The organism is Mameliella sp. MMSF_3455 (assembly GCF_030733205.1).
In the GTDB taxonomy this organism is placed as follows: Bacteria; Pseudomonadota; Alphaproteobacteria; order Rhodobacterales; family Rhodobacteraceae; genus Antarctobacter.
In genome coordinates, this window is record NZ_JASHJL010000011.1 from 56139 (window position 1) to 143959 (window position 87821).

The following is an 87821-nucleotide window of genomic DNA, read 5'->3' on the forward strand; positions in this document are numbered from 1 at the left end:
GCAAACAGGAGACCGCCGATATGACAACCGTCGACCATCACATTCACCAGGCCGCCCCGCGGTCCGAGAGTGCCGAAACCCCGCGCCTGATCGCCATGATCGTCACCTTGGCGGCGCTGGCGTTCATAGGGCTGGCAGCGCTGAGTGCCCCTGCCTCTGCGCCTGACCCGGAGGGCTGGCACGGCAACTCCGCGTCGATGCAGCGGCTCGACGGCTAGGTGGGCTCAGGGCAAGTCCACGCGCGTCCGGTCCCCGGCGGCAAAGCGGCGCAGGACCGCCGGGTACAGCTGGTGCTCCATCCTGAGCACCCGCTCCGCCAGCGCCTCGGTCCTGTCCCCCGGCAGGATCGGCACCCTTGCCTGTCCAAGGATCGGGCCGTCGTCCAGTTCCGGCGTCACCTCGTGCACGGTACAGCCGGCCTCCGTGTCGCCCGCCTCGATCGCCCGGGCATGGGTGTTCAGCCCCCGGTACTTGGGCAAGAGCGAAGGGTGGATGTTGAGCATGCGCCCTTCCCAGGGCGTCACAAATCCCGCTGTCAGGACGCGCATGAACCCGGCAAGACACAGGATGTCCGGATCGTGCGGAGCCAGCGCCTGTTGCAACGCCTCTTCAAAGGCTGAGCGGTCGCCGCCAAAGGGGCGATGATCGACGACAGCGGTCGGCACGCCGCGCTCCGCCGCCTTCTGCAACCCGCCCGCGTCGGCATTGTTCGACAGGACAAGGACCGGCCGCGCCGGATGGTCTCCGGTCATGCTGTCGACCAGCGTGACCATGTTGGACCCTCCGCCGGAGATGAAGATGGCGACCCGTTTCACCCCAGCGACCCGCTGTAGGTGACGCCGTCACCGGAGGTGACGCGGCCCAGCCGGTACACTTTCTCGCCATGTTCGGCCAGCAGCGCGTCGATGGCATGTTCGCTTTCGGGGTCGACAACGAGGATCATGCCGATGCCGCAGTTGAAGGTCTTGAGCATTTCGCCCTCTGCGATACCGCCGATGCCGCGCATCCACTTGAAGAGATCCGGCAGGTCCCAGGCATTCAGGTCGATCTCGGCGCCAAGCCCCTTGGGCAGCACCCGCGGCAGGTTCTCGGTCAGGCCGCCGCCGGTGATATGGGCCAGCGCGTGCACGCCGCCCACGCCGATGGCCCCCAAGGCAGGCTTGACGTAGAGCCGGGTCGGGGCCAGCAGCGCCTCGCCCAACGTCGCGTCGCCCCAGGGGCAGGCCGCGTCCCAGCCCAGTCCCGACATTTCGACCAGCTTGCGCACGAGGCTGTAGCCATTGGAATGCACCCCGTCCGAAGCCAGGCCCAGCAGGACGTCGCCGTCCTTGACCCCATCGGGCAGCGCCGCGCCGCGCTCCATCGCTCCCACCGCAAAGCCAGCCAGATCGAAATCTCCCGCCGGGTACATGCCCGGCATCTCGGCTGTCTCGCCGCCGATCAGGGCACAGCCCGAGCGCACGCATCCCTCGGCGATGCCTTCGACCACCCGCGCGGCGGTCTCTGTCTCCAGCTTGCCGGTGGCAAAGTAGTCGAGGAAAAAGAGCGGCTCTGCCCCCTGGCAGACCAGATCGTTGACGCACATGGCGACGAGGTCGATGCCGACGCCGTCCACATGGCCGGTGTCGATCGCGATGCGCAGCTTGGTGCCTACGCCATCGGTGGCCGCCACCAGCACCGGATCGTCGTAGCCCGCCGCCTTGAGATCGAAGAGCGCGCCGAAGCCGCCCAGCCCGCTCATCACGCCCGGACGCGCGGTCCGTTTCGCGGCCGGCTTGATCCGTTCGACCAGCGCGTTGCCTGCGTCGATATCCACGCCCGCCTGGGCATAGGTCAGCCCGTTCTTGCCATCGCTCATAGGGATCTCCTTCAGGCCCGTGCCCGATTTTCGCTCGCGCTTAGCGCATCGTAGGGCGCCCTGCAACGTGGACGCTTGACGCGGCAGGGCGCCGTGGTAGTGAGAACGTCACGGTGGGCCTGTAGCTCAATTGGTTAGAGCAGGGCGCTCATAACGCCTTGGTTGGGGGTTCGAGTCCCTCCGGGCCTACCACTCCCGCCGCCTTTCGATTCGCGGACGCCTCCGTGGTCTGATCGTTGTGATCCGGCCGCTCCGCATCGGCTCTGGCCGCGGGGCCATGCGGGCTGGCTCATGCCTTGTTGATGACGGCCAGACATTGCTACGCTCCATCCGCCTTTCCTTTCCACAATTTCCAAGGATACCGATCCATGGCGATCACAACGCTTTCGACAATCGTTAACACCACGCAATCCATCGTGTCCGATGACGATCTGCTGATCCTGTCGACCGGCGGCATTGTCTTGTCGGCTGGAGCCGTTTCGGCCCCATCCGGGAACGCCAAGTTGACAAACTACGGACTCATATACACCGAGGGCAACGCGTTCTCGGACCCCGTCGGCTTCAGCACCATCACCAACTTCGGGACAATGGAAACCAGCAACTTCCCGGCCGTCATCGACGCTGGCTCAAATGTCGCGCTGACCGGCCTGAGGCTGTTGAACTACGGGGACATCATCGGAAGCGGCGCATTGTCCGATGGTCTTCTGCTGGCTTCCGGCGGGAACTTTCTCTACAATTACGGGACGATAACGTCCAACTCCGACAATGCGATACAGATCGATTCGACGTTCGAAGGCGGATCGCATGCAAACTACATTTTCAACGCCGGACTGCTTCAGTCGAATTCACTAGCAACAATCACCACGGGCGCTGACGTCGAGACGATCCGGAACGATGGCACCATCGATTCCGCCAATGCCGCTGCGATCGTTACCGCTGGCGGGGACGACAAAGTTTCCAACAGCGGCAAGATTTTCGGCGACGTCCTCCTTGGCGACGGAGCCGATCTTTACCGCGGTCTGATAAACGGGTTCGTCGATGGCGAGGTTTTTGGCTCAAACGGCAATGACACTCTGATCGGCAGCGCGGCAGACGATAACCTTTCCGGCAGCAATGACGATGACCTGCTCGTGGGCCACGACGGCGATGACACCTTGGATGGGGGCACTGGTTTTGACACGCTCTTGGGCGGGGATGGAAACGACTCGATGATCGGTGGAAGCTCCGACGACACGGTGAACGGTGGCGCCGGATCCGATACCGTCACCGGCGATGCGGGCAATGACTTGCTGATTGGCGGGGACGGCTCCGACCTTCTCGAAGGCGGTTCCGAAAACGACACGATGGAAGGCGGCAACGGGGACGACAGCCTGGAAGGCGACGACGGCAACGACATCCTGCGCGGCCGCGCGGGAGAAGACGAATTGGTGGGCGGTCTTGGCCGGGATTTCCTGACCGGCGGCCAGGATGCGGATATTTTCGTCTTCCGTTCGCTGGCGGAAACGGTCGTGGGCGCCAACCGGGACCAGATCCTGGACTTCGAACAGGGCGTCGACCTGATCGTGGTCGCCGGGCTTTCGCCGGGTGTCTTCGAGTTCCGCGGCACCGGTGGATTTGCCCCTTCGGGCAACCCCGAGCTGCGCTTGCTGGAAACCGCCACGGGCTCGACCCTTGTCCTTCTCGATGCCGATGGCGATGGCATACAGGATGCGGAAATCCGAGTCGCGGGCGTGACCGGCCTGACGGCGGATGACTTTACACTTTAACGAAAAGGGGCGCGCCCTGCCCGCCCGGGCGCGCCCGGATCACCGGCCCTTGAACAAGCTGCCTAGGACGCCGCGCACGATGCGGCGTCCGGTTGTGCCGGTCAGTTCCTTCATCACCATGTCGCCCATCGCCCGGCCAAAGCTCTTGCCGCGCCGTACCGGGCGAGAGGTCGACCGGCTGACGCGCGCGCCCGAATACCGCCGGGCTGCGCGGAATTCACGCGCCGCGGCTTCTTCCTCTTCGCGCTCTGCTGCCTCGGCGGCCTTTGCCGCGGCCTCGGCCCGGGCGCGCAGGATCTCGTGGGCGGAGTCCCGGTCGATGGCAGTGTCGTATTTCCCGGCCATCTCCGACCCGGCCATAACGGCGCGTCGCTCAGCCTCGGTGATTGGGCCCAGTTGCGAGGACGGCGGACGGATCAACGTGCGCTGCGCGATTCCGGGCGCGCCTTTCGCCTCGAGAAACGATGTCACGGCCTCGCCCACGCCGACCGTACGGATCGCCTCTTCGATGTCGAAGGCAGGGTTTTCGCGGTAGGTCTCGGCGGCCAGTCGCAGTGCCCGCTTGTCGCGTGCGGTGAAGGCCCGCAAGGCATGCTGGACCCGGTTGCCAAGCTGGCCCAGCACATCCTCTGGGATATCGTCCGGCGACTGGGTGACGAAATAGACGCCGACCCCCTTGGACCGGATCAGGCGCGCCACCTGTTCCACCTTGTCCACCAGTGCCTTGGGGGCGTCGTCGAACAGCAAGTGCGCCTCGTCGAAGAAAAAGACAAGCCGCGGCTTCTCGGGGTCGCCCACCTCTGGCAGTTCCTCGAAAAGTTCGGACAAGAGCCACAGCAGGAAGGTCGCGTAGAGGCGCGGTCGCGCCATCAGCTTGTCGGCGGCTAATACGTTGACCATGCCCCGTCCATCCGCCGCAACCTGCATCAGGTCCGCCAAGTCCAGCGCCGGTTCGCCAAAGAACGCTGCGCCACCTTCGTTTTCCAGCACCAGCAGACGCCGCTGGATCGCGCCAATGGAGACGACGGAGATATTGCCATAGCGTAGCGACAGGTCCTTGCGGTTCTCCCCCAGCCAGACCAGCATCGCCCGCAGGTCATCGAGGTCCAGCAGCGCCAACCCCTCCTCGTCACTGAGCCGGAAGGCGATGTTCAGGATGCCCTCCTGCGCCTCGCTGAGATCCAGCAGGCGCGACAGCATCAGCGGCCCCATCTCCGTCACCGTGGTGCGCACCGGGTGGCCCTGGGCACCGAAGAGGTCCCAGAACCTGACCGGAAAGGCATCATAGGCGAAATCGTCGAACCCCATCTTGGCGCAGCGATCCATGAAAGCGCCGTGCAGCTTGTGCGTCTCGTTGCCCGCAACCGCCAGACCCGACAGGTCGCCTTTCACGTCGGACAGAAACACCGGCACACCGGCGGCGGAAAACCCCTCGGCCAGGATCTGAAGCGTGACGGTCTTGCCGGTGCCCGTCGCCCCCGCCACCAGCCCGTGCCGGTTGGCATAGCCAAGGTCCAGAAACTGCCTGACGTCATGACTCTCGCCCGCGCCACCCACGAAAACCGCCTTGTTCATGATTGATCCCCCAGCTCGCACGGCATGAACATACAACGTTAACCATTTGATGCCAGTATGTTTCTGGTCCGGGACGACATGTCCTCTCCTGTCCCGGGCAGACTTCCTCCCTGTCAGACTGGCCGCGCCCTAGGGCGCGGCTTTTTTGTTCCGGCAGAATTGCACCTACTGACGTGAAAAGAAGGTGGAAATCCCTGTTGACCAAGCGCAAGTCTTCTCGTAGCGTCACGACCAATGACAAAGTCGGCCGGTCCGACAGGGAGTGAAATGGAAAGGGGCCCTCGGGCCCCTTTCCTTTTGATCGCAGACGCCCGTCCCCGGGGATACCGGCGCCGAGGCTCTGACAGATGTCCGCGGCATGTCGCGCATTGCCGCTGCGGCACGGCGGAATTCTTCCCTGACAGTCCGTCCGACGCGTGCTAATCGACAGGTCAGGCAAATGACCGGATTTTAGAGGACATCATGAAGAAACCGCTTATCCTACTGTCGTTGATCGCCTCGTTGGGCGCAGGCACGGGCTATGCCCAATCCGCCGACGGCGGCGATCCGGCGGCCCAACCGGCCGATCCGGGAATCGAACTCGGGCAGCCTGTTCGCAACGAACCCTATATCAAAGAGGTCTACGACGACTGGACGCTTGAATGCATCAAGGATCAAGCTGACAACGAAGCCTGCACGATGGTTCAGCTCCTGAAAGATCCCCAGAACAACCAGGACATCGCACAGGTCGAAGTCAAAAGGGTCGAGAACGCTGGTCAGATCGCGGCGCTTGTGACCGTCATCGTTCCCCTTGAAAGCTCACTGAAACATGGCCTCAAGGTGTCCATCGACGGGCGCGAAGGCAAGCAATACCCCTATGACGTCTGCTCGCGTATCGGCTGCATGTCGAGATATGGACTCGTCGCTGAGGACGTCGAGGCCTACAAGGCCGGGAATGTCGCGACGATCACCATTGTGCCGTTTCTTGCGATGAACCAGCCGATTCCTCTTTCCCTCTCGCTCAAGGGCTTTACCGCCGCCTTGGCGGAGGTCAGCGTCGTCAGGCCCTGAGGCTCTGACCGAATTTGGTCGGCGCTCCGGAAACCGGGGCGCCGTTTTCGTTTCCGGTCCACTGCCGGGCGCTCAATGCGCCTTGGCGTCACCCTCTCCGAAGAAACGCGCCCAGACCGGCGCGACCAGCTTGGTCCCGATGGGGATAAGGACCAGCCCGGCCAGGAACCCGATCACAAAGTCGATCCCCGCCGTCACGCCCCATTCCAGCAGCGCATCTCCATTGCCGATGGAATGCGCGATGTCATGCACCGCCTGGTACGGCACGCCCCATCCCATTTCCTTCAGCGAATTTGTGAGGATGTGCCCCCCGACCCAAAGCATTGCTGCCGTCCCGATGATCGCCAGCGCCTTCAGCAACCAGGGCATGAACTTGACGATGGCGCGACCAAAACCGCGTGTCGCGCCTAGGCGACCGCGTTGGCTCAACCACAGGCCCACGTCGTCCATTTTCACGATGATGGCCACGGCGCCGTAGACGGCAAAGGTGATCAGCACCGCAACTACGGCCAGCGTCGCGGCCTGCATGGCGAAATTCGGCGCCTCAATGGCCGAGAGCGAGATCACCATGATCTCTGCCGAAAGGATGAAATCCGTCTTGATCGCGCCCTTCACCTTGGCCTCTTCAAGGTGCGTGGGATCGCCGACGTCATGGCTGCCGTCCGGTCCGCCGGAATGATCGTCATGGGGCATCATCACATGGACGATCTTCTCTGCCCCCTCGAAACACAGGTAGCACCCGCCCAGGATCAGCAAGGGCCAGACCAGCCAGGGCGCAAAAGCCGCCATCAACAGGGCCGCCGGCATCAGGAAAACCAGCTTGTTGATCAGGGACCCCCGCGCGATCCGCCAGATGATCGGCAATTCGCGGGCCGGTTCAAAACCCTGCACGTATTTCGGTGTCACCGCTGCGTCGTCGATGATGACGCCCGCGGTCTTGGACCCGGCTTTCATTGCCGCCGCGCCAATATCGTCGACCGAGGCCGCCGCCACCTTGGCGATCGCAGAAACGTCATCGAGAAGTGCCAGAAGTCCGCTCATACCGCGCCCCCACTCAACCTGTTCAACGCGAACCTACCCCTTGGGACGCAAACCGCAAGCGCCACGCCCCGCCGCCCTGCCCGGCCAGCACCAGGCAGCCACCGGCGATGGCCCAGTTCTTGACGAAGATGCTCATTTGCCAGGGATCGTCCGGCACCAAGTGAAAGAAGGACGTCCCCATGCAATACAGCGCCAGCGACAGGGCCACCGGACGCAGCGCGATTCCCAGGATCAGCGCCACCGCCGCCCCGAGGTTGTAGGCCATCGCTAGCCAGACCAACCCGAATGGCAGCCCCCAACCTTCCAGCATCTCTCCGGCCGAGGTCGAATCGATGGCCTTCTGCACCGCCCCGGCAAGGAAAAGCGCCGCGATAAGGATGCGCCCGGCAAGGCTGACAAGGTTGTTCCATCTCTGCATGGCGAAGATCCCCTGTGGTTCCCACCACGTTACCGCAAACGCGATCGGAGGGTTAGCGCCACCACGCGAATCCTTGTCACGTTTACCGCTAACATATTGTTCCACAATGGTTATTGGACTTTGCAGAGGCAGAAGGCGTCCTTATACGGAAGCCGACAGAATTTTCAGGAGGCGAGCATGACCGTCACGATCGGGATCAACGGATTTGGCCGCATCGGCCGCTGCACTCTGGCGCATATCGCGGAATCCGCACGCAACGATGTCCAGGTCGTCAGGATCAACGCGCCCGGTCCGATCGAGACCCATGCTCACCTGTTGCGCTACGACAGCATCCACGGTCGCTTTCCCGGCGATGTCACGGTCAAGGACCAGGCGCTGGATCTGGGCCGTGGCCCCATCGACGTGATGTCCTCCTACGAGATGGGTGACCTCGACTGGAGCGGCTGCGACGTGGTCCTAGAATGCACCGGTAAGTTCAACGACGGCGAAAAGGCCAGCGCCCACATGAACCGGGGCGCAAAGTCGGTGCTGATCTCGGCGCCCGCCAAGAACGTGCAGCGCACCGTGGTCTACGGCGTGAATCACCGTGACCTGGTCAAGGGCGAGACCATGATCTCGAACGGGTCCTGCACGACCAACTGCCTCGCGCCGCTGGCCAAGGTGCTGGACGAGGGCATCGGCATCGAAAGCGGCATCATGACCACGATCCACAGCTACACCGGCGACCAGCCGACGCTGGATCGGCGCCATGCCGATCTCTACCGCGCGCGCGCCGCAGCGTTGGCGATGATCCCGACCTCGACCGGCGCCGCCAAGGCCCTGGGCGAGGTGCTGCCGAATCTCCAGGGCAAGCTCGACGGCTCTGCCGTCCGGGTGCCCACACCGAATGTCTCTGCCGTGGACCTGACCTTCTATGCCTCGCGCGACGTGACCGTCGACGACGTCAACGAAGTGGTGGCAGAGGCCGCGGCGGGCCGCATGGGCGCCGTGCTCTCCTACGATCCGGAACAGAAGGTCTCGATCGACTTCAACCACACCACGCATTCGTCGATCTTTGCCCCCGACCAGACCAAGGTCGTCGGCAAGCGCATGGTGCGCGTGCTGGCATGGTATGACAACGAATGGGGCTTTTCCGCCCGCATGGCCGATGTTGCCGCCGCGATGGGCCGCCTGCTGCACTGATCGGAACATCAGAACCCTGCTCTCGCCGCGTCCCTTTGTCAGGGTCGCGGTGATGTTGCTTCTCCAGGTAGACGATGGATTGGCTAAAGAAGCTCTTGGGGATCCGCAGTCACGATGACGGACCGCCCCCGCGAGACCTCGAGACCCTCCGACGGGAATTTGACAGTTTTCTGCGCGCCCGCCTGGACAGTTTGGTCCCAAAGCCGACCCCGATCTTTGATGGGTTCGAGCCGGCCACTCTGCCTGTCGAGATGACCCACCTGCATATAGAAATGTTCGACGATGTCGGCTATGAGTTGCGCCTGATCGGCTTTGGCGCCTACGGGACCGAGTTCTTCGAAACCGCCCCCAAAGACCGATCCCCACAGCCCGCTAGCGGTCATGCATTCCTTTGCCCGCCAGGATCCGCGGCGCATGCCTGTCGATGCGGGCGCTGCGCGTGGCCGATTGTTTTGCCTCCGAAAAATGCAGCAGGTAGCCGCGCCTGCGTCCTGGCGTCAGCGCCTCGAATGCCGCGCGCAGGGCCTCATCCTCTTCCAGCCGTGCCGTCAGTTCCTCTGGGTAGTCCAGATCGTCCTTGGCGAAATCGACCTTTGCGCCGCTCTTCTCAACCGCGATGGCCCGCGCGACATAGTCGCGGACCTGCCCCGCCCGGGCAGCGACCTCCTCTGATGTCTGGAACCGAAGATATTTCGACGCACGCGAGCGCGGACCGGTCAGGATCAAGGCGCCTTCCGGGTCGTCGATCAGGGCACCCTTGAAAAAGGCCAGCCGGCAGCCGTCAGAAAACCCACCCAAGATCGCCACGTTGGATCCCCCAAAGGTGTAGCAGGCAGCCCCCCATTTCAGCGTCTCGCCCAGCTCGGTCCCCGCGAGTACCGCGCGCAAAGCGGACAGAACCCCGCCCCAGGTCTCGTCGGCAAAAAAACTGTCGAGATCGGGGGCGCGGTCCATCACGGGCCTCAGAGATAGTCGGCGCGGGCCAGTCCGTACTTGGCCATCTTCTCGTTCAGCGTCCGGCGCGGCAGGCATAACTCGTCCATCACCGCCGAGATCGAGCCCTTGTGTCGCCGCATGGTGTTGTCGATCAGCATGCGTTCGAATGCCTCGACGTATTCCTTGAGCGGTTTGCCCTCCGTCGTCATGACCGGCTGCATGTCGTCATGGTCGCTCATCAGGAGAGAGGCGATGGTCCCCTGCCCGCGCCGCGATTGCAGCACCGCACGTTCGGCAAGGTTGATCAGCTGTCGCACGTTGCCCGGCCAGGGCGCCTGCAAGAGCTGCGCGGCCTCCTGTGCGCTGACCTTGGGGGCATCGCAGCCGTATTCCTCGGCAAAGCTTTCCGACAGCCGGGTAAAGAGCGTCAGGATATCCTCACCGCGCGACCGCAGCGGCGGAACGACGATCTTGAGAGCGGCCAGCCTGTAGTAGAGATCCGGACGCAGCGCCTGCTCGCAGGTGCGGCCCTCTTCCTGCAGGTTGGAAATGGCAACGATGCGTGTTTCGGGCGGCGTGCCCTCGTCGTTGATCGCGTTCAGCAGGCGAGCCTGCGCCGCATCCGATAGGACCTCGATATCTTCCAGAACCAGCGTGCCGCCGCGCGCCTCCTCCATGGCCGGCAGGCGCGTGTCCTCAGGCTGCATCGGGCCGAACAGGCGCCGGGTCAGCGCATCCTCGTCCATTGCCGCGCAGCGCACGAGGGTAAATTTCTTGCCCGCCCGCGCGCCGACCGCGTGCAGCGCATGGGCCACCAGTGTCTTGCCGGTGCCGGTCTCGCCCTCGATCAATACGTGCCCGTCCGCCTGGCCAAGGTCCAGAATGTCTTCGCGCAGGCGTTCCATCGCGGGGCTGGCGCCGATCAACTTGGACATGATCTGACTGCCATCCGCCAGTTCCCGGCGCAGCGCGCGCGTATCAAGCGTCAAGCGTCGCGCGTTGGTGGCCTTTTTTGCCAGTTCCGACATGCGATCCGGGTTGAACGGCTTTTCAAGGAAATCGAAGGCCCCGATGCGCATCGCCTCCACCGCCATCGGCACGTCGCCGTGCCCGGTGATCATGATGACCGGCAGCGCGCTGTCCGTGCCCATCAGCTTCTTGAGGAACTGGATCCCGTCCATGCCCGGCATCTTGATGTCCGAGATGACGATGCCCGGGAAATCCGCATTGAGCCGCCCCAGCGCTTCTTCGGCACTGGAAAAGGTTTCGGTGTCGTAACCGGACAAGGCCAGCCATTGGCTGATCGACTGGCGCATGTCCTGTTCGTCATCCACGATGGCGATTTTCATTGCGTTGGCCATTGGCAGTTTACTCCGCTGCTTCTGTGGATTCGTTCAAGACGGGCAGTTGCATCTCGAAGACGGCACCGCCGCCCTCTCCGTTGCGGGCGGTCAGGCGCCCCCCCAGTTCGGACACGATGCCCGAGGAGATCGCGAGGCCAAGACCCACGCCATCGCCCGGCTGCTTGGTTGTGTAAAAGGGCTCGAAGAGCGCATCGAGGTTTTCGATCCCGGTTCCGTTGTCGCGTACGGTCAGTGTCGCGGTTTCGCCCGCGGCCAGGATGATGTCCACCTGCGGGTCATCGACCGACTTGGTGGCGTCAAGCGCGTTCCGCAAGAGGTTGACCAGAACCTGCTCGATCCGCATCCGGTCCCCCATGACGCGCACGGGCGTCTCTGGCAGGATCTTGGTGATCTTCACGCGGCGCGATTTCAGTTGCGGTTCCATCATCGCCAGCGACGAGGCCAGCGCCTCTCCCATGTCCACCGGGCTGAGTTGTTCCTGGCCCTTGCGGGCAAAGCTCTTCAGCTGGCGGGTGATCGCGCCCATGCGTTCGATCAGGTCGTCGATGCGGTGAAAGGCGCTGAGCGCCTCGTCGGGGCGGTTGCGGCGCAGCAGAAGGCGCGCGCCGGCCAGATAGGTCTTCATCGCGGCCAGAGGCTGGTTCAACTCGTGGCTGACGGCGGCGGACATCTCCCCAAGGGCGGCCAGTTTCGACGACTGCGCCAGCGACTGTTCCGCAACGGCCAGGTTCTTCTGCACCCGCTCACGTTCCGCGATTTCGCGTTGCAGACGGGCATTCAGCGCGCGCAGTTCCGTGGCGTCCCGCTGGAACAGCGCCATCCGGATCGCCGTCTTGCGCGAGAGCGCGTAGAAGACCAGCGCCGCCAATAGCGCAAACCCCATGATCTCCAACGCCAGAACCGCGTTCACCCGCTCGCGCACGCTGGCATAGGTGGTGAAGGTGACCAGCGTCCAGCCGCGAAAGGGAATACGCCCGTCTATCCGCATGACGGCCTCGCCGCGCAGGTAAGCGTCGGCCTGTTGCGCGGTCCAATCGGCGGTGGCGCGGATGGCGCGTTCGATCGCACCTTCGGCGGGCTGGCGCTGCAAGGCGTCCGTGGGTGTCAGCCCGCGCCAGCGGGGTTCCGTCGCCAGGATGATCGTGCCCTCGGAATTCGTCACCATGACCGCATCGGTGATCCCCGCCCAGGCCCGTTCGAACTTGGCCAGGTCGACCTCGACCATGATGACGCCGACCGTATCGCCGCCACTTTCCATGCGCCGGGCATAGGTAAAGCTGAAGTTGCCCGTCTCTAGCGGGAGAGCGGTAAAGACGGTGGTGTTCGACCGCAGCGCGTCGACGAAATAGGCCGCTTCGCGGTGCGACTGACCCAGCCGGTTGCGGTCGGTTGCGGCCACGGTACGTCCGTCCCGGTCCAGCAGCATCAGCGAGGCGGCGCCGATCTCGTCCACGAAGGAAATCAGGCGCTGAGAGCTCTGGCTGTAGTCCTGCGCGTTCAGCGCGGCGATCAGGGCCGGGTCGCGGGCCAGCAGTTGCGGCACGATGGCATTGCGGCGCAACTCAGAGATCAGGTTGCCGGAATAAAGCGCCAGGCGCAGTTCGGCCCGGTTGCGCACGGTCTCGGTGAAACGGTCGGTCAGCAGCCAGTTGGTGACCCAGACGGTGCCGACGGCGGCCAGCAGCAGCAGGACAAGCGCGATGCGCGCACGGCCCGAGAACGGGCCGGCGCGACGCAGTCCAGTTCTGGTGCCATCCGATGCCATGGCGCCCAGAATAGGCTGCGCGGGCCGCACCCTCAAGTCAGGCGGCGGTCAGGGCCCCTGCCAGATGGGCGAAAAGGCGCGCACCATCCTCGTTGCCGTGCGCCGCTTCGCTTGCGCGTTCGGGGTGCGGCATCATGCCCAGCACGCGCCGGTTGGCCGACAGCACCCCCGCGATGTCGCGCGCCGATCCGTTCGGATTGTCCGTATAGCGGAAGGCCACCCTGTCGTCTGCTTCCAGCATGTCCAGCGTTGCCTCGTCGGCGAAATAGTTGCCGTCATGGTGCGCGATAGGCAGCGCGATCTCGGTATCGCGGCCATAGCCCTCGGTGAACACGCTGGCGCCCTCGGCGCGCAGACCCACGGTGCGGCAGATGTATTTCAATCCCGCGTTCCGCAGCAGCGCCCCGGGCAGCAGCCCGGTTTCGGTCAGCACCTGGAAGCCGTTGCAGATCCCCAGGGCATAGCCGCCGCGTTCGACATGCGCCTTGACCGCGTTCACGATGGGCGCGTTGGCCGCGATGGCGCCGCAGCGCAGGTAGTCGCCAAAGGAGAACCCGCCGGGAATACCGACCAGGTCGATACCTGTGGGCAGGTCCGTGTCCTTGTGCCAGACCATCTGCACCTGCAGGCCGGCCTGCTCGAAGGCAACGGCAAGATCACGGTCGCAGTTGGACCCGGGAAAGACGATGACGGCAGCTTTCATCAGCACGCTCCTTGTCAGGCGGTGAGTGTCAGGCGGTGAAATCGGTGACAACGGCCACGCCCGGCGGCGTCGGCCCGTTGAAGGCGGCAAGTTCGTCCGAGACCTGACCAAGGCCGATCTCGCGCCCGATCATCGGCGCCATGTCGACGGCTCCGGACTGGATCAGGCTGAACAGTTGTTCGTAACGCCAGGGCGGCATTCCACGCGACCCGTAGACGGCAAGGTTCTTCATGAAGATGCCGTTCATGTCGATCTCCATCCTGGCCGTATGGCCGATGGGCATCCCGACCTGGACGTGGCGCCCCAGCGGGCGCAGGCACTTGATCGAGGCATTGGCCGTGGCCGCGATGCCCACCGCCTCGATCGAGACATGGGCGCCGCCGCCGGTCAGGTCCTTGATGGCGCGGTGCGCCTTGCCGTCGGAGGCATCGACCACCGCGTCGGCGCCATGTGCCAGCGCGTGGTCCAGCTTTTCACGCACCACGTCCACGGCAATGACCCGCGCGCCCATCGCCTTGCCGATCAGAAGCGCCGCGAGACCGATCCCGCCGGTTCCATGCACAGCCAGCCATTCGCCCGGCTGCAGCGCCGCGCGGTCGGTCAGCGCGTGCCACGATGTCATCACCCGGCAACCCAGTCCGGCTGCGGTGGTCGGCGTCATGAACTCGGGCAGGCGCGACAGGTTGAAGTCGCGCGGCACGGCGACGTATTCGGCAAAGGCCCCGTCCGAGCCGATGCCCGGATAGACCATGTCGTTGCAGGTGTGCTGGGCCCCTGCCCGGCAGTCGTTGCAGGTGCCGCACCCCAGCAGGAAGGGCGCGACCAACACGTCGCCGACAGCGAATTGCGCGCGCGGGCCGGCCTCGACCACCTCGCCGCAGAATTCATGCCCGCCGATAGCGCCCGGTTTCACCCGGGGGTGTTCGCCCATCCAGCCATGCCAGTCCGAGCGGCACACACCGCAGGCCAGAACCTTGAGCACGACGCCGTCCTCGGGACAGGCCGGATCGGGACGGGTCTCGATGGTCAGCGGCGCCTGGTACTCGCTCAGGACGGCCGCGTGCATCACAGGACCTCGATGCGGTAGCTCTCGATTACCGTATTGGCGAGCAGCTTTTCACACATCTCGGCCACGGTCTCCTCGGAGGTGCCATCGGCGAGGTCCATCTCGATCACCTTGCCCTGGCGCACCGATCCGACCCCGTCAAAGCCCAGGGCGCCAAGCGCATGGCGCACCGCCTCGCCCTGCGGATCCAGAACCCCGTCCTTGAGCATCACATGCACGCGCACTTTCATGATCATCCCCTTGCTTGTCTTGTTGGGCAGGAACCGCATCACGCGCTGGAATGCAAGAGCAAAGAAAAACGCCGCCCCCGAAGGGGCGGCGCCGTGACAGTCCGTCAGGACCGCTTATTCCTTGTTGCCGCGGCGGATGACGTTGCCGGCGTCCGCCTCGATCCGGAAGGTGCCGGCGGTGTTGCCGGTCAGATCGTTGTTCTCGTAGGTGCCGCCACCGCCTTCGCGGACGCGGATCGCCTCGTAGACATTGCCAAAGATCTTGTTGCCACGCACCAGCGGGGTGGACTTGCCCTTGACGGACACGCCGTAGAAGCCGTTGCGGAAGATCTCGTTGTTCTCGATCACGCCGCGACCGCCGTCATGGACGTAGATCGCGGACTGCTGACCATCACGCAGGATGTTGTCAAAGATCGAGGGGTTGGCATTGGTCTTGATCTCGATCCCGGCATAGGCGTTGCCGTAGATCTCGTTCTTGGTGATCCGGGCGATGGTGCCTTCCGACGCCATGATGCCGCCCTGCTGACCGTCACGGATGGTGTTGCCCGTGATCAGCGGATCGTCCGCGGCCTTCACCTCGATGCCCGACAGCGAGTTGTTGAAGATCGTGTTGCCTTCGAACCGGCCCTTGCCACCTTCGTTGATGAAGATGCCCGAACCGCCGCCATCACGGAAGGTGTTGCCCTTGACGACCGGATCGGCGCCTTCCTTCAGCTCCAGGCCTGCCAGCGAGTTGCCGAAGATCGTGTTGCCTTCGATCGTCGCCTTGCCGGCCTCGAACATGAAGATACCGCCCTGTGCACCGTCGCGGATGGTGTTGCGACGCACGGTGGCATCCTTGTTGTCACGGATCGCCAGAACCGCCAGCCCCTTCGAGGTCATGTCGTTGTCCTCGATGATGACGGACCCCGCCGCAACGTGGAAGTTGAAGAACTTGCCGCCGTCCTGGTGGATCGAGAGGCGTGCCACGCGGCCCGACTCTGCGGTCCAGCGGATCGCGTTGTCATCGGCCACCCGCAGGACGATGTCCTTGACCGGGCCGACCCCGACGATTTCCAGCGGCTTCGACACGTCGATGCCCTGGGTGTAGACGCCGGGATAGACTTCGATGCGGGCGTTCGGCTCTGCCGCGCGGACAGCATCCGCCAGGCTGGAGTAGTCACCGCCCCCCGAGGCCTTGACCGTCACGACATTGGTGCTGACCGGGTCCGGGGTCCGGGTAACCTGGCCCGGGCCCTCGATGTTGCCGATCCGGATGACCTTGCCGGCATCGGGTTCGATACGGAAGGTCCCGGCGGTGTTGCCCGACAGGTCGTTGCGCTCGTAGGTGCCGCCGCCGCCTTCGCGGATGCGGATCGCTTCGTAGATGTTGCCGAAGATCTTGTTGTCACGGACCGTCGGGTTGGAGTCACCCTTGACCGAGACACCGTAGAAACCGTTGCGGAAGATCTCGTTGTTCTCGATCACTCCGCGGCCACCGTCGTGGATGTAGATCCCCGACTGCTGACCGTCACGCAACTTGTTGTTGTAGATCTGCGGGTTGGCATCGGTCTTGATCTCGATCCCGGCGTAGGCGTTGCCGTAGATCTCGTTGCCCGTGATCCGTGCCACGGCGCCTTCCGACGCCATGATGCCGCCCTGTTGACCGTCACGGATGGTGTTGCCCGAGATCATCGGATTGTCCGCGGCCTTCACCTCGATGCCCGACAGCGAGTTGTTGAAGATCGTGTTGCCTTCGAACCGGCCCTTGCCACCTTCGTTGATGAAGATGCCCGAGCCGCCACCGTCACGGAAGGTGTTGCCCTTGACGACCGGATCGGCGCCTTCCTTCAGTTCCAGGCCTGCCAGCGAGTTGCCGAAGATCGTGTTGCCTTCGATCGTCGCCCTGCCGGCCTCGAACATGAAGATACCGCCCTGAGCACCGTCGCGGATGGTGTTGTTCCGGACAGTCGCACCATCATTGGCACGGATCGCCAGAACCGCCAGGCCCTTCGAGGTCATGTCGTTGTTCTCGATGATGACGGAACCCGCCGCGACGTGGAAGTTGAAGAACTTGCCGCCGTCCTGGTGGATCGAGAGGTTCGAGACCAGACCGGATTCCGCGGTCCAGCGGATCGCATTGTCGTCGGCGACCTTCAGGACGATGTCTCGCTTGTTGCCGACACCGACGATTTCCAGCGGCTTCGAAACGTCGATGCCACGGGTGTAGGTGCCCGGGTAGACCTCGATGCGGGTGCCGGGCTCTGCCGCGGCCACGGCTGCGGACAGGTCGGAATAGTCACCACCCGAGGGACGGACCGTCAGAACCGGGCCACCGTGTTCGGTGGGTTTCTTGGTATTGTCGACCGTCCGATCGGGGATCGAACATTCACGTTCGATGATGCGCTGAGCCATCGGCGCAAAGGTGTGGTCGCCACATTGCGCGGCGTAGACTTCATAGCCGGCACAGCCCAGGATCTTGGCCTCGGCCCACATGGCCGAACATGCCTGCGCGCGACCCCGGTTCGGGTCGACGACGGGATCCGGATCAGGGCCGGGACCGGGATCGACGGCAATGCCCGCGGTCGCCTTGAGCACGCGGCTCTGCGGCAGGATGCGGGTCATCGGGATCGCCATGTTGAAGCCGGTGCGGCTGTCGCCCGCGTGGTGCAGGCCGATCACGGCATGGTCGCTCAGGCGGATCACCGGCGAGCCGGAGTTGCCGCCCAACGTGTCACAGCTGTGCATCAGCTTGCCCTCGGCCGAGATCGCCGGGATCGCGGCGGCACAGCCTTCGCGGCTGATGTGCTGGGCCTGACCCTGCGGGTGACCGATGATCCAGAGGAATTCGCTGTCCTGCGGGTCGGCCTCGGCCAGCTTCAGCTTGCCGTATTTGGTCGACGGGTTCCCGAAGACGCGCAGCACCGTGTAGTCCAACTCGCGGTTGGTCTCGATGATCTGCGGGCTGACGGTATAGCGATCCACCCCTTCCGAGCTGCCGGGCTTGATGAAACCGGCAACGAACTGTGCCGCCTGCACGCCGCTGTCACGGCCGGTGGGATCACCGTCCATGCCCGGAATGCAGTGGTGGTTGGTCAGGATGTGCTGATCATCGACGATGAAGGCGGTGCAAAAGCCCGTCTTGCCATTCTTGAACAGCATGTCCAGGCGGCCGATCGGCCGGCCCAGCTTGATGATTGGGCTGCTTTCACCGTACTTGATGATCGGTTCGTTCTGGTAATCGCCGAAGGCCTGCTCGAAGACAAGCCCGTCACCGCCCGCCGCCTGGCGCGGCTGGATGACGATCTTGCCAAAGTCTGCGGGATCGAATTCGGCGGGAGCCTGCTGCGCTACGGCTGGGCCGAATGCGGCCACCGCCCCGGCACAAAGTGCGAGTGCTGACATGAGTTGACGCATGATAATGTCCCCGTTGGAAAGAATACTCTTTGAAACTACTTTGAGCGCCGCCTTGCCGCCAAGTAAAGAATTCCTTGCCTGACGTCGCGCCAGCGCCCGTTGTGCGGTGGATTCGGGCAACGATCACTGTGTTTCAAAAGACGAAACAGCGACGCAACGCGCCGCTGTTGCCGCCCCGTTCACGCCTGCGTGATCACCCGCGCCCGGAAGCCTGCTGAAGCCGCTCCAGCGCGCCGCGCGTGGTCGGGCCAAAGGCACCGTCCACCTGCCCTGCCCCAAGGTAGCCGCGCCGCACAAGCTCTCTCTGGATCTCGCGCGTGGTGGCATTGGGCAGCTTGTGCAGTTGGGTGATCGGATGGGCATAGCCATCGGCGATGGACTCGACCAGGTAGCGCGCCGCCTGAACGTGATCGGCACGCACCGCACGGCCGAGGCTGTAGTAGACCCCGAGCGAGAACTTGCCCTGTGGCAGTCCGGCCGACGCGGTCTCGCGGTAGATGGCCAGCGCCCGGTCATAATCCTTCCGCACACCAAGACCGCTGTTATAGGCCACCCCCAGCGAATAGCGCGCGGGCATGAAACCGGACATGCGCGGGTTCCGCAGGATCGGCAGAGCCTCGTCATAGCGTTTCTTGGTGATCATGGCGCGGGCATAGCCATAATGTACCGCCGGGTCGTCGCTGACCTTGCGCGCCGCGCTGCAAGCCAGTTCCGCCGCATCGGCATCGAAATCCGCGCGCGACACGCCGGTAATCCCCTCGACCGCGAACACGGGCATCGAAACCTCGAGACAGCGGATGACGATGGGCGGGCGCGCGGCGGTCTCTTCGGCCTCCAGCCGCAGCGCGGCAACACGGACCTCGGTCTTGGCATATTGTTCGCGGGCGTCCGCGAGATGCGCCTCGACCACCGAAAGCCAGTCATCCGCAAGCGCAGCCGTGCTTTCGACACGCTCCAGCGCCTGGCGGACCTCTGTTTCGGTTCCGGCCTTTCGGATGGTCTTCAGCCCGCTTCCGATGGCACGGCCAAAACGCTCCATGCCTTCGACGCGGGATTTCACCCGCAGGGTTTCGCCAGCCAGCCCGCGCCCAAGGCTTTCCCAGACATCGGCCGCCTCGGCATCGCCGGGGCCACCGGACCGGCGGGCGGTGGCGGCCTGCGTCTTGGCACGGTCCACCAGGGCCTCGTAGACGGCCAGCAGTTCCTTGGCCTTTTCATGATCCACGCTCATCGCCAGACGGGCATCATTGGCCTTGATCAGCGCCCGGTCGATCGTGCGGCGCAACGCGGCGGAACGTTGATCCTGCACCGCGTCCTTCAGCATCGCCACGGCGCGCAGTTCTCCGTCCTTGAACAGGGTTTCGGCCTCGCTCTTGCGGGACGAGACAAAGGCAAGCCGCTCGCGGCTGGACTCTGCCAGCGTGGCGGTACGCTTCAGGGCCGACTCGATCTCCGCCTCGGTCGTGGCGCCGCGCAGCACCTCCACTTCCCGATCGAACGAGCTGAGCAGCGTCGGCATCGCCCGGGCGCGCTCCTGCGCCTCGGTGAGCGGGGTGCGCAAGCGCTGCGTGATCCGGTCCCAGAGCGCCGACACCTCGGCGCTGCCCGGGTTGACCGAGGTTTCGGCATCCCCGGCGCGGGCACGGGCGCGGTTGACCGTGCCTTCCAGGCTCAGCACCGCGCGTTGTGCGGCGCTGACCTCGCGCGAGATCTCGGCCCGCTGCACCTCGGCGCTGCGCAGGGCCTCGTCGATACGTGCTTTCAGGGCGTCGGCCTTGTCCGTGTCGACCGGGTCCGGATCGGTTTCCTCGGCCAGCTTGCAGGCCCGTTCCGCCAACCCCTGCGCCAACGGCGCAAGCGGGTGTTCCGCGCACTGGCCCAGGAAGGTCTGGTAGCCAAGGCACCCATGCTGTTCCGCCGCCGTCCAGAGAATCTCACAAGCGCCCTGCCCCTTGGGCGGCTCCGGCGGACGGACCGGGGCGGCGGCCTTGAGGATCGCGCTTTCCTTGAGGATGCGCGCCATCGGGATGGCAAAGTTGAACCCGGTGCGGTTGTCGCCGGCGTGGTGCAATGCCACCACCTGCCGGTCGGAAATCCGGAACACCGGAGAGCCCGAGTTGCCGCCCAGGGTGTCGCAGGTATGCACGACCTTGCCCTCGGTCGAGACGGGGGGATCACCGGCGGCACAGCCCTCGCGGCTGATATGCTGGGCCTGCCCCTGCGGGTGACCGATGATCCAGAGAAATTCCGACGGATCGGGATCCGCATCGGCCAGTTCGACCGTGCCGTAACGTGTCGAGGGGTCGCCGAAAACGCGCAGCACCGAGTAATCCAGCGCGGCGCTGGTCTCCAGCGGTTCCAGACCCACCTGGAACTTCTCGGCCTGGTCGGGCTTGGCGGCATCGACATAGCCCACGACGAACTGCGCCGCCTGCACACCCGTGCCGTCGATGCCGGGAATACAGTGATTGTTGGTCACCAGGTGCTGGCTGTCGACGATGAAGGCCGTGCAATAGCCGGTCTTGCCGTTCTTGTAGAGCACGTCCAGCCGCCCCACCGGGCGGCCCAGGCGGCGCGCGATGCTCTTTTCGCCATATGAGATGACCGGCTCGTTCTGATAGTCGCCAAAGGCCTGTTCCAGAACCAGCCCGGTGCCCGCGGACTGGCGCTTGGCCACGACGATCTTGCCAAAGTCGGAGGGGTCGAATTCCACCGGCTGCGCGGCCAGTGGCGCGGCGAGCATGGCGGTCAGAAAGACACTCAGGACGGAATGGCGCATTTGTGGCCTCGTCGGGAAATGGGTTGCGACAGGTTACGCCCCGTCGCCCCCTATCGCCAAGTCCGGAATCTCTGGCCCTAGTCCGGGCGGGAAATGACCTCCTTCAAGGTTCCATAACTGTTCACCCTGCGCTTACCCTTGCCCTCTCCCAATTGCCTGGTTTGGCTACTCTCACTGTTGAACCAGCCCAGACTGGGTTCAAAAAGCAAGTCATGGACCGCGACCTGCCCGTCGCTTTCGAACCTGTACTCGACTTCCCAGACCAAGCGACGGCCCGAGTTCGACTTGGGATAGACCTTGCAGCAGCGTTGCACGACGGACATGCGGTAGACCCGTTCCGGCACTGGATCCGCGTCCCAGTTCCAGGCTTCGGTCCAAGTCATGCGTTTGCCGTCGCGCATCGGGTAGAACGAACCTCTGGCCTCCTCAGTTATATCGACCTTCTGTGACCCTGACTGGTTCAAGATGTCCGCTGCCGTCAGCCCCATGCCCGGCGCGAGTTCTTCTAAAGCATAGACTGATGCGACAAACTTGAACCCGTCGCGCTGAACGTAAGCGTCACAAGTGTCGTTGTCCTCCTTGCAACGCAGGTAGGCCACATGCCCCTCTGGTGCAGGAAGAAAATGATAGGTCACATAGTAGCTTTCGGTGTCTTCCTGTTCGTCGTCGACGTAGGTTCTGCGATAGTCACGGAAACTGAACTGCAGCCCGGCCAGCGGGCCGGGATCGGGTTCGATCAGGGTGGCGGACAAGGCTTTCATCGCCGCTTCGCGTTGCTTTTTCACGTCGGTCGCCAGCGGCACCAGCCGGTCGTTCTCTGTCGTGTAGCGTTGGAGTCTCGCCAGCAAGTCCGCTGCGGACTCGCGCGCGGCAGTCTCTGTACCTTCGCGAATGATGGCAAGGTCACCGCGCACCTGCGCCAGGATCCGCTTGTCCTCCAGGTCACGCGCCCCATAAATGGCCTCGACCTCGGCATGGATATCCAGGATCCTCGCGACATGAGGCGCGACAGCCTCGCGCGCAGGCGCGGCCAGGGGATTTCCGTCCATCGCCTCGGCGAAGATTTCCGTCAGGATTTTTGCGTTGATTGCTTCGTCCCGGGCCCAACGCGTATCGTCAAGCACCTCCTCGATCTCGCGCTCCGTCTCCCGCGCCCAGTCCTCAAGAGCCTCGCGCGACAGCGCGTCCAGATCGACGACGTTCTCTGCCGGGACGACGGTTTCGGCCGACGGCAGAGAATCGGTCCGCGCGGTCTCCCCGGCGGGCAACTTCTCGGGTGCGTCGGGCGCCTTTTCCTCGGGCACGGCGGCAAGACGGCGCGCGTCCTCTGCCGCCTCCAGCTCGCAGACCCGTTCCGCGTGGCGCGACACCATCGCCGCCAGCGGATGTGCCTCGCAGGTCTCCAGGAAGGTCTCGTAGCCCGCGCAGCCATAATCCGGCGCGGCCTCCAGCATCGCCTCGCAGCGAGCATCCACCTGCGGCAGTTGCGGAACCGGCGCCGCCGCCTTGAGCACCGCGCTTTCGGCCAGGATGCGCGCCATCGGGATGGCGAAATTATAACCCGTCCGATTGTCGCCCGCGTGATGCAATGCCACGACCTTGCGATCGGTGATCCGAAAGACCGGCGAGCCTGAATTGCCGCCCAGCGTGTCACAGCTGTGCACCAGCTTGCCCTCGGGCGACACGGCGGGATCGTCGGCGGCACAGCCCTCGCGGCTGATATGCTGTGCCTGCCCCTGCGGGTGGCCAATGATCCAGAGCAGTTCCGCATCCTCGGGCGCCTCTGACGCCAGCTCTGCCCTGCCGAAGCGCGCCGAGGGATCGCCAAAGACCCGCAACACGGAATAGTCCAGCGGAACACTGGTTTCGACCGGCCTGGTCGAGACCTGGAACTTTTCCGCGCCACGCGCCTGGGCTCCGTCCACGAACCCGGCAACGAACTGCGCGGCTTCGACCCCTGCCCCTCCGGCTCCGGGAATGCAGTGGTTGTTGGTCAGGATATGTTGCGCATCGACGATAAAGGCGGTGCAGACCCCGGTCTTGCCGTTGTCATACAGCACATCCAACCGCCCCACGGGCCGGCCAAGACGTCGCGGCAGGCTGTTTTCGCCATAGGTCAGGATCGGCTCGTTCTGATAGTCGCCAAAGGCCTGTTCAAAGGCCAGCCCACCACCTCCGGCGGATTGTTTCGGTGCCAGGATGACCTTGCCGAAATCGGCCGGATCGAACTCGACCGGTTGGGCCACGACGGGCGCACCGCAGAACAGGGCAAAAACAAACGTGAAATATCGGATCATGGAGACCTGGCCTCGAATGAAGTTTCCCCCACGCTAGGACGTCACCGGACAAAGACCAAGGGCGGGTTTTGCCGACGCCGGGCCGCGGCGCTAAGGCAGGCAGTCGTCGTCCGGCCCCGGATGGCAGGTTTCGGCCTGTTTCCGCGCGATCCGCGCGATCCTCGGGCTGGCCGCGATGATCCGGTCGATGGGCACCGCGATTGCATTGCCTGCCAGCCCGTTACCCCACCGATGCAGCGCGGCCACCGCCAGTGGCCCCGAAACGTCGAACAGCGGCGCACCCGAAGCCCCCGGCAGGCTATCGCAGCCATGCCCCAGCCAGCCGTCTTCGGTCATGGCCGGGTCTGTCGCGGCACAGTCCCGGTGCGCGATCCGCATCTGGCCGGCCAATGGATGGCCGATCATCCATAACGGCTGCGCGTCCTGGACCCCGCGCGTTGCCAGCCGCGCGGTACCATAGCGCCGGGACGGGTCGCCAAGAACCTGCAAGAGCGCATAGCCCGCGTCATGGTCGATCTCGATCGGCAGGTGATGGACGGTAAAGGTCTGTGCCGCCGAAGGCTTGTCGCGATCGACAAATCCCATCACCAACGTCGCCATCACGATACCTCCCTCAGAGGGGAAGCAAAGGTCGGAGGTCAGGACAAGATCCTCATCCAGCACGACGGCGGTACAGTGGCGCACCTTGTTGCCTTGGCTGGAATAAAGCACGTCCAGCCGCCCGACGGACCGGGCGGCCATGCGCATCGGGGATGTCTCGGCAAAGATCGACAGCGGCGTATTGATGTTCCGCGTACCCGCGGCGCCAACCCGGACAGACCTTACCGGAACCGGCTGGAGAACCCGGCCAAACGCCAATGGGTCGCCATCGAACGGCTGCGCCTGCGATGCGGGCACCATCGGACCAAGGATCAAGATCGCTACGGCGAAGACACAAGCTACCGTTCTGAACATCATTGATCCGTAACACACTGACAAGAAAATGGTGTGACGTCACACCTCGGCCGTCAAGGCCCCGTTCACTCCTCCGGGCAGTTCCAGCCCTCGTACCGCCAGCGCCATTCAGCGAGAGCCTTTTCAAGCTCGGCTGTATGCGCGTCGAAATCTTCGCCCGCCACGGCGCATTCCTCGGCAAAGGCAAAGCCCCCGCCCTCTGTGCCGCAGAGCTTGAACCCCTTCATGGCCAGGAAATCCTGGACAACGGTGGCGTTGATATCCCCTGCCGGGCTGGGCGTCGTGCGATGCACCACACGCCGCGCCACGGTGCCATCGTCGCCTCGTTCCGCAAGCTCCGCCCTCAGCGCGTCGTTGCGCACCCGGTGAGGGGCCTTTCGCTTGCGGAACAGGCCGAACATCAATTGATGAGCTTGGGCTTCGCCATGTGGGTTGCGGATTTCGGCATGACCCCCAGGCGGCGGGCCACCTCAGTGTAGGCGTCCGCAAGGTTGCCCAGATCCTGCCGGAACACGTCCTTGTCCAGCTTCTGGCCGGTCTCGATGTCCCACAGACGGCAACTGTCGGGCGAGATCTCATCCGCCACGATCAGGCGCTGGTAATCGCCGTCGTAGACCCGGCCGACCTCGATCTTGAAGTCCACCAGCCGAATGCCGACGCCGTACATCAGGCCCGACAGATAGTCGTTCACCCGCAACGCCAGGGCCACGATATCGTCCATGTCCTGCTGGCTGGCCCAGCCGAACGCCGCGATATGCTCCTCTGTCACCAGCGGATCGCCCAGCTTGTCGTCCTTGTAGCAGTATTCGACGATCGGACGCGGCAGCGCCGTGCCCTCTTCGATGCCAAGACGCTTGGACATCGACCCGGCGGCAAAATTGCGCACGATGATTTCCAGCGGCACGATCTCGCAGGCACGGACAAGTTGTTCGCGCATGTTCAGCCGCTTTAGGAAATGGGTCGGGACGCCGATACCGTTCAGCCCGGTCATGAAGAACTCGGACAGCCGGTTGTTCAGCACCCCCTTGCCTTCGATCACGTCCTTCTTCTCGGCGTTGAAAGCAGTGGCGTCATCCTTGAAGTATTGCACGATGGTGCCCGGTTCGGGGCCTTCATACAGGATCTTCGCCTTGCCTTCGTAGATTTTCTTGCGCCGTGCCATCGGGGCCCTTTCCAAACGGATAGACCGCGCATGGAGAATCCGGGCGCGGTGGCGTTTTCCTTATATCAGGGGCCGGAATGCTGCAAGCCACGCGCGGCCTGCGGCGCTTCTACCTCTTGCACCGCGCGTCCCGGAGCGGCATATCCGAAGGGAAAGCCATGTTGCCGAGGGAGCCCTGCTCATGACCACCTTCGACGATCGCGAAAATGCGTTCGAGAACAAGTACGCCCACGACGAAGAGATGAAGTTCAAGGCCGAGGCGCGCGCCAACAAGCTTCTGGGCCTGTGGGCTGCCGAACTGCTGGGCAAGACCGGTCCCGACGCCGACGCCTATGCGGTCGAGGTCATCAAGGCTGACTTCGAAGAAGCCGGCCACGAGGACGTGGTGCGCAAGGTCGCGGCCGATCTGGGCGACAAGGCCACGGCAGACGAGATCCGCAACAAGCGCGCGGCCCTGCTGGTCATGGCCAAGGACCAGGTCATGAAAGAGGCCTGAAGGCGCCTCTCGTACGAGCGAAAAGCCGGCCGCCCTGGCCGGCTTTTTTTGTGCCGTTTCCCCGTCACCGGAGCCATACAGTGAAACGCCTGTTCAACCTGTTCCGCCCGCGTTTTGCCTCGCCTCATGTCATGGCCGAGGGCAACCACGAGGAAAACCTGGCCGCCCATCCGTATGTGCAGATCCGCCCGGTCGGAACCGTGGCAGAGCTTGACCTGCCGGTTTGGGTCGATATCGCCCCTGACCTGCCCAGCGAGACCACCTACGAACAGCTGCTATGGGAGGTCGAACCCTGCGGCGAATACCTCTACCATCTGTCCGGGGACTTTCCCCGCAATGAAAAGGGCCTCTTGCGACATGGATCCGCCTCGCTCAGTGCAGAGGTCCATGTCAGCTTTGAATCCGATGCCATTGATGTCGCCCGGCATGACCAAGCCCGCTATGCGGACCTGGCCCGCAGCGCGGCCTGCGACGAGTCTGACCTTTCTGCGCTGACCGTTCCCGAGGCGCAGGCCATTCTGGCGCAAGGCACCGGATTTGCCCTGCTGCGGCACGCCCCGGACTGGAGCCATGTGGAAGGGCGGGCATGGGTCGGACCGCTGGACAAGGTCCACCGTCGGGCGATTGTCCTAACGACCTGCCTGGTCTACAACGCCGCCCCACGTCCACGCATGACGATGATCCGAACGGCCTGCTCGCGCGAGGATCAGCAGGTGGGGGCCCTGACCCGCCACCACATGACCCTTGTCGATCGCTATCGCGCGATTGCCCCGCACCGGCTCAGCGGCGCGATCCGCATGTGACTTTCCGTTTCCGGCGCCGGGTCTCCGGATGCCTCGCCTGCTGTCGGCTGGACATTTCCGCGCCGCTCTGCACAGATGCGCGGCAGATACGGAACGGGACCTCCCACATGCACGACACGTTGCGCGGCTGCCTCTGGATGACAGGGGCCATCGCCTCTTTCACTGTCATGGCCATCGCAGGGCGCGCGGTCAGCCTCGATCTCGATACCTTCGAGATCATGCTCTACCGTTCGCTCATCGGCATCCTGATCGTGCTGGCCGTGGCCGGGATGGCGGGCACCCTGTCCCACATCACGACGCGGAACATGCGCACCCACCTGTTGCGCAACGTCTTTCACTTCTCCGGGCAGAACCTCTGGTTCTTCTCGATCACCGCGATCCCCCTGGCGCAGGTCTTCGCGATCGAGTTCACCTCGCCCTTCTGGGTCATGCTGCTGAGCGCGCTGATCTTGGGCGAGCGGCTGACCCCGAACCGTGTGGGTGCGGCGATCCTCGGCTTCATCGGCATTCTCATCGTCACCCGCCCCTCGCCCGAGACCGCCCATATCGGCCAGCTGACCGCCGCGCTGGCCGCCGTCGGATTTGCCGGATCGGCGGTCTTTACCCGCCTCCTGACCCGGACCGAGCGGATCACCTGCATCCTCTTCTGGTTGACCGTCATGCAGGCCGCCTTCGGCCTTGTCTGTGCAGGGATCGACGGCGACATCGCCGTGCCCGCCGCCAGCAGCCTGCCCTGGGTGGTGCTGATCGCCATTGCCGGACTGGTGGCCCACTTCTGCCTGACCACGGCGCTTTCGCTGGCGCCGGCAACGGTTGTCATGCCAATCGACTTTGCCCGGCTGCCGGTGATCGCGCTGGTCGGCATGCTGATCTACGCCGAGGCGCTGGACCCGCTGGTCCTGCTGGGCGCTCTGGTCATTTTTGGCGCCAACTACGGCAACATCTGGTTCGAAACGCGCAAGACACGCTAAACAGGACCGTTTCGCGGACAATGGCGCCCGGATCCGAGGTGTTACAATTTCGTGACGTTGCGTTGCGGACACGGGTGATGACGTATCGTCACAGATTGACCGTTTCCTTACCCCCTCAATAGCCTATCCACAGGAGACTTCCCACACTCGGGGATAGAGGGACAAAATGAAAAAACGACTTATAGGGGTGGGCGCGCTGGCGCTGGCACCGCTGGCGGCGCAGGCTGGTGGCATCGACCGTTCGGGCCAATCGATCGGCGTGATCTTCGAAGAAGGCACCTATGCCGAATTCAGCTTCGGCTCGGTTTCGCCGGACGTGTCCGGCACGCAGCTCGTCACCTTTCCCGCCTCACTGGGCGGCTCGACGGCGGGCAGCAAGTCCGGCGACATGACAAACAGCTACCTGCAATTCGGCGCCGCGCTGAAACACGACTACAACGACAAGTTGTCGGTCGCCCTGATCTTTGAACAACCCTTCGGCGCCGACGTGGAATACGACACCGGCACCGGCTACTTCGCTTCCAGCGCCAGCGCCAAGCTGCAATCCGAAGGGCTGACAGCCGTCGCGCGGTACAAGTTCAACGAGAACTTCAGCGTGCATGGCGGCGTCCGCTACCAGCGCCTCACCGCCGAAGCCTTCATTCCCTACATCACGCTGCCCGCCGGGCCGCTGGCCGGCACGCCCTATAGCGCGGATACCGACCGTGACGGCGGTTGGGGCTACCTGCTGGGGGCCGCCTACGAACGGCCCGACATCGCCCTGCGCGTCGCGCTGACCTACAACTCGGGAATCCAGCATGATCTGCCGACGGTCGAAAGCTCGGCCATCGGCCTCGCCAACAGTTCGACCACCGGGATCAAGACGCCGCAATCGGTGAACCTGGAATTCCAGACCGGCATCGCCCAGGACACGCTGCTTTTCGGTTCGGTCCGTTGGGTCGACTGGAGCGAATTCGAAATCCGTCCCACCGATTACGACGCCCTGACCGGCACGCTGGCCGGCGGCCCGGGCGTTGCGCTTGTCGCCTACGAGGATGACACGATCACCTACAACCTCGGCGTCGGTCGCCGCTTCAACGAGAACTGGACCGGCTCCGTCTCGGTCGGCTATGAGCCCGCGAACAGCAATTTCGCCTCCAACCTCGGACCCACCAACGGCAACTGGAGCATCGGACTCGGCGCTGCCTATACCCAGGGCAAATACGAGATTTCCGGCGGCGTGCGCTATGTCCGCATCGGCGACGCGGAAACCGAAGTCGGCCCCTTCTCGCCCGCGACCTCCTTTGACGACAACCATGCCATCGGCGTCGGCATGAAAATCGCGGTCAACTTCTGATCCTGCACCGCACCGAACGGTTTGACCCGGGGCTGCCAGCGGCCCCGGGTTTTTCATCTGGCGCTGTCCAATGCGCAGGTTTCGGATCGCGCGGCGGGCCGTTCGGGACTAATCCGGTGACATGACACAGACCTCGCTATCCCCCCGCGCCTGGGCCGAACTGATCCTGCTGGGCCTGATCTGGGGCGGCTCCTTTCTGGCCATCCGCACCGCGCTGGACGAGATCGGGCCGCTGACCTCCGTCCTCTTTCGCACCGGCATCGCGGCGCTCGTGCTCTGGCCGGTGATCCTCTGGCGCGGGATCGCCCTGCCGCGCGGCTGGCGGACATGGCGCGCTCTGCTGGTCATGGGCGTGCTCAACAACGTGATCCCCTTCACCCTCATGGCCTGGGGGCAGTTGCACATTCCTTCCGGCCTGACCTCGATCCTCAACGCGACGACGGCAATCTTCGGGGTGCTGGTCGCCGCGGCGGTCTTTGCAGACGAGCGGCTGACCCCGCGCAAGGCACTGGGTGTCACGCTGGGTTTTGCCGGGGTCGTGACCGCGATCGGTCCGGCGGCGCTGCTGAGCCTCGATTTGACCTCGACCGCGCAACTGGCCGTGATCGCCGGGACGTTCTCCTACGCCTGTGCGGGGGCCTGGGCGCGCATCCACCTGCGCGGGCTGGCACCGCTGGCCGCCGCCGCCGGAATGCTGACCTCCTCGACGCTGGTCATGGCACCGCTGACCCTGATGACCGAAGGGATGCCCAGCCTCGCGCTGTCCCCGGCCACCTGGATCGGCATCCTCTACTATGCGCTGATCGCCACCGCGCTGGCCTACCTGCTGTATTACCGCGTGCTGGCGATGGCGGGCGCGGGCAACCTGATGCTGGTCACGCTGCTGATCCCGCCCACGGCCATCGCGCTTGGCGCACTGGTGCGCGCCGAGGACCTGCACCCGGGCGCCTACGCGGGGCTGGCGCTGCTTGCCCTTGGCCTGTGCGTTCTGGACGGACGGCTGTTCCGGACGGCGGTCAGGGTTTGACGCGGGCGCATGGCCCGCGTAATCCATCCCAAACCGACGAAACGGGATGCGATCCACGATGCTCTACCCCACTGCCCAGGCCTGGCGCGATGCGCCCCGCAAACGCGTTGTGCTTTATGCCATGTCGGGCCTTGGCAAGACCCATGTGTCGAACCTGCTGCGCGAGGAAGGCGGCTGGTTCCACTATTCCATAGATTACCGCATCGGCACCCGCTACATGGGCGAATACATCGCCGACAATGCCAAGCGGCACGCCATGCAGGTGCCTTTCCTGCGCAAGCTGCTGCTGACGGATTCGATCTACATCGGCTCCAACATCTCCTTCGACAACCTCACGCCTGTCTCGACCTACCTCGGCAAGCCCGGCAGCCCCGAGCTTGGCGGCCTGACGATGGACACGTACCGCCTGCGCCAGTCGCAATTCGAACGCGCCGAACGCCAGGCCCTGCTGGACACCGAGTATTTCATCTGGCGGGCCGAGGATCTCTACGGCTACCCGCATTTCATCTGCGACACCGGCGGCAGCATCTGCGAATGGGTCGACCCCGCGGACCCCGAGGACGAGATCCTGACCGCGCTCAGCCAGCAGGCCCTGATGGTCTGGATCAAGGGCAGCGAGGCCCATACCGAGGAACTGATCCGCCGGTTCGACCGCGCGCCCAAGCCGATGGCCTACCAGCCAGCCTTTCTCGAGGACGCCTGGGCCCGCTACCTGGATGAATTCGACCTGACCGAACAGCAGGTCGACCCCGACACCTTCATCCGCTGGACCTATGCCCAGGCCCTGGCCCACCGCCAGCCTCTGTACGAGGCGATGGCCGAGAACTGGGGCGTGACGGTCGAGGCCACGGATATGGCGCAGGTGCGCGACCAGGCCGATTTCATCGAACTGATCGCCGCCGCCCTGCCACGGGGCTGATGCGCGGCACCTGAACCGGTCGCTGCACAAGAATTGGACGCCCCCGGCAATATCTCTGCCTGAAACGCCGGGGAATGTTGCTCGGCATGATCCCGACACATAGTGTCGGGCGCATATGCGAACATCCTGGTTCACATTCGGAAAGACCGGCGGACAAACCGGGGCCCGGCCCCATCGGCGCGCCGGTGCCCGCGGAGGCGGACCGGCAATCCGGGCAGGCACGCATGTCTCCGGCACAAGGCCGCCCTGACGGTTCCCGTACCCCCGCCTCATCCCCGGTTTTCACCGCTGCCCCGGCTCCGCCCCGGCCATTTGGCCCGGATCCGTGCGGGCGGCCCGTTTCTCCCGCTTGCCCCATGACAGCCGATCCCCTATCTAGGCCTCCGCGCCGTGAAAGGACCCGACCGATGCCCATCAAGCTGCCCTCCGACCTGCCCGCCTTCGACGTGCTCACGCGTGAAGGTGTCATGGTCATGACCGAGGAACAGGCAGCCCGGCAGGACATCCGCCCACTGCGCATCGGTCTGCTGAACCTGATGCCCAAGAAGATCCAGACGGAAAACCAGTTTGCCCGCCTGATCGGGGCCACGCCGCTGCAGATCGAATTCAGCCTGATCCGCATGTCGGAGCACCAGACCAAGAACACCGCCGCCGAGCACATGGAGACCTTCTATCGGCCCTTCGCCGAGGTCGCGGCCTCCGGTGAGAAGTTCGACGGGCTGATCATCACCGGCGCCCCGATCGAACATCTGCCCTTCGACGAGGTCACCTACTGGGACGAGTTGCGCCAGGTCTTCGACTGGACCCAGACCCATGTGCATTCCACCTTCGGCGTCTGCTGGGGCGGGATGGCGATGATCAACCATTTTCACGGCGTCAAGAAACACATGCTGGAGGCCAAGGCCTTTGGCGCCGTGCGGCACCGCAACCTGGAACCGGCCTCGCCTTACCTGCGCGGGTTCTCCGACGACATGGTGATCCCCGTGTCGCGCTGGACGGAAATCCACCGCGAAGAAGTGTCCGCCGCCGGCCTGCCTATCCTCATCGACTCCGAGGACACCGGCCCCTGCCTGGTCGAGGATTCCTGCCACCGGGCGCTCTATATCTTCAACCATCTGGAATACGACAGCGGCACGCTGAAGGAAGAATACGATCGCGATGTTGCGGCGGGAAACCCGATCAACGTGCCCGCCAACTATTATCCGGACGACGACCCGTCGAAACCGCCGCAGAACCGGTGGCGCAGCCATGCGCATCTTCTTTACGGAAACTGGATCAACCAGATCTACCAGTCGACGCCGTTCGAACTATCCTTGATCGGAAAGGCCCCCGTCGACGCCTGACAGGGGCCCGGTTCGACACGGAGTAAAAGGTGTTGCGTATTCTGGGTGCTGTTCTTCTTCTTTCGCTGCTGGGCGGTTGCGCCGTCACGCAGATCCGCGCCGACCGCATGGAACGCGAGGCAGAGACACGCTGGCCCCCCGTAGGCCAGTTCGTCGAGGTCGATGGCCTGCGCGTCCATTACGTCCAGAAAGGCCGCGGACCCGACGTTGTTCTGCTGCACGGGGCCAGCGGCAACCTGCGCGACTTCACCTTTCAACTGGTCGACCGGCTGGCGCGCGACTATCGCGTGACCGCCTTTGATCGTCCGGGACTGGGCTACACCACGCGCGAGGTGCGCTTTCAGGGCGCCTTCAACGCCCGCGCGGAAACCCCGCAGGACCAGGCTGCCGCGCTGGCGGCGGCGGCGGAAAAGCTGGGGATCAGGCGGCCCGTGGTGGTCGGCCATTCCTTTGGCGGCGCGGTCGCGATGGCCTGGGGGCTGGACCAGGACGCTGCCGCCGTTGTCAGCCTCGGCGGCGCGATCATGCCCTGGCCGGGGTCGCTCGACAGCCAGTACCAGGTGCTGGGCAATCCACTGGGCGGCGCGGTCGTGCCGCAATTCGTGACCGCCTACTACGGCAGCGACCGCGCCCGGCAGGCGGTGGCGGGCATCTTCGCGCCCCAGGACGTGCCCGAGGGTTACCTCGACCACATCGGCCCCGGCCTCAGCCTGCGGCGCGAGACGATCCGCGCCAACGGGCGGCAGGTCGCCGCCCTGCGCCCCGCGCTGGTCGAAATGTCGAAACGCTACCCGCAGATGACAATTCCCGTCGAACTGCTGCATGGCACCGCCGATACGACCGTGGGCTATGAAATCCACAGCGTTGCCGCCGACAAGCTCTTGCCCAACGCCCGAGTCACCCCGCTGGATGGCGTCGGCCACATGCCCCAGCACGCCCGCCCCGGCGCCGTGGTCGAGGCGATCCGACGGGCCGCAGAACGGGCGGGCCTGCGCTGATCCCCGCCCCCGTCCGGGCCGTCACGGGGGCGACAATGGTTTGCGTTAATCCTCTTAACATCCCATAGTGCCGGTCACTTAGACGCGCGAGGCCCTCCATGACGCTCCCCTTCGACGGCGCCATCTCCAGCTACTTCGAGCATGACGCCCCCAAGCCCGTGCGCGAGGCGATCAGCCGCGCCGACAAGGACGACATCCTCGACACCAGCTATCCCTATTCCGAGGAGATGAAGCGCAAGACCTACGACAAGGAGATGGAACGCCTGCAGATCGAGCTGGTCAAGATGCAGGCCTGGGCCAAGGAAAGCGGCGCCCGCCTTGCGCTGGTCTTCGAGGGACGCGACGCCGCCGGCAAGGGCGGCACGATCAAGCGTTTCCGGATGAACCTCAACCCGCGCGGCGCCCGTGTCGTGGCGCTTGGCAAACCCTCGGACACCGAGGCCACGCAATGGTATTTCCAGCGCTACATCGACCACCTGCCGGCAGCCGGGGAAATCGTCTTTTTCGACCGGTCCTGGTACAACCGGGGCGTGGTCGAGCATGTCTTCGGCTTTTGCGACAACGCACAGCGCGAGCATTTCTTCAGCCAGGTCCCCGCCTTCGAAAAGATGCTGGTGGACGAGGGCATCCATGTCTTCAAGTTCTGGCTGAACGTCGGCCGCGCCGAACAGTTGCGTCGCTTTCTGAAGCGCGAGAACGACCCGCTGAAACAGTGGAAGCTCAGCCGTATCGACGTCGAGGGGCTGGCCCGCTGGGATGCCTATTCCGCTGCCATCCAGGAAACCCTGACCCGCACACATACCTCCCCCGCGCCCTGGACGGTGGTCCGTTCGGACGACAAGAAACGCGCCCGGCTGGCCGCAATCCGCCATGTGCTGACCCATCTCGATTACGCGCGCAAGAACAGCAAGGCCCTGGGCGCGCCCGATTCCAAGGTCCTGGGCGGGCCGGAGATCTGGGAGGCCTGAGGGGCCGGACATGGTCAAGAAACGCGGATACCATCACGGCAACCTGCGCCAGGCCCTGGTCGAGGCCGCGCTGAAGCTGATCGAGCAGAAAGGCCCCTCGGGCTTTACCCTCTCGGAGGCGGCGAAACAGGCCGGCGTCACCCCGGCGGCGGTCTACCGGCATTTTTCCGGCCGCGAGGACCTGATCGCCGAAGCCGCGCGGCAGGGCTACGAGATATTCGCCGATGTCATGCAATACGCCTATGACAAGGGCCAACCCTCGGCGCTGGCCGCCTTCGAGGCGACGGGCCGGGCCTACCTGGCGTTTGCGCGCAAATATCCCGGCCACTACATCGCGATGTTCGAATCCGGCGTTTCGGTCAACCATTCTCCGGAACTGGCGATGGCCTCGTCCCGGGCGCGCGCGGTGCTGGAAACCGCGGCAGAGAAGCTCTCGCAGCATATTCCGCCCGAAAAACGTCCGCCCCCGGCGATGTTCTCGGCCCATGTCTGGGCTCTCAGTCACGGGGTTGTCGAGCTTTTCGCCCGCAACTCGCCCGGCACCCAGGCCCCCTTCCCGCCCGAGGACCTGCTGGAATCGGGCATCGGCGTCTACCTGCGCGGATTGGGCCTGATACCGCCGGATCAATAGAAGCGGCCGGGTGGCGGCTTGCCCCCGCTTGCCACAGGCAAGCCGCCCGAGGTATTTCCGGCCCAGCGAAACGACAGGCGCGCGCCATGACCGCCGCCAGGGAGCCAGGATGACCAAGACCTTCTTTCTCGGCCTCGGGGGCCAGAAATGCGGATCCTCCTGGATCCAGGCCTACCTGGCACGCCAGCCGGGATCGGATTTCGGCCGCTTGGGGGAATACCAGTCCTGGGAACATCACAGCGGCGGCGTCTTTGCCCGCTACCGCGCGCCCGAACCCTCCACTCTGGGCAAGCTGCGCGCCCGTGCCAAGATCGCGCTCGGCGCGCCGGAGCCGGCGGCGCATCTGCGCTGGCGCCTGCAACAGGACGAAAACGCCTATTTCGACTATTTCGCCGGGCTTCTCGCACAGGACGGGATCACGCGCACGGGTGACATCACCCCCTCCTACGCGGCGCTTCCCGCCGATACTCTGGCCCGCATTCGCGACGGGTTCGCCAGCCGGGGCATCGCCGTCAAGCTGCTGTTCTCCATGCGCGACCCGGTCGACCGCCTGCGCTCTCACATGCGGATGGAAATGGAAAAGGGCCGCCTGCCAGAGGCCGCCGAGAACGAGGCTCCCCTGCGCGCCTTCTACGCCACCCCGGAGGCCGAGGCGCGCAGCCGTTACGATCTGACCCTGTCGGCCATAGAGGCGGTCTTTGACCCCGGCGACGTCTTTCTGACCCCGTTCGAGACGCTGTTCACGGCCAATGGAATCGCCGACCTGTCGCGCTTTGCGGATGTGGCGGTGGATGCCCAGGCCGGGATGCGCGCGGTCAACAGCCGCGCCAAGGGATCGGGCCTTTCGGAAGACCTGGAAGGCGAAATCGCCTGCCACTATGCCCCCGTCTACGAGGCAGCGGCCCTCCGCCTGCCCCAGGTCGCCGAGGCCTGGCCCTCGGCCCGTTTCGTGCTGCCGCCTACCAGCGCATGAGCCCGCAGCGCAGCAGCTGCGCCGGTCCTTCGTAGGACACAGAGCTCTCATCGAGGAATCCATCCTCGACGTCCTGCATACGCTCCAGCAATTGGGCGTAATATCGATACTTGGCGGCAGCGTTGGCATGGGCGCCCCAGGCGGTCGCCCGGTCGATCTTGTCGGCAAACTGCGCCGTAAAGACGAAGTGCGCCACCGTCAGCAGCACCTCGGACGAGGGGGCCAAGTTGCCATAATGTGACCCGGTCAGGCGGCTTTGCGCATCGCGCAGCACCAGCGGCGTCTTGTGTCGGGGCGATTTCTGGAACTGCTGCGCCTTCTTGGCGCGCGACGACATCCAGACCCGCTGCCAGCCCCGGCGCACCACCTGCGGTTCGACCCCGTACCGTTTGAACAGCCGGGCCGTCTTGGACTTGCCCAGCAGCTCGGGCTGGGCGCCCGGCCGCAGGGCGACCAGCGGCTCGCACTGGAAATACGGATAGGCCTTGATCAGCGCGTCGAAATTCTGCGGCAGTTCCCCTTTCAATCCATCGGCCGAGGCCGGAAAGAACTCCACCACCGAGGCCACCGCCGAAGGCGCGCCTTCTGTCCGCAACCGGTCGACCACCTCACGGATCGAGGTGACACCCAATGGCAGGAACAGAAACTCATCCGCGTCGACATAACCGACAAAGGCACCATCGAAGAAAAGATGCGGCAGGGCGATCTTGAAATAGGTCCCCGCCCGCTCCTCTCGCACGGCCCCGTCCGGATCACGATAGCGCAGCAGATCCCCGAAAGAGAGGTCCGAGTGCATCACCACCACGTCCGGCTGCGCGCACAGATAATCGAACGATCCGTCGTCGCTGGCATCGTCCCAGATCAGGAATTGTTCGAACCCGATGGCGCGATGATGGTCCAGCCAGGCCGGCAGGAAACCCATCTCGTTCTTCATCGTGGAAAACAGCGTCAGCCGCTCGGCATCGACCGTCCCCGACACAACATGCGCCAGCCTGCCCGCATCCTCGATCCCGACCGTTTCCACCCGCGCTGCCCCCCTTCTTTCCTGCGTCCCCAATACCTCCGGGGGCTTGCCACAGGCAAGCATCGGGCCGGAACCCCCACACCCAAAAAAGAAGGGGCCCCGAAGGGCCCCTGCAATCGCGATGTCGAAACATTTAGCGCTTCGAGAACTGGAACGAACGACGCGCCTTGCGCTTACCGAACTTCTTACGCTCGACGACACGGCTGTCGCGGGTCAGGAAGCCGGCCGCCTTGAGCGGGCCGCGCAGCGAGGGATCGTACAGTTGCAGCGCCTTCGAGACACCGTGCTTGACCGCGCCGGCCTGACCGGTCAGACCGCCGCCCTTGACGGTGGCATAGACGTCGAATTCGCCTTCGACACCGGCCACCTGGAACGGCTGGCGCAGGATCAGCTGCAGAACCGGACGGGCAAAGTACTTGTCCATTTCCTTGCCGTTGACGGTGACCTTGCCGGAGCCCGGCTTGATCCAGACGCGGGCCACCGCGTCCTTCCGCTTGCCGGTGGCATAGGAGCGGCCCAGCTCGTCACGGACCGGCTCACGCGGGGTTTCCTCGGCGACGACGACGTCCTCGACGCCGGCTGCTGCGCCCAGCTCTTCCAGAGAGTTGATCTGATCAGCCATTATTTCGCCACCCGGGTGTTCTTGGAGTTCTTCGATTTCACGTCCAGAACCTCGGGGTTCTGGGCTTCGTGCGGATGCTCGGCGCCGGCGTAGATGCGCAGGTTGGTCAGCACCTTGCGCGACAGGCGGTTGCCCGGCAGCATGCGCTTGACGGCCTGGAAGACGACGCGCTCGGGGTGGGCGCCTTCAAGGATCTGCGCCTTGGTGCGCGACTTGATGCCGCCCGGGTGGCCGGTGTGCCAGTAGAAGTGCTCGTCGCGCTTCTTGCCGGTCAGCTGCACCTTGTCCGCGTTCACGATGATGACGTTGTCACCACAGTCCATGTGCGGGGTGAAGGAAGGCTTGTGCTTGCCGCGCAGCCGCGTGGCGACGATCGAGGCAAGACGACCCAGAACGAGGCCTTCGGCGTCGATCACGATCCATTTCTTGTCGATGTCTGCCGGAGTTGCAGAGTAGGTTTTCATATGTATCGGTCCGTTTCGAGTGAGAAAGCCGAGGCGAAGCCCCGGCCCTGAATTCGATTGCGCCGTTATACGCAGGCAATTTTCCCAGTCAAGCGCGCGGTCGCAGAATTAATTGTACAAAATCAATCGCTTGAGATTACGGTATCATATTACCCCAAATTTTCGCACCTCTCGACCACCGCACAAGGTCAGGGAATACTGCCTTGCGATAGGTCTGGCCGCCATGCAGTCTGCGCCCGAACAACGACAAGACCCCCGATGCAACCATTTTCTCTTCTCGGTCCGCTCCTGTCCGGCCTCGCCCTTTTGGCACTGTCGACCGCCATTGGCGCCGGGGCCATGCGCAAGCTGGTCCACGTCTACGAGGCCAAGCACGAGCTGAAACAGGGATCCGCCGGGTTTCTGCGAACCATCGCGGGATGGTCCTGGATCGCGATCTGGGCAATGGCCACCTGGTTCCTGGCCACGATCATCGGCGACTGGGGCGCTTCGGGCGATCTCGACGGTGCCATCGCGCGGTCCTGGCTGAGGCTTGAAGTCCTGCTGCACATCGCCAGCGCGCTTTCGGACGCGGATTCATGAACGTCATCGACACCGACCAGTCAGAGCTCCGCTGCCCGAACTGCGGCGGCCAGTGTCTCTACGATCCTGCCGTGCAGGCGCTGGCCTGCACCAGTTGCGGCGACACCCGGACGCTGGAAACGCCCTGGGACGGGGCCGCCAGCGCCGAAACGGACTATCACGCCGACACGCCCGAAACCCTGCCGCCCGACCTGCCCGACAGCCGCGCCCACCGTTGCGAAACCTGCGGCGGAGAAGTGGTCTTTACCGGTGCCGCCCTGTCGGACCGCTGCCCCTATTGCGATGGCGCCGTTGTGCTGTCCTCGGCGGACACGGGCTATCGCACCACTGCGCTGATTCCGTTTCGCGTCCCGGAAAAGGACGCGCAGAAACATGCGCTGGACTGGGTGCGCGGCCGGCTCGCGGCCCCCAAGGACCTGGCCGCGACCGTGGAAAAGGGCCGTGTCGCAGGGCTTTTTGCGCCTTTCTGGACCTTCGACAGCACCGAGGCCGTGGACTACTGGGCCAGCTACACCACCGGCAGCGGCAAGAACCGCCGTACCCGGCGCACCAGTGGCAGCATGACCGTGGATTTCGACGACCTTCTGATGCCCGCCAGCCCGCATGTCACGCCACTGATCCGCGACGGCATCCTGCATCATTTCGACCCCCGCCGCCTGCGCCCCTACCGCGCCGGATACCTCGCCGGTTTCGCCGCCGAACGCCATCACCAGAGCGTCGCCGAAGGCCTGGCCGCCAACGAGGCGGACAAGCGGCTGCTGATCCGCAACCGCATCAAGGGCCACATCAACAAGAGCCGCGTGTCCAACATCGGCTTCAACGCCGACACCTCGGGCATCCGCTATCGCCGCATCCTGCTGCCGGTCTGGATCCTGCACTATCGCTGGAACGACACGCCGATGAAGGTAGTCGTCTCCGGCCTCGACGGGCGCACCTTCGGCGAACGCCCCTTCTGCCGCTGGAAGCTGACGGGATACGCCGCCCTGGCCAGCCTGGCGGTGATCGGCTTCGGCCTGTTCTGGGGCATCGGCGCCGCGCCCTGACCGCCCTGTTCCGAACGCATGGCGGATTTTCTCGCGCTTGCAGAAATTTTCTCTTGAACGACTCAAGGCAGGCTCTTAGGTGGGCCTTACTTTCGGACCCGATCCCAACCCGGACGCCCAGCCATCGTGCTGGGCTCATGTGTCTTCGGGGGGCGCTAAGGGACCGACTGGAACGCACTGCTGGCTTGAAGGAGGCATGTCATGAAGGACATCAACCTCTTCCAACTGGGGTACGGTCTGGAGACAGGCGCCCAAGAGGAAGACACCACCCGGGGTCTGGCCCCCGCAAATGAATCCGTGATGCCGCGCGACGTCTTTGACGAAAACCGCGACGATCACTTCATCCGCCGCGACGGCAGCGTCTTTGCGGGCACCCACCTGATCATCGAAGTGGTCGACGGAGAGGGTCTCGACGACGAGGCGCGCATCCAGCAGGCCTTTCGCGACTGCGTGGACACCTGCGGCGCGACCCTGCTGCACATCCACACGCACAAGTTCAGCCCCCAGGGCGTGAGCGGCGTGGCCGTGCTGGCCGAAAGCCATATCTCGGTCCACACATGGCCGGAAATCGGCTACGGCGCCTTCGACGTCTTCATGTGCGGCGATGCCGAACCGTGGAAGGCCGTCGATGTTTTGGGCCGCGCCTTCTCGACTGCCGACGTCCGCGTCAAGGAACTCAAGCGCGGCGAAGGCGTGGTTGCCGAGGCCGGCGTCGCCGCCTGACCAATCCGCGCAGATCGCGTCAAAGGGCGGCCCCTGCCGCCCTTTTTTCATTGCCCCCGTCGAGGTGGCCGGACCGCCCGCTATCCTCGCGCCCGCATACCGCAAGGAGACCGACCCGATGACCGACAAGACCTGGATGCGCGAAGCCCTGCACGGCCATTACGCCCAGAGCTTTACCGTCGATGAACTGCTCTACGACAGCGAGACCGACCACCAGCGCCTGCGCGTCTTCCAGAACGGCACCTTTGGCCGGATGCTGACGCTGGACGACGTGGTGCAGACCACCGAGGGCGACAATTTCATCTACCACGAGATGCTGACCCATGTCCCGATGCTCGCTCACGGCGCGGCGAAACGGGTCTGCATCGTCGGCGGCGGCGATGGCGGTATGGCACGCGAGGTGCTGAAACATGCAGGTGTCGAACAGGTCACGATGGTCGAGATCGACGCCGGCGTGGTCGAGTTTTCCAAGCAGTACCTGCCGATGCTGTCCCAGGGCGCCTTCGACGACGACCGCCTTGACCTGGTGATCGCCGACGGGGCCGAGTTCATGAAGGTCACCCAGGGCGGCTACGACGTCATCATCGTCGACAGCACCGATCCCATCGGCCCCGGCGAGGTCCTGTTCACCGACACTTTCTACGGCCATGCCAAGCGCGCGCTGGCCCCTGGCGGCATCCTGGTAACCCAGAACGGCGTGCCCTTCCTGCAGGGCGAGGAACTGACCAACACCATGCGTGCCTTCCAGGCCCTTTTCACCGATGCCACCTGCTACATGGCCACCGTGCCGACCTACGCGGGCGGACCGATGGCCTTCGGCTGGGGCACCGATGGCCCGGCGCGCAGCGTGACGGTCAAGGACCTGACAGAGCGTTTCGCCACCGCCGGCATCGCCTGCGACTACTACACGCCAGAGGTGCACAAGGCCGCCTTTGCCCTGCCCGGCTACGTGTTGAAGCTTATGCCCTGACGGCGGAGCACGGGTGGAGGGCGGGGGTCACCCCGCCGCCCCCTCACCGCGCGGGCGGAATCGAATAGGTCAGCGAGGCATGGGCCAGCGGTTTGGCCTCGCCCTCGCTGAACAGAAGAACATCCGTCACCGACAGCGTACGTCCCAGTTTCAACACCCGCGCCTCGGCCAGCACATCGACCCCGGCGGCGGGTTTACGCATGAAGTCGATCGAACAATGCGTGGTGACGGTCAGCGCCTGCTTTCCGATTCGCGCCAGCGTCGCCACATAGGCCGCCACATCCGCCAGGCTGAACATCGCGGGACCGGACACCGTGCCCCCGGGCCGCAGGTGCCGCTCGTCGTTGAACAGGCGCATGACCAGCAGGTCCTCGTCCAGCCTGTCGATCCCGAACATGCCATCCACCTGCGGAAAGACCTCCTCCAGGTAGTCACTCACCTCTGCGGCATTCAGTTTCAGCGTCACCGTCTTTCCTCCCGATCTGGCGGCAGCTAATCTGCCCCAAACGAGGAGGACAAGATGCAAATCCTGGAACGTCACGACACGGACGGCATCGCGCATCTGCACATGAACGCCCCCGAACGGCTGAACGCCCTCTCGGACGAGATGCTGGCCGCGCTGCAATCCCAGATCGACGCGCTGGCCGAAGACCGCGAAACCCGCGTGGTCGTGATTTCGGGCGCGGGCAAGGCCTTTTGCGCCGGGCATGACCTGAAGCAGATGCAGGCCGGACGCCAGGCCGAGGATGGCGGCCGCGGCTACTTCGCCGATCTGTTTGCCCGCTGCACCAGCGTCATGACCGGGCTGACCCGCCTGCCCCAGCCGGTGATTGCCCAGGTGCATGGCATCGCCACCGCCGCCGGCTGCCAGTTGGTCGCCTCCTGCGACATGGCCGTGGCGGCCGAGGGCACGCGCTTTGGCGTCAACGGGGTGAACATCGGGTTGTTCTGCTCGACGCCAATGGTGGCGCTGACGCGCAATGTCCACCGCAAGAAGGCCTTCGAGATGCTGACTACGGGACGTTTCCTGTCAGCCGATGAGGCCGAGGCCGCGGGCCTCGTGAACAAGGTCGTGCCCCCTGACCAGCTGGACACCGCGACGCGCGACCTGGCCGAGACCGTGGCCGCCAAGCTGACGGCGGCGGTGAAAATCGGCAAGGGCACCTTCTACGAACAGATCACGATGGACCTCGACGCGGCCTATGCCCACGCCGGTCAGGTCATGGTCGAGAACATGCTGTGGCGCGACACCGACGAGGGGATCTCGGCCTTTCTGGAAAAACGTCCGCCCGACTGGCAGAAGGGTTAAGGCTTTCTGACTCGTTTGTACAAAACGTCGGAATCGGCGTACGTTTCGTACAAAACGTACAAAACGTACAAACTCCGAAGGGGTCTTGGCAGCGGCGCTGTCCTGGCCTAGATGCGCGCCATGACACAGGAATTGCATATCGTCGGCGGCGGAATGGCCGGATCCGAGGCGGCCTGGCAGGCCGCCAACATGGGCGTGAAAGTGGTGCTTCACGAGATGCGCCCGGAGGTGAAGACCTTCGCGCATCAGACTGGAAACCTTGGAGAAATGGTCTGCTCCAACTCCTTCCGGTCGGATGATCACGAACAGAATGCCGTGGGCCTTTTGCATTGGGAGATGCTGCAGGCCGGCGGATTGATCATGGCCACGGCCTATGACCGGCGCCTGCCCGCAGGTGGCGCCCTGGCCGTGGACCGCGAAGGTTTTGCCGAGAGCGTCACCGCCGCCTTGCAAGACCACACCAACATACTGATTTCATACGAAGAAATCGACACGCTTCCGGACGAGGGCCAGTGGATCTTTGCCACCGGGCCGTTGACTTCCCCCGCCTTGGGCGAAGCGATCCAGCGCGAGACCGGCTCTGACCGGCTGGCCTTCTTCGACGCGATCGCGCCGATTGTTTATGCAGAAAGCATAGATATGTCAGTGGCTTGGCGGCAATCCCGTTATGACAAGGGCGAGACGGAGGAAGAGCGCAAGGCCTACCTCAACTGCCCGATGACCAGGGATCAGTACGAAGCTTTCATCGACGCCCTTCTGGTGGCGGACAAGACCGAATTTCATGAAGGCGAAACAGCAGGTTACTTCGACGGCTGCCTGCCGATCGAGGTCATGGCCGAACGCGGACGAGAGACCCTGCGCCATGGGCCGATGAAACCCATCGGTCTGACCAATGCGCACAAGCCCGAGGAAAAACCCTATGCCGTCGTGCAGTTGCGCCGCGACAATGCCCTGGGCACGCTCTACAATATCGTCGGCTTTCAAACAAAGATGAAGTATGGCGCGCAAGCCTCTGTTTTCAAAATGATTCAAGGGCTGGAGAATGCCAGTTTCGCGCGTCTCGGCGGGATCCACCGGAACACCTTCCTGAACAGCCCGACCCTGCTGGACGAACAGATGCGGCTGCGGTCCAAGCCGAACATCCGCTTCGCCGGCCAGGTCACCGGCGTCGAGGGTTACGTGGAATCGGCGGCCATGGGGCTGATCGCCGGGCGCATGGCGGCCTCGGAAATCCTTGGAAAGACAATGCCTTCCGTGCCGCAGGACAGCGCTCATGGCGCGCTGATCCACCACATCACGGGCGGCGCCGAGGCCAAGACCTTTCAGCCGATGAACGTCAACTTCGGTCTGTTCCGCCCCCTCGAAGGTCTGCGCGGTGGCCGCAAGGGACGTCGGGAACGCTACAAGGGCTACACCGACCGTGCCAAGGAGGTCTGGAGCGCATGGCTCGCCGAACAGGGGGTTGACGACCAGGCCGCAGAGTAGAACCCTGTCTGCATGAGCGATCCCTATTTCGACAAGGTCTACAAGGCCCGCACAGACGAAGAGACCCGGGAACTTTATGACGCCTGGGCAAAGACTTACGACGCAGCGGTCGCGGGCGAAGGCTATGCCACCCCACGCCGCTGCGCCGAGGCTCTGCACACGTTCATGCCGGATCTGACCGCCCCGATCCTTGATTTCGGCTGTGGCACCGGCCTGTCGGGACTGGCATTGCGACTGGCCGGATTCACGACCATCGACGGGGTCGACCTGTCGCCCGGCATGTTGGAACTGGCACAAGAGCGCCAGACGTACCGCAACCTGACCCCGATCGGCACGGACGACCCTCTGCCCGGCGGCTATGCCGCAATCGCCGCCATCGGTGTCATCGGTGCAGGGGCCGCGCCCCTTGGCGCGCTTGAACGCATCTTTGACGCCTTGGAACCGGGTGCGAAATGCGTCTTTTCCTTCAACGATCATACGCTTGAGGATCCGGCTTTCGAAGCCCTGGTGGAACGCCGCGTGGCCGACGGGAGCCTGACGCAACTCTTCCGCGAGCACGGCCCGCACCTGCCCGGAAAAAACATTGAATCAACCGTATATGTTGTTGAAAAGAAGTGATATACACTACACGCTTTGCGCCGTCCCCGACCGGTCCGCTGCATCTGGGACATGCCTATTCGGCGCTGCTGGCGCATGATCTGGCGCGCGCAGCAGCCGGGCGATTCCTGTTGCGGATCGAGGACATTGACCACACTCGCTCTCGCCCGGAATGGGAACGTCAAATCCTGGACGACCTGACATGGCTCGGGGTCACCTGGGATGCCCCGCCGATGCGCCAATCCGACCGCACGCAGGCCTATGAAGTCGCGCTGCAAGACCTGTGGTCGCGCGGCCTGCTCTACGGCTGCAGTTGTACGCGTCGCGACATCACCGCCGCCGTTGCCGCTCCGCAGGAAGGCGCCGAAGTGCCTCATGGGCCGGATGGCGTGGTCTACCCCGGCACCTGCCGACACCGCTATCCGCGCGACACCGCGAAGCCACCCGACGGGATGGCGCTGAGATTGGACATGGCCGCCGCACTGGCGACCTTGAAAACACCGCTGGCGGACTTCGTTGAAACCGGTCCCGACGGCGGCACGCCGGGCCGCAGGATCACCGTCTCCGGCGCGGACCTAGCATCAGGAGTGGGTGATATCGTTTTGTCCCGAAAAGATTTTCTTGGATCATACCATCTATCGGTGGTGTTGGATGACGCCGCACAGGACGTCACCCATGTGATCCGGGGTAAGGATCTTAACGACGCAACGCAGATCCACGTTCTATTGCAGGCGCTTCTGCGATTGGAGACGCCTGTCTACCTGCATCACCGCCTGATCCGCGATGAAAACGGTCGACGCCTCGCCAAGCGCGACGACGCCCGTGCCATCGCCACATATCGCGCCGAGGGCCGGACCCCTCGGGAACTTCGAGAAATGGTCGGCCTGACCGCGTAATCTCTTACCCGGTCATCGGCTTCATCAATTCCACTTCGTCGCCGTCGCGCAGCGCAGTGTAGAAACAACTGCGCCGGTTGGTATGGCAGGCCGGACCCGTCTGCCGCACCAGGGCCAAAAGGCAATCCCGGTCACAATCCACCCGCAGGTCGACCAGTTCCTGGATGTGCCCCGAACTTTCTCCCTTGATCCAGAAAGCCTGCCGCGACCGCGACCAATAGGTCACGCGGCCCGATTCCAGCGTTCTGGCCACGGCCTCGGCATTCATCCAGGCCATCATCAGCACCTCGCCCCCCTCGGCGTCCTGCGCAATGCAGGGGATCAGGCCGCGATCATCATACTTTAGTGTGGAGGTGTCGAAAGCCATTGGAAAAACCTTTTGCATCGGGGACCGTGCCGCCTATGTATGTGAGACCTGCAGCAGGAGAAAGCCATGAGCGGCGAAACCGACCTGATCAAGCTCTATTCCGGTCGCATCCTCGAACTAGCGGCGGAGATTCCGCATAATTCCCGGCTCGAGGATCCGCAGGTCAGCGTCAAGAAGCGCTCGCCGCTGTGCGGTTCGACCGTGACTGTCGATCTGACCATGAAGGACGGCAAGGTTGCCGACTTTGGCCAGGACGTGAAGGCCTGCGCGCTTGGCCAGGCAGCGGCATCCGTCGTCGGCGGCGCCATCATCGGGCGCACACCGGAGGAAATTCAGGCCGCCCGCGATTCCCTGCGCGCCATGTTGAAAGAGGACGGCCCGACACCACCCGCACCTTTCGACGGGCTGGAGGTGTTGCGCCCGGCAGCCGCCTACAAGAACCGGCATGCCTCGATCATGCTGGCGCTTGACGCGGCCAGCCAAGCAGTCGAGGAAGCGCGGGACTCGCAGTCCGCCTGACTGGCTCAAGCCACTATCCCGAAAAGAAAAAAGCCGCCGCACTCCGGGACAAGGAGGCGGCGGCAAGGAGCGTGTTGATCCATAGGAAACCTTGGTCGTGACCGGTTACAGGCAGGCGAACCGATCTGGGGACAGGCGGCACATCCGGACAGGCGATGTGCGTTTGACCAGGGCTACAGACACGCAGGCAGAAACTCAGAAAACGGACGGCAGGTGCAGCGCACCGATGAAGATCACCGCCAAGGCAACGGCGCCGAGGGCATCCTGCCAGAGCGTATCGTGCTGGCGGTTCAGGACGGTCTTGACGGTGTCGATCATGGCTCGGCTCCAGTGTTCCGTTTGTTGACCCTTTGTTCTCATATTCTTAACGACCTGTAAAGAACTTAATGAGAACATTTGGGAACAAATTGTGAGGCCCACTGGAAATGCGCTCTCCCCGGCGATCGTAGCCATGCAGGTCCGGGTCCCCCCGGGTTGGCCGCATGATGTCAGCCAACGCCGATAAGGCGGATGGCCTCGTCCTGCCGCATCAGCCAGAGAAGCAGGCGTGCCGCCTGTCCGCGCGGGCCGGTCAGATCCGGATCCTCTGCCAAAAGCCTGCGGGCATCGGACTGCGCAACGGACATCAGCGCCGCCTGCCGTTCGAGGTCCGCAATTCTGAAACGTGGCAGCCCGGATTGCGCCACGCCGATCACATCCCCCGCGCCGCGCATCTCGAGGTCGACCTCGGCGATGCGGAACCCGTCTTCCGTCTCACGCAGCGTGGTCAGGCGCTTCATCCCCGTCTCTGACAATGGGGGTTGATACATCAGCAGGCAGGTCGAGGCCGCCTCGCCTCGTCCCACACGTCCGCGCAACTGGTGCAACTGCGCCAGACCGAAACTCTCGGCCCTCTCGATCACCATGATCGAGGCATTGGGCACGTTCACCCCGACCTCGATCACCGTGGTCGCCACCAGGACGGCGGTCTCTCCGGCCACAAAACGCGCCATTGCCGCGTCCTTTTCCGCTGGCGGCAACTGGCCGTGTACGAGACCCACAACCCCTTCGCCAAGCGCCGCGCGCAGGTGCTGAAACCGCGCCTCGGCGGCCACCAGATCGGAGCTTTCGCTCTCTTCGACCAGCGGACAGACCCAGTAGGCCTGCCGTCCCTCGGCGATGGCGCGGCGCAGGTGGTCGACAACTTCGTCCATGCGTTCGTTGGAAACCAGCGCCGTCTTGACCGGTTTGCGACCCGGTGGTTTCTCATCCAGAACCGAAACATCCATGTCGCCGTACTGTGCCAGCGCAAGGCTGCGCGGGATCGGCGTGGCGGTCATGACCAGCACATCCGCGCCCACGCCCTTTTTGCCCAGTTCCATCCGTTGCCGCACGCCAAAGCGGTGCTGTTCGTCGATGATGGCCAGCCGAAGGTCGGCGAATGCCACATCCGCCTGAAACACCGCATGGGTGCCGACAAGGATCTGGATGTCGCCCTGCGCAAGCGCCGCCAGCTTGGCCTTGCGCTCCGCTCCCTTGTCGCGCCCGGTCAGCAGTTCCAGAACCACACCTGCGCTTTCGGCAAGCGGCTGCAAGCCCTCAAGGTGTTGACGGGCAAGAATTTCGGTCGGGGCCATCATGACCCCCTGCCCGCCCGCTTCGACCGCGGTCAGCAACGCCATGAAAGCGACCAGCGTCTTGCCCGCGCCCACGTCGCCCTGCAACAGCCGGTTCATCCGCTGCGGCTTGGCCATGTCCTCGGCAATTTCCCGTATCGCAAGCGTCTGCGCCCCGGTCGGGCTATAGGGCAGCGCGGCCAGCACGCGGTCCCGCAAACGGCCCGTGCCCTGGCTGACGATCCCCGGGGCGCGCCGCCGTTTCGCCCGGGCCAGGGCCAGGGTCAGCTGGTGCGCCATCAGTTCGTCATAGGCCAGGCGCGCCCGTGCCGGCGCCATCGGCGACAAATCCTGCTGCCCCTCGGGCGCATGAGCCGCACGCAGCGCCGCGTCCCAATCGGGCCAGCCTTCAGAGGACTTCTGCACCGTGTCGATCCATTCCGGCAGGTCCGGCAATCGGGTCAGCGCGTCGGTCATCGACCGGGTCATCAGTTTTTGAGTGATGTTGCCGGTGAGCGGGTAGACCGGCTCGAATCCCGGCAGTTGATCCGCCTCTTCGGGGCGCAGCATATGCTCTGGGTGGACCATCTGCGGCACGCCGTCGAAAAGCTCGACCCGGCCAGAGAGGATACGCCTCTGCCCCGTGGGCAACATGCGTTTGATGTACTCGCCGCCGCCATGGAAAAAGACCACCTGAAAGCGCGTACGCGCATCGTCGGCTTCGACACGGTAGGCACCACCGCGTCGCGCGGATGGACGATGATGCCCGATCATGGCTTCGACCGTCGCGACACCCGGCAGTTCTGCGGCGATCACGCTGTCCTTCAGGTGTCGGTCGATCCCGGAATAGGGCAAGGTAAACAGCAGGTCGCGCGGGGTCTCGATCCCCGCCGCTTCGAGGGCCTGCGCCGACTTCGGCCCGATCCCGTCCAATCCGGTGAGATCGGCAAAGAGCGGCCAGAGCGGCTCGGGCCGTCCGCTCATGCGCCGATCAACTCCAGCCAGCTGTCCTCGTCCAGCACCGTCAGCCCCAGTTCGCGCGCCTTTTTCTCCTTGCTGCCGGCGCCGGGGCCAGCAACCACGATATCCGTCTTTTTCGAGACCGAGCCCGAGACCTTCGCGCCCAGGGCCTCGGCGCGCGCCTTGGCCTCGGCCCGCGTCATCCGTTCGAGCGAGCCGGTAAAGACCACGGTTTTCCCGGCGACGGCAGAGCCTTCGGTATCGGGTCGTTCGGCCTGCTGGATGGTCAGATTGTCGGTCAGACGGTCGATCGAGGCGCGTTCGGCCTCTTGTGCGAAACTGGTGACAAGCGCGACGGCGACCGTCGCGCCGATGCCGTCGATGCCGGTAATCTCGTCCCAGGCGGCGCGTGCCTCTGCGGGCACATCGGCCCAGGCGGCGTCTCGACTTTCTTTGATACGCGCGCGGCGCCCTTCTGTTGCAGCCGCACGGCGCTCGGACTCTTCGGCGGCATCGGCATCGCGCTGGGCCTTCGCCGCAGGACCAGCTGCGTCGATGGCCGCAACCAGCGTATCCCAGGTGCCAAAGTGCCGGGCCAGATCACTGGCCGCCACTTCTCCGACGTGGCGGATGCCCAAGCCAAACAGCAGGCGCGCCAGCGGAATGTTGCGGCGTTCCTCGATCGCGGCAAAGAGATTGGCCGCGGATTTCTCGCCCCAGCCTTCCCGGTTCTTGAGTTGCTGCATGCCGCTGCCATAGCGGGCTTCCAAGGTGAAGATGTCCGCCGGTTCGGCGATCCAGCCGTCAGCGTGGAATTGCTCGACCTGTTTCGCTCCCAGACCTTCGATGTCGAAAGCGGCGCGAGACACGAAATGTTTCATCTTTTCGACCGCCTGGGCCGGGCAGATCAACCCGCCGGTACAGCGGCGTACCGCGTCGCCCTCCTCCCGAATGGCATCAGAGCCGCATTCCGGGCAGGTGGTCGGGAACTGGTAGGGTTCGGCGCCTTCGGGCCGTTTGGACAGATCCACATCCGCCACCTTGGGGATCACGTCGCCGGCGCGATAGACCTGCACCCAGTCCCCGATGCGGATGTCCTTGCCATTGCGGATCAAATTGCCACTGCTGTCCCGCCCGGCAATGTAGTCCTCGTTGTGCAGCGTGACATTCGAGACGACGACGCCGCCCACGGTCACCGGGTGTAACCGTGCAACCGGGCTGAGCGCACCTGTGCGCCCGACCTGGATGTCGATCGCTTCCAGCCGGGTCCAGGCCAGTTCCGCCGGGAATTTTTGGGCGATTGCCCAGCGAGGCGTCGTGGACAAGAACCCAAGACGCTGCTGCAAATCGAATTTATTTACTTTATAGACGACACCATCGATATCATAGTCTAACGCAGCACGCTGTTCTTCTGTTTCTGCGTGAAAAGCAAGCAGGTCCTGAACTCCGCTGCAAATCCTGCCTATGCTATTCACGACAAAATCTAATTGCCGAAGAAAGGAAATGAGGTCGCTTTGCCGATCAACCGGATACTCTTCGCACTTCCCAAGGGCATAGGCGAAGAAGTTCAAGTTCCGGGAACGTGTTACGTCAGGATCAAGCTGCCTTAGCGAACCTGCAGCCGCGTTCCTCGGATTTGAGAAAGTTCGCGCCCTTCGCTCGCGTAGGCTTGAGTTCAATCGGTGGAATGAACTCTTTCGCATATATACTTCGCCACGAACTTCCAGTTCGCTCATATTTGAGCGTATTATATGTGGGATGTCGCGAATGGTTTTTGCATTCTCCGTTACATCTTCGCCAACCCACCTGTTTCCACGCGTGGCTGCATAGCGAAGATGTCCATACTCGTACATGAGCGTCACAGAGAGGCCGTCAATTTTGGGATCGGCCCAATAATCGATAGGCTCGCTCTCCGCCAATCCTAAAAAGTTATGAATTTTTCGGTCGAATGCACTTGGCGATTGGTCCGCAGACAACATGTCCAATGACAACAACGGGATCTCATGCCGAACTTTTTTGAAGTTACTTGACGGCTCGGCCCCCACCTGCTCGGACGGGCTGTCGGCACGTTTGAGGTCCGGGAAACGGGCCTCGATATCGAGATTGCGCTGCTTGAGCGCGTCGTATTCCGCGTCGGAAATCTTCGGCGCATCCTCGGCGTGATAGGCTTGGTTCGCCTCGCCCAGAATATGCGAAAGAGACGCGAGTTCCTCTCGCGCCTCTGCCTCGGTCAGATCCCCGACCGTTTTCTCACTGAAGGCTGTCTTGGCCATCTCCGCCCCCGCGTCTCACCTGCCCGAAGTGATAGGCGGGGTCAGGGACAAGGTCCAGCCATCACCCGTTCGCTGCGATCGCCTTGGGTTCTTCCTGCGTGGGTTCAGGATCACGCAGGACGTAACCACGGCCCCAGACGGTCTCGATATAGTTGTCGTCGCCCGTAGCCTCGGACAGCTTTTTGCGCAATTTGCAGATGAACACGTCGATGATTTTCAGCTCCGGTTCATCCATGCCGCCATACAGGTGATTAAGGAACATCTCCTTGGTCAGCGTCGTCCCTTTGCGCAAGGAGAGCAGTTCCAGCATCTGGTATTCCTTGCCGGTCAGATGCACGGGCTTGCCCGCGACCTCGACCGTCTTTGCATCGAGGTTGACCGAAATCTTGCCGGTCCGGATGATCGACTGCGAGTGGCCCTTGGAGCGGCGGATGATCGCGTGGATACGCGCCACCAGTTCGTCCCGGTGGAAAGGCTTTGTCATGTAGTCGTCGGCGCCGAAACCGAAGCCCTTGATCTTGGACTGCGTATCGTCCTCGCCCGTCAGGATCAGGATCGGCGTGTCGATCCGCGCGACGCGCAGCTGGCGCAGAACCTCATGCCCGTTCATGTCCGGCAGGTTGAGGTCCAGTAGGATCAGGTCGTAGTCATAGAGCTTTGCCAGGTCGATCCCCTCTTCGCCCATGTCGGTCGAATAGACGTTGAGATTTGCATGGCTCAGCATCAGTTCGATACTTTTCGAGGTGGTGGGATCGTCTTCTACCAGCAAGATACGCATTTGGGTCTCCGGGCAATGTCTTAAGGTTGTACCCATGTTTCAGCGAAAAAGGTTAACGCCCTGTTACCATAACCAGAAGGATCCAGTTTTCAACTCACGGTTGACGATATTTCTGCACACGGGTGACTTTCAGGGCGTCCTCGCCGTGTTCGGTCGCGGCCTTCACCCACTCCATCAATTCCTCGTCGCTGAGATTGTAGTGATCCTTGGCCTGTTCCTGGCTGATCAGGCCGAAGGTCACTGCCTTGACCACCGCCGCCTTGCGAGAGGCGACCCAGCGGCGGGTTTCCTGGGGCGGAAGGTCGGCACGAGTCATCGTGCTGCCATCGGGAAGCTTCACTGCGCGCGGACCATCGATCTTTTTAAGGTACATGTTGCCTGCTCCAACATTTCGTTGGCGGCCATAAAGCCACGCGGCACTTAACGACGACTGAAACGCCCCCTTGAGAATAGGTCGGATTTTCCTATATTTCCCGCCATTCCAAGGAGAGACGTCATGCCCCTCGACACGCGCCCACTGAACTCGCTGGGCCTGCCCAAACCGCCGTCCGAAACCCGCGTGGTCGTCGCCATGTCCGGCGGCGTCGACAGTTCCGTCGTGGCCGCCATGCTCAAGGAAGAAGGCTATGACGTGGTCGGCGTGACGCTGCAGCTTTATGACCACGGCGCGGCCCTGGCCAAGAAGGGCGCATGTTGCGCCGGGATCGACATCCACGACGCGCGCCGCGTCGCCGAATCAATGGGCTTTCCGCACTATGTCCTCGACTACGAGAACATCTTTCGCGAGGCGGTCATCGACGAGTTCGCCGACAGCTATCTGGGCGGCGCAACCCCGGTCCCCTGCATTCGCTGCAACGAACGGGTGAAGTTCAAGGACCTGCTGGAAACGGCAAAGGACCTGGACGCCGATTGCATGGCGACAGGCCATTACATCCAGCGCAAGATGGGTGAACGCGGTGCGGAACTGCATTCCGCCGCCGATGCCTCGCGCGATCAGAGCTATTTCCTGTTTTCGACCACCCCCGAACAGCTGGATTACCTGCGCTTCCCGCTGGGCCACCTGCCCTCCAAGGACGAGACCCGCGCGCTTGCGGCGAAGTACGGGCTGAGCGTCGCGATGAAGCCGGACAGCCAGGACATCTGTTTCGTGCCCGACGGAAATTATGCCGCGGTGATCGAGAAACTGCGCCCTGGTGCAGCCGAGCCCGGCCAGATCGTGCATGTGGATGGCCGCGTGCTGGGCGAACATGACGGTGTCATCCACTATACCATCGGCCAGCGCCGGGGCCTTGGCATCGGCGGCTTGTCGGAACCACTCTACGTCGTGAAACTGGACGTGGAGGCTCGGCAAGTGATCGTCGGCCCCAAGGAGAAGCTGGCGACCCGCAAGGTTCCCGTGCGCGAAATCAACTGGCTGGGTGACGAGCCTTTCACCAGCCGCGAGGAGTGGCACCTCATGGTCAAGGTCCGCTCGACCCGGCCCCCGCGCGAGGCGGTGGTGCGCCCGATCTCGGAGACGGAGGCCGAGGTGGAACTGGTGGTTGCCGAGGAAGGCGTCAGCCCGGGACAGGCCTGCGTCTTCTATGCGCCCGAAGGCTCTCGCATCTTTGGTGGTGGCTGGATCTGGCGCGGGTACTGACTGCAGCGTTGGCTCTCGGGACAGGAGCGAGAGGCCAGCCCCTCGCGCTCCCCGGAGTATTTTCAGCCCAAAGAAACACAGGTCAACAAAGCGAGGGCCGCACCCCGATCGAGGGTGCGGCCCTTCTGTCAGGAGCAGGCGGCTATCAGGCGCGCTCGGGGTCCAGCGTCACGGACCAGAGTTCGGTGTCCGCACGGTCCATCAGGCGCACGGTCAGCTGCTCGGTCGAACCGTCGATGTCGACAAGGCCGAAGAACTGAAGACCGGCGGAGGGCGGCAGGTTCACCTGGCCTTCTTCCGGTGCTTTCACATAGCGGACCTCGGGACCAAAGGTCATGTCCAGGTCGTTCGGGCCGAAGGTGCCGGCGTGCAGCGGGCCAGAGACGAACTCCCAGAAGGGGGCGAAATCCTGGAACTGGGCCCGGTCGGGCGAATAGTGGTGCGCGGCGGTATAGTGCACGTCTGCGGTCAGCCAGACCGTGTTGCGGATCTCTGCAGCCTTGATGAAGCGCAGAAGACCCGCGATTTCCAGCTCACGCCCCTTGGCCTCGCCATTGTCACCGTTGGCGATGGCTTCCTGACCGCCGCCGACAACAAGGCCGATCGGCATGTCGGAGGCGATCACCTTCCAGGTCGCCTTGGATTGCGTCAACTCGCGCTTGAGCCATTCGATCTGCTCGCGGCCAAGGATACGGCTCTCGTTTGTCAGTTCGCCCTGCAGGTTGTCCGTGTTCGGCCCGCGGTAGCTGCGCAGATCGAGGAAAAAGATGTCCAGCATCGGACCGTAGGATATCTTGCGATACACCCGGCCCGGTTCGGCCGGCGTGTAGCGGATCGGCGCCATCTCGTGGAAGGCGCGACCGGCGCGGGCAGCCAGCACATGCACCGACTTCTCGGAATACCGGTCATCTTCCATCAGGCTGCGCGAGGAGGACCAGTTGTTGACCACCTCGTGATCGTCCCACTGGAAGAAGGTAGGCACGGCTGCGTTCATCGCCAGAACGTGCTCGTCCATCATGTTGTATTTCCACTGGCCGCGGAATTCGTGCAGCGTCTCGGCGACCTTGCGTTTTTCATCGGTCAGAACGGTGTTCTTCCAGATGACTTCGCCGTCCTTTTCGACCTGGTCCTGCATCGGGCCATCGGCATAGATGGTGTCGCCGGAATGCAGGAAGAAATCGGGCTGGTGCCCGGCCATCGTGGCATAGGTGCGCATGCCTTCGTCGTCGATGCCCCAGCCCTGGCCGGCGGTATCGCCCGACCAGGCGAAACGCACCGAGCGACGCGCGCCCGGCGCGGTGCGGAAACGACCGACGATGGGTTCGGACACCGCGTTGATGTCGCTCAGGTCGGCGGCCGTGAAGCGGTAAAAGACGTCCTGATCCGAAGCGAGGTCGGTGAGCAGGCGCTTCACCGCGAAATCACTTTCGGGCAGCGCATCCAGCGGCGCAAGACGGCGGGCATCTGCAAAGCTCTCGGTGGTCGAGACCTCCATCATCACCCGGGCCGGACGGTCGGTGCGAGTCCAGATCATGCCCGAGGACATGTCGACGTCGCCGGACTGGACACCATGCGTAAAGACCGGGCGCGCCGAGGCGCGGCTGATCGCCGGCATCGCCAGCGATGCGGCAAAGGCGGTCGATCCGGCCAGAAAGGCGCGGCGATTGGGGCGGGGCAACAAGAGGTTGGCTTTGGACATGGCATGTCACCTTGAAGCTGTTGGAAAGACGTCCGATCTTTGGACTGCCGGACCTTTCCCCCGCGAAGACGACAGGACGATGGCACTCTTGCAAAGGTTTCGACACGGCTTTGTAACAGATCGCCCCGCCCTGCCCCTTCCAGGGTCGGTCGTCAGCCCGCCACCGCGCGCAGCAATTTCTTGCGGGCCGGCGGGATCGCTGCGATCTCGACGCCGGTAAAGACGTGAAGCGTGTTCATCCGGGCATCCACGACCGCATGATCCGACACCCATCCCCCCATCATCAGGTAGGTCCGCAACAGCGGCGGCATCCGCAACATCGCCATTTTCGCATCGGGCTTGCGCCGCAACCGCGCGGCGAACCGGAAGACATCCGGCGCCTTGACCCGCGGCAGCCAGCGCCGCGGCGCCAGGTGACGGGCCTTGAGCATGGCGAAGGCATCATAGTAGGCGCGCGCATCCGTCCCCGAGAAACTGGCACAGCCGAACAGCAACTCGACCCCCTGCGCATCGACATAGGCGGTCATCGCGCCCCAGGCGACGCGCAGGATGTCCGGGTCCTTCAGGTCCGGGTCGATGCAGAACCGCCCCATCTCGACCATTGGGCCCTGAAAACTTTCCAGCGCCGAAAGCTCGTAGTACTGGGCTGAATAGCTGCGCCCGATCTCACCGCCGCTCGCCAGCGGCAGAAAACGAAAACAGCAGACCAGAGCGCCGCTGCGGCTGTCCTCGACCAGAACGTGATCGCAGAGCGGATCGAAATCGTCCGCATCCATGCCGCCGCCGTGAAAGGCCCTGCCGCGCAGGCGTTGCGCTGCCTCGATGTCTGCCGCGCCCGCGGCCATCCGGGCCCGATAGCGCCCACGGCTCAGCTTTATCATCTCACGTTCTCCTGCCCGGACGCTCGATTCGAACGCCCGTCTTCGGCAGGGGATGCCAAAACCGCGTGACAATCGAATGACGCTTTCACGGCGCCGCTCGACCGGACGTTCACCCGCCGAGCAGGTTGCTGGCCGAGATGCCGCCGATGTTGCCGAAGAGCTTGCGGATAAAGCTGATGTCGCCATCGGTGGTCTGGGTCACCCGACGGTTGATCGCCACGACGCGGCCATCCTCCAGCCCATAGGTCGTGATGTTGGTGACGACATCGGCCTCGTCGAAGGTGATGGCGACGATGGTGCGTTCGACGACCTTGGGCTTCTGGTAGGCGAAATGGCGAACTTCGCTCTCGATGTAGTAGAAGCCCGATCCGTTCAGGACCCCCGTGGCGTTGGGCACACCGATCAGGTCCTCGACAGAGGCCTTGGTGTCGACGCCGGGCACGATCTGTTGCAGATCCGCCTCGGAGGGCAGATACCCGTGGGTGCGGTACTGCGCGGCACAGGCCGACAGCCCGACGATCATCAGCATGGCAATCACAGCCTTGAGCTTGCCTGCAAATACGTTCATCTCACGCCCCTCTTGTCACGGGCCTTTTCGCCACCTATCCCGCTTACAGAAGGAACGCCCGCCATTCAAGCGCAGGAAAACCCGACACAATGACCACCGACAAACCCGATGGATCCCCGACACCGGCGCGGCTGCGCGTCTCCGGCCTGCGGCAAACGGGCCCGACCCCGTTCCGGCTGGAGCCGGGGCCAGAGGCACGCGCCACCCACGCCGCCGAACTCGGCGCGCAAAGCCTGAGAAAACTGCGGTTCACCGGCCAGCTGACCCCGCTCGGCAAATACGGGTGGCGATTGGAAGGAGACCTGGGCGCGACGGCCGTCCAGTCCTGCATCGTCACGCTGGACCCGGTGACGACGCGGATCGACACACAGGTCGTGCGCGAATTCTTGCCACCCGAGCGCATTGCCCAACCCGAGGCCGGGACAGAGACGGAGATGCCCGAAGACGACAGCGTCGAGGAACTCGGGGACGAAATCGACCTCGAGGCGGTGATGCTGGAGGCACTCTCGCTGGCTTTGCCGACCTATCCGCGCAAGGACGGCGTGGAACTGGGCGAGGCACAGTTTGCCGCCGAAGGTGTGACCCCGATGACCGACGAGGACAGCAAACCGTTCGCAGGACTGGCAGACCTGCGCGAAAAAATGCAGAAGAAGGGCGAGGACGACTGAGAATCCGCTTGCCAAATCCTCGGCACTGCGTATTTTCGCGCGCTCATGAGAACGTCTGGCGCATGTCGCCGCGGGCACCTTCCGGGGGCAGCGCGGCATGGCCCATCCGAAACTTCCGGGAGGCCCTGCCCCCGACGACAAAACGAGGTTGAGACATGGCTGTCCAACAGAACAAGGTTTCCAAGTCGCGCCGCAACAACCGCCGCGCTCACGATGCACTGACCGCAGCGAACCCGAACGAGTGCGACAACTGCGGCGAGCTGAAGCGTCCGCACCATGTCTGCCCGTCCTGCGGCCACTATGCAGAACGCGAAATCGTCGCGATGACCGACGACATCGACCTGGACGAAGACGCGGCCTGATAGCCCAACCGGGACATTGCCTGCATGACCTCGCTGAAGGACAACAAGGACGCAGGCCCGTCCCGAATTGTGATATCGGTCGACGCTATGGGCGGCGACAGTGGGCCGGCGACGGTGGTCGCCGGCATCTACAAATCCGCCCGCAAGAATCCCCAGATTCATTTCATCCTGCACGGTCCGGCCGATGAGCTGGAGAAGCTGGTCGCGCGTCGCCGCGGCCTGTCAGACCGTTGTGAGATCCGCGATGCCCAAGGCGTCGTCAGCATGGAGGACAAGCCCAGCCAGGTTATGCGTCACGGCAAGGGCACCTCGATGTGGTCTGCACTGGACTCCGTCCGCGAAGGCGAGGCGACCGTGGCGGTCAGCTGCGGCAACACCGGCGCGCTCATGGCGCTGTCGATGATCCGTCTGCGCAAGCTGCCGGGCGTCAACCGCCCCGCCATCGCGATTCTCTGGCCGTCGCGCAATCCCCAGGGCTTCAACGTCATGCTGGATGTCGGTGCGGACATTCGCGCCGACGCCGAAGACTTGCTGCAATACGCATTGATGGGCGCGGCCTATGCCCGCAACGGTCTTTCGCTGACACGCCCGCGCATCGGCCTGCTGAACGTCGGAACCGAGGAACACAAGGGCCGGGCCGAGCTGAAAGAGGCGCATGATCGCATCGCCGCACATGAGACCGAAGGCAACTACACATTCGTGGGCTTCGTCGAGGGCGGCGACATCCCCGGCGATTCCTGTGACGTGATCGTCACCGACGGCTTTACCGGCAACGTTGCGCTCAAGACCGGCGAAGGCACGGCCAAGCTGATTGGCGACCTCCTGCGTGAGGCCTTTGCATATTCGCCCCTGTCCCGCATCGCCTCACTGCTGGCGCTGACCTCTCTCAAACGCCTGCAGAAACGGATCGACCCGCGACGCGTAAACGGCGGCGTCTTCCTGGGGCTCAACGGGACCGTGGTGAAATCGCATGGCTCCGCGGATGCGACCGGGGTTTCGGCCGCCGTGAAACTGGCCTTCGAACTTGCGCGCGCCGGCTTTGCCGACCGTCTGGCGGCACGGGTTGCCTCTGCCGCCGAGGCGGCGCAGGATGGCGCCTCAGAAGAGGACCGCAATATATCATGACCACACGCGCCGTCGTCACCGGCGTCGGGCATTACCTGCCCGACCGAGTCGTCGAAAATGCCGAATTCGAAGCAACGCTGGATACATCGGACGCTTGGATCCGGTCCCGCTCGGGCATCGAGAGACGGCATTTCGCGGCCGAAGGACAGACCACATCCGATCTGGCCACCCGCGCCGCGCGCGCCGCGTTGCAGGATGCGGGGCTGGAACCGGACGACGTCGACGCGATCATCGTCGCCACTTCGACCGCGGATCTGACTTTCCCTTCGGCAGCGACGATGGTTCAGGCCGAACTCAAGATGATGCACGGTTTCGCGTTCGACGTTCAGGCCGTCTGTGCCGGGTTCATCTATGCCCTGACCACGGCGAACTCTATGATCATCTCGGGTCAGGCCAAGCGTGTCCTCGTCATCGGGGCCGAGACGTTCTCGCGCATCATGGACTGGACCGACCGGTCGACCTGCGTCCTGTTCGGCGATGGCGCCGGTGCTCTGATCCTCGAAGCACAGGAAGGCAACGGCACAGGGGCGGATCGCGGCATCCTTGCAACCGACCTCAACAGCGACGGCCGTTACCGTGACATCCTTTATGTCGACGGCGGCGTCAGCACGCAGTCCACGGGTTTCCTCCGGATGCAGGGCAAGGAGGTCTTCCGCCACGCCGTCGAAAAGCTGGCCTCGACAGCCATGACGGCGCTCTCCAAGGCGGGGCTGAGCGCGGATCAGATCGACTGGGTCGTGCCGCACCAGGCCAACATCCGCATCATTGCCGGAACCGCCAAGAAACTGGGCCTGTCGATGGACCGGGTCGTTGTAACCGTCCAGGATCACGGGAACACCTCGGCAGCCTCGATTCCCCTTGCCTTGTCCGTCGGAAAGGCACGCGGCCAGATCAAGTCCGGCGATCTCATCGTCACCGAGGCAATTGGAGGCGGACTGGCCTGGGGGTCGGTGGTCCTGCGCTGGTAACAGGCGCGCATGCTTGCGTCTGTTGCATAACCGTCTTTCAGCTATGGATAAATTGCTCACCGCAAGTCGTTGATATTGACTTGTGATTTTTGACGTCGATAATCCCGTTAAAACACCGGGAGGGACCAAAATGGGTGACAAGACCCTGACGCGCATGGATCTGAGCGAAGCGGTATTTCGCGAGGTAGGCCTGTCGCGCAACGAAAGTGCCGAACTGGTCGAGGCGGTGCTGCAACATATGTCCGATGCGCTTGTCGAAGGCGAACAGGTCAAGATCTCGTCCTTCGGGACGTTTTCGGTGCGCGAAAAGGCGGCCCGGGTCGGGCGTAATCCCAAGACTGGCGAAGAGGTTCCAATTCAGCCGCGCCGAGTCCTGACTTTCCGCCCGTCGCACCTGATGAAAGACCGCGTCGCCGCGGGCAACAAGCACTGAGGCACTTTTCATGCCCAAGTCCCGCGATGCCTTCCGCACCATCTCGGAAGTTGCGGAATGGCTGGATACGCCAGCCCATGTCCTGCGTTTCTGGGAAAGCAAGTTCACCCAGGTGAAGCCGGTCAAGCGCGCTGGCGGGCGCCGATACTATCGGCCCGCCGACATGGAATTGCTGGGCGGAATCAAACGGTTGCTGCACGATGATGGAATGACCATCAAGGGCGTTCAGAAGGTGCTGCGCGAACAGGGCGTGCGCCATGTCGCCGCCCTTGCATCGCAACCGGTCGACGAGGACACCACAAAGGATGACGGCGCATTGATCGAGGATGCGCCCTATGCCGAGGTCCCGCTGCAAGAGGAGGCGGATTCCGTCGTCGCCTTCCCGGGTGAACACCTGCAACAACAGGCCAATGGGATGCCAGCGGCCGACGAGGATCCGGAAAGCACCCCGGAAAACGATTCTGGACGTGATCCGGACGACGCACAGGACACCGCGCCGGAAGCAGGACCAGAGGCACCGGATGACCCTGCCTCGAAAGAGCCCGACAAGATAGAGGCGGCAACGCCCGAACTGGCCGATGCCGCACTTGCCGCAGACGACTTGGACGACAAAACCGAATCCCTTCCGGATACCGCCGTGGAGACCGGAGAATCGCCCACTGCACCCATCGACGCCGAGCATGCACCGGCCGAAGAGGCGGCAATTGCCGGTGATGAGACCGAAGACGCGGAACCGGTGCCCCAAAACGGCGAAAATACGCCTGACAGCGTGACAGCGTCGGGTACTGCACCGACCCCGAAGCTCTGGGGTGACAGCGACGCTCCGGAACTGCCGTTTGACCTGGCTCCGCCGGCACGCAAGCCTTCGCTGCCCGATAATCTGCTCGAAGCCCTGCACTCCGACACCGCGGAGGTTCTTGAGCCCCCCGACCCGGAGGAAGCGCCAGACATTCCGGCGGAAACCGCACCAGTCTCGGCCGGGCTCGACCTGCCGGATTTCGCGGCTGGTCCCGAAGTGGATCCCGTACCCTCGACCCCTACCCCGGCCATCGGACCCTTGGGACAACTGGCACGAATCCGTTCGCTGACCCCCGATCAGAGGGCGGCCCTTTCGGCGCAGCTCCCCGCGCTGAAGGCGCGTCACGACCGGCTTTCGACACCTCTGTCCTGAAGCGCAAAAATTCGTCATTCGGGGGGTTGCTCTTGCCGAAAAATAGCGTAAGACACCCCGACAAGTCGGGCTATGGCGCAGCCTGGTAGCGCGTCCGTCTGGGGGACGGAAGGTCGCAGGTTCGAGTCCTGCTAGCCCGACCAAATCAAACCACCCCACAAAATTCTTATGACGACAAGTAGTTGTTCCCCCTATGGGGGTAACGCTGTGTGTTGGTCATATGGCAAACATTGACCAGCGTGAAACTGCCTGGCGAAAGCTGGCAAACACGTCACCGCTGCGACGTGAATTGATCGTAACAGACACCTTCTATTGTGTACGCCGCCGCCCCGTGCCCCAAGGGGCAATCAGTCTCGGACCAGCGACAGGGACGGCAAGGATGCCCCAATCGGTTTCGCAGTACATCTTTGGCAATTCACTGGTGAACTACACCGACACCGGCGCAGTCCATGCCAATGTGCCGATCTGGATGGATCTTTTCGCGGATACTGCGGGGCTCGCCTATGCCGTCTCGGGCAGTTACGGATTTCTGCGGAATTTCGCGGATTGGCCAGAACCTTATGATCAGTGGGGATTTCCCGGGGTCGCGGGGGCATGGGGATCTGACCAGATCGCTTTTGCCGATGCCGTCTTCGACATGATCCTGATCACACCGGCGAATTTCATACAGGACCTTTCCCCGGATACGGACTATGGCGGCGACACCCGTTCCCCCTTCGACGCGGTGATCGACCTGGTCGACGGGATGCTTGCAGATCATCCCGCAGCACAGTTGCTGATCTACGAAGGCTGGGCCGACATGGGCCCTTATGCCCCGGAGTTCCCGATTTCGACCGACGCGCTGACTCAATATCACGCCTACAACATGGGCGCCTATCACGACTGGTTTCTCGATCTCGTGGATATGGTGAACAGCGCACGGCCCACCGCCGATCTGGCGCTCTTGCCCGTGGGCTCGATCCTGTCGGACCTCATGACAGGCGTTCTGTCATCTGTGCCCGCAACGGCCTTTTATGTCGACAACGCGCCGCACGGGACGGACACCACCTATTTCCTTGCGGCGATGATCACTTTCCAGGCCAGCTATGGACAATTGCCGCTTTTGCCCGCGACGCTGCCTGTTGCTGTTCACCCCGATGTCCTTGCCAATTTCGACGCGATCAACGCGCAGATCGAATTGGCACTGGAAAATGCAGGTTTTGACGTGTTGGCCCCGGCCCCGGACTCCCCCGGGTACTATGACGCCGAGTACTTTGTTCTGGCCGAGGGTATAACCGACCTGGACGAGGTGGACTTCAACACACCCGATGCCGTGGCCACACGGATCATGATCGATTTCCTTGACGAAACCGGCCCGATCTGGCCAGTGGGACCAGAAGATCACATGGCCGCACGCTATACACGCACCGTGGAAAGCCCCGATGGCGGGATTTATGGCCTGCGCCTGACGGCCGATGACACCGCCCGCGTCTACGTCGATGGCACACTGGTGCTGGACAGCGCCGACGCCGAACGCAACGATCCCATCATTGCCGAGGTCAACCTGACCCCAGGCACGCACTTGGTCGAGATTCGCTATATGGACATCGCGCAAGAGGCCTCGCTCGAGGTCGCATGGGACTATCGCCGCCCCTTGCCAGAGGTCACGGATCCCCTGCCTCCGCAAGAGCCGATCCCGACGGACCGAGACAGCCTGGAACCCGGGTTGATCGATCCCGAACTGGTCCCACCGCCCGACAGCGGCACGCCGTACCTCTTTGCGCAAAGCTTTGACCCGCCTGACCCGGAGCCGGAACCGCTGGCGGCCGACGCCTTCGTCTTTGATCTGGCATATTGAGAGGCCACGCGGCAATTTGCTCTCCACCTTCGTCAACCCGCTTGATAAGACGACCGAAACGAGGGGGAAGCGATGACCGGTGTCCTGGCAAGCCAGCAGATCGAAAAGTTGATCGCAAGCGGTGCGATCCGAGCGGAGGCCCCCTTTGTTGACGGCCAGGTGCAACCCGCCAGTCTTGACTTGCGGCTGGGCAACGTCGCCTACAGGGTGCGTGCGTCTTTCCTGGCAGGCGAAGGGCGCAGCGTCGCCGCCCGCATCGACGAATTCGAGATGCACAGGATCGATCTTGGCCAAGGCGCGGTGCTCGAAAAAGGCTGTGTCTACCTCGTCCCCCTGATGGAAAGCGTGACCCTTCCGGACGATGTCCAGGCGATCGCCAATGCCAAGAGTTCGACCGGGCGGCTGGACCTTCTGACCCGCGTCATCACGGACGGCGGCATCGAATTCGACCGTATCGCCACCGGCTACGACGGCCCGCTTTTCGCCGAAATCTGCCCGCGCTCCTTTTCCGTCCTCGTGCGGCCCGGAATGCGCCTGAACCAGATCCGGTTCCGCCGGGGACGGTCGGTCCTGACGGATGCGGAACTGCAGACCTTGCACGTCGAACAAACACTTGTCGGTGGCGGGCCGGCGGTGATCTCCGAAGGTCTCGGCTTTTCGGTGGACCTGCAACCGGGGGAAAGCGGGCTGGTTGGCTATCGCGCGCGGCCTCATACCGGGGTGATCGACCTCGACCGGATCGGTGCCTATGACCCGATGGAATTCTGGGACGAATTGCGCAGCGACAGCGAACAACTGATCCTGGATCCCGGGGCCTTTTACATCCTCGTCAGCCGCGAAGCCGTCCACATTCCGCCCGGCTATGCCGCTGAAATGGCGCCCTACCTGGCGATGGTGGGCGAATTCCGCGTCCATTACGCGGGGTTCTTCGATCCGGGGTTTGGCCATGCGGCCGCCGGTGGTGCGGGTGCGCGCGGTGTCCTCGAGGTGCGCTGTCACGAGGCGCCCTTCGTTCTTGAACATGGGCAGATCGTCGGACGGCTCGTCTATGAGCGCATGTCACAGGTGCCGGGGCAGCTATACGGTGCGGGCATCGCCTCGAACTACCAGGGCCAGGGGTTGAAACTCAGCAAGCATTTCCGGGCGTGACGCGCACCGTCTGGAACCGGCGGACCTGGCGCGTGGCGCATTTCACCTGATTGCCCCTGAAGGCCGCCCGCTTCGGCGCGATCGTTCCCCGCGTCATTGCCCTTGGTCACCAGAATGGGCAGCACCTTGCGAAAGCACAATCTTGACCGGCTGATGCGCGGTCATGTCCTGGACCTGTCGGATTTCAGTCAACGCTAGCTTGGGATTGCGCCGATTTGCAGGCGTCAGTCCTCGAACAACTCGCTCTGGCCCTCCTCCATGCCTTCCTCTGCATCAACGTCGCCTTCGCCAGCCTGAGGGGCACCCAAGGGCGAGGGACGGCTTTCCAGCAGGCCGGCGGCGCGCAGATCGGCCAGACCCGGCAGGTCGCGGGCGGACTCCAGCCCGAAATGATCCAGGAACTCCTGCGTCACGACGAATGTCACCGGTCGCCCCGGCGTCATCCGACGACGACCGAACCGGATCCACTCCATCTCCAGCAGTTGGTCAACGGTGCCCCGGCTGACGGATACGCCACGGATCTCTTCGATCTCGGCACGGGTCACCGGCTGGTGATAGGCGATGATGGCCAGCGTCTCGATCGCGGCGCGGCTCAGCTTGCGGGTTTCAACCGTCTCGCGCTGCATCAAGAACCCCAGATCCGGCGCGGTGCGGATTGCCCAGGCATCGCCGACGCGAACCACGCGCACCCCCCGTCCCTCGTACCGCTTGCGCAGGTGAACCAGCGCCTCTGCGGCATCGCAACCATGCGGCATACGTTCATTCAACTCCCTGACGGTGACGGGTTCCGTGCTGGCAAAAAGGATCGCCTCGACCATGCGTTCCTGTTCGCCCATGACCGGGGCCTCGAACAGGCTTTCGCGCGGGGCGCCCTCTTCTCCGGGCGTGATCTCGGGCGTGTCACTCATCACGCGACTCCTTGCGGCGCAGCAGAATGGGCTCGAACGTCCCGGACTGTTTCAACTCTGCCTTGCCCTCTTTGACAAGCTCAAGCGACGCGGCAAAAGTCGCCGCCGTGGCCGAACGCCAACGCACCGGATCCTCTCCCCAGCCGTCGGGGAGGTAGCTCTGGATGTCGGTCCATTGCCCTGCAAAGCCGATCATCCCGCGCATGCGGTCCAGCGCCTGTTCCATCGTGAAAACCTTGTCCCGGTCCATGACGAAAGGACGAAACTCGTCGCGGGTCCGGATCCGGGCATAGCCCTGCATCAGGTCCAGAAGCGTGGCCGTGTACTTCACCTGCCGCACCTGTTCCATCTTTTCCGGCAGGCCCCGGGCAAAGAAATCCCGCCCAAGCTGATCCCGCGCCATCAGCCGCGCAGCGGCATCCCGCATCGCCTGCAGGCGCTCCAACTGGAACGCAAGGTGCGCGGCCAGGTCTTCGCCCGAGGGGCCTTCTTCGGTCGGGTCAGGCGGAAGCAGAAGACGCGATTTCAGGAAGGCCAGCCAGGCTGCCATGACCAGGTAATCCGCCGCCAGTTCGATCCTGAGCGCTTTGGCTTTTTCGACGAAGGACAGGTACTGCTGGGCCAGCTGAAGGATAGAGATCCTCCGCAGATCCACCTTTTGCGACCGCGCCATGTTCAACAGCAGGTCAAGTGGCCCCTCGAACCCGTCGACATCGACAACCAAAGCCTCGGCCGCAAGGCGTTCCGAGACGGACAGCTGGACAAGATCGGGAGTGTCGGGATCGCTCATGCGGGATCGGGGCGCAGGTCCTGGACAAAGAAGGCGTCAGCCTCGGCGCACAGCCCGTCGATGTCAACCGGCTGGGGCGCCGTGCGCGCGGCCAGAGCCCGCTCTGCGCGCCTTTGCGCCAACCTATCCATGCTGCCGACGGCCGCACACAAGTCACGCATCTCTGACAAGTCGCCGTTGCAGTGCAGGATCACGTCACAACCGGCCGCGCGCGCGGCACGCCCCCTTTCAGCGACGCTGCCCGAAAGGGCTTGCATCGAGATGTCATCGGTCATCAACAAGCCGTCAAAGCCGATTTCCTCCCGGATCAGCCGGATCATGACAGGTGACTGCGTGGCCGGGCTCTTGTCGATATCCTCAAAGACAAGATGCGCGGTCATGCCCATCGGTAGGTCGGCAAAGGCCGAGAATGTGGCAAAGTCCTCGTCCGACAGGACGGGTTTCGGCGTGGACACGCGCGGCAGATCCAGATGACTGTCCAACGTGCCGCGCCCGTGTCCGGGCATGTGTTTCATCACGGGCAGCACACCACCCTGCCGGCATCCCGCCACCAAGGCGCGCCCGTTGCGGATCACGCTGTCACGGTCAGTGCCATAGCAGCGATTGCGCAAGACGGCATGAGTGTCGGGACGGGCTATATCCAGCGTCGGAACACAGTTCCCGTCAATCCCCAGAGCCCGAAGTTCATGCGCGATCAAACGCCCCCGGACGAAGAACCGGCGCTCGGCATTCTCGGCGCCGGCATCCTCCAGCGGCGGTGCCCATGTCCGCGCCAGTGGCGGGCGCAGGCGCTGAACGCGGCCTCCTTCCTGATCGATGAAAACCGGGGCGTCGTGTCCTGCGGCGGCGCGCAATCCATCGCACAATGCCCGGATCTGGTCGGCGTTCTGAAGGTTCCGGTCAAAAAGGATAAAGCCGATGGGGCGCATCTCGGAAAAGAGAGCAATCTCTTCATCCGAGAGAACCGGACCGGCGCAGCCCAGGATGACCGCGCCGAAGCAGCTCATCTGGTGACCACCGGGATGCAATCCACTTTCTGCGCGACGAAGGCGGCGCAGAAACGGCGGGCATCCGAGAGGTCCTCGAACCCATGCGCGCGCAACCGGTAGAATGTACGCCCGCCGGACGAGGCTTTCTGGATCACGCGATCCTTGCCGGCAAGATAATCGCCAAAGCGACCATCCAGCCGCTCCCATTCGCTGCGCGCGGTTTCCGGGCTGTCAAAGGCACCGATCTGCACGAGGCGCGTGCCAGCCGACAGCGTGGCCGGGTCAATCTCGTTCACGGGTTTGGAGGTGTCCCATTCGACGGCAGCGCCGGGGGCCGCGGCCACCCGAACCGTCGCCGACAGCCCCGCGGGCCGCAGTCGCGGACGCAGGGACCGGGCAAGCCCCGGACCGGTATACCGCTCGGGCTTGGCCTGATCCGGCAAAGCCGTCGCCAGAGCCGTCACAACCTCGGCCTCCGTGCCCTCGGGCAGCGGGCTGAGCGGCTTGGACTTGGCGGCGATCTCGTCCGCAAGGGCGGCAAAGGGCCCGGTATCCTTGGGGTCCGCGCTTTCAGGGATCGGTGCCCCCTCGGGCTGCAGTGCGATCACCTCGGCGTTGCGCGCCATTGCCGGTTTGGGATCGATGGGCTTGTCCGGCGTCAGCACGCCAAGGGCCACGTCATCGGCCTGCAGGCCGGCCGGACGCGGCGCAAGGGTCAGGCGATCCGCGGGGTCGGCGGCGGCGCCGCTGCCCGCAACGGCGTTGACCGCCAGCCCCTGGTGATCGGCCAGCAGACCGCCCGGATCCTTGGGGGCTTCGCGCATCGGGCCCGACATGGCTTGAACGATGGGGACACCGGAAACATCCCGCGCCACCACACGATATCCCCAGACCGCGATCCCGGCGATCAGCGCAAGCGACACAGCCGCCCCGGCCCAATTCGCGACCGAGGCCATTTTTACCGTAGCCGGGGCCGCCGGGGCCCCATCATATGTGAAATCCGCCATCTCTGCCTCTTGTCCCCGGGCGGTGCATCGCCGCCCGAATGCCTTGACTGCTCGAACAGCCCCGGCAGAGGCGCGTTTTGTCAGCGCATTTCTTCTACCGGGGTCACGCCCAAGATACCAAGACCGGCGGAAATCACAACCGCGGTCGCCCGTGCCAGCGCGATTTTCGACTGTGTTGCAGCCGGGTCATCCTGCAGGAAACGCAACTCGGGCGCGTCGTTGCCCCGGTTCCAGAGCCCGTGCAAGTCGGCGGCCAGTTCGCCCAGGTACGTCGCGATCCGGTGCGGTTCCTGCGTCCGGGCGGCGATTTCCACCAGGCGCGGCCATTCAGCCAGCTTGGTCGCCAGTGACAGTTCCGATGCATGGGTCATGCCCGACAGGTCGGCCCCGGCCAGTGCCGCATCGCTGACGTCAACGCCATCCTCTGTCGCCTTGCGCAGGACCGAACAGATCCGCGCATGGGCATACTGGACATAAAACACCGGGTTTTCCTTGGACTGTTCGACCACCTTGTCGAAATCGAAATCCAGCGCCTGGTCGCTCTTGCGGGTCAGCATGTGGAACCGCGCCACGTCCGGACCCACCATTTCCACGAGGTCACGCAGGGTGATGAAGGTCCCTGCCCGCTTGGACATCTTGAAGGGCTCGCCGTTCTTGAACAGCTTGACCAGCTGGATCAGCTTGATCTCCAGCGGCACCTTGCCGTCGGACAGGGCCGAAACGGCGGCCTTCATCCGCTTGACGTAGCCACCGTGATCGGCGCCGAAGATGTCGATCAACAGGTCGAAACCCCGGCTCACCTTGTCATAGTGATAGGCGATGTCGGGCGCGAAATAGGTCCAGCTGCCGTCGGATTTCATGATCGGCCGGTCCACGTCGTCGCCGTGGTCGGTGGACTTGAACAGGGTCTGCTCGCGCGGCTCCCAGTCCTCGGGTTTCTTGCCCTTGGGCGGTTCCAGCACGCCGCGATAGATCAGCCCCTTGTCCTTCAGGCTGTCGATGGCCGCCTCGATCTTGCCCGTACCGTAGAGCGACTTCTCGGAAAAGAAGTGGTCCATCTGCACGCCCAGCATGCCCAGATCGGCCTGGATCACCTGCATCATCGCGTCGGTGGCGAACTCGCGCACCTCGGCCAGCCAGACCTCTTCGGGCTGGTCGATATAGGCCTCGCCCACCTTGGATTTAAGCGCCTCGCCTACCTCGACGAGGTAATCGCCCGGATAGGTGCCATCGGGGAATTCGACCTCGTGGCCATGCGCCTCGAGGTAGCGCAGGTAGACGGACCGCGCGAGAACGTCGACCTGTGCGCCGCCGTCGTTGATGTAGTATTCGCGGGTCACGTCATAACCGGCATAGGCCAGCAGAGAGGCCAGCGCGTCGCCCACGATGGCACCCCGCGCGTGGCCCACATGCATCGGTCCCGTGGGGTTGGCCGAGACATATTCGACGTTCACCTTCTTGCCCTGTCCGAAATCGGACCGGCCATAGGCGGTGCCTTCCTTCAGGATGCGGCCCGGCAGCGCCTGCCAGACAGAGGGGGCCAGCCGCAGGTTCAGGAACCCCGGCCCGGCCACCTCGGCGCTGGCGATCCGGTCGTCGATGCGCAGTTTCGCGGCCAGTGCCTCGGCGATGTCGCGCGGCTTGGCATTGGCGGGTTTGGCCAGCACCATGGCGGCATTTGTCGCCATGTCGCCGTGCAGCGGATCGCGCGGCGGCTCGGTGGTCACGGGATCGGTGTTCAGCCCGTCGGGCAGCGTACCTTCGGACTGGCAGGCGGCGATGGCATCCAGCACGAGGCTGCGAATATCGGAAAACAGGTTCATGTAAGCGGCTCCAATGTTGGCCGGTCTCTATCACTTTGGAGGGTGGCGTCAAACGTCCTCGGCGGCGGCCTCGGGCGCCTGCCGTTCCGCACGTTTCGGCAGTCGGGCAAGAAGGCGCGTGCCCGGTGCGCCGCGCAGTTCATCCTCGGGTCCCAGGAGGCGCAGCGTACCCCCCGGCCCAAGCTCGGCCATGGGTACTGCTTCGGGTTGGGCCGCGCGCCAGTCCGCTGCGGTGAACTCCTCGGTCAGCTTGGTGACGCGGAACTCGCACCCGCCCGCAATGGCGGCATTGGCCTCGAAATAGGTTTCGTTGGCGCCGAATGCCTGCCCACCCAGCGTGGCCGGCAGGGAATGCCGGCTGGAGGTTTCGCGCACGCGCTTGACCTGAAAGACATTCTCGCGGCCGAATTCCGGCGCCAGGTCGGTCGCCACCAGCGTGTTATAGGCGTCGTTGTCGCTGGCGCAGATGAGTTTTTCATAGGCCACCAGGTCGACCCGATCTTCTGCCGCCTCCGAGAGGATGTCTCCGTAGAAGGTGTCCAAACCTGCCTCACGCGCGCTGCGAAGATGGGCGTTGTTGGGATCGGCGATGATCACGGGCAGATCCATCTTCTTCAAAGCCGCGCCCAGTTCAACGGCCCATTTCGATCCGCCCATGATCAGCACACCCGGCAGGCGCGATGCAGTCAGCCCCAGCAGGCGCGCCATCGGGGCCAGGGTGAAGCCGTGCAGGACGACCGTTGCCGCCACCAGCGCAAAGGCCAACGGCGCGATCCGTTCTGCATCCGGCAGGCCAAGCTGCGCCAGCCGCTCCCCGAAAAGCCCGGCCACAGCCACCAACACCACACCGCGCGGCCCGGTGAACGCGACAAGCAGGCGTTCTCGCAAGGGCACATTGGTAAAGGCCAGCGCCGCGAGCACGGGCAAGGGACGCGCCAGCAGGATCACCGCCAGAACGAAGGCTCCGGCCCGCCAGTCGAGCACCGCCAGCCGATCAAAGCTCATCCCCGCCGCCAGCAGGATGAAGACCCCGGAGACCAGCAAAACGGTGGCATGTTCCTTGAAGCGGTAGATCTCCGCGAAACTGGGCAATTTCGCGTTGGCAATCCAGAGGCCCATGATCGTCACGGCCAGCAGGCCGGATTCATGCAGGACATGATCGGCCAGTGCAAAGACCGCAAGCAGCACGACGAACAGAACCGGCACCTTCATGTACTCGGGCACCAAGGCTTGGCGAAACGCGCGCACCACGCTCCAGCCAGCGGCCAGGCCCAGCACCGTGGCGATGGCAACGCCCATGCCGATCTCGATCATCGCATGGCCTGCGCTGGTCGCAGTGCGCAGCACCATGACGACCTCGAAGGCAAGCACCGCGGCCAGCGCTCCGACGGGATCGTTGACGATGGCCTCCCACTGCATCAGCGCGGCGGGGCGGCGCTGCAACCGCGCCTGGCGCAACAGCGGCGCGATCACGGTCGGCCCCGTGACGATCATGATACCGCCAAAGACGGCCGAGGACTCCCAGCTGAGGCCGGCGACGAAATGCAGGGCCGCGGCAGATGCGATCCAGCCCAGCGGCGCGCCGATCAGCACCAGCCGCCGCACCCCCTTGGCCGCGTCCGACAGGCGGTGCAGGTCAAGCGTCAGACCGCCTTCGAACAGGATGATGGCCACCGCCACCGCGATCATCGGTTGCAACATGTCGCCGAACTGTGCCGCCGGATCCAATACACCGGTCACCGGACCGATGATCAGCCCCGCGACCAGCATCAGGACGATGGCGGGCAGGCGCAGCCGCCAGGCCAGCCACTGGCTGCCGACCCCAAGCGCCCCAACCAGCCCGAAGGCCAGGACGGGATCCAACCCGCCCGTTTCCGCAACTGCCATGAAACGCTCCCTGCCCTGCTGCCCGGCCCGATGCCCCGCGTCAAACTAGCAGGCGCCCGCGCCGCCGCAACCGCGCAGCATGCCGGCCCCGAGGAGGCGTGGCGTCAGCTGACCTCGTCGCCGGGCCACATGCCCTCGAGAACGTCGCGCCCGGTCAGCCGCGCGTGCTGTTGCAGCGCGAACCGGTCGGTCATCCCGGCAATGTAATCCGCCACCAGCCGTGCCAGCGCCGCTTCGCCCTCGGCCGCGGCGACGTCGCCCTGCCAACGCTGAGGCAGCAGCGTCGGATCTCCCATGTAGATCGGGAACAACTCGTTGACCGCCAGCGTGACCCGGGCGCGCTGTTCCATGACTTTGGGCGCGCGGTACATGTTGGCGAACAGAAAGGCGCGGATCTGCTTGAGGTCGGTCCACATTGCGTCTGAAAAGGCGATCACGGGACGGCCAAGGTCCCGCACCTCCTGCGCGGATTGCGCGCCCGACCCGATCAGCTTGGCACGCGAGGTGTCGATCAGGTCCGACACCATCGCCCCGAAGACCCGCCGCAGCGCCTCGTGCCGGCGCCGGTAGGAATCCGTGCCGGGGTACTTGCGGTCGACCTCGGCGTAGGCCTCGCCCACGATGGGCAGCGCGGTGATCTCTTCTTCCGTGAACAGCCCGGCGCGCAGACCGTCGTGCAGGTCATGGTTGTTGTAGGCCACGTCGTCGGACAGTGCGGCCACCTGCGCCTCGGCGCTGGCATGGGTGTGCAGCTCCAGGTCATCCTGCGCATTGTATTCCGCCAGCGCATGCGGGATCTCGCCGACCAGCGTTCCATCCGGACCAAGCGGCGCCACGGGGCCGTTGTGCTTGGCGATGCCTTCCAGCGTGTCCCAGGTCAGGTTCAGCCCGTCGAACTCGGCATAATGACGTTCCAGACGGGTGACGATGCGCAGGGTCTGCGCGTTGTGATCAAAGCCGCCATAGGGTGCCATGAGCGCATGGAGCGCATCTTCGCCAGTGTGGCCAAAAGGCGTGTGTCCCAGGTCATGCGCCAGCGCCACTGCCTCTGTCAGGTCGGTGTTCAGGTCCAGCGCATTGGCGATGGTTCGTGCCACCTGCGCCACCTCGATCGAATGGGTCAGCCGGGTGCGATAGAAATCGCCCTCGTGTTCGACGAAAACCTGCGTCTTGTGTTTCAGCCGGCGGAAGGCAGAGCAGTGAATGATCCGGTCGCGGTCGCGCTGGAAACAGGACCGGTGAGCGCTTTCTTCTTCCGGGAAGTGGCGTCCCCGCGCACTGTCATGTGTCGAGGCAAAGCTGGCGCGCATGTGAAACAGTCCCAAGTTGCTTGTCCCGCGGCTCTCTTATCCGGCTGCTCTTGCAATAACAACGACTTGCGACATACCGCCCGGTCGGGCCCCGGCGCGGCCGCCAAATTCGGCGCCCAATCGCCGGTATACACCAGATGTAGAGAACCGATTTTATCCCCACGTCCGGCATCGCAGCAACGGATTCGCGGACCTTGATGCCACGAACGCCGGAAATGGCCGATTGAGCCTTTTCAGGCACTTGGAGAATTCCGCGCCCTCCCAAACGTCCGGGGTTCCTTACTTTGCCGGGTTCCGGCGAGAAGCTAGACTGGGGCCAAGATTTTTTAGCGTTCAACCCTTGGAGAAAGCCATGTTCAGCCCCCTGCGCAGCGTCGCGTTTTGCTGCATCACCCTCGCCCTGCCGGCGCCCGCGCTGGCCGATCTTGTCCTCGACAAGGACAGTGACCCCAAGAAGCGGATAAACGAAACCCTTGTCCTTGATCCGACGGCCAAGCCGGACAAGGACGATGGCACGATCACGATCAAGTCCAAGAACCCCACCGCGATCAATCCGGGCGCACCGCCCGCCAAGGCCCCCAATCCCTCGACGCGCCCGCCGCGCCCGAACCCGCCGGGCGGCCCGATTGTCACCCAGCCCATCAAGAATCCAGGCGCCACGCCGCCGCCCGGACCCAGCCCGGTAGAGCCGCAACAGGCACGCAGCCCGCTGCCCACCCCGGTGCCGCCCGCAGGCAGTCCGCCACCGCGCAACGCCGGTGCCCCGATCGATCCGACGCCCTCGGTCGATGTAACACCGGTCGAGGAAATGCCCTATATCTCCTTCGCGGCGCCGGCCTACAGCGACGGCTACGAGGTCTCGGTCATCAACAGCATGCGCGGCGCAGGCCGCATCCGCGTGACCACGGACTATGGCCCGGTCTATTGCTCTGGCTTCGTCTTTGGCCCCTCGGTGGTGGCGACCTCCTATGCCTGCGTGCCGGGCATCCTTGAAGATCCACGCGTCAGCGCCAGCAAGATCGAGGAAATCCGCATCGTGTTCGACCACGTCTTTCCCGACCAGCGCCTGTGGACCGCGCAGGGATATGTCCTGACCCTGGACAGCGAGCTGTCCAGCCGGGAAACCGGGCTGGCGATCCTGCACATCGCCGATCCCGACACGAAGTTCTCTGCCGACCGCATCCAGCGCGTGGGCCAGGCCACGCCCGATCCGCGCGCACCGCTCTACATGCTCAGCTTTCCGCGGGGCGGATCCATGCAGATGCAGCATTGCAGCGCGCTGCCGACGGATCCGGCCTACCTGCCCGCCAAGTCCTACGAGCACAACTGCCTGAGCGATTACGGCGACCTCGGCGCGCCGATCTACGATGCCGCGACCGGCGCGGTCGTCGGGTTGCACCTGAGCCACGAACTGTCGACCGGCCGCCGCTTTGCGCAGCACACGATCGACCTCGCGAACTGGATCGGCGACCAGCAATAAGCGTCAAAAACACGTAAACTGCCCACTGCGCCGCCCCTTCCCGAACCGGGAGGGGGCGGCTTGCTTGAAGGGGCCAATGTGATGCATATATTGAGGCCGAACAGGTTGAGAGGACACAATGCAACTGCCGCCGAAAGTGACCGACCGTGCCTTTGCCCGCCTCGCCGAGATCGGCGCGGGCGCGGATGGCAAGGCCCTGCGCGTGGCCGTCGAGGGTGGCGGCTGTTCGGGGTTTCAATACGACATCAAGCTGGACGACCCCGCCGATGACGACATGATCATCGCCGAGGGCGAGGAGCGCGTGATTGTCGATCCCGTGTCCCTGCCCTTCCTGTCCGGTGCGGTCATCGACTTCACGGACGAACTGATCGGCGCGCGGTTCACCATCGAAAACCCCAATGCGACCAGTTCCTGCGGCTGCGGCACATCGTTTTCAATGTAGTCCGGGCCGGTCGGGAAGAATTGGAAAAGGGCGCCACGTATGGGCGCTCTTTCTGTTTCAAGCTGACTGCCGGATCATTCGGCCGGGATGACACGGGGCCGCGACAGGTGTTCCTCGAAGACCAGCCAGAAGCCAGATCCGACCACCAGCATCACGCCCGCCCAGGTGCCCAGCGTCGGAACCTCGCCAAAGACCAGGAAGCCGATCACGACCATCCATACGAACTGCAGGTTCATCAGGGGCGTGGCGACATAGGCCGGCAGCAGGCGCAGCGCCTCGGCGACAACATAGCGGGCTGCGAAGAGGGCGGCGGCATAGGCGCCGACCCAGCCAAGGTCGGTCAGGCTCATTGGTTTCCAGACGAAAGGCAGCGCCAGCGCCATCACCACCATGAGTGCGGCATTGGGCCAGAAGACCTGTGCCAGAGGCGCACGCTCGACCTTGGCGATGGCCCGCGCGGCCAGCATCGAGCCACAGCCGGACACGGCGGCCAGCAAGGCCCAGGCATGACCGGCCTGAGCACCGGACAAACCGCCCGGCATCAGGAAGAGGATGCCGCCGACACCAAGTCCCAGAGCCGCCCAGGCCGCGGGACGCGGCGTCTCGCCCAGAACCGGGCCGGACAGGGCAGCCGCGATCAGCGGGATCAGACCGATGAACAGGAACACATCCGCGAAGGGAAGCAGGCGAAAGGCCTGAAAGAAGGCCAGCGAAGCGATCACCGTCAGCACGGCGCGGATCGCCATCGCCTTTTTCGAGCGGACCCGCAGGCCGGGTCCATTTGTGTCGGCCCGTGCCCCCGCCAGGGAGAACAGCAGAACCAGTGCCGAGGACAGGACGAAGAGCTGCGGCGCCGCATATCCGCCCGCGATGAACTTGGTGATCCCGTCCGCGGCGGCCATCATGCCGGTGTAGACGAGGATGAGCGCCGCGCCCAGCGTCGCCCCGGAAAGCGCCACCCGGGTCATGCGCGGCCTGCCCGGGCAAAGCCTTCGAAATAGGCGTCGAACAGATCGCTGGACTGCGAGGCAACGCTGAGCAGATCGCGCGCCTCGGGGGACAGAGACGGTTCCATCCGTGGCCGCATCCTGTCCCAGTCACCCGACCGGTGGTCCAGCCCGTAGATCGCCTGGCTCAGCTCGCGCAGGACGGTCTGGGCTCGGGCGCCGCGTTCGAACCGCAGCCGCTCATCGCAGACCGGCTTGCGGAACAGGGGCGCGCCGGTGACGGCCTGGTGCCAGTTGCACACGAGGTATTCGTGATAGTCGTCGTTGATCGAGGCATGAGCATCCGCGACGACACCGTAAGCTCCGGTTTCCTGTTGCAGCCAGGCCGTCCAGACGGCGGGCGGCATCTGTCCCGCATGGCGCAGGGCAATGCAGATTTCCGCCAGCAGGTCGGCGTTCTGGTCCAGGAAAGCGGTCAGCCCGGCGAAATGCAGGCTCTGGATGGCCTCCGGGGGCAGGTCCGGATCGCGGCGGCCATACTCGGACAGGTAGTAGACGATGTGCGTCAATTCATAGGCGGCCTTCTTGTTCGGCAGCGCAAAGGTCTTTGTGCGCAAGCAGAAGGCACGCAGCCGATCGTTCAGGCCGGGATCGCGGATCGGATCGACGCCGCGACGGGTCATCAAGCGCCGCGCCTCGGCACGCTGCAAGTCCGAAAGTTCGGCCTCTGCCAGCCCTTCGCGGGCCGCGAAATCCACCATTTTCTGCGCCTCGTACCCCGGCATCCCGAGGTCCTCGAGATCCAGCGCCAGCGAGAGAATGAAACGGTAGTACTGCGGAAAGAACTCCAGCCGTTGCACCGCCTGGGCGTAGAACCCCGCATGGCGGGCCAGCGCCTCTGGAGCGACGGCCTGACCTGTGCATTCAAGGATGTTCAGAAGCTCCGCGTTCTCCTTCAGCCAGAAAACGTCGTCGCCGTGGCGGCGATGATCGGCGAAGGCTCCCAGAAGCGCGGTGATCCGCGCTTCCAGGGGGGCTATCCGGGTCGGGACGGTCAGTTGGACGACATTGTTCATCGCTTGGCTCTCCTCTGTCTTGGCAGAGCGCACTGCGCCCCGCCCGGGTATCAGTGACGTCGATCAGGCGCGCGCCGGGCCGGACCACGAGGTGAAGGCTTCGACATTGTCGCCTGCTTCACGGTCGCCGGCTGCGGGACCGGACCAGCTGGTGAAGGCCTGGACGTTGTCGCCGCTCTCGATGTCGCCAGCCGCCGGGCCGGACCACGAGGTGAAGGCCTCGACGTTGTCGCCTGCGTCGCGGCTGCCGCGCGCCGGGCCGGACCAGCTGGTGAAGGCTTCGACATGGCCACCGTTTTCCATGTCACCCGCAGCGGGACCGGACCAAGAGGTGTAAGCTTCGACTGCATCACCAGATTCGCGGGTACCTGTCGCCGGACCGGACCAGGATGTGTAGGCTTCGACAGAGGCACCCGCGAACAGGTCGCCATCGGCCGGGCCCGACCACGAGGTAAAGGCCTCGACGGCGTCGCCGGCGAAGGCGCTCGTTTCCGCTTTGGAAACGGTTTCTTTAGAGGTGTGCAGCTTGATGAGGGCAGTCATGGGATCGCTCCTTTTTCAGGTTGAGCAGCTATGCCCTTGAAATCTGCACGCAAAAATAGTTTGCAAAAAAGTTAATTCTTGTTAAGGTTGTTTAAGGAAAAGTTTATCCACAGATGCGATTCGCGCAGGCGTTTCGGATCGCGCGACAATACGGGTTATCCACAGATACAAATTTTCTGTGGATAAATCCGGACTTTGCAGCGCAACGGCACTTTGCAAACTCCTAAATCCACGAATCATACCCGAATCGAGCGGGTTCCAGAGGGTGCTTTGTGCCAGGCTTTACGCCGATAGGTTGCAGGTACGTCACAAAGCTCAACCAAACTGATACAAAACAGGGCTTTACCTGACGCGCTTGACCGTCAGCCCCGCGCCTGCGATCCATGGCCCCCGGACAGGCAGGAGAAACGCGCCATGAAGATCGCTACCTTCAACATCAACGGCATCAAGGCCCGCCTGCCCGCGGTGCTCGACTGGCTGGACGAGGCTCAGCCGGATGTCGTTCTCTGCCAGGAGATCAAGTCGATCGACGAGAATTTCCCGCGCGAGCCCTTCGAGGACCGCGGCTACAACGTCGAGACGCACGGACAGAAAAGCTTCAACGGGGTGGCGATCCTGTCCAAGCGCCCGCTCGAGGATGTCCGCCGCGGCCTGCCCGGCGACGACGCGGACGAACAGGCCCGCTGGATCGAGGCAACCGTCATGGGAGACGAACAGGCCGTGCGCGTCTGCGGGTTGTACCTGCCCAACGGCAACCCGGCACCGGGCCCGAAATACGACTACAAGCTGGCATGGATGGAACGGCTGGAAACCCGGGCCCGGGATCTGCTGGCCGAGGAAACCCCGGCGTTGATGGCGGGCGACTACAACGTGATCCCCCAGGCCGAGGATGCCGCCCGGCCCGAGACCTGGACCGAGGACGCCCTGTATCTGCCGCAGACCCGCGCGGCCTTTCGCAGGATCCTGAACCTCGGTTTCACCGAGGCGTTTCGGGCACGGACGCAGGCGCCGGGGCATTACAGTTTCTGGGATTACCAGGCCGGCGCCTGGCAGCGGAACAATGGAATCCGCATCGACCACCTGCTGCTGACGCCTGCGGCCGCGGACCTGATGACCGACTGCCAGATCGACTCTGCCATTCGCGGGCGCGAAAAGCCCTCGGACCATGTCCCTGTGTGGATCGAGCTTGCCGTCTGACCGCCGCCGCCCCTGCCCGGCTTGATGCGCGTGCCTTGCACGCCGCTCGCTGGCACACTAATTCTGTAACAGACACCAGACGCGTGGAGACGCCTTATATGCCGATGTATGCCCAGGAAATCGAGGACCTGTTGCGCGAGTCCTTTCCAGACGCCACGATCACCGTCGATGGAGAAGACGGCGTGCACATGTCGGCGATGGTCATCGACGAGAGCTTTCGCGGCAAGAACCGGGTCCAGCAACAGAGAGCGGTCTATGCAGCCCTGAAGGGCAAGATGGATGGGCCCAGCGGCGCGCTTCATGCCCTTGCTCTCACAACAAAGGCCCCAGACTGATCCCATATGCCCCTAGGCGTCATCGTTCCCCTGCTGCTTCTGCCCTTTCTTGCCATTTTCGTCTATGCGGCGTGGCATGAATACCGACGCTTCAGAGCGGAAGGCAAATCGACCTATGGTTTGACCTATGACCCCGAGTCGAACACCACCTTCGTGGGCACGATCCCGGACAGCGAGGACAGCTACGATCCGCAGGACTATGACCCCGAGAATACTGGATCGGACCGGGACCACGAGTGATCGGGCCGATGACACCAGCAAAGACCACACAGAACAGGACACCCCCAGATGACCGACGTTAAGACCCGTATCGACGACACCGTGAAATCCAACGATGTCGTGCTCTTCATGAAGGGCAACAAGACCATGCCGCAATGCGGTTTCTCCAGCCGCGTGGCCGGCGTGCTCAACTACATGGGCGTTGACTACCAGGACGTGAACGTGCTCGAGGACGACGGCCTGCGCCAGGGGATCAAGGATTTCTCCGACTGGCCGACCATCCCGCAGCTCTACGTCAAGGGAGAGTTCGTGGGCGGTTGCGACATCATCACCGAGATGACCCTCTCGGGCGAGCTGGACCAGCTTTTCGACGACAAGGGCGTTTCCTACAACAAGGAAGCCGCCGACAAGATCCGTGAAGCCAACGCCTGAGCCATGTGATTGCCTGATGATACCGAACGGGCGGGGCTTTCCCTGCCCGTTTTTCTTTGATCGGTTGGATTTGAGTACAGGAGTTTCGTCGTGGAGTATTTCGTAGCCGCAGTCCTGATATTGGCCTCTTTCGCCGGCACCGGGCTGATCGCCTATGCCATCCGGCACAGCCAGAAGCGCCGAGAGGCACTGAAGACCCTGTGCGCGGAACGAGGCTGGTCCTTCGACTACCAGCCGCAAACCGGCGGGCGCGGAAGCCGAACCGTGATTTCGGACCGGTCCGAAGGCTGGGAACTGGTCCTCTATTTCCGGTCCAATTCCTCTACCGGCGGCACCACAAGTCATTGGACGGAGTTCACCCAGCCACGGCTGGCGCTGCCGGACGGGATGGCCCTGCTGGGGCCCGACATTCCCGAAAAGACCGCCGCGATAGCCGACAAGATGCTGGACAAGATGGGCGGAGGCGGTTTCGGCCAGATGGTGCTGAACAAGTTGACCGGCGGGCTTGCCGCCGAAGCGGCTGATCTGCGGTCGGTGCCCGGGGATGGATCAGGGACATTGTTTGCGACACCCGGGCGCGAAACGGCGCTGGACGCCCTCCGAGAGGCACCGGAACTGCTCGAGGCACGCAGCGGGCGCAACGAGGCACAACAGCCCATCGTCGCGCTGAGCCGTCACGGCTTGCGGCTGAGATTGCGCCACATCCTGCGTCGCCCCGAAGAGGTGGCCGAGTTCATGGAACTGGGCCGCGCTTTGACACGGCAGCTCGACGGCTGAAGCAGACGACACGCGCCTGCTACTCGGCCTTCGTCTCGTCGAACCTGTTGGCCAAGGCCTCTGCACGGGCAGCGATCTCGGCCAGTGCATCGGTCACGTCCGCCGGGATTACCGGCACTTCACGTTGCTCGGGGGCTGGCGCGGGTTTGCTCCTGAGATCGGCCAACTCGGCCTCTACCGACTTCAGCTTGTCCTGCGCCTCGCGCAGCCGTTCTTCAAGGCCCGCGGTCTTGTCCGCCAGCATCAGCCCGGCCATCAGCAGCATCCGCGCCTCCGGCATCCGCCCGATCTGCGTCACAAGCACCTGCGCCTCGGTGTCCAGAAGCTGCGCGGCAGACAACAGGTATTGTTCCTCGCCCTGCTGGCAGGCCACTTCAAAGCTGCGGCCACCGATCTTGATCTCGACTTCGATCTGGCTCATTCCCGTGCCTCCCCGTCTGCGGCTTCGGCCAGAAGCGGGCCAAGCGCCTCGATCACCGCGCCAGTCTCCGCCGCATCGGTCGCCCGCATGGTGCGCATCGCATCCAGTTCGGCCTGCAGACCCCGGTTGATCAGTTCCGGATCGCCCACACCCTGCGCATTCGCCTCGCGCAGCGCGGTGTTTGCGGCAATCAGCTCTTCATTGGCGGCGCGCAGGTCCTGCAATTGCTCATCCAGCGCGATCAGGGCCTCGGGCGACGGGGCTGTCTCGGGCTCGGGGGCCTCGGCGCTTTGGGCCTCGAGGTCTGCCAGACGCGCGCGCAACACGCGCAACCGCTCTTCAAGCTGGGCATTGGCCATCTTTTCGTCTTCCAGAGCCTCTTCCAGCTCCGTGACCTCAAGGGCATCGGTCGGCGTTGCCTCAGGCTCAGTCTCGGGGGCTGCCACCGGTGCCGGCTCGGTGTCGACCTCTGCCCGGGCCTCGGCAAGGGCGCGTTCCAGTTGCGCTGCGGCCTCGGACTTGACGGCGGCAATCGCGGCATCGCGGTCGGCCTCTGCCTGTTCGCGGGCCGCGGCCACGGCAGCTTCGCGTGCCTCTTCGGCCTGGGCAAGAGCGTTGGCAACCGCCATGTCCCGCTCGGCCTCGGCCGCTTCTCGCGCGCTGGCCAAGGCCGTGTCACGGTCCACCTCGGCCTGCTCACGGGTGGCGGCCAGCGCTTCCTGTGCCTCCGCCAATGCCTGTTCCGCCGCTTCGGCGCGGCTGCGCAATGCTTCGAAATCCGCGGGTTCGGCGGCGCCGTGGTCCAGCCCGTCGATCCCCTGTCCTATACGATCCAGCGCGCGCGTGATGCGCGCCTGCAAGTCCTCGATCTGGCTCATCTGCCCTGCTTCGTCCTCTTGCCCGGCCCCGCGGCCTCAATCCCGCGCGGCCCATCGCGACACGGAACGAATCGTCCCGCATCCGGTCAATGAAAGTTTAACAAGCGAAAAAGGAAAATGCGCCCCCTTATCTTCCAAGGCCTTAGACGGCGCCCTTCATGCGACGTCAAGCGCTTGGCTTGCACTTCGGCGCGGGACTGCTATTCACGCCGCAAACCCCCAGCCAGAGGATCGAAACCCGGTGGATATCCAAGAGCTTCGCACCCGTAACCCTGATCATTGGATGCGCGCCACGGCGATCCGTGCGCTTGCGCTCGACGCCGTCGCCGCGGCCAATTCCGGCCATTCGGGCATGCCCATCGGCATGGCGGACGTGGCCACCGTTCTGTATTCCAAGCACCTGAAATTCGACGCCGCGCGCCCCGACTGGGCCGACCGCGACCGGTTCATCCTGTCTGCGGGACACGGCTCGATGCTGCTGTATTCGCTGCTCTACCTTTGCGGCGATCCGGAAATCACCCTCGACGAGGTCAAGAACTTCCGCCAGCTGGGTGCCAAGACTGCCGGCCACCCAGAGAACTTCCTGGCCAAGGCAATCGAGACCACGACCGGCCCGCTGGGTCAGGGCATCGCCAACTCCGTCGGTTTCGCCATCGCCGAAGAGGCGCTACGCGCGCGCTTTGGCAAGAAGCTGGTCGACCACAACACCTATGTCATCGCCGGCGACGGCTGCCTGATGGAAGGTGTCAGCCAAGAGGCGCTGGGCCTTGCCGGCCGCTACGAACTGGGCCACCTCATCGTCTTCTGGGACAACAACGACATCACCATCGACGGCAAGGTGTCGCTCTCTGACCGCACCGACCAGATTGCACGCTTCAAGGCGTCGGGCTGGCACGTTCAGGAGATCGACGGCCACGACCCCGAAGCCATCGACGCCGCCATCGTCGAAGCCAAGAAGACCGCGCAGCCTTCGATGATCGCCTGCAAGACCCATATCGCCCTGGGCCATGCCGCACAGGACACCTCGAAGGGTCACGGCGCGCTGACCAACGCGGATCAGAACGAAGCCGCCAAGGCCGCCTGGGGCTGGACCTCCGCGCCCTTCGAGATCCCCGCCGAGATCAAGACATGGTGGGAAGAGGTCGGGTCCCGTGGGGCCGCCGAGCGCGAGGCCTGGGAAACCCGTTTCGCCGAGACCAGCGCGGCGCGGCAAAAGGAATTCACGCGCGTCATGGACGGCGAGGCGCCGAAAAAGCTGTCTGCCGTGGTCAAGGCGTTGAAAAAGCAGGTCTCGGAAACCACGCCCAAGGTCGCGACCCGCAAGGCAAGCGAAATGGCGCTTGAGGTCATCAACCCGATCATGCCGGAAACCATCGGCGGTTCCGCGGACCTGACCGGTTCCAACAACACGCTCACCGGCGATCTGGGCGTCTTCGACACCGACAACCGCAAGGGCCGTTACATCTATTTCGGCATCCGTGAACACGGCATGGCCTCGGCGATGAACGGCATGAGCCTGCATGGCGGCGTGCGCCCCTACGGCGGCACCTTCATGGCCTTCACCGATTATGCGCGTCCGGCAATGCGCCTGGCGGCACTGATGAAGACACCCACCGTCTTTGTCATGACCCATGACTCCATCGGCCTCGGCGAGGACGGTCCAACCCACCAGCCGGTGGAACATGTTGCCATCAGCCGCGCCACGCCGAACACGCTGGTCTTCCGCCCTGCGGACGCCGTCGAAACCGCCGAGGCCTGGGAAATCGCGCTGCGCCAGACGGACACGCCCTCGGTCCTCTCGCTGACCCGCCAGGGTCTGCCGACCGTGCGGCTGGAACACAAGAACGCCAACCTTGTCGAGAAAGGCGCCTATGTGCTCGCCGAGGCCGAAGGCAAGCGCCAGGCGATCCTGATGGCGACCGGTTCGGAAGTCTCCATCGCGCTGGCCGCGCGGGACCTGTTGCAGGCTGAAGGCATTGGCACGCGCGTCGTGTCCATGCCCTGCTGGGAACTGTTCGAAGCCCAGGACGAAAGCTATCGGCGCCGGGTCCTGCCCCCCGCCGGTCCGGTGCGCGTTGCAGTCGAGGCCGGCGTGCGCATGGGCTGGGACCGTTGGCTGTGCGGCGAGCGTGGCAGCGCCAAGAAGGCCGGCTTTGTCGGCATGGAGAGCTTTGGCGCCTCGGCCCCGGCGGACGTCCTGTTTGACCACTTCGGCATCACCGCCGAGGGCGTCGCCGCCAAGGTCAAGTCGCTGCTCTGAGCGCGCAACGCACTACAAGAGCAGGGCCGGAAACGCAGGTTTCCGGCCCTTTTTTCGTCACACGATCCGAACTCAGTTGAGCGTATTGCCGTCACGCAGGCGGTCAAGAACCGCGCGCGCCGCCCGAAGACCCGGGCGTTCACCGCCCCGGCCAAGGCGTTCCATCGTCAGGTCCATCGCCTCGATCTGCGCCCCAGGAGCCTCCAACACCTGGCCCACCGCATCCGCGATTGGGCCAGGCTGACATTTCGCGCCGATGAATTCCGGCACCGTCCGGCTTTCGGCCACCAGGTTGACCAGCGTCACGCTGTCGACGCGCAACATCCGCCCGATGATCTGGCGGCTGAGCCAGCTCATGTCATAGGCGATGACCATCGGCGTACCCGCCGCGGCGAGTTCGAGCGAAACCGTCCCGGAGGCCGCAAGCGCCACATCGGCCGCCCTGAAGGCCGCTCGTTTCTGCGTCCCGCCCGGATCTTCCGAAGGGGCGATCACCAGCGGGTCACCGGGCCAGTCGGCCACTGCCTCGCGCACCGCCACAGCCACCGGTCCCGCCGCCGGAATCACCAGGCGCAGACCCGGCCGCGCGGCCAACAAGGCGCGTGCCGCCCGGGCAAAGACCGGCAGCAGACGCCCCACCTCGGACCGGCGCGAGCCCGGCAAAACCAGCATCATCTCGCCCGCTATACCGTGGGTCGCACGAAAAGCTGCGGCCTCCGCCTCGCTGGCCTGCGGCTCCATCACCACCGGGTGGCCGACGAAATCGCAGGCGATCCCCGCCGCCTCCATGTAGGGCGGTTCAAACGGCAATAGCGCCAGCACCTGATCCACATGCGCGGCCATCTTCTGCGCCCGCTTGGGCCGCCACGCCCAGACCGTCGGCGCAACGTAATGCACCACGTGTACGTCGGACACGGCCTTGACCAGCCGCGCCACGCGCAGGGAAAACTCTGGCAGATCCACGGTGATCAGAACGTCTGGCTGTTCTGCCACAACCGCGTCGGCGGTCTGCCGGATACGGCCCTTCAGCGCGCGGTATTCACGCAGGATCTCGGTGATCCCCATAATGCTGATCTCATCCATTGGGAACAGGCTGTCGAGGCCCTGTGCCTGCATCAGCGGCCCACCGATCCCGCGAAAGGTCACATCCGGCACCAGTTCCTTGAGCCCTGCCATGAGCGCCGCACCCAATCGGTCGCCGGACGGTTCTCCCGCTGTGATGAAAACTCGCATCATGTTTCCCTTTCACGCACCCAGAGGAACAGGCCAGCGGCTTCCAGCCGCTCCAGCACCTGTGGCAGGTCCAGAACCATGACGCCATCAGCCTCGATCACGATTCCCGACAGACCTGCCGCAACGGCACCCTCGGCAGTCTGAAGGCCGATGACCGGCAGGTCGGCGCGGCGCTCCTGCCCCGGTTTCGGCGCCTTGTAGAGCACGCCGCCCCGCGCCTCGTGACCAAGCCCCTGCAACATGGCATCGGTGCCGCGGTCATCCTCGCGGGCGATGACGGTGCCCTCCTTGACAACGCAGGCCTGTCCAAGATCGTGCCGCGCCTGATCCTGAGAGATCCGGTCCCCGAGGCGCGCCGCCGCGCTCGCCACCTTATCGGGTTGGGCGCTAGTGGGCACACCGGCGGCCGGCAACAGGGACGGCGCCAGTTCATGCGCGGCCAGAACCGTGAACCCGGCGTCTTCGAGAATGTCGATGGCAATGCGCAACGCCCCGTCATCCCCGCGCCGCAGCGCCCGCATGACCCGGGGCAACAGAGGCAGGGTTCGCCATCCGATCCGGGACACCGCGACATCCGGACGATCGACGGACCCGCACATGCAGACCCGCGACACGCCCCGCCGCTTGAGCCAGGCCAGAAAGGCCCCCAACCGTTCGATGGCAAAGAGATGCTCGGCCACGACCTGATCTGGCGGGGAATGCGCCATGCCGCAAATCACGACCGGTTCGCCGGCGGCGCCGGCAACGGCGGCAGGCAAGGCCCCGCGCCCGGCAATCAACGCCAGCATGGTCCGCTCAGCCCGGCGTCAGAAAGCTGCGGTCGCTGTCGCCGAGTACGAAATCGACGATCTCGCGGACGTAATCGCTCTGGGTTTCGTCGCCCAGACGGCGGGCCCGGTCCTGAAAGGCACCCTCACCCTGCGCCAGCATCTGAAACGCCGCGCGAAGCGCGGTGATGTCCGATCGTTTGACGCCGCGGCGTTTCAGCCCGACCAAGTTCAGCCCGTCCAGCTTGCCACGCGGTCCCTGAACAAGGCCGTAGGGGATCACGTCATTGGTGACCATCGTCACGGCACCGATGATGGCGCCGCGCCCGATACGCACCCACTGGTGAACCCCGGAAAGGCCGCCGATGATCACGTCATCCTCGATCACGCAGTGCCCCGCCAGCGCGGCATTGTTCACCAGGATCACCCGGTCGCCCACCTGCGCGTCATGGGCCACATGACAGCCGGCCATGAACAGGCCGTCATCGCCCACCCGTGTCACACCGCCACCGCCCTCGGTGCCGGTGTTCATGGTGACATGTTCGCGGATGCGGTTGCGGGCACCGATCACCAGTCGGGTCTTTTCCCCCCGGAACTTGAGATCCTGCGGGATCTCGCCGATCACGGAGAAGGGAAAGACCAGGGTCTCTTCGCCGATCTCGGTCGCGCCGGTCGCGACCACGTGGCTTTTGAGTTCGACCCGGTCGTGCAGCACCACCTCGGGCCCGACATGGCAGAACGGCCCGACCACGCAGCCCTGGCCGATCACCGCGCCTTCTTCGACCACGGCGGAAGGATGGATCACGGTTTCGGTCAAGACGGCAGATCCATCATCGCGGTGAACTCGGCCTCGGCGGCCATCTCGCCTTCGACCTCGGCAACGCCGCCAAATTTCCAGACCTTGCCGCCGGGTTTCCCGCGCAGAGTCGTCAGACGCATCTTCAGTTGGTCGCCTGGCACGACCTTGCGCCGGAACTTGCACTTGTCGATGGACATGAAATAGACCTTCATCTCCTTGTCGGCCATGTCCAGCGCCGTACCCACCATGACGGCGGCGGTCTGGGCCATCGCCTCGACGATGGTCACCCCCGGCATGATCGGCAGACCGGGGAAATGGCCCTGGAAGTGCGGCTCGTTCATGGTGACGTTCTTGATCCCCAGGGCCGACTGCGTGCCGTCGATCTCTTCGACGCGGTCGACCAGAAGAAAGGGATAACGATGCGGCAGGATACGCTGGATCAGCTGGATATCCGCGCTCAGAAGCGTGTCGGTCATGACTGGCGGCCTTTCTTGTTTTGGCGCACCCCTAGCAACGGCGGCGCTCAGGGGCAAGCACGCCTTCAATCCTGTTCCGCGGGCGGCTCTGGTGTTTCCAGGTCCGGGGTG

86 protein-coding genes, 2 tRNA genes and 1 pseudogene are annotated in these 87821 nt (G+C 64.2%); 43 read left to right on the forward strand and 46 right to left on the reverse strand.

Going from position 1 to position 87821, the window contains the following annotated elements; all coding sequences use genetic code 11:
• Window positions 1-20 precede the first annotated feature (20 nt).
• Window positions 21-218 carry a hypothetical protein gene (locus RBB42_RS10310; RefSeq protein ID WP_305971362.1) on the forward strand — a complete coding sequence of 66 codons (198 nt, stop codon included), beginning with the start codon at window positions 21-23 and terminating at the stop codon, window positions 216-218.
• 6 nt (window positions 219-224) lie between these two features.
• Here the strand turns inward: RBB42_RS10310 and purN are convergent, their stop codons facing one another.
• Window positions 225-815 carry a phosphoribosylglycinamide formyltransferase gene (gene purN, locus RBB42_RS10315; protein ID WP_305971361.1) on the reverse strand — a complete coding sequence of 197 codons (591 nt, stop codon included), beginning with the start codon at window positions 813-815 and terminating at the stop codon, window positions 225-227.
• The gene (purM, locus tag RBB42_RS10320) at window positions 812-1858 is read right to left on the reverse strand and encodes a phosphoribosylformylglycinamidine cyclo-ligase (RefSeq protein WP_305971360.1); all 1047 of its coding nucleotides are present in this window, start codon (window positions 1856-1858) and stop codon (window positions 812-814) included. Before purM ends, purN begins: the two co-directional genes overlap by 4 nt.
• 115 nt (window positions 1859-1973) lie before the next feature.
• On the opposite strand from purM, the gene RBB42_RS10325 reads away from it, so the two are divergent.
• Both RBB42_RS10325 and RBB42_RS10330 read left to right on the forward strand, forming a co-directional pair.
• Window positions 1974-2050: transfer RNA gene (locus RBB42_RS10325), tRNA-Ile, on the forward strand.
• A 110-nt stretch (window positions 2051-2160) separates the two neighbouring features.
• Window positions 2161-3624: a calcium-binding protein gene (locus RBB42_RS10330; RefSeq protein WP_305970329.1), complete on the forward strand. Its 1464-nt coding sequence runs from the start codon at window positions 2161-2163 to the stop codon at window positions 3622-3624.
• A 39-nt stretch (window positions 3625-3663) separates the two neighbouring features.
• Here the strand turns inward: RBB42_RS10330 and RBB42_RS10335 are convergent, their stop codons facing one another.
• The gene (locus tag RBB42_RS10335) at window positions 3664-5199 is read right to left on the reverse strand and encodes a helicase HerA-like domain-containing protein (RefSeq protein ID WP_305970253.1); all 1536 of its coding nucleotides are present in this window, start codon (window positions 5197-5199) and stop codon (window positions 3664-3666) included.
• A gap of 489 nt (window positions 5200-5688) precedes the next feature.
• Here RBB42_RS10335 and RBB42_RS10340 point away from each other — a divergent pair, with 489 nt between their 5' ends.
• On the forward strand, window positions 5689-6249 hold the full coding sequence (locus tag RBB42_RS10340; protein ID WP_305970254.1) for an invasion associated locus B family protein: 561 nt from the start codon (window positions 5689-5691) through the stop codon (window positions 6247-6249).
• 72 nt (window positions 6250-6321) lie between these two features.
• Here the strand turns inward: RBB42_RS10340 and RBB42_RS10345 are convergent, their stop codons facing one another.
• Both RBB42_RS10345 and RBB42_RS10350 read right to left on the reverse strand, forming a co-directional pair.
• Window positions 6322-7290: a DUF808 domain-containing protein gene (locus RBB42_RS10345; protein ID WP_305970255.1), complete on the reverse strand. Its 969-nt coding sequence runs from the start codon at window positions 7288-7290 to the stop codon at window positions 6322-6324.
• 22 nt (window positions 7291-7312) lie between these two features.
• A complete protein-coding gene (locus tag RBB42_RS10350; protein WP_305970256.1) occupies window positions 7313-7708 on the reverse strand; it encodes a DoxX family protein in 396 nt (131 codons plus the stop codon).
• Between the two features lie 177 nt (window positions 7709-7885).
• Here RBB42_RS10350 and gap point away from each other — a divergent pair, with 177 nt between their 5' ends.
• Window positions 7886-8890 carry a type I glyceraldehyde-3-phosphate dehydrogenase gene (gene gap / locus RBB42_RS10355; protein WP_305970257.1) on the forward strand — a complete coding sequence of 335 codons (1005 nt, stop codon included), beginning with the start codon at window positions 7886-7888 and terminating at the stop codon, window positions 8888-8890.
• Between the two features lie 372 nt (window positions 8891-9262).
• Here gap and RBB42_RS10360 read toward each other — a convergent pair whose 3' ends face one another.
• From RBB42_RS10360 to purC, 12 genes are all read right to left on the reverse strand, one after another.
• Window positions 9263-9844: a YdeI/OmpD-associated family protein gene (locus RBB42_RS10360; RefSeq protein ID WP_305970258.1), complete on the reverse strand. Its 582-nt coding sequence runs from the start codon at window positions 9842-9844 to the stop codon at window positions 9263-9265.
• A gap of 8 nt (window positions 9845-9852) precedes the next feature.
• Window positions 9853-11187 (reverse strand): sigma-54-dependent transcriptional regulator, encoded by a 1335-nt coding sequence (locus RBB42_RS10365; protein ID WP_305970259.1) that lies wholly within the window; start codon window positions 11185-11187, stop codon window positions 9853-9855.
• 7 nt (window positions 11188-11194) lie between these two features.
• Window positions 11195-12955, reverse strand: coding sequence for a sensor histidine kinase (locus RBB42_RS10370; RefSeq protein ID WP_305970260.1), 1761 nt, complete (start codon window positions 12953-12955; stop codon window positions 11195-11197).
• Between the two features lie 37 nt (window positions 12956-12992).
• Window positions 12993-13658: a phosphoribosylformylglycinamidine synthase subunit PurQ gene (gene purQ / locus RBB42_RS10375; RefSeq protein ID WP_305970261.1), complete on the reverse strand. Its 666-nt coding sequence runs from the start codon at window positions 13656-13658 to the stop codon at window positions 12993-12995.
• Between the two features lie 28 nt (window positions 13659-13686).
• Window positions 13687-14724: a zinc-binding dehydrogenase gene (locus tag RBB42_RS10380; RefSeq protein WP_305970262.1), complete on the reverse strand. Its 1038-nt coding sequence runs from the start codon at window positions 14722-14724 to the stop codon at window positions 13687-13689.
• A complete protein-coding gene (purS, locus tag RBB42_RS10385; RefSeq protein WP_305970263.1) occupies window positions 14724-14954 on the reverse strand; it encodes a phosphoribosylformylglycinamidine synthase subunit PurS in 231 nt (76 codons plus the stop codon). Before purS ends, RBB42_RS10380 begins: the two co-directional genes overlap by 1 nt.
• A gap of 114 nt (window positions 14955-15068) precedes the next feature.
• Window positions 15069-18338, reverse strand: coding sequence for a right-handed parallel beta-helix repeat-containing protein (locus RBB42_RS10390; RefSeq protein ID WP_305970264.1), 3270 nt, complete (start codon window positions 18336-18338; stop codon window positions 15069-15071).
• A 205-nt stretch (window positions 18339-18543) separates the two neighbouring features.
• A complete protein-coding gene (locus tag RBB42_RS10395; protein ID WP_305970265.1) occupies window positions 18544-21129 on the reverse strand; it encodes a trypsin-like peptidase domain-containing protein in 2586 nt (861 codons plus the stop codon).
• Between the two features lie 77 nt (window positions 21130-21206).
• Complete coding sequence (locus RBB42_RS10400) at window positions 21207-23426, reverse strand: trypsin-like serine peptidase (RefSeq protein WP_305970266.1); 2220 nt, start codon at window positions 23424-23426, stop codon at window positions 21207-21209.
• Between the two features lie 90 nt (window positions 23427-23516).
• A complete protein-coding gene (locus tag RBB42_RS10405; RefSeq protein ID WP_306043678.1) occupies window positions 23517-24380 on the reverse strand; it encodes a trypsin-like serine peptidase in 864 nt (287 codons plus the stop codon).
• Between the two features lie 65 nt (window positions 24381-24445).
• The gene (locus RBB42_RS10410; RefSeq protein WP_305970268.1) at window positions 24446-24781 is read right to left on the reverse strand and encodes a hypothetical protein; all 336 of its coding nucleotides are present in this window, start codon (window positions 24779-24781) and stop codon (window positions 24446-24448) included.
• The gene (purC, locus tag RBB42_RS10415) at window positions 24781-25542 is read right to left on the reverse strand and encodes a phosphoribosylaminoimidazolesuccinocarboxamide synthase (RefSeq protein WP_305970269.1); all 762 of its coding nucleotides are present in this window, start codon (window positions 25540-25542) and stop codon (window positions 24781-24783) included. The genes RBB42_RS10410 and purC overlap by 1 nt, the downstream gene beginning before the upstream one ends.
• Before the next feature lie 181 nt (window positions 25543-25723).
• On the opposite strand from purC, the gene RBB42_RS10420 reads away from it, so the two are divergent.
• The 11 genes from RBB42_RS10420 to RBB42_RS10470 all read left to right on the forward strand — a co-directional run bounded on the left by RBB42_RS10420 (window position 25724) and on the right by RBB42_RS10470 (window position 36007).
• Entirely contained in the window at window positions 25724-26038 is a 315-nt protein-coding gene (locus RBB42_RS10420) for a DUF1476 domain-containing protein (protein ID WP_305970270.1), read from the forward strand.
• Window positions 26039-26118: 80 nt separating this feature from the next.
• Complete coding sequence (locus RBB42_RS10425; RefSeq protein WP_305970271.1) at window positions 26119-26841, forward strand: hypothetical protein; 723 nt, start codon at window positions 26119-26121, stop codon at window positions 26839-26841.
• Between the two features lie 107 nt (window positions 26842-26948).
• The gene (locus tag RBB42_RS10430; protein WP_305970272.1) at window positions 26949-27812 is read left to right on the forward strand and encodes a DMT family transporter; all 864 of its coding nucleotides are present in this window, start codon (window positions 26949-26951) and stop codon (window positions 27810-27812) included.
• Window positions 27813-27978: 166 nt separating this feature from the next.
• Window positions 27979-29148, forward strand: coding sequence for an OmpP1/FadL family transporter (locus tag RBB42_RS10435; RefSeq protein ID WP_305970273.1), 1170 nt, complete (start codon window positions 27979-27981; stop codon window positions 29146-29148).
• A gap of 121 nt (window positions 29149-29269) precedes the next feature.
• On the forward strand, window positions 29270-30175 hold the full coding sequence (locus tag RBB42_RS10440) for a DMT family transporter (RefSeq protein WP_305970274.1): 906 nt from the start codon (window positions 29270-29272) through the stop codon (window positions 30173-30175).
• 58 nt (window positions 30176-30233) lie between these two features.
• A complete protein-coding gene (locus RBB42_RS10445) occupies window positions 30234-31094 on the forward strand; it encodes an ATPase (protein WP_305970330.1) in 861 nt (286 codons plus the stop codon).
• Window positions 31095-31501: 407 nt separating this feature from the next.
• The gene (locus RBB42_RS10450) at window positions 31502-32437 is read left to right on the forward strand and encodes a homoserine O-succinyltransferase (protein WP_305970275.1); all 936 of its coding nucleotides are present in this window, start codon (window positions 31502-31504) and stop codon (window positions 32435-32437) included.
• A gap of 29 nt (window positions 32438-32466) precedes the next feature.
• Entirely contained in the window at window positions 32467-33435 is a 969-nt protein-coding gene (locus RBB42_RS10455) for an alpha/beta fold hydrolase (protein ID WP_305970276.1), read from the forward strand.
• Window positions 33436-33533: 98 nt separating this feature from the next.
• Window positions 33534-34403: a polyphosphate kinase 2 gene (gene ppk2, locus RBB42_RS10460; protein ID WP_305970277.1), complete on the forward strand. Its 870-nt coding sequence runs from the start codon at window positions 33534-33536 to the stop codon at window positions 34401-34403.
• A 10-nt stretch (window positions 34404-34413) separates the two neighbouring features.
• Window positions 34414-35034 carry a TetR/AcrR family transcriptional regulator gene (locus RBB42_RS10465; RefSeq protein WP_305970278.1) on the forward strand — a complete coding sequence of 207 codons (621 nt, stop codon included), beginning with the start codon at window positions 34414-34416 and terminating at the stop codon, window positions 35032-35034.
• Window positions 35035-35143: 109 nt separating this feature from the next.
• Entirely contained in the window at window positions 35144-36007 is an 864-nt protein-coding gene (locus RBB42_RS10470) for a sulfotransferase family protein (protein WP_305970279.1), read from the forward strand.
• On the opposite strand, the gene RBB42_RS10475 is transcribed toward RBB42_RS10470, so the two are convergent.
• The 3 genes from RBB42_RS10475 to rplM form a co-directional block, all read right to left on the reverse strand.
• Entirely contained in the window at window positions 35994-37031 is a 1038-nt protein-coding gene (locus tag RBB42_RS10475) for a glycosyltransferase family 2 protein (RefSeq protein ID WP_305970280.1), read from the reverse strand. The genes RBB42_RS10470 and RBB42_RS10475 overlap by 14 nt on opposite strands.
• 133 nt (window positions 37032-37164) lie before the next feature.
• Window positions 37165-37653, reverse strand: coding sequence for a 30S ribosomal protein S9 (rpsI, locus tag RBB42_RS10480; protein ID WP_305970281.1), 489 nt, complete (start codon window positions 37651-37653; stop codon window positions 37165-37167).
• On the reverse strand, window positions 37653-38117 hold the full coding sequence (gene rplM / locus RBB42_RS10485; protein WP_305970282.1) for a 50S ribosomal protein L13: 465 nt from the start codon (window positions 38115-38117) through the stop codon (window positions 37653-37655). The genes rpsI and rplM overlap by 1 nt, the downstream gene beginning before the upstream one ends.
• Before the next feature lie 258 nt (window positions 38118-38375).
• Between rplM and RBB42_RS10490 the strand changes: the two genes are divergently transcribed.
• From RBB42_RS10490 to speE, 4 genes are all read left to right on the forward strand, one after another.
• Entirely contained in the window at window positions 38376-38699 is a 324-nt protein-coding gene (locus tag RBB42_RS10490; RefSeq protein WP_305970283.1) for a hypothetical protein, read from the forward strand.
• Window positions 38696-39742, forward strand: coding sequence for a TFIIB-type zinc ribbon-containing protein (locus tag RBB42_RS10495; protein ID WP_305970284.1), 1047 nt, complete (start codon window positions 38696-38698; stop codon window positions 39740-39742). The genes RBB42_RS10490 and RBB42_RS10495 overlap by 4 nt, the downstream gene beginning before the upstream one ends.
• Window positions 39743-39943: 201 nt before the next feature.
• Entirely contained in the window at window positions 39944-40465 is a 522-nt protein-coding gene (gene speD, locus RBB42_RS10500) for an adenosylmethionine decarboxylase (protein ID WP_305970285.1), read from the forward strand.
• A gap of 118 nt (window positions 40466-40583) precedes the next feature.
• On the forward strand, window positions 40584-41435 hold the full coding sequence (gene speE / locus RBB42_RS10505; RefSeq protein ID WP_305970286.1) for a polyamine aminopropyltransferase: 852 nt from the start codon (window positions 40584-40586) through the stop codon (window positions 41433-41435).
• Between the two features lie 43 nt (window positions 41436-41478).
• Here the strand turns inward: speE and RBB42_RS10510 are convergent, their stop codons facing one another.
• Window positions 41479-41832 (reverse strand): PaaI family thioesterase, encoded by a 354-nt coding sequence (locus RBB42_RS10510; protein WP_371931769.1) that lies wholly within the window; start codon window positions 41830-41832, stop codon window positions 41479-41481.
• A 120-nt stretch (window positions 41833-41952) separates the two neighbouring features.
• Between RBB42_RS10510 and RBB42_RS10515 the strand changes: the two are divergent.
• The 4 genes and pseudogenes from RBB42_RS10515 to gluQRS all read left to right on the forward strand — a co-directional run.
• Window positions 41953-42744: pseudogene (locus RBB42_RS10515) on the forward strand (enoyl-CoA hydratase); the annotation flags it as partial.
• Window positions 42745-42864: 120 nt separating this feature from the next.
• Window positions 42865-44229: a methylenetetrahydrofolate--tRNA-(uracil(54)-C(5))-methyltransferase (FADH(2)-oxidizing) TrmFO gene (gene trmFO, locus RBB42_RS10520; RefSeq protein ID WP_305970288.1), complete on the forward strand. Its 1365-nt coding sequence runs from the start codon at window positions 42865-42867 to the stop codon at window positions 44227-44229.
• Window positions 44230-44241: 12 nt separating this feature from the next.
• A complete protein-coding gene (locus RBB42_RS10525; protein ID WP_305970289.1) occupies window positions 44242-44847 on the forward strand; it encodes a class I SAM-dependent DNA methyltransferase in 606 nt (201 codons plus the stop codon).
• Window positions 44844-45722 carry a tRNA glutamyl-Q(34) synthetase GluQRS gene (gene gluQRS, locus RBB42_RS10530; protein WP_305970290.1) on the forward strand — a complete coding sequence of 293 codons (879 nt, stop codon included), beginning with the start codon at window positions 44844-44846 and terminating at the stop codon, window positions 45720-45722. Before RBB42_RS10525 ends, gluQRS begins: the two co-directional genes overlap by 4 nt.
• A 4-nt stretch (window positions 45723-45726) precedes the next feature.
• Here the strand turns inward: gluQRS and hisI are convergent, their stop codons facing one another.
• Window positions 45727-46107, reverse strand: coding sequence for a phosphoribosyl-AMP cyclohydrolase (gene hisI, locus RBB42_RS10535; RefSeq protein ID WP_305970291.1), 381 nt, complete (start codon window positions 46105-46107; stop codon window positions 45727-45729).
• A gap of 48 nt (window positions 46108-46155) precedes the next feature.
• Between hisI and RBB42_RS10540 the strand changes: the two genes are divergently transcribed.
• The gene (locus RBB42_RS10540; RefSeq protein ID WP_305970292.1) at window positions 46156-46608 is read left to right on the forward strand and encodes an iron-sulfur cluster assembly scaffold protein; all 453 of its coding nucleotides are present in this window, start codon (window positions 46156-46158) and stop codon (window positions 46606-46608) included.
• 195 nt (window positions 46609-46803) lie between these two features.
• Here the strand turns inward: RBB42_RS10540 and RBB42_RS10545 are convergent, their stop codons facing one another.
• From RBB42_RS10545 to sciP, 5 genes are all read right to left on the reverse strand, one after another.
• Window positions 46804-46926: a hypothetical protein gene (locus tag RBB42_RS10545; protein ID WP_305970293.1), complete on the reverse strand. Its 123-nt coding sequence runs from the start codon at window positions 46924-46926 to the stop codon at window positions 46804-46806.
• Window positions 46927-47096: 170 nt separating this feature from the next.
• Window positions 47097-49187, reverse strand: coding sequence for an ATP-dependent DNA helicase RecG (gene recG / locus RBB42_RS10550; protein ID WP_305970294.1), 2091 nt, complete (start codon window positions 49185-49187; stop codon window positions 47097-47099).
• Complete coding sequence (ligA, locus tag RBB42_RS10555) at window positions 49184-51436, reverse strand: NAD-dependent DNA ligase LigA (protein ID WP_305970295.1); 2253 nt, start codon at window positions 51434-51436, stop codon at window positions 49184-49186. The genes recG and ligA overlap by 4 nt, the downstream gene beginning before the upstream one ends.
• A gap of 61 nt (window positions 51437-51497) precedes the next feature.
• The gene (ctrA, locus tag RBB42_RS10560) at window positions 51498-52214 is read right to left on the reverse strand and encodes a response regulator transcription factor CtrA (RefSeq protein WP_305970296.1); all 717 of its coding nucleotides are present in this window, start codon (window positions 52212-52214) and stop codon (window positions 51498-51500) included.
• A 94-nt stretch (window positions 52215-52308) separates the two neighbouring features.
• Window positions 52309-52587, reverse strand: a complete 279-nt coding sequence (gene sciP / locus RBB42_RS10565; protein WP_305970297.1) for a CtrA inhibitor SciP — start codon at window positions 52585-52587, stop codon at window positions 52309-52311.
• A gap of 123 nt (window positions 52588-52710) precedes the next feature.
• Between sciP and mnmA the strand changes: the two genes are divergently transcribed.
• On the forward strand, window positions 52711-53853 hold the full coding sequence (gene mnmA / locus RBB42_RS10570) for a tRNA 2-thiouridine(34) synthase MnmA (protein ID WP_305970298.1): 1143 nt from the start codon (window positions 52711-52713) through the stop codon (window positions 53851-53853).
• 145 nt (window positions 53854-53998) lie between these two features.
• Here mnmA and RBB42_RS10575 read toward each other — a convergent pair whose 3' ends face one another.
• The 3 genes from RBB42_RS10575 to RBB42_RS10585 all read right to left on the reverse strand — a co-directional run bounded on the left by RBB42_RS10575 (window position 53999) and on the right by RBB42_RS10585 (window position 57001).
• Window positions 53999-55552: an alkaline phosphatase D family protein gene (locus RBB42_RS10575; RefSeq protein WP_305970299.1), complete on the reverse strand. Its 1554-nt coding sequence runs from the start codon at window positions 55550-55552 to the stop codon at window positions 53999-54001.
• A gap of 152 nt (window positions 55553-55704) precedes the next feature.
• Window positions 55705-56433: a GNAT family N-acetyltransferase gene (locus RBB42_RS10580; protein WP_305970300.1), complete on the reverse strand. Its 729-nt coding sequence runs from the start codon at window positions 56431-56433 to the stop codon at window positions 55705-55707.
• A 109-nt stretch (window positions 56434-56542) separates the two neighbouring features.
• Complete coding sequence (locus RBB42_RS10585; protein ID WP_305970301.1) at window positions 56543-57001, reverse strand: outer membrane protein assembly factor BamE; 459 nt, start codon at window positions 56999-57001, stop codon at window positions 56543-56545.
• A gap of 89 nt (window positions 57002-57090) precedes the next feature.
• On the opposite strand from RBB42_RS10585, the gene RBB42_RS10590 reads away from it, so the two are divergent.
• The 9 genes from RBB42_RS10590 (at window position 57091) to RBB42_RS10630 (ending at window position 64714) form a co-directional block, all read left to right on the forward strand.
• A complete protein-coding gene (locus RBB42_RS10590) occupies window positions 57091-57669 on the forward strand; it encodes a YceD family protein (protein ID WP_305970302.1) in 579 nt (192 codons plus the stop codon).
• 155 nt (window positions 57670-57824) lie between these two features.
• Window positions 57825-58031: a 50S ribosomal protein L32 gene (gene rpmF, locus RBB42_RS10595; RefSeq protein ID WP_043139238.1), complete on the forward strand. Its 207-nt coding sequence runs from the start codon at window positions 57825-57827 to the stop codon at window positions 58029-58031.
• 24 nt (window positions 58032-58055) lie between these two features.
• Window positions 58056-59156: a phosphate acyltransferase PlsX gene (gene plsX / locus RBB42_RS10600; RefSeq protein ID WP_305970303.1), complete on the forward strand. Its 1101-nt coding sequence runs from the start codon at window positions 58056-58058 to the stop codon at window positions 59154-59156.
• A complete protein-coding gene (locus RBB42_RS10605) occupies window positions 59153-60124 on the forward strand; it encodes a beta-ketoacyl-ACP synthase III (RefSeq protein ID WP_305970304.1) in 972 nt (323 codons plus the stop codon). Before plsX ends, RBB42_RS10605 begins: the two co-directional genes overlap by 4 nt.
• Window positions 60125-60254: 130 nt before the next feature.
• On the forward strand, window positions 60255-60557 hold the full coding sequence (gene ihfA / locus RBB42_RS10610; RefSeq protein WP_219514535.1) for an integration host factor subunit alpha: 303 nt from the start codon (window positions 60255-60257) through the stop codon (window positions 60555-60557).
• 10 nt (window positions 60558-60567) lie between these two features.
• Window positions 60568-61728, forward strand: coding sequence for a MerR family transcriptional regulator (locus RBB42_RS10615; RefSeq protein WP_305970305.1), 1161 nt, complete (start codon window positions 60568-60570; stop codon window positions 61726-61728).
• 66 nt (window positions 61729-61794) lie between these two features.
• Window positions 61795-61871 (forward strand) — tRNA-Pro (locus RBB42_RS10620).
• A 236-nt stretch (window positions 61872-62107) separates the two neighbouring features.
• Complete coding sequence (locus RBB42_RS10625) at window positions 62108-63565, forward strand: PA14 domain-containing protein (RefSeq protein WP_305970306.1); 1458 nt, start codon at window positions 62108-62110, stop codon at window positions 63563-63565.
• Window positions 63566-63637: 72 nt separating this feature from the next.
• A complete protein-coding gene (locus RBB42_RS10630) occupies window positions 63638-64714 on the forward strand; it encodes a 2'-deoxycytidine 5'-triphosphate deaminase (RefSeq protein ID WP_305970307.1) in 1077 nt (358 codons plus the stop codon).
• A 224-nt stretch (window positions 64715-64938) separates the two neighbouring features.
• Here the strand turns inward: RBB42_RS10630 and scpB are convergent, their stop codons facing one another.
• From scpB to RBB42_RS10665, 7 genes are all read right to left on the reverse strand, one after another.
• On the reverse strand, window positions 64939-65622 hold the full coding sequence (gene scpB / locus RBB42_RS10635) for an SMC-Scp complex subunit ScpB (protein WP_305970308.1): 684 nt from the start codon (window positions 65620-65622) through the stop codon (window positions 64939-64941).
• The gene (locus RBB42_RS10640; protein WP_305970309.1) at window positions 65615-66412 is read right to left on the reverse strand and encodes a segregation and condensation protein A; all 798 of its coding nucleotides are present in this window, start codon (window positions 66410-66412) and stop codon (window positions 65615-65617) included. The genes scpB and RBB42_RS10640 overlap by 8 nt, the downstream gene beginning before the upstream one ends.
• Window positions 66409-67419, reverse strand: a complete 1011-nt coding sequence (locus tag RBB42_RS10645; protein ID WP_305970310.1) for a glycoside hydrolase family 3 N-terminal domain-containing protein — start codon at window positions 67417-67419, stop codon at window positions 66409-66411. The genes RBB42_RS10640 and RBB42_RS10645 overlap by 4 nt, the downstream gene beginning before the upstream one ends.
• On the reverse strand, window positions 67416-68408 hold the full coding sequence (locus tag RBB42_RS10650) for an SPOR domain-containing protein (protein WP_305970311.1): 993 nt from the start codon (window positions 68406-68408) through the stop codon (window positions 67416-67418). The genes RBB42_RS10645 and RBB42_RS10650 overlap by 4 nt, the downstream gene beginning before the upstream one ends.
• Window positions 68409-68488: 80 nt before the next feature.
• Window positions 68489-70231 (reverse strand): arginine--tRNA ligase, encoded by a 1743-nt coding sequence (argS, locus tag RBB42_RS10655; protein WP_305970312.1) that lies wholly within the window; start codon window positions 70229-70231, stop codon window positions 68489-68491.
• 48 nt (window positions 70232-70279) lie between these two features.
• A complete protein-coding gene (locus RBB42_RS10660; RefSeq protein WP_305970313.1) occupies window positions 70280-72118 on the reverse strand; it encodes a cation:proton antiporter in 1839 nt (612 codons plus the stop codon).
• A gap of 104 nt (window positions 72119-72222) precedes the next feature.
• On the reverse strand, window positions 72223-73428 hold the full coding sequence (locus RBB42_RS10665) for a deoxyguanosinetriphosphate triphosphohydrolase (RefSeq protein WP_305970331.1): 1206 nt from the start codon (window positions 73426-73428) through the stop codon (window positions 72223-72225).
• Window positions 73429-73780: 352 nt separating this feature from the next.
• Here RBB42_RS10665 and RBB42_RS10670 point away from each other — a divergent pair, with 352 nt between their 5' ends.
• Window positions 73781-74908, forward strand: coding sequence for a trypsin-like serine peptidase (locus RBB42_RS10670; protein ID WP_305970314.1), 1128 nt, complete (start codon window positions 73781-73783; stop codon window positions 74906-74908).
• A 118-nt stretch (window positions 74909-75026) separates the two neighbouring features.
• Window positions 75027-75350 carry a HesB/IscA family protein gene (locus RBB42_RS10675; protein WP_305970315.1) on the forward strand — a complete coding sequence of 108 codons (324 nt, stop codon included), beginning with the start codon at window positions 75027-75029 and terminating at the stop codon, window positions 75348-75350.
• Window positions 75351-75424: 74 nt separating this feature from the next.
• On the opposite strand, the gene RBB42_RS10680 is transcribed toward RBB42_RS10675, so the two are convergent.
• The 3 genes from RBB42_RS10680 to RBB42_RS10690 all read right to left on the reverse strand — a co-directional run bounded on the left by RBB42_RS10680 (window position 75425) and on the right by RBB42_RS10690 (window position 77916).
• Window positions 75425-76318, reverse strand: coding sequence for a DMT family transporter (locus RBB42_RS10680; protein ID WP_305970316.1), 894 nt, complete (start codon window positions 76316-76318; stop codon window positions 75425-75427).
• Entirely contained in the window at window positions 76315-77373 is a 1059-nt protein-coding gene (locus RBB42_RS10685; RefSeq protein ID WP_305970317.1) for a DUF6902 family protein, read from the reverse strand. The genes RBB42_RS10680 and RBB42_RS10685 overlap by 4 nt, the downstream gene beginning before the upstream one ends.
• Window positions 77374-77436: 63 nt before the next feature.
• Entirely contained in the window at window positions 77437-77916 is a 480-nt protein-coding gene (locus RBB42_RS10690) for a DUF6749 family protein (protein ID WP_305970318.1), read from the reverse strand.
• Between the two features lie 414 nt (window positions 77917-78330).
• Between RBB42_RS10690 and xth the strand changes: the two genes are divergently transcribed.
• The 5 genes from xth (at window position 78331) to RBB42_RS10715 (ending at window position 80876) form a co-directional block, all read left to right on the forward strand.
• A complete protein-coding gene (xth, locus tag RBB42_RS10695) occupies window positions 78331-79113 on the forward strand; it encodes an exodeoxyribonuclease III (RefSeq protein WP_305970319.1) in 783 nt (260 codons plus the stop codon).
• 98 nt (window positions 79114-79211) lie between these two features.
• A complete protein-coding gene (locus RBB42_RS10700) occupies window positions 79212-79448 on the forward strand; it encodes a BolA/IbaG family iron-sulfur metabolism protein (RefSeq protein ID WP_305970320.1) in 237 nt (78 codons plus the stop codon).
• A gap of 6 nt (window positions 79449-79454) precedes the next feature.
• Window positions 79455-79688 carry a hypothetical protein gene (locus RBB42_RS10705; RefSeq protein ID WP_305970321.1) on the forward strand — a complete coding sequence of 78 codons (234 nt, stop codon included), beginning with the start codon at window positions 79455-79457 and terminating at the stop codon, window positions 79686-79688.
• Window positions 79689-79736: 48 nt separating this feature from the next.
• Window positions 79737-80099: a Grx4 family monothiol glutaredoxin gene (grxD, locus tag RBB42_RS10710; protein WP_305970322.1), complete on the forward strand. Its 363-nt coding sequence runs from the start codon at window positions 79737-79739 to the stop codon at window positions 80097-80099.
• A 90-nt stretch (window positions 80100-80189) separates the two neighbouring features.
• Entirely contained in the window at window positions 80190-80876 is a 687-nt protein-coding gene (locus RBB42_RS10715; protein ID WP_305970323.1) for a hypothetical protein, read from the forward strand.
• Between the two features lie 19 nt (window positions 80877-80895).
• Here the strand turns inward: RBB42_RS10715 and RBB42_RS10720 are convergent, their stop codons facing one another.
• The gene (locus RBB42_RS10720; RefSeq protein WP_305970324.1) at window positions 80896-81297 is read right to left on the reverse strand and encodes a cell division protein ZapA; all 402 of its coding nucleotides are present in this window, start codon (window positions 81295-81297) and stop codon (window positions 80896-80898) included.
• Window positions 81294-82175, reverse strand: a complete 882-nt coding sequence (locus RBB42_RS10725) for a hypothetical protein (protein ID WP_305970325.1) — start codon at window positions 82173-82175, stop codon at window positions 81294-81296. The genes RBB42_RS10720 and RBB42_RS10725 overlap by 4 nt, the downstream gene beginning before the upstream one ends.
• 241 nt (window positions 82176-82416) lie before the next feature.
• On the opposite strand from RBB42_RS10725, the gene tkt reads away from it, so the two are divergent.
• The gene (gene tkt, locus RBB42_RS10730) at window positions 82417-84435 is read left to right on the forward strand and encodes a transketolase (protein WP_305970326.1); all 2019 of its coding nucleotides are present in this window, start codon (window positions 82417-82419) and stop codon (window positions 84433-84435) included.
• Between the two features lie 72 nt (window positions 84436-84507).
• Here tkt and lpxB read toward each other — a convergent pair whose 3' ends face one another.
• Genes lpxB through fabZ form a run of 4 tightly spaced genes read right to left on the reverse strand, consistent with a single transcriptional unit; the run spans window position 84508 to window position 87710 of the window.
• Window positions 84508-85668: a lipid-A-disaccharide synthase gene (gene lpxB / locus RBB42_RS10735; RefSeq protein ID WP_305970332.1), complete on the reverse strand. Its 1161-nt coding sequence runs from the start codon at window positions 85666-85668 to the stop codon at window positions 84508-84510.
• Entirely contained in the window at window positions 85668-86456 is a 789-nt protein-coding gene (locus RBB42_RS10740) for an LpxI family protein (protein WP_305970327.1), read from the reverse strand. Before RBB42_RS10740 ends, lpxB begins: the two co-directional genes overlap by 1 nt.
• A gap of 7 nt (window positions 86457-86463) precedes the next feature.
• A complete protein-coding gene (lpxA, locus tag RBB42_RS10745) occupies window positions 86464-87252 on the reverse strand; it encodes an acyl-ACP--UDP-N-acetylglucosamine O-acyltransferase (RefSeq protein ID WP_305970328.1) in 789 nt (262 codons plus the stop codon).
• Entirely contained in the window at window positions 87249-87710 is a 462-nt protein-coding gene (gene fabZ / locus RBB42_RS10750; protein ID WP_043139294.1) for a 3-hydroxyacyl-ACP dehydratase FabZ, read from the reverse strand. The genes lpxA and fabZ overlap by 4 nt, the downstream gene beginning before the upstream one ends.
• Window positions 87711-87821 lie beyond the last annotated feature (111 nt).

Bases quoted from the DNA above. Each gene is read 5' to 3' on its own strand.
- purQ (WP_305970261.1), bottom strand. From the start codon at position 13,658: ATGAAAGCTGCCGTCATCGTCTTTCCCGGGTCCAACTGCGACCGTGAT.
- RBB42_RS10680 (WP_305970316.1), bottom strand. From the start codon at position 76,318: ATGACCCGGGTGGCGCTTTCCGGGGCGACGCTGGGCGCGGCGCTCATC.
- RBB42_RS10665 (WP_305970331.1), bottom strand. From the start codon at position 73,428: ATGCGCGCCAGCTTTGCCTCGACACATGACAGTGCGCGGGGACGCCAC.
- RBB42_RS10495 (WP_305970284.1), top strand. From the start codon at position 38,696: ATGAACGTCATCGACACCGACCAGTCAGAGCTCCGCTGCCCGAACTGC.
- rplM (WP_305970282.1), bottom strand. From the start codon at position 38,117: ATGAAAACCTACTCTGCAACTCCGGCAGACATCGACAAGAAATGGATC.
- RBB42_RS10380 (WP_305970262.1), bottom strand. From the start codon at position 14,724: ATGCACGCGGCCGTCCTGAGCGAGTACCAGGCGCCGCTGACCATCGAG.
- RBB42_RS10615 (WP_305970305.1), top strand. From the start codon at position 60,568: ATGCCCAAGTCCCGCGATGCCTTCCGCACCATCTCGGAAGTTGCGGAA.
- RBB42_RS10365 (WP_305970259.1), bottom strand. From the start codon at position 11,187: ATGGCCAACGCAATGAAAATCGCCATCGTGGATGACGAACAGGACATG.
- RBB42_RS10675 (WP_305970315.1), top strand. From the start codon at position 75,027: ATGCAACTGCCGCCGAAAGTGACCGACCGTGCCTTTGCCCGCCTCGCC.
- purC (WP_305970269.1), bottom strand. From the start codon at position 25,542: ATGGCACGGCGCAAGAAAATCTACGAAGGCAAGGCGAAGATCCTGTAT.
- RBB42_RS10470 (WP_305970279.1), top strand. From the start codon at position 35,144: ATGACCAAGACCTTCTTTCTCGGCCTCGGGGGCCAGAAATGCGGATCC.
- RBB42_RS10405 (WP_306043678.1), bottom strand. From the start codon at position 24,380: ATGTTCAGAACGGTAGCTTGTGTCTTCGCCGTAGCGATCTTGATCCTT.
- RBB42_RS10645 (WP_305970310.1), bottom strand. From the start codon at position 67,419: ATGAGCTGCTTCGGCGCGGTCATCCTGGGCTGCGCCGGTCCGGTTCTC.
- RBB42_RS10650 (WP_305970311.1), bottom strand. From the start codon at position 68,408: ATGGCGGATTTCACATATGATGGGGCCCCGGCGGCCCCGGCTACGGTA.
- RBB42_RS10740 (WP_305970327.1), bottom strand. From the start codon at position 86,456: ATGCTGGCGTTGATTGCCGGGCGCGGGGCCTTGCCTGCCGCCGTTGCC.
- purM (WP_305971360.1), bottom strand. From the start codon at position 1,858: ATGAGCGATGGCAAGAACGGGCTGACCTATGCCCAGGCGGGCGTGGAT.
- RBB42_RS10420 (WP_305970270.1), top strand. From the start codon at position 25,724: ATGACCACCTTCGACGATCGCGAAAATGCGTTCGAGAACAAGTACGCC.
- fabZ (WP_043139294.1), bottom strand. From the start codon at position 87,710: ATGACCGACACGCTTCTGAGCGCGGATATCCAGCTGATCCAGCGTATC.
- speE (WP_305970286.1), top strand. From the start codon at position 40,584: ATGACCGACAAGACCTGGATGCGCGAAGCCCTGCACGGCCATTACGCC.
- grxD (WP_305970322.1), top strand. From the start codon at position 79,737: ATGACCGACGTTAAGACCCGTATCGACGACACCGTGAAATCCAACGAT.
- RBB42_RS10670 (WP_305970314.1), top strand. From the start codon at position 73,781: ATGTTCAGCCCCCTGCGCAGCGTCGCGTTTTGCTGCATCACCCTCGCC.
- RBB42_RS10630 (WP_305970307.1), top strand. From the start codon at position 63,638: ATGACCGGTGTCCTGGCAAGCCAGCAGATCGAAAAGTTGATCGCAAGC.
- RBB42_RS10390 (WP_305970264.1), bottom strand. From the start codon at position 18,338: ATGTCAGCACTCGCACTTTGTGCCGGGGCGGTGGCCGCATTCGGCCCA.
- RBB42_RS10575 (WP_305970299.1), bottom strand. From the start codon at position 55,552: ATGTCCAAAGCCAACCTCTTGTTGCCCCGCCCCAATCGCCGCGCCTTT.
- rpmF (WP_043139238.1), top strand. From the start codon at position 57,825: ATGGCTGTCCAACAGAACAAGGTTTCCAAGTCGCGCCGCAACAACCGC.
- ihfA (WP_219514535.1), top strand. From the start codon at position 60,255: ATGGGTGACAAGACCCTGACGCGCATGGATCTGAGCGAAGCGGTATTT.
- RBB42_RS10690 (WP_305970318.1), bottom strand. From the start codon at position 77,916: ATGACTGCCCTCATCAAGCTGCACACCTCTAAAGAAACCGTTTCCAAA.
- ligA (WP_305970295.1), bottom strand. From the start codon at position 51,436: ATGGCCAAGACAGCCTTCAGTGAGAAAACGGTCGGGGATCTGACCGAG.
- RBB42_RS10310 (WP_305971362.1), top strand. From the start codon at position 21: ATGACAACCGTCGACCATCACATTCACCAGGCCGCCCCGCGGTCCGAG.
- RBB42_RS10330 (WP_305970329.1), top strand. From the start codon at position 2,161: ATGACGGCCAGACATTGCTACGCTCCATCCGCCTTTCCTTTCCACAAT.
- sciP (WP_305970297.1), bottom strand. From the start codon at position 52,587: ATGTACCTTAAAAAGATCGATGGTCCGCGCGCAGTGAAGCTTCCCGAT.
- RBB42_RS10580 (WP_305970300.1), bottom strand. From the start codon at position 56,433: ATGATAAAGCTGAGCCGTGGGCGCTATCGGGCCCGGATGGCCGCGGGC.
- RBB42_RS10360 (WP_305970258.1), bottom strand. From the start codon at position 9,844: ATGGACCGCGCCCCCGATCTCGACAGTTTTTTTGCCGACGAGACCTGG.
- RBB42_RS10440 (WP_305970274.1), top strand. From the start codon at position 29,270: ATGACACAGACCTCGCTATCCCCCCGCGCCTGGGCCGAACTGATCCTG.
- RBB42_RS10705 (WP_305970321.1), top strand. From the start codon at position 79,455: ATGCCCCTAGGCGTCATCGTTCCCCTGCTGCTTCTGCCCTTTCTTGCC.
- trmFO (WP_305970288.1), top strand. From the start codon at position 42,865: ATGACACAGGAATTGCATATCGTCGGCGGCGGAATGGCCGGATCCGAG.
- RBB42_RS10370 (WP_305970260.1), bottom strand. From the start codon at position 12,955: ATGGCATCGGATGGCACCAGAACTGGACTGCGTCGCGCCGGCCCGTTC.
- RBB42_RS10410 (WP_305970268.1), bottom strand. From the start codon at position 24,781: ATGTTCGGCCTGTTCCGCAAGCGAAAGGCCCCTCACCGGGTGCGCAAC.
- lpxB (WP_305970332.1), bottom strand. From the start codon at position 85,668: ATGCGAGTTTTCATCACAGCGGGAGAACCGTCCGGCGACCGATTGGGT.
- RBB42_RS10590 (WP_305970302.1), top strand. From the start codon at position 57,091: ATGACCACCGACAAACCCGATGGATCCCCGACACCGGCGCGGCTGCGC.
- RBB42_RS10335 (WP_305970253.1), bottom strand. From the start codon at position 5,199: ATGAACAAGGCGGTTTTCGTGGGTGGCGCGGGCGAGAGTCATGACGTC.
- gap (WP_305970257.1), top strand. From the start codon at position 7,886: ATGACCGTCACGATCGGGATCAACGGATTTGGCCGCATCGGCCGCTGC.
- RBB42_RS10450 (WP_305970275.1), top strand. From the start codon at position 31,502: ATGCCCATCAAGCTGCCCTCCGACCTGCCCGCCTTCGACGTGCTCACG.
- RBB42_RS10350 (WP_305970256.1), bottom strand. From the start codon at position 7,708: ATGCAGAGATGGAACAACCTTGTCAGCCTTGCCGGGCGCATCCTTATC.
- recG (WP_305970294.1), bottom strand. From the start codon at position 49,187: ATGAGCGGACGGCCCGAGCCGCTCTGGCCGCTCTTTGCCGATCTCACC.
- RBB42_RS10435 (WP_305970273.1), top strand. From the start codon at position 27,979: ATGAAAAAACGACTTATAGGGGTGGGCGCGCTGGCGCTGGCACCGCTG.
- scpB (WP_305970308.1), bottom strand. From the start codon at position 65,622: ATGAGTGACACGCCCGAGATCACGCCCGGAGAAGAGGGCGCCCCGCGC.
- RBB42_RS10725 (WP_305970325.1), bottom strand. From the start codon at position 82,175: ATGAGCCAGATCGAGGACTTGCAGGCGCGCATCACGCGCGCGCTGGAT.
- RBB42_RS10625 (WP_305970306.1), top strand. From the start codon at position 62,108: ATGCCCCAATCGGTTTCGCAGTACATCTTTGGCAATTCACTGGTGAAC.
- RBB42_RS10465 (WP_305970278.1), top strand. From the start codon at position 34,414: ATGGTCAAGAAACGCGGATACCATCACGGCAACCTGCGCCAGGCCCTG.
- ctrA (WP_305970296.1), bottom strand. From the start codon at position 52,214: ATGCGTATCTTGCTGGTAGAAGACGATCCCACCACCTCGAAAAGTATC.
- RBB42_RS10685 (WP_305970317.1), bottom strand. From the start codon at position 77,373: ATGAACAATGTCGTCCAACTGACCGTCCCGACCCGGATAGCCCCCCTG.
- RBB42_RS10430 (WP_305970272.1), top strand. From the start codon at position 26,949: ATGCACGACACGTTGCGCGGCTGCCTCTGGATGACAGGGGCCATCGCC.
- RBB42_RS10720 (WP_305970324.1), bottom strand. From the start codon at position 81,297: ATGAGCCAGATCGAAGTCGAGATCAAGATCGGTGGCCGCAGCTTTGAA.
- RBB42_RS10445 (WP_305970330.1), top strand. From the start codon at position 30,234: ATGCTCTACCCCACTGCCCAGGCCTGGCGCGATGCGCCCCGCAAACGC.
- speD (WP_305970285.1), top strand. From the start codon at position 39,944: ATGAAGGACATCAACCTCTTCCAACTGGGGTACGGTCTGGAGACAGGC.
- ppk2 (WP_305970277.1), top strand. From the start codon at position 33,534: ATGACGCTCCCCTTCGACGGCGCCATCTCCAGCTACTTCGAGCATGAC.
- xth (WP_305970319.1), top strand. From the start codon at position 78,331: ATGAAGATCGCTACCTTCAACATCAACGGCATCAAGGCCCGCCTGCCC.
- RBB42_RS10510 (WP_371931769.1), bottom strand. From the start codon at position 41,832: ATGTTCGGGATCGACAGGCTGGACGAGGACCTGCTGGTCATGCGCCTG.
- argS (WP_305970312.1), bottom strand. From the start codon at position 70,231: ATGAACCTGTTTTCCGATATTCGCAGCCTCGTGCTGGATGCCATCGCC.
- RBB42_RS10395 (WP_305970265.1), bottom strand. From the start codon at position 21,129: ATGCGCCATTCCGTCCTGAGTGTCTTTCTGACCGCCATGCTCGCCGCG.
- RBB42_RS10585 (WP_305970301.1), bottom strand. From the start codon at position 57,001: ATGAACGTATTTGCAGGCAAGCTCAAGGCTGTGATTGCCATGCTGATG.
- RBB42_RS10545 (WP_305970293.1), bottom strand. From the start codon at position 46,926: ATGATCGACACCGTCAAGACCGTCCTGAACCGCCAGCACGATACGCTC.
- RBB42_RS10400 (WP_305970266.1), bottom strand. From the start codon at position 23,426: ATGATCCGATATTTCACGTTTGTTTTTGCCCTGTTCTGCGGTGCGCCC.
- RBB42_RS10345 (WP_305970255.1), bottom strand. From the start codon at position 7,290: ATGAGCGGACTTCTGGCACTTCTCGATGACGTTTCTGCGATCGCCAAG.
- RBB42_RS10605 (WP_305970304.1), top strand. From the start codon at position 59,153: ATGACCACACGCGCCGTCGTCACCGGCGTCGGGCATTACCTGCCCGAC.
- rpsI (WP_305970281.1), bottom strand. From the start codon at position 37,653: ATGGCTGATCAGATCAACTCTCTGGAAGAGCTGGGCGCAGCAGCCGGC.
- RBB42_RS10525 (WP_305970289.1), top strand. From the start codon at position 44,242: ATGAGCGATCCCTATTTCGACAAGGTCTACAAGGCCCGCACAGACGAA.
- RBB42_RS10700 (WP_305970320.1), top strand. From the start codon at position 79,212: ATGCCGATGTATGCCCAGGAAATCGAGGACCTGTTGCGCGAGTCCTTT.
- RBB42_RS10490 (WP_305970283.1), top strand. From the start codon at position 38,376: ATGCAACCATTTTCTCTTCTCGGTCCGCTCCTGTCCGGCCTCGCCCTT.
- RBB42_RS10660 (WP_305970313.1), bottom strand. From the start codon at position 72,118: ATGGCAGTTGCGGAAACGGGCGGGTTGGATCCCGTCCTGGCCTTCGGG.
- RBB42_RS10540 (WP_305970292.1), top strand. From the start codon at position 46,156: ATGAGCGGCGAAACCGACCTGATCAAGCTCTATTCCGGTCGCATCCTC.
- purS (WP_305970263.1), bottom strand. From the start codon at position 14,954: ATGAAAGTGCGCGTGCATGTGATGCTCAAGGACGGGGTTCTGGATCCG.
- hisI (WP_305970291.1), bottom strand. From the start codon at position 46,107: ATGCAAAAGGTTTTTCCAATGGCTTTCGACACCTCCACACTAAAGTAT.
- RBB42_RS10640 (WP_305970309.1), bottom strand. From the start codon at position 66,412: ATGAGCGATCCCGACACTCCCGATCTTGTCCAGCTGTCCGTCTCGGAA.
- plsX (WP_305970303.1), top strand. From the start codon at position 58,056: ATGACCTCGCTGAAGGACAACAAGGACGCAGGCCCGTCCCGAATTGTG.
- mnmA (WP_305970298.1), top strand. From the start codon at position 52,711: ATGCCCCTCGACACGCGCCCACTGAACTCGCTGGGCCTGCCCAAACCG.